Source organism: Providencia sp. PROV076, from assembly GCF_028483405.1.
Classification (GTDB): domain Bacteria; phylum Pseudomonadota; class Gammaproteobacteria; order Enterobacterales; family Enterobacteriaceae; genus Providencia; species Providencia huaxiensis.
This window is the reverse complement of sequence record NZ_JAMPRR010000029.1, coordinates 1-95451: the sequence shown is the minus strand read 5'-3', so window position 1 is coordinate 95451 and position 95451 is coordinate 1. Positions and strand designations below refer to the sequence as shown.

Annotated in this window: 87 protein-coding genes, 5 tRNA genes and 1 other annotated feature; of the genes, 35 read left to right on the top strand and 57 right to left on the bottom strand. The window is 40.0% G+C overall.

Annotation, left to right across the window (positions count from 1 at the left end):
* Positions 1 to 176 precede the first annotated feature (176 nt).
* From clpB to rluD, 3 genes are all read right to left on the bottom strand, one after another.
* Complete coding sequence (gene clpB, locus PSF67_RS17410) at positions 177 to 2750, bottom strand: ATP-dependent chaperone ClpB (protein WP_102139719.1); 2574 nt, start codon at positions 2748 to 2750, stop codon at positions 177 to 179.
* A gap of 123 nt (positions 2751 to 2873) precedes the next feature.
* The gene (gene yfiH, locus PSF67_RS17405) at positions 2874 to 3608 is read right to left on the bottom strand and encodes a purine nucleoside phosphorylase YfiH (protein WP_272677331.1); all 735 of its coding nucleotides are present in this window, start codon (positions 3606 to 3608) and stop codon (positions 2874 to 2876) included.
* Positions 3608 to 4585, bottom strand: coding sequence for a 23S rRNA pseudouridine(1911/1915/1917) synthase RluD (gene rluD / locus PSF67_RS17400; RefSeq protein ID WP_102139721.1), 978 nt, complete (start codon positions 4583 to 4585; stop codon positions 3608 to 3610). Before rluD ends, yfiH begins: the two co-directional genes overlap by 1 nt.
* Before the next feature lie 137 nt (positions 4586 to 4722).
* On the opposite strand from rluD, the gene bamD reads away from it, so the two are divergent.
* From bamD to pheA, 3 genes are all read left to right on the top strand, one after another.
* Positions 4723 to 5454: an outer membrane protein assembly factor BamD gene (bamD, locus tag PSF67_RS17395; RefSeq protein ID WP_102139722.1), complete on the top strand. Its 732-nt coding sequence runs from the start codon at positions 4723 to 4725 to the stop codon at positions 5452 to 5454.
* Positions 5455 to 5769: 315 nt separating this feature from the next.
* Positions 5770 to 6102 (top strand): ribosome-associated translation inhibitor RaiA, encoded by a 333-nt coding sequence (raiA, locus tag PSF67_RS17390; protein ID WP_102139723.1) that lies wholly within the window; start codon positions 5770 to 5772, stop codon positions 6100 to 6102.
* Between the two features lie 140 nt (positions 6103 to 6242).
* Positions 6243 to 6360 (top strand) — a sequence feature (Phe leader region).
* Positions 6361 to 6386: 26 nt separating this feature from the next.
* A complete protein-coding gene (gene pheA, locus PSF67_RS17385) occupies positions 6387 to 7559 on the top strand; it encodes a bifunctional chorismate mutase/prephenate dehydratase (RefSeq protein WP_102139724.1) in 1173 nt (390 codons plus the stop codon).
* 48 nt (positions 7560 to 7607) lie between these two features.
* On the opposite strand, the gene PSF67_RS17380 is transcribed toward pheA, so the two are convergent.
* From PSF67_RS17380 to ffh, 8 genes are all read right to left on the bottom strand, one after another.
* Complete coding sequence (locus PSF67_RS17380; RefSeq protein WP_272677329.1) at positions 7608 to 9176, bottom strand: methyl-accepting chemotaxis protein; 1569 nt, start codon at positions 9174 to 9176, stop codon at positions 7608 to 7610.
* Positions 9177 to 9489: 313 nt separating this feature from the next.
* The gene (tyrA, locus tag PSF67_RS17375) at positions 9490 to 10611 is read right to left on the bottom strand and encodes a bifunctional chorismate mutase/prephenate dehydrogenase (RefSeq protein ID WP_102139726.1); all 1122 of its coding nucleotides are present in this window, start codon (positions 10609 to 10611) and stop codon (positions 9490 to 9492) included.
* Positions 10612 to 10624: 13 nt separating this feature from the next.
* Positions 10625 to 11719, bottom strand: a complete 1095-nt coding sequence (locus PSF67_RS17370; RefSeq protein ID WP_102139727.1) for a 3-deoxy-7-phosphoheptulonate synthase — start codon at positions 11717 to 11719, stop codon at positions 10625 to 10627.
* 595 nt (positions 11720 to 12314) lie between these two features.
* Positions 12315 to 12668: a 50S ribosomal protein L19 gene (rplS, locus tag PSF67_RS17365; RefSeq protein ID WP_096864779.1), complete on the bottom strand. Its 354-nt coding sequence runs from the start codon at positions 12666 to 12668 to the stop codon at positions 12315 to 12317.
* Between the two features lie 41 nt (positions 12669 to 12709).
* Positions 12710 to 13474, bottom strand: a complete 765-nt coding sequence (gene trmD, locus PSF67_RS17360) for a tRNA (guanosine(37)-N1)-methyltransferase TrmD (RefSeq protein ID WP_125893610.1) — start codon at positions 13472 to 13474, stop codon at positions 12710 to 12712.
* Between the two features lie 38 nt (positions 13475 to 13512).
* Positions 13513 to 14058, bottom strand: coding sequence for a ribosome maturation factor RimM (rimM, locus tag PSF67_RS17355; protein WP_047757188.1), 546 nt, complete (start codon positions 14056 to 14058; stop codon positions 13513 to 13515).
* An 18-nt stretch (positions 14059 to 14076) separates the two neighbouring features.
* Complete coding sequence (gene rpsP, locus PSF67_RS17350) at positions 14077 to 14325, bottom strand: 30S ribosomal protein S16 (RefSeq protein ID WP_004264823.1); 249 nt, start codon at positions 14323 to 14325, stop codon at positions 14077 to 14079.
* Positions 14326 to 14461: 136 nt separating this feature from the next.
* Positions 14462 to 15823 carry a signal recognition particle protein gene (gene ffh, locus PSF67_RS17345; protein WP_102139730.1) on the bottom strand — a complete coding sequence of 454 codons (1362 nt, stop codon included), beginning with the start codon at positions 15821 to 15823 and terminating at the stop codon, positions 14462 to 14464.
* A gap of 387 nt (positions 15824 to 16210) precedes the next feature.
* On the opposite strand from ffh, the gene PSF67_RS17340 reads away from it, so the two are divergent.
* Positions 16211 to 17002, top strand: coding sequence for a cytochrome C assembly family protein (locus PSF67_RS17340; RefSeq protein ID WP_102139731.1), 792 nt, complete (start codon positions 16211 to 16213; stop codon positions 17000 to 17002).
* Positions 17003 to 17044: 42 nt separating this feature from the next.
* Positions 17045 to 18331, top strand: coding sequence for a CNNM domain-containing protein (locus PSF67_RS17335; RefSeq protein ID WP_102139732.1), 1287 nt, complete (start codon positions 17045 to 17047; stop codon positions 18329 to 18331).
* 87 nt (positions 18332 to 18418) lie between these two features.
* Here PSF67_RS17335 and luxS read toward each other — a convergent pair whose 3' ends face one another.
* The 18 genes from luxS to gpt all read right to left on the bottom strand — a co-directional run bounded on the left by luxS (position 18419) and on the right by gpt (position 35871).
* Positions 18419 to 18934, bottom strand: coding sequence for an S-ribosylhomocysteine lyase (gene luxS, locus PSF67_RS17330; protein WP_166267719.1), 516 nt, complete (start codon positions 18932 to 18934; stop codon positions 18419 to 18421).
* Positions 18935 to 19085: 151 nt separating this feature from the next.
* Positions 19086 to 20645: a glutamate--cysteine ligase gene (gshA, locus tag PSF67_RS17325; RefSeq protein ID WP_102139734.1), complete on the bottom strand. Its 1560-nt coding sequence runs from the start codon at positions 20643 to 20645 to the stop codon at positions 19086 to 19088.
* A 196-nt stretch (positions 20646 to 20841) separates the two neighbouring features.
* A tRNA-Arg gene (locus PSF67_RS17320) sits at positions 20842 to 20918 on the bottom strand.
* Positions 20919 to 21012: 94 nt separating this feature from the next.
* A tRNA-Arg gene (locus tag PSF67_RS17315) sits at positions 21013 to 21089 on the bottom strand.
* A gap of 138 nt (positions 21090 to 21227) precedes the next feature.
* Positions 21228 to 21304 (bottom strand) — tRNA-Arg (locus tag PSF67_RS17310).
* A gap of 11 nt (positions 21305 to 21315) precedes the next feature.
* Positions 21316 to 21408, bottom strand: a tRNA-Ser gene (locus tag PSF67_RS17305).
* Between the two features lie 436 nt (positions 21409 to 21844).
* Positions 21845 to 22030 carry a carbon storage regulator CsrA gene (gene csrA / locus PSF67_RS17300; RefSeq protein ID WP_004264815.1) on the bottom strand — a complete coding sequence of 62 codons (186 nt, stop codon included), beginning with the start codon at positions 22028 to 22030 and terminating at the stop codon, positions 21845 to 21847.
* Between the two features lie 228 nt (positions 22031 to 22258).
* Positions 22259 to 24886 carry an alanine--tRNA ligase gene (gene alaS / locus PSF67_RS17295; RefSeq protein ID WP_272677328.1) on the bottom strand — a complete coding sequence of 876 codons (2628 nt, stop codon included), beginning with the start codon at positions 24884 to 24886 and terminating at the stop codon, positions 22259 to 22261.
* 326 nt (positions 24887 to 25212) lie between these two features.
* On the bottom strand, positions 25213 to 26280 hold the full coding sequence (recA, locus tag PSF67_RS17290) for a recombinase RecA (RefSeq protein WP_102139736.1): 1068 nt from the start codon (positions 26278 to 26280) through the stop codon (positions 25213 to 25215).
* Positions 26281 to 26384: 104 nt separating this feature from the next.
* Complete coding sequence (gene pncC, locus PSF67_RS17285) at positions 26385 to 26888, bottom strand: nicotinamide-nucleotide amidase (protein ID WP_231068257.1); 504 nt, start codon at positions 26886 to 26888, stop codon at positions 26385 to 26387.
* A 14-nt stretch (positions 26889 to 26902) separates the two neighbouring features.
* Complete coding sequence (gene lplT, locus PSF67_RS17280) at positions 26903 to 28105, bottom strand: lysophospholipid transporter LplT (RefSeq protein ID WP_272677326.1); 1203 nt, start codon at positions 28103 to 28105, stop codon at positions 26903 to 26905.
* A gap of 1 nt (position 28106) precedes the next feature.
* Entirely contained in the window at positions 28107 to 30254 is a 2148-nt protein-coding gene (gene aas, locus PSF67_RS17275) for a bifunctional acyl-ACP--phospholipid O-acyltransferase/long-chain-fatty-acid--ACP ligase (protein ID WP_272677325.1), read from the bottom strand.
* Positions 30255 to 30394: 140 nt separating this feature from the next.
* A complete protein-coding gene (gene aroL / locus PSF67_RS17270; protein WP_102139740.1) occupies positions 30395 to 30892 on the bottom strand; it encodes a shikimate kinase AroL in 498 nt (165 codons plus the stop codon).
* Positions 30893 to 31019: 127 nt separating this feature from the next.
* The gene (proA, locus tag PSF67_RS17265; RefSeq protein ID WP_206276196.1) at positions 31020 to 32273 is read right to left on the bottom strand and encodes a glutamate-5-semialdehyde dehydrogenase; all 1254 of its coding nucleotides are present in this window, start codon (positions 32271 to 32273) and stop codon (positions 31020 to 31022) included.
* A gap of 2 nt (positions 32274 to 32275) precedes the next feature.
* Complete coding sequence (gene proB, locus PSF67_RS17260) at positions 32276 to 33379, bottom strand: glutamate 5-kinase (RefSeq protein ID WP_102139782.1); 1104 nt, start codon at positions 33377 to 33379, stop codon at positions 32276 to 32278.
* 116 nt (positions 33380 to 33495) lie between these two features.
* Positions 33496 to 33897 carry a sigma factor-binding protein Crl gene (gene crl / locus PSF67_RS17255; protein WP_102139742.1) on the bottom strand — a complete coding sequence of 134 codons (402 nt, stop codon included), beginning with the start codon at positions 33895 to 33897 and terminating at the stop codon, positions 33496 to 33498.
* A gap of 71 nt (positions 33898 to 33968) precedes the next feature.
* Positions 33969 to 35219, bottom strand: coding sequence for an esterase FrsA (frsA, locus tag PSF67_RS17250; RefSeq protein ID WP_102139743.1), 1251 nt, complete (start codon positions 35217 to 35219; stop codon positions 33969 to 33971).
* A gap of 187 nt (positions 35220 to 35406) precedes the next feature.
* The gene (gene gpt, locus PSF67_RS17245; protein ID WP_272677324.1) at positions 35407 to 35871 is read right to left on the bottom strand and encodes a xanthine phosphoribosyltransferase; all 465 of its coding nucleotides are present in this window, start codon (positions 35869 to 35871) and stop codon (positions 35407 to 35409) included.
* Between the two features lie 435 nt (positions 35872 to 36306).
* Between gpt and pepD the strand changes: the two genes are divergently transcribed.
* Positions 36307 to 37767: a beta-Ala-His dipeptidase gene (pepD, locus tag PSF67_RS17240; RefSeq protein ID WP_272677322.1), complete on the top strand. Its 1461-nt coding sequence runs from the start codon at positions 36307 to 36309 to the stop codon at positions 37765 to 37767.
* Between the two features lie 49 nt (positions 37768 to 37816).
* Here pepD and dinB read toward each other — a convergent pair whose 3' ends face one another.
* Positions 37817 to 38872 carry a DNA polymerase IV gene (gene dinB / locus PSF67_RS17235; RefSeq protein ID WP_272677321.1) on the bottom strand — a complete coding sequence of 352 codons (1056 nt, stop codon included), beginning with the start codon at positions 38870 to 38872 and terminating at the stop codon, positions 37817 to 37819.
* Positions 38873 to 39154: 282 nt separating this feature from the next.
* Between dinB and PSF67_RS17230 the strand changes: the two genes are divergently transcribed.
* The gene (locus PSF67_RS17230; RefSeq protein WP_272677320.1) at positions 39155 to 40051 is read left to right on the top strand and encodes a glycerophosphodiester phosphodiesterase family protein; all 897 of its coding nucleotides are present in this window, start codon (positions 39155 to 39157) and stop codon (positions 40049 to 40051) included.
* Between the two features lie 197 nt (positions 40052 to 40248).
* Here the strand turns inward: PSF67_RS17230 and nqrM are convergent, their stop codons facing one another.
* The 8 genes from nqrM to PSF67_RS17190 all read right to left on the bottom strand — a co-directional run bounded on the left by nqrM (position 40249) and on the right by PSF67_RS17190 (position 47605).
* On the bottom strand, positions 40249 to 40476 hold the full coding sequence (gene nqrM, locus PSF67_RS17225; protein WP_102139747.1) for a (Na+)-NQR maturation NqrM: 228 nt from the start codon (positions 40474 to 40476) through the stop codon (positions 40249 to 40251).
* Positions 40477 to 40494: 18 nt separating this feature from the next.
* Positions 40495 to 41526 (bottom strand): FAD:protein FMN transferase, encoded by a 1032-nt coding sequence (locus PSF67_RS17220; RefSeq protein WP_102139784.1) that lies wholly within the window; start codon positions 41524 to 41526, stop codon positions 40495 to 40497.
* A gap of 240 nt (positions 41527 to 41766) precedes the next feature.
* Positions 41767 to 42993, bottom strand: coding sequence for an NADH:ubiquinone reductase (Na(+)-transporting) subunit F (gene nqrF / locus PSF67_RS17215; protein ID WP_166267735.1), 1227 nt, complete (start codon positions 42991 to 42993; stop codon positions 41767 to 41769).
* Between the two features lie 15 nt (positions 42994 to 43008).
* The gene (gene nqrE, locus PSF67_RS17210) at positions 43009 to 43605 is read right to left on the bottom strand and encodes an NADH:ubiquinone reductase (Na(+)-transporting) subunit E (protein WP_102139749.1); all 597 of its coding nucleotides are present in this window, start codon (positions 43603 to 43605) and stop codon (positions 43009 to 43011) included.
* Between the two features lie 4 nt (positions 43606 to 43609).
* Entirely contained in the window at positions 43610 to 44239 is a 630-nt protein-coding gene (locus PSF67_RS17205; protein WP_102139750.1) for an NADH:ubiquinone reductase (Na(+)-transporting) subunit D, read from the bottom strand.
* A complete protein-coding gene (locus PSF67_RS17200; RefSeq protein WP_272677319.1) occupies positions 44232 to 45026 on the bottom strand; it encodes a Na(+)-translocating NADH-quinone reductase subunit C in 795 nt (264 codons plus the stop codon). The genes PSF67_RS17205 and PSF67_RS17200 overlap by 8 nt, the downstream gene beginning before the upstream one ends.
* On the bottom strand, positions 45019 to 46257 hold the full coding sequence (locus PSF67_RS17195; protein WP_004914105.1) for an NADH:ubiquinone reductase (Na(+)-transporting) subunit B: 1239 nt from the start codon (positions 46255 to 46257) through the stop codon (positions 45019 to 45021). Before PSF67_RS17195 ends, PSF67_RS17200 begins: the two co-directional genes overlap by 8 nt.
* 4 nt (positions 46258 to 46261) lie before the next feature.
* Entirely contained in the window at positions 46262 to 47605 is a 1344-nt protein-coding gene (locus PSF67_RS17190; RefSeq protein ID WP_166267737.1) for a Na(+)-translocating NADH-quinone reductase subunit A, read from the bottom strand.
* 416 nt (positions 47606 to 48021) lie between these two features.
* Here PSF67_RS17190 and PSF67_RS17185 point away from each other — a divergent pair, with 416 nt between their 5' ends.
* Positions 48022 to 48759, top strand: a complete 738-nt coding sequence (locus PSF67_RS17185) for a L,D-transpeptidase family protein (protein ID WP_102139754.1) — start codon at positions 48022 to 48024, stop codon at positions 48757 to 48759.
* Here the strand turns inward: PSF67_RS17185 and PSF67_RS17180 are convergent.
* Positions 48730 to 49497: a class II glutamine amidotransferase gene (locus PSF67_RS17180; RefSeq protein ID WP_102139755.1), complete on the bottom strand. Its 768-nt coding sequence runs from the start codon at positions 49495 to 49497 to the stop codon at positions 48730 to 48732. The two genes, PSF67_RS17185 and PSF67_RS17180, sit on opposite strands and share 30 nt — an antisense overlap.
* Positions 49498 to 49525: 28 nt before the next feature.
* The gene (lpcA, locus tag PSF67_RS17175; protein ID WP_210844409.1) at positions 49526 to 50104 is read right to left on the bottom strand and encodes a D-sedoheptulose 7-phosphate isomerase; all 579 of its coding nucleotides are present in this window, start codon (positions 50102 to 50104) and stop codon (positions 49526 to 49528) included.
* Positions 50105 to 50470: 366 nt separating this feature from the next.
* On the opposite strand from lpcA, the gene fadE reads away from it, so the two are divergent.
* Complete coding sequence (fadE, locus tag PSF67_RS17170; RefSeq protein ID WP_166267739.1) at positions 50471 to 52936, top strand: acyl-CoA dehydrogenase FadE; 2466 nt, start codon at positions 50471 to 50473, stop codon at positions 52934 to 52936.
* A gap of 55 nt (positions 52937 to 52991) precedes the next feature.
* Here the strand turns inward: fadE and PSF67_RS17165 are convergent, their stop codons facing one another.
* Both PSF67_RS17165 and lysA read right to left on the bottom strand, forming a co-directional pair.
* Complete coding sequence (locus PSF67_RS17165; protein WP_272677318.1) at positions 52992 to 53855, bottom strand: hypothetical protein; 864 nt, start codon at positions 53853 to 53855, stop codon at positions 52992 to 52994.
* Positions 53856 to 54014: 159 nt separating this feature from the next.
* On the bottom strand, positions 54015 to 55274 hold the full coding sequence (gene lysA, locus PSF67_RS17160) for a diaminopimelate decarboxylase (RefSeq protein ID WP_210844408.1): 1260 nt from the start codon (positions 55272 to 55274) through the stop codon (positions 54015 to 54017).
* Between the two features lie 126 nt (positions 55275 to 55400).
* On the opposite strand from lysA, the gene PSF67_RS17155 reads away from it, so the two are divergent.
* The gene (locus PSF67_RS17155) at positions 55401 to 56336 is read left to right on the top strand and encodes a LysR family transcriptional regulator (RefSeq protein ID WP_206276695.1); all 936 of its coding nucleotides are present in this window, start codon (positions 55401 to 55403) and stop codon (positions 56334 to 56336) included.
* Here the strand turns inward: PSF67_RS17155 and PSF67_RS17150 are convergent.
* Entirely contained in the window at positions 56310 to 57230 is a 921-nt protein-coding gene (locus PSF67_RS17150) for a LysR family transcriptional regulator (RefSeq protein WP_102139760.1), read from the bottom strand. The genes PSF67_RS17155 and PSF67_RS17150 overlap by 27 nt on opposite strands.
* 130 nt (positions 57231 to 57360) lie before the next feature.
* On the opposite strand from PSF67_RS17150, the gene PSF67_RS17145 reads away from it, so the two are divergent.
* Positions 57361 to 58233: an MBL fold metallo-hydrolase gene (locus tag PSF67_RS17145; RefSeq protein WP_166267747.1), complete on the top strand. Its 873-nt coding sequence runs from the start codon at positions 57361 to 57363 to the stop codon at positions 58231 to 58233.
* 175 nt (positions 58234 to 58408) lie between these two features.
* The gene (locus PSF67_RS17140) at positions 58409 to 59053 is read left to right on the top strand and encodes a DsbA family protein (protein ID WP_210844405.1); all 645 of its coding nucleotides are present in this window, start codon (positions 58409 to 58411) and stop codon (positions 59051 to 59053) included.
* A gap of 37 nt (positions 59054 to 59090) precedes the next feature.
* Here PSF67_RS17140 and PSF67_RS17135 read toward each other — a convergent pair whose 3' ends face one another.
* Positions 59091 to 59897: a prepilin peptidase gene (locus PSF67_RS17135; RefSeq protein ID WP_272677317.1), complete on the bottom strand. Its 807-nt coding sequence runs from the start codon at positions 59895 to 59897 to the stop codon at positions 59091 to 59093.
* Positions 59898 to 60176: 279 nt separating this feature from the next.
* Here PSF67_RS17135 and rsmE point away from each other — a divergent pair, with 279 nt between their 5' ends.
* The 9 genes from rsmE to hemW all read left to right on the top strand — a co-directional run bounded on the left by rsmE (position 60177) and on the right by hemW (position 67005).
* The gene (gene rsmE, locus PSF67_RS17130; RefSeq protein ID WP_102139763.1) at positions 60177 to 60908 is read left to right on the top strand and encodes a 16S rRNA (uracil(1498)-N(3))-methyltransferase; all 732 of its coding nucleotides are present in this window, start codon (positions 60177 to 60179) and stop codon (positions 60906 to 60908) included.
* A gap of 9 nt (positions 60909 to 60917) precedes the next feature.
* Positions 60918 to 61865 (top strand): glutathione synthase, encoded by a 948-nt coding sequence (gene gshB, locus PSF67_RS17125; RefSeq protein WP_102139764.1) that lies wholly within the window; start codon positions 60918 to 60920, stop codon positions 61863 to 61865.
* A gap of 136 nt (positions 61866 to 62001) precedes the next feature.
* A complete protein-coding gene (locus PSF67_RS17120; RefSeq protein WP_102139765.1) occupies positions 62002 to 62565 on the top strand; it encodes a YqgE/AlgH family protein in 564 nt (187 codons plus the stop codon).
* Positions 62565 to 62984 carry a Holliday junction resolvase RuvX gene (ruvX, locus tag PSF67_RS17115; protein WP_102139766.1) on the top strand — a complete coding sequence of 140 codons (420 nt, stop codon included), beginning with the start codon at positions 62565 to 62567 and terminating at the stop codon, positions 62982 to 62984. Before PSF67_RS17120 ends, ruvX begins: the two co-directional genes overlap by 1 nt.
* Before the next feature lie 147 nt (positions 62985 to 63131).
* Entirely contained in the window at positions 63132 to 63824 is a 693-nt protein-coding gene (locus tag PSF67_RS17110; protein ID WP_272677316.1) for a YggS family pyridoxal phosphate-dependent enzyme, read from the top strand.
* A gap of 13 nt (positions 63825 to 63837) precedes the next feature.
* On the top strand, positions 63838 to 64659 hold the full coding sequence (gene proC, locus PSF67_RS17105) for a pyrroline-5-carboxylate reductase (RefSeq protein WP_272677315.1): 822 nt from the start codon (positions 63838 to 63840) through the stop codon (positions 64657 to 64659).
* A gap of 19 nt (positions 64660 to 64678) precedes the next feature.
* The gene (locus PSF67_RS17100; RefSeq protein WP_094962050.1) at positions 64679 to 65263 is read left to right on the top strand and encodes a YggT family protein; all 585 of its coding nucleotides are present in this window, start codon (positions 64679 to 64681) and stop codon (positions 65261 to 65263) included.
* A gap of 16 nt (positions 65264 to 65279) precedes the next feature.
* Positions 65280 to 65873 carry an RdgB/HAM1 family non-canonical purine NTP pyrophosphatase gene (gene rdgB / locus PSF67_RS17095; RefSeq protein WP_102139770.1) on the top strand — a complete coding sequence of 198 codons (594 nt, stop codon included), beginning with the start codon at positions 65280 to 65282 and terminating at the stop codon, positions 65871 to 65873.
* On the top strand, positions 65866 to 67005 hold the full coding sequence (gene hemW / locus PSF67_RS17090; protein WP_102139771.1) for a radical SAM family heme chaperone HemW: 1140 nt from the start codon (positions 65866 to 65868) through the stop codon (positions 67003 to 67005). The genes rdgB and hemW overlap by 8 nt, the downstream gene beginning before the upstream one ends.
* 162 nt (positions 67006 to 67167) lie before the next feature.
* Here the strand turns inward: hemW and PSF67_RS17085 are convergent, their stop codons facing one another.
* The 5 genes from PSF67_RS17085 to trmB all read right to left on the bottom strand — a co-directional run bounded on the left by PSF67_RS17085 (position 67168) and on the right by trmB (position 71148).
* Complete coding sequence (locus PSF67_RS17085) at positions 67168 to 68118, bottom strand: siderophore ABC transporter substrate-binding protein (RefSeq protein ID WP_272677314.1); 951 nt, start codon at positions 68116 to 68118, stop codon at positions 67168 to 67170.
* A gap of 192 nt (positions 68119 to 68310) precedes the next feature.
* Positions 68311 to 69036, bottom strand: coding sequence for a DUF2884 domain-containing protein (locus PSF67_RS17080; protein WP_272677313.1), 726 nt, complete (start codon positions 69034 to 69036; stop codon positions 68311 to 68313).
* A gap of 23 nt (positions 69037 to 69059) precedes the next feature.
* A complete protein-coding gene (gene glsB / locus PSF67_RS17075; RefSeq protein ID WP_102139774.1) occupies positions 69060 to 69986 on the bottom strand; it encodes a glutaminase B in 927 nt (308 codons plus the stop codon).
* Between the two features lie 113 nt (positions 69987 to 70099).
* Positions 70100 to 70429, bottom strand: coding sequence for a YggL family protein (locus PSF67_RS17070; RefSeq protein WP_004914167.1), 330 nt, complete (start codon positions 70427 to 70429; stop codon positions 70100 to 70102).
* Complete coding sequence (gene trmB / locus PSF67_RS17065) at positions 70429 to 71148, bottom strand: tRNA (guanosine(46)-N7)-methyltransferase TrmB (RefSeq protein ID WP_272677312.1); 720 nt, start codon at positions 71146 to 71148, stop codon at positions 70429 to 70431. Before trmB ends, PSF67_RS17070 begins: the two co-directional genes overlap by 1 nt.
* Before the next feature lie 289 nt (positions 71149 to 71437).
* Here trmB and mutY point away from each other — a divergent pair, with 289 nt between their 5' ends.
* The 4 genes from mutY to PSF67_RS17045 all read left to right on the top strand — a co-directional run bounded on the left by mutY (position 71438) and on the right by PSF67_RS17045 (position 74158).
* Entirely contained in the window at positions 71438 to 72490 is a 1053-nt protein-coding gene (gene mutY, locus PSF67_RS17060) for an A/G-specific adenine glycosylase (RefSeq protein WP_272677311.1), read from the top strand.
* A gap of 10 nt (positions 72491 to 72500) precedes the next feature.
* The gene (locus tag PSF67_RS17055) at positions 72501 to 72770 is read left to right on the top strand and encodes an oxidative damage protection protein (protein ID WP_004264665.1); all 270 of its coding nucleotides are present in this window, start codon (positions 72501 to 72503) and stop codon (positions 72768 to 72770) included.
* A gap of 54 nt (positions 72771 to 72824) precedes the next feature.
* Positions 72825 to 73898, top strand: a complete 1074-nt coding sequence (mltC, locus tag PSF67_RS17050; RefSeq protein WP_166267763.1) for a membrane-bound lytic murein transglycosylase MltC — start codon at positions 72825 to 72827, stop codon at positions 73896 to 73898.
* Between the two features lie 184 nt (positions 73899 to 74082).
* Positions 74083 to 74158, top strand: a tRNA-Phe gene (locus PSF67_RS17045).
* 296 nt (positions 74159 to 74454) lie between these two features.
* Here the strand turns inward: PSF67_RS17045 and PSF67_RS17040 are convergent.
* The 3 genes from PSF67_RS17040 to PSF67_RS17030 form a co-directional block, all read right to left on the bottom strand.
* Complete coding sequence (locus tag PSF67_RS17040) at positions 74455 to 74793, bottom strand: hypothetical protein (RefSeq protein ID WP_195698265.1); 339 nt, start codon at positions 74791 to 74793, stop codon at positions 74455 to 74457.
* Between the two features lie 301 nt (positions 74794 to 75094).
* Positions 75095 to 75883 carry a MipA/OmpV family protein gene (locus tag PSF67_RS17035; RefSeq protein WP_272677309.1) on the bottom strand — a complete coding sequence of 263 codons (789 nt, stop codon included), beginning with the start codon at positions 75881 to 75883 and terminating at the stop codon, positions 75095 to 75097.
* Between the two features lie 20 nt (positions 75884 to 75903).
* Positions 75904 to 76719: an HARLDQ motif MBL-fold protein gene (locus tag PSF67_RS17030; RefSeq protein WP_210848843.1), complete on the bottom strand. Its 816-nt coding sequence runs from the start codon at positions 76717 to 76719 to the stop codon at positions 75904 to 75906.
* 108 nt (positions 76720 to 76827) lie between these two features.
* Here PSF67_RS17030 and PSF67_RS17025 point away from each other — a divergent pair, with 108 nt between their 5' ends.
* Positions 76828 to 77760, top strand: a complete 933-nt coding sequence (locus tag PSF67_RS17025; protein ID WP_272677308.1) for a LysR family transcriptional regulator — start codon at positions 76828 to 76830, stop codon at positions 77758 to 77760.
* A gap of 195 nt (positions 77761 to 77955) precedes the next feature.
* Here PSF67_RS17025 and PSF67_RS17020 read toward each other — a convergent pair whose 3' ends face one another.
* Positions 77956 to 80163 (bottom strand): extracellular solute-binding protein, encoded by a 2208-nt coding sequence (locus PSF67_RS17020; RefSeq protein ID WP_195698263.1) that lies wholly within the window; start codon positions 80161 to 80163, stop codon positions 77956 to 77958.
* Between the two features lie 346 nt (positions 80164 to 80509).
* On the opposite strand from PSF67_RS17020, the gene PSF67_RS17015 reads away from it, so the two are divergent.
* The 3 genes from PSF67_RS17015 (at position 80510) to PSF67_RS17005 (ending at position 83469) form a co-directional block, all read left to right on the top strand.
* Positions 80510 to 81331: an MBL fold metallo-hydrolase gene (locus tag PSF67_RS17015; RefSeq protein ID WP_195698262.1), complete on the top strand. Its 822-nt coding sequence runs from the start codon at positions 80510 to 80512 to the stop codon at positions 81329 to 81331.
* Between the two features lie 14 nt (positions 81332 to 81345).
* On the top strand, positions 81346 to 82596 hold the full coding sequence (locus PSF67_RS17010) for an MFS transporter (RefSeq protein WP_195698261.1): 1251 nt from the start codon (positions 81346 to 81348) through the stop codon (positions 82594 to 82596).
* Positions 82597 to 82755: 159 nt separating this feature from the next.
* Positions 82756 to 83469 (top strand): MgtC/SapB family protein, encoded by a 714-nt coding sequence (locus tag PSF67_RS17005; protein ID WP_102139469.1) that lies wholly within the window; start codon positions 82756 to 82758, stop codon positions 83467 to 83469.
* Between the two features lie 90 nt (positions 83470 to 83559).
* On the opposite strand, the gene hypT is transcribed toward PSF67_RS17005, so the two are convergent.
* Positions 83560 to 84468 carry a hypochlorite stress DNA-binding transcriptional regulator HypT gene (gene hypT / locus PSF67_RS17000; RefSeq protein ID WP_102139470.1) on the bottom strand — a complete coding sequence of 303 codons (909 nt, stop codon included), beginning with the start codon at positions 84466 to 84468 and terminating at the stop codon, positions 83560 to 83562.
* 460 nt (positions 84469 to 84928) lie between these two features.
* Here hypT and PSF67_RS16995 point away from each other — a divergent pair, with 460 nt between their 5' ends.
* From PSF67_RS16995 to PSF67_RS16970, 6 genes are all read left to right on the top strand, one after another.
* A complete protein-coding gene (locus tag PSF67_RS16995) occupies positions 84929 to 85657 on the top strand; it encodes an aspartate/glutamate racemase family protein (protein ID WP_272677307.1) in 729 nt (242 codons plus the stop codon).
* Between the two features lie 70 nt (positions 85658 to 85727).
* Complete coding sequence (locus tag PSF67_RS16990; RefSeq protein WP_094963063.1) at positions 85728 to 87029, top strand: anaerobic C4-dicarboxylate transporter; 1302 nt, start codon at positions 85728 to 85730, stop codon at positions 87027 to 87029.
* 731 nt (positions 87030 to 87760) lie between these two features.
* Complete coding sequence (locus PSF67_RS16985; RefSeq protein WP_102139472.1) at positions 87761 to 88834, top strand: zinc-binding dehydrogenase; 1074 nt, start codon at positions 87761 to 87763, stop codon at positions 88832 to 88834.
* Positions 88835 to 88985: 151 nt separating this feature from the next.
* A complete protein-coding gene (locus PSF67_RS16980; protein WP_375373115.1) occupies positions 88986 to 89846 on the top strand; it encodes an ABC transporter substrate-binding protein in 861 nt (286 codons plus the stop codon).
* A gap of 156 nt (positions 89847 to 90002) precedes the next feature.
* Positions 90003 to 91487 carry a sugar ABC transporter ATP-binding protein gene (locus PSF67_RS16975; protein ID WP_102139474.1) on the top strand — a complete coding sequence of 495 codons (1485 nt, stop codon included), beginning with the start codon at positions 90003 to 90005 and terminating at the stop codon, positions 91485 to 91487.
* A 10-nt stretch (positions 91488 to 91497) separates the two neighbouring features.
* Positions 91498 to 92469 (top strand): ABC transporter permease, encoded by a 972-nt coding sequence (locus tag PSF67_RS16970; RefSeq protein ID WP_004905244.1) that lies wholly within the window; start codon positions 91498 to 91500, stop codon positions 92467 to 92469.
* A gap of 158 nt (positions 92470 to 92627) precedes the next feature.
* Here the strand turns inward: PSF67_RS16970 and PSF67_RS16965 are convergent, their stop codons facing one another.
* From PSF67_RS16965 to PSF67_RS16955, 3 genes are all read right to left on the bottom strand, one after another.
* Positions 92628 to 93635 (bottom strand): LacI family DNA-binding transcriptional regulator, encoded by a 1008-nt coding sequence (locus PSF67_RS16965; protein ID WP_102139475.1) that lies wholly within the window; start codon positions 93633 to 93635, stop codon positions 92628 to 92630.
* A 223-nt stretch (positions 93636 to 93858) separates the two neighbouring features.
* Positions 93859 to 94653, bottom strand: a complete 795-nt coding sequence (locus tag PSF67_RS16960; protein ID WP_102139476.1) for a sulfite exporter TauE/SafE family protein — start codon at positions 94651 to 94653, stop codon at positions 93859 to 93861.
* 42 nt (positions 94654 to 94695) lie between these two features.
* Positions 94696 to 95082: a thioredoxin family protein gene (locus tag PSF67_RS16955; RefSeq protein WP_102139477.1), complete on the bottom strand. Its 387-nt coding sequence runs from the start codon at positions 95080 to 95082 to the stop codon at positions 94696 to 94698.
* Positions 95083 to 95451: the final 369 nt, after the last annotated feature.

Here is a 95451-nt window from a genome sequence, read left to right as displayed (position 1 = left end):
TGGCGCATTATAGGGAGTCAGAAAAATCTGGCAAGTGTTTTTTTGAAAAAAACTTTCAAGTGACTACATTTCATACTTTACGACCAATTCTCAAACAAAAAAAGCAGTTTTATACGTAATTTGATATAAAAAAGGTGGCTAATGATAGCCACCTTTTGATTCTACAATAATATCAATTACTGTTTAGCAACAATTTCGTCATTTTCTACATCTAAAATGACTGGTTTACCTGGCAATAACCTACCTGACAAGATTTCTTGTGCCAGAGGGTTTTCAATTTCCTGCTGAATTGCACGTTTCAATGGCCTTGCTCCGAAGATTGGGTCAAAACCAGCCTCCCCAATTTTCTCAAGTGCAGCTGGTGTTGCGCTGACTTCATAGCCGTGCTCTTCAAGACGTTTGTATAAACGAGCCAGTTGAATATTAGCAATATTCGTAATTTGCTCTTTACCTAATGGATGGAATACAACGACTTCATCGATACGGTTAATGAATTCAGGCCTGAAACTATGAGATACCACTTCCATCACCATATCTTTCATTTCTGAATAACCAATCATGCCAAACCTTTCTTGGATTAAGTCAGAACCCAAGTTAGATGTCATAATGATCACCGTATTACGGAAGTCTACCGTTCTACCTTGCCCATCCGTTAAGCGTCCATCATCAAGCACTTGCAATAAAATGTTGAAAACATCAGGGTGTGCTTTCTCAACTTCATCCAATAAAATGACGGAATATGGACGACGTCGAATAGCTTCGGTTAAATACCCACCTTCTTCATAACCGACATAACCTGGAGGTGCGCCCACTAAACGCGACACCGCATGTTTTTCCATAAATTCAGACATGTCGATACGAACCATTGCATCATCGCTATCAAACATGAAGTTTGCTAACGCTTTACACAACTCAGTTTTACCTACCCCTGTTGGCCCTAAAAACATAAACGAGCCAATTGGGCGATTTGGGTCTGATAACCCTGCACGGCTACGACGAATTGCATTCGATACTGCAACGACCGCTTCATCTTGCCCAATAACACGCTGATGGAGTTGCTGTTCCATGCGTAACAGTTTTTCTCTTTCGCTTTCTAGCATTCGAGATACTGGGATACCAGTCCAACGCGCTAAGATTTCAGCAATTTCAACATCTGTTACTTTGTTACGTAACAGTTTCATGCTTTTACCTTCAGCTTTCGTTGCTGCTTCCAGCTGTTTTTCCAATTCTGGAATTTTACCGTATTGCAATTCGGACATTTTTGCCAAATCACCCATACGGCGTGCTTTTTCCATCTCGATACGTGTATTTTCAAGTTCAGCTTTAATATGCTGAGTACCCGTTAATGATGCTTTTTCAGCTTTCCATTCTTCTTCTAACGCAGAATATTCACGCTCTTTCTCTGCAAGCTCTTCTTCTAACATTTCAAGACGTTTTTTACTTGCGTCATCCGATTCTTTTTTCAGCGCTTGCTGTTCAAGTTTGAGCTGAATAATACGACGTTCCAGCCTATCCAAGGATTCTGGTTTCGAATCCATTTGCATACGTAAACTTGCACCCGCTTCATCAATCAAGTCAATTGCTTTATCAGGTAACATACGGTCAGTAATATACCGATGTGATAACGTCGCTGCCGCCACAATCGCTGGGTCTGTTATCTGTACGTGGTGATGCAATTCATAACGCTCTTTTAAACCACGTAAAATGGCAATTGTGTCTTCAACAGATGGCTCTGCCACATACACTTTCTGGAAACGACGCTCTAAAGCAGGGTCTTTCTCAATGTATTGACGGTATTCATCTAATGTGGTTGCACCAACACAGTGTAATTCACCGCGAGCTAGAGCCGGTTTTAACATATTACCCGCATCCATCGCACCATCGGCTTTACCTGCACCAACCATGGTGTGTAACTCATCAATAAACAGAATGACGTTACCTTCCTGTTTGGCAAGATCATTTAGAACCGCTTTCAAACGCTCTTCAAACTCACCACGATATTTCGCACCCGCAATCAGCGCCCCCATATCCAGGGATAATACGCGTTTGTTTTTTAGCCCTTCTGGTATTTCACCATTTACAATACGTTGTGCTAACCCTTCAACAATTGCTGTTTTACCAACACCTGGCTCACCAATCAGCACTGGGTTATTTTTAGTACGGCGTTGCAGTACTTGAATGGTCCGACGAATTTCTTCATCTCGACCAATCACTGGGTCTAATTTGCCTTGCTCTGCACGTTCGGTTAAATCAACAGTGTATTTTTTCAAGGCTTGGCGCTGGTCTTCAGCGCTTTGGTCATTCACTTTTTCTCCACCACGCATCTGTTCTATTGCCTTTTTTAAATTATCTTTATTAACACCAGCAGCTTTGAGCATGTCTGCTAATGTCGTATTGGCTTCTAAAGCTGCGACAAGAAATAATTCTGAGGAGATAAACTCATCTCCGTGCTTTTGTGCCAACTGATCACATAAATTCAAATGACGCATTAAGTCACTTGATGGTTGAACATCGCCCGCTACACCTTGCACTTGAGGTAAACGCCCTAATGCATCTTCGACTTTTTGCTGAAATTGTACGGCATTCACGCCTAACGTCGTCAGCAATGGACGAACTGTGCCACCCTCTTGATTAAAAAGGGCACTTAATAGATGAATAGGTTCGATAAACTGGTTTTCGCGCCCAAGGGCTAGTGATTGGGCGTCAGCGAGAGCTTGCTGGAATTTATTCGTTAAACGGTCCAGACGCATAACACCTCCAATAAATGAGATTAAATTTGCTACTGGATACTAGATGAGGTCAGTTATTAAATATTCAAGTTTCGCAAGGAATTATTTCTGTTATATCCATTAATTTAGAACAAAACACCAACGCTAGGTATTTATCCATATTAATGATGCCATCCTGCCGGTTTTTCCTTCCCTTCGATAGGAAAAAAATCTGTTTTTATCTGTTACTGTACAAAAATCACCACCATAGACCTTCGTTACGCCAGCAGCCTGTAGTTTTTTACGTGCTAATAAATAAATATCAGCTAGATATTTATCATTATAAGGAATAAAGGCAGAGGCTAAATCAGATGATTGATTAACAAAAGCCTCTTTGACTTCTTTACCAACTTCAAATTTCTCAGTACCAATAGCGGGGCCAAGCCAAGCGATAATTTCATTTGCAGGACTAATAAACTGATTGATTGTATTTTCAAGAACCCCATGACATAGCCCGCGCCACCCTGCGTGGGCTGCTGCCACTTCCGTTCCTGCTTGATTAGTAAATAACACAGGCAAGCAATCCGCAGTCATAATAGCGCAAACTTGCCCTACCTGATTGCTATACACGGCATCTGCTTGCCTATTGTGAACTTTCTTACCAACAAGATTGAGCACATCCGTCCCATGAACTTGCTCAAGCCAAACAGGCTGTTGTGGCAGCTGAGCAAGTTTTTCAAGGCGCTGACGATTTTCACTGACGGCATTGGGGATATCCCCAACATGATCACCCAAATTCAAGCTATCAAAAGGTGGTAGGCTCACACCACCTGCACGCGTTGTACTACAGCTCGCTATGTTGTTAGGTTGTGGCCAATCAGGGAAAATCAATGTATTCATTACCAGTCCATATCGTCTTTATGCAGTTCAGTATCTGCTTTTAGAGCTTCAATAAGCTTAACCATATCATCAGGTAACGGTGCATGCCACTCCATTTGAATACCTGAAATTGGGTGATATAAGCGTAACATGGTGGCGTGCAGTGCTTGCCTATCAAAATTACGCATCACTTCCAGAAATTCTTCTGTCGCCCCTTTTAATGGACGCGGACGGCCACCGTATAAAGGGTCACCAATTAATGGATGATTGATATGGGCCATATGGACACGGATTTGGTGGGTTCTCCCCGTTTCCAGACGTAAACGTAACCGAGTATGGGCTCTAAAGTGCTCCATTATTCGATAATGCGTTACCGCAGGTTTCCCCATTGGATGAACAGCCATATGCGTTCTTTTAGTTGGATGACGAGAGATAGGTTCTTCTACCATGCCCCCCGCAGTCATACGGCCTACTGCAACCGCTTCATATTCACGCGTAATTTCTCTACGTTGCAATGCTTCAACGAGGTGGGTTTGAGCAGGAACTGTTTTTGCTACAACCATTAAGCCAGTGGTGTCTTTATCTAAACGATGAACAATACCGGCTCTTGGCACATCTGCAATTTCAGGATAGCGATATAACAACGCATTCAAAATTGTGCCATCAGGGTTCCCTGCACCAGGGTGAACAACTAAATCACGCGGTTTATTAATAATTAAGATATCTTCATCTTCATAAATCACATTAAGTGGGATATCTTGTGGTTCCCAGCGATTATCTTCTTCAATGAGGGCATCGATTAAAATTTGTTCACTGCCGAAAACTTTTTCTTTTGGCTTATTGATAACTTTGCCATTAACCTGCACTCTATCAGCTAAAATCCATTCTTTTATGCGAGAACGTGAATAATCAGGGAACAATTCGGCCAAAGCCTGATCTAAACGTTGACCAAGCTGTGATTCAGCGATAGTTGCACTAAGTTGTACTTGTTGAGCCATAAATTAATCTACTTTTTGGTGTTTGTATTTTGACGGCAGCGCCGTTTCATTTAAAATATATGCTATTGTAACTCGAATTTTGCCGGGAGCCTTATGGATAGACTCCCTCGAAACACTCAGAGGATAACCTACACGTGATGATACGTATGAAAAATCTGGTGGCTGCAGCCACGTTGAGCCTGATTTTAGTCGGCTGTTCCAGCACTCCTGAAGTCAGCCCTGATAGCTCCCCTGCTGAAATATATGCAACGGGTCAGCAAAAATTACAGGACGGCAATTTTAAAGCAGCGATTAAACAATTTGAAGCTCTTGATAACCGTTATCCATTTGGTCCATATGCTCAACAGGTTCAATTAGACCTGATTTATGCATATTATAAATCAGCAGAACTGCCAATGGCGATAGCTGCAATTGACCGTTTCATGCGTTTGAACCCAACTCATCCAAATATTGATTATGTCCTCTATATGCGAGGCTTAACCGCAATGGCTCTGGATGATAGCTTATTGCAAGGCCTTTTTGGTATCGACCGCTCAGACAGAGACCCACAGCATGCACGAGTTGCATTCAAAGATTTCAGTCAGCTAGTTCGCTACTATCCTAACAGCTTATACTCAAATGATGCGAGTAAGCGATTAGTCTTCTTGAAAGACCGTTTAGCGAAATTCGACCTTTCTGTTGTCGAATACTACAACAAACGCGGTGCTTATGTCGCGGTTGTTAATCGTGTTCAACAAATGCTAAAAGACTACCCAGACACAGAAGCAACACGTAATGCCTTAGCATACATGGAAATTGCTTATAATGAGATGGGGCTAAACCAAGAAGCGAATAAAGTTGCGAGTATTATTGCTGCAAACCCACAATAATAACATCGTGAGATCTAAAACAGCAGCCAAGGCTGCTGTTTTTCTTTGCTAGCGGCGATTTAGTTGCTTGCTCATTTAAGGGACTAATTTTAACCCAAAAAATGCTCCGGCTATTTACCGTTCCCCTAGCCAACTCAATCAGTGTCCCTTAATCCATTCATTTTGGCAATGCTTTTTCACCCCTTTTTTATGTGAAATCACACTTCAGATAGCTGTTACTCTTCCCCTGAATGAGATGTGATCTACATCAATTTTTTCTTAACAAGAATAGGTATTCTGAACTCAACAAAGACGGAAACAATGAGAGGTAACTATATGATAGTGAACATTACTAGCAAGCAAATGGACATTACCCCAGCGATTCGTGAGCACATTGAGAGCCGTCTAACAAAACTCGACAAGTGGCAAGTATCCCTGATAAATACCCATATTGTATTATCAAAAGAGCCACAAGGTTTTATGGTTGATGCCAACATAAAAACAGCGACAGGAAAATTGGTCGCAAGTGCCAAACATGAAGATATGTACGTTGCAATTAATGAACTAATTAACAAACTCGAAAGACAACTCAATAAAGTGCAACATAAAGGAGAATCAAGAAGAGCATATAATAGTGTAAAAGAAGCGAATAATACTGTTACGTTATAATTTTATATTATCTATCAACTAATCTTGAACCTTACAAACGCGCTCACTATGGGCGCGTTTTTTTATGTTTCTGATCCTTACCTATTGACTTCTTAGTGAGTATCGGGTTTATTTAAATTGAATCTGATTAAAGGTATTCATATGAATCTTAATTTTGTTTTCTTTTTCTTCTTTAGCAACTCCTAATTAGGGGCTTTTGTCGTTCGAGAAAGAAAAGAAGACAAAATTAAAAAGCCCCCTCTAGGGGGCTTTTTTTATATCATAATATTAACAGGGTGGGCAGAATGGAAAACAGCACTAATTTATTGAAAGTAAGAGAAAAAATAAGCCAACTGGATAGTGAGTTACTTAATCTTTTAGCAAAGCGCCGTGGTTATGCTGTTGAAGTTGCGGAAACAAAAATTGATGATAGCCGCCCAATTCGTGATAAAGACCGTGAACGCCAGCTTTTGGATGTTTTAATTAACAAAGGCAAACCTCTAGGGCTTGATGGCTTTTATATTACTCGCTTATTTCAAATGATTATTGAGGACTCCGTTCTTACACAACAGGCAATTTTACAAAAGCATTTAAATTTAACCCCTAGTGACACTGCCCGGTTTGCGTTCTTAGGGCCTAAAGGCTCTTATTCACACATTGCTGCACGCCAGTACTCAGCCCGTCATTTTGACCAATTGGTTGAATGCAGTTGCCACAAATTCCAAGATATTTTTTCATTAGTTGAAAATGGACAAGCGGAATATGGTATTTTGCCAATAGAAAACACCAGTTCGGGCGCAATTAACGATGTTTACGATTTACTGCAAAATACGTCATTATCAATCGTCGGAGAGATTCGGCTCCCAATTAACCATTGTCTCTTAACTACAGGAAATACCGATCTCAGCCAGATCAAAACCGTTTATAGCCATCCACAGCCTTTCCAGCAATGTAGCCAGTACTTAGCGCAATTCCCACACTGGGAAATAAAATATTGTGATAGCACTTCAACTGCAATGCAAATGGTCGCAGACCAAAACTCACCAAGTGTCGCAGCTCTTGGAAGTGAAGCTGGTGGCGCACTATATGATTTAAGTGTAATAGAGCATAACCTTGCTAATCAGCAAATTAATATGACTCGCTTTATTGTTGTTGCACCACAAGCAATTGAAGTCACAGAACAAGTTCCTGCAAAAACAACACTGCTTCTTACTACTGGCCAACAAGCTGGTGCTTTAGTTGATGCATTAGTTATTTTGAAAAATAATAAGATAATTATGAGCAAATTAGAATCACGCCCAATTAATGGAAAACCGTGGGAAGAGATGTTTTATGTCGATGTGCATGCAAACTTACGTTCAGATAATATGCAACAAGCTTTAAGAGAGCTTTCAACAATTACTAGGTCAATTAAAATATTAGGCTGCTACCCATCCGAAAATGTGGTTCCTGTTGAACCTGAAAAAATTACACCTTAATAAGATATAGTTAGGCTGCATTTTTCAGTGCAGCCTATTAAACTGAAACTATACTCTCACTTCAGGTTGGTGAGTCGACGATTTCACTCTGAAATAATTGACTAGCTCCTTCAAATGGTACGCCTGTTCATTTAATGAGTCCGCTGCGACAACAGATTCTTCAACTAGACTCGCATTTTGCTGTGTAGTTAAATCAAGCTGCCCGACCGCACTATTGATTTGAGAAATGCCATCGCTTTGCTCACGGCTAGCCTGCCCAATTTCACGTAATAACGCATTCATCTCTTTTACACTATCAACCATGCCATGTATTTGTTGAGTTGCTTTTTCAACAAGTTCCATGCCTTCTTGTGTTTGTGCCGATGAATTTTCAATCAACGCACGAATATCACTCGCGGAAGCGGCACTTTTCTGTGCTAATAATCTTACTTCTCCAGCAACAACAGCGAAGCCTCGCCCATGCTCACCAGCTCTTGCAGCTTCAACAGATGCATTCAATGCTAAAATATTGGTTTGGAATGCAATAGAGTCGATTAGATTAATAATTTCTGTCATCTGTGATGATGAACTATTGATTGTACGCATTTTGTTCGTGACTTGGCTCATCATGTCACCATTATTTTGCACAATAATCGCAGCTTGGTCTGCAAGCATACTGGCTTCATGAGTGTGTTCAGTCGTGTTTTGAACCGTTGACGTGATTTGTTCCATTGAACTGGCTGTTTCTTCAACTGATGCAGCTTGCTCTTCGGTGCGCGCGGCCAGGTTTTGGTTCCCCGCAACAATCTGCCCTGCTGCTGCCGAAATACTTTCAGAACCTTGCTGAACCTCTTGAACGATTTCTAGTAGGTGCTCTTTCATCGCATTAAGTGAATTTAATAACACTCCTGTTTCATCTTTTGAGGTAACCTGAATATCCTTAGTCAGATCCCCATTTGCAATCGACTGAGCGAAATTGACTGCATTTTCCAATGGCCTTGTAATAATTGTCGTAATATACCAACCCATTATGCAGCCCGCGCCAATACTCAAGATTGATAGCACTGCTAGTAATATTTTATTACTTTCATAGTCTGCATTAACTTTCCGGCCAATCTCTTGCATCTGCAAATCTTGAATTGCCATTAAAGTTTGAATTTGGTCTCGATAATCACGCTGAATACTCGACGTTTTCGTCATCATCTCGTCAATGGCAGCTTGGCGATTGTTCTGTTGTAAGAACGCATTCATACGAGCCTGTGATGCATGGAACTGTTGGCGGATCACACGTAAGTCCGCCAAAATTTCTTTAGAACGATCATCGGTCACACTAGTTTCTAATTTTTCAAATAACTCTGTTATTTTCAGTGTAATTTTAGCCAGCTCTTCACGACGCTTATCACTCCCACGATCATCAAGTAAAATAAGCTCTTGGATCCCAATAAAAGAATAAAAGTTATCCATCATCTGCCCTGCTGTCGAAGCAATAGGGTAGCTTTCATAAAGCACTTGCTTCATTCCTTCATTAGCTCGGTTCATATTTGCTAAAGAAAATATTGAACTTAAGATAATAAGCGCAACAAAACTACCAAATGCGACCGTTAACTTCATACTGATTTTAAGATTTTTAAAAAACATATATTTACCACGCTAACCATCATTTAATGAGTAGAGTTATCGGTAAAATAGATGAAATCTTTATCACATAAATCGATCGATTTATAAATATTAATTTTATAAATCGATTAATTTAGAATTAAATAGTGAATAAATTTAATTTTTGGCTAAGTGGCATATTATTCGATAGAAATTATACATATAAGTACAATTGCTTATTTTAAATAAATATATAGACAAGATTAGCTAAAACAGAAGACTATGGAAGATAATAATAAATCAACAAAAATTAAAGCCCCCTACCGCCATAAAACACGATAGAGGGTGGAGATGATTATTTTCGATTATCATTTGCTCGTTGCAATAATGATTGGCTTTCTTTCATAAAATGATGGGCATCTTCGCCGAACCACTGACTAACTTGATTAAATTGGCGAATAAATTCTGCTTTATCTTTGTTCTCTAGTAGTGCTATTGAATCACCTAATAACTGATGATATCTACGTATCAATTCAACATTTTCATTTGAAGACATAATAATGTCTGCATATAGTTGAGGGTCTTGGGCAAATAGACGCCCAACCATCGCAAGCTCTAAGCGATAAATAGGCGATGATAAATCAAGCAATTGCTGTAAATCGATATTTTCCTCAGCAAGATTTCGCCCGTAAGTAAATGTTGTAAAGTGGCGTAATGCCTGAATAAAGCTCATGTTTCTATCATGCTCTTCGGCTGATATTTCTTTCAAACGAGCTCCCCAAACTAATAGTTGTTCAAGGAACCATTGATAAGCCTCTGAACTACGGCCATTACAGTAAGCAAAAACTTGCTTTGCAACACTACCAATATCAGGGCCAAACATCGGGTGAAGCCCAAGTACTGGCCCATCATGGGCTGCTAACATCGCTTCTAATGGCTGTTGCTTAATCGATGCAATATCCATCAAGACCGTGCTTTTATCCAGCCTAGGCAGTTGGTTGATGACTTGTACCGTCAAATGTATTGGCACACTAATCATCACGATGCTAGCACCTGCTACTATAGATTCTGCTTGCGGCCAATCACCTTCATTTAAGGTCTTTACTTGGTAGCCTGATAAGTTAAGGAGACGATGAAATAGCCGTCCCATTTTCCCATCACCACCAACAATCACAATGGGGCCTGCTGATGGGTTCAGTGTTTTAAACCCTTTATCATTTTCACGTGCATAAGATTCGCGCATGATCCGCCTAAGAATATCTTCAATCAGATCAGGCGGGATCCCCATACGCTCAGCTTCTGCGCGACGTGCTGCCAACATGCTTGTTTCTCGTTCAGGCACATAAATCGGTAAACCATGTAAGCTTTTCACTTCACCGACTTCAGCAACCAGTTGCAGCCTTTTTGCTAATAAATCTAATAAAGATTTATCAACTTCATCAATTTGTTCCCGTAAATGGGTTAACTCAACAGACATACCAATACCTTGATCAGCTCACTTTACTCAATTTTTGCGCACGTTGTTCAAGCACAGGTAACAATGCCTGATGTAAATTACGCAATACCGTTTCCGTCGTTTGCCAGTTAATGCAGGCATCTGTTACTGAAACACCGTATTTCATTGCGTCACGGGCTTGTTCAGATGTTTGATTCCCTTCATTAATATGGCTTTCTAACATAATACCTGTAATTGATTCATTACCATTAATAATTTGTTCAATAATAGAATCAACAACTAATGGTTGACGACGGTAATCTTTATTTGAGTTTCCATGGCTACAATCCACCATAAGCGATGGCGCTAAACCTGCTTTTTTCATTTCCACTTCACAAGCCGCGATATCTTCAGCATTGTAATTAGGCGTTTTTCCACCACGTAAAATAACATGCCCATTACTATTGCCTTTAGTATGCAATAAACAAACTTGGCCCGATTGGTTAATTCCCATAAAACGGTGTGGCATTGCTGCTGCTTTTAACGCATTAATTGCTGTAGATAAGCTACCATCGGTCCCATTTTTAAAACCAACAGGCATAGATAAGCCTGATGCCATTTCACGGTGTGTTTGTGATTCAGTCGTTCTTGCACCAATTGCAGACCAACTGAATAGATCCCCTAAGTATTGAGGATTGTTAGGATCCAGTGCTTCTGTTGCTAATGGTAGGCCCATATTCACTAAATTAGTCAACAAGTCACGAGCAATATGTAGGCCTTTTTCCATTTCAAAGGAGCCATCCATAAATGGGTCACTAATCAAGCCTTTCCAACCCACTGTTGTACGAGGTTTTTCAAAATACACACGCATCACAATATATAAGCTATCACTTAATTCTTCGGCTAATACTTTCAAACGCTCACCATATTCAATCGCAGCATCCACATCATGGATTGAGCAAGGACCACATACCACGAGTAAGCGAGGGTCGCGTTGATGAATGATATCAGCAATCACTTGGCGCGATGTCGCAATGGCATGCAGGCTGCTGTTACTCAGCGGATATTTTGCTTTCAGACTCTCAGGAGTGATTAATACCTGCTCGTCTTGAATATTCACGTTGTTGAGTACATCTTTTTGCATGATCATTTTTTACCTACTTATTAGCTTATATTTGCTTAGTTTATTATTTACGTATTGTGTTTGAGTGCATGAGTAATAACATACCATGCATCGTAAACAATTCAATCCATTTATGTAAAATATTTCCATGTATGTAAATAAATATTTACACCTAAGTAATAAATTGATAAATATAGAATTTTACATAAAATTAACATTTATAATATTTAAATTAGTGTTCAATACTGATTTTTAGTAAATATTTATTTACAGATTAAGAGGTTAATCTCTCAGCTATATTCTAAATAGTTCGAGTTGTAGCAAGGCGGCAAAGTAAGGACATCGCAGGGAGCATACATCAGTATGTGACCTGTATGGCTGAACGAAGCCAACACGGCTACAACTTGAAATAGATTTTCTCAGTTGTATTCTAAATAGTTCGAGTTGTAGCAAGGCGGCAAAGGAATGAGACGCTAGGAGCATACACAAGTATGTGACTAGTGCGAATGAGTGCAGCCAACACAGCTACAATTTGAAATATGAAGAATATAGTGACGAATATAAAAAGGCCCGCAAAAGCGGGCCTCTCTATAACATAACTTTCGGATGTAGCGAAAGCGTATTACTTGGCGTTCAGACGCTCTTTGATACGAGCTGCCTTACCAGAACGCTCACGCAGGTAGTACAGTTTAGATCTGCGAACAGCACCACGACGTTTAACAGCAATGCTATCTACGACTGGAGAGTGAGTTTGGAATACACGCTCAACACCTTCGCCGTTAGAAATTTTACGAACAGTGAATGCAGAGTGCAGACCGCGGTTACGAATAGCGATAACCACGCCCTCGAATGCCTGCAGACGTTTTTTAGAGCCTTCTACGACCCATACCTTAACTTCCACGGTGTCACCCTGACGGAATGAAGGTACGTCCTGCTTCATTTGCTCTTCTTCGATTTGTTTAATAATGTTGCTCATAATAACTCTCTTACCCTAGGTAAACTGATATGTTTAGACAATTAATTGTCTGGATTCATTTGTTGCTCAGACTGATATTCCCGTTGGAATTCAGCCAGCAACATCCTCTGCTCGTCAGTCAGAGCTAGGCTTTCCAGAAGCTCAGGTCTTCTAAGCCAGGTACGGCCGAGTGATTGTTTCATGCGCCAGCTATCTATTTTAGCGTGGTTTCCTGAAAGTAAAACATCAGGAACTTGCATGCCATCTAACACTTCAGGGCGGGTATAGTGTGGACAATCTAACAAACCATCTGCAAAAGAGTCTTCTTGGGCAGAGGCTTGATGACCAAGTACCCCGGGTATAAACCGTGAAACTGAGTCAATCAACACCATCGCGGGGAGTTCCCCACCACTGAGAACGTAATCACCGATTGACCATTCTTCGTCAACTTCGGTTTGAATGATACGTTCATCAATACCTTCATAGCGGCCACAAACGAGGATCAATTTCTCATTGGTTGCCAGCTCGCAAACACCGTCTTGACTGAGTTTGCGCCCTTGCGGTGAAAGATAAATAACCTTTGCACCCTCACCAGCCTCAGTTCTTGCTGCGTTGATTGCATCCTTAAGCGGTTGCACCATCATCAGCATGCCTGGACCACCACCATAGGGGCGATCATCAACAGTCTTGTGCCTATCGTGAGTAAAATCTCGCGGATTCCAGCACTCAAATGTTAGCAGGCCATTCTTCACTGCCCGGCCAGTTACCCCGTACTCGGTTATTGCGCGGAACATTTCGGGAAACAGGCTAATTACACCAATCCACATGATTTCGTCCCACTCATCAAAACCGTTCAACCGGAGATTTAAAAACCAGGATCCCAATCCACTTCAATAAGTTTGGCATCGAGATCGACTTTCTTGATAACCTGCCCATCAAGAAACGGAACCAACCGCTCCTTGATGCCAAATGCATCTTTTAAGTTCGCCTTAATGACCAGTACATCATTTGAACCAGTCTCCATCATGTCAGTGATGGTACCAAGATCATACCCTTGTAACGTCACTACGTGGCAGCCCATCAGGTCTTTCCAGTAGTATTCGTTTTCTAATTCAGGAAGTTGGGTTGAATCAACCGCAATTTCAAAATTAGTCAAGAGTGCTGCTGCATCGCGGTCATCGACCCCGTTCAGCTTGACGATGATATCCTTGTTATGATGTTTCCAATCTTCAATTTCAATGTGTTGCCATTGACCTGAACGTTGGATAAACCAAGGCTGATACTCAAAAATACTTTCAGCATGTTCGGTGGACGAAAAAACTTTGAGCCAACCACGAATACCGTATGCCGCACCTAATTTCCCCAATACTATTGGGTTTTCAGGTGGCTGTAGTTTAGTTTGCTTGCTCATTGTTACCACCGCGACAGATTAAGCTGCTTTCTTAGCTTGTTTGACCAGTTGTGCAACACGGTCAGAAATAGTTGCGCCTAAGCCAACCCAATGCTCAACACGGTCTAGATCTAAACGCAGTTCTTCTGCTTGACCTGCAGCGATCGGGTTGAAGAAACCGATACGCTCAATGAAACGACCGTCACGCGCATTGCGGCTATCGGTTACAACGATTTGGTAGAACGGACGTTTTTTAGCGCCGCCACGAGATAAACGAATTGTTACCATAACATCCTCATTAGTTAACAAAACAACCAGACTCCATCGAGGGATAGAGTCCGGCTGTCATATAAAAAGCCCGAAAAGTTTACTCACTTTGACGCAAAAATCAATCAAAAGTGCGTTTTGTTTGAGGCTTTATTGCTTAACGCCCCGGAAAACCCGGTGGCATCATACCTTTCATGCCGCGCATCATCTTGGCTAAGCCGCCTTTTTTCATTTTCTTCATCATGCGTTGCATATCATCAAATTGTTTCAAGAGGCGATTAACTTCTTGCACAGTAGTTCCCGAACCTGCCGCAATACGACGTTTTCGCGAGCCTTTAATAATTTCTGGTTTTTCACGTTCTTTACGTGTCATGGAATTAATCATCGCTTCCATACGAACGGTGATTTTATCATCCATTTGGGACTTAACGGCATCGGGTAACTGAGACATTCCAGGCATTTTGCTCATCATACTCGCCATGCCGCCCATATTACGCATTTGCTTTAATTGACTTAAAAAGTCATTTAAATCAAAGCCATCTCCCGTTTTAAGTTTTTTAGCAAGCTTTTCAGCTTCATCACGGTCAACTTTATGCTCAATCTCTTCAATCAGAGAAATCACATCACCCATGCCAAGGATACGCGACGCGACGCGTTCTGGGTGGAATGGTTCTAAGGCATCAGTTTTTTCACCAACACCTAAGAATTTAATAGGTTTCCCCGTAATCGCACGAATTGAAAGTGCCGCACCGCCTCGAGCATCACCATCGACCTTGGTTAATACAACCCCTGTCAGTGGTAAGGCTTCATTAAATGCTTTCGCTGTGTTTGCCGCATCCTGCCCTGTCATCGCATCAACGACGAATAAGGTCTCAACTGGCTTAATAATGCGGTGAACTTCTTGGATTTCTTCCATCATCGCTTCATCGACGTGTAAGCGACCTGCGGTATCCACCAACAACACATCGTAGAATTGCAATTGTGCATGTTTTAATGCTTTTTGAACAATTGCTGCGGGTTTTTCTTGTACTTCTGAAGGGAAAAAGTCTATTCCAACACTTTCAGCTAATGTCTCTAATTGTTTAATCGCTGCGGGGCGATAAACGTCAGCTGAGACAACTAATACTTTTTTCTTCTGTTTTTCTTTTAGATGCTTACCTAATTTTGCAACGCTGGTTGTTTTACCTGCACCTTGCAAGCCCGCCATTAAAACAACTGCGGGGGGTTGTGCGGACAAATTAAGTTGGTGGTTTTCGTCCCCCATCGCCCTAGTCAGTTCATTTTGAACTATTTTAATGAACTCTTGGCCGGGTGTTAGACTTTTATTGACATCTTGCCCAACGGCATTTTCTTTAACTTTTTGAATGAATTCACGGACAACTGGTAAAGCAACGTCAGCTTCCAGTAAGGCCATGCGAACTTCGCGTAGTGTTTCTTTAATATTTTCATCAGTTAGACGGCCACGCCCACTGATATTGCGCAACGTGCGCGATAGTCTGTCAGTTAAATTATCAAACATATGTCTTAGCTCAATTCTGTTGATGGGCCGATGTCAGCCTGATCTGGTTGCTAATACAGATAATTTCAAGTGTGCATTATCTAACAACTTGAATTATAAGCATCAATGCCTTCACTATGATGAAGGAAAACCAACACTAAAAATAATCGCGGCAAAATAATGCCACCATTGTAACATGCTCGCAGTTTTTTCGCTGCCCCCTGTTTGAAACAGATGATACAGGTTATTATGGTTTGAGTTTAATAATACAAACCAAGCCAGTAGGCGCATGAAATGCTATCAGCAACGAATATATTGCGATTGGCCCGTCCAATAGTTGGAGCCTACACTCGTACAAGTTATACTATGAAATAACTTTCCACTAAAAATGATTAACGACACTATACTATGCCCGTATTTGCAGTCATAGCAGTTTGTACATACATGGTCAGTCTATTACTGATCGTCCCCGGCCAAGTGCGCAAGCAGCCACTTTACCGCTATCTCGCACTTTTTCTTGCTGTGATTGCGTTAGTGACTCACGCAATTACATTGAAATTTTTGATTTTTAGTGAAGCCGAAGGACAAAACCTCACACTGCTGAATTTAGGCTCAACAGTGAGCTTACTCATGTGTGTGATTATGACTGTTGTCGCTTACTGGGGAAAAGCTTGGTACTTAACACCCATCGTCTATAGTTTTGCCATCATTAACTTGATGTTGTCGACGCTAATGCCTGGGGAGTTTATTACGCATCTCGAAGCGCGAGTACCACTTTTTGTTCACATTGGCTTGGCTTTATTGAGCTATGCAACGCTTCTTATTGCCGCTTTATATGCATTGCAAGTGGCTTTAATTGACCATCAGCTAAAAAACAAAACCTTAAAATTTAGCCCCGATATGCCTCCTATGATGGTGATTGAACGTAAAATGTTCCACGTCACTCAAGTTGGCGTCATTTTGCTAACTCTTACCTTATGTACCGGTTTTATTTATATGGATAATATTTTTGATAAAGAAAATATTCATAAATCGGTGTTATCCGTGATCGCCTGGTTTGTTTATATCACTCTACTTTGGGGGCATTTCCATGGAGGATGGCGAGGTAAGCGCGTCCTATTTTTCCATGTTGGTGGCTCAATCATCTTAACAATGGCTTTTTTTGGTAACCGTTTAATACAGGAGTTTATGGTATTTTGACACAAATAAAGCCACGACTTTCACAATATAAGGAAACTTGTTTTGGATGATGTGTCCACGAGTACGCTAATCATCATATTGATTGTTTTAATTTTTATGTCAGCCTATTTCTCTGCATCAGAAACAGGGATGATGACGCTAAACCGTTATCGGTTAAAACATTTAGCAAAACAAGGTAATCGCTCAGCGATCCGCGTTGAAAAACTTCTTAGACACCCTGACAAACTGTTAAGTCTAGTCCTTATTGGTAACAACTTAATCAACATAGTCGCATCCGCATTAGCGACGATTATCGGTATGCGGCTGTATGGTAACGCAGGAGTCGCGATATCGACAGGGATCCTGACTTTTGTGATCCTCATTTTTGCAGAAGTCATGCCCAAAACACTGGCAGCGCTGTACCCTGAAAAAATCGCATTCCCAAGTAGTTACTTCTTAAAACCATTGCAAGTAGTCATGATGCCTATTGTTTGGGCATTTAATACTATTTCAGCGCTACTGTTACGCTGCATTGGGGTGAAGTCACTAACCGCACGAACTGATGCAGTTAATAAGGAAGAACTACGTACCATTGTTAACGAATCAAAGCATAAAATTAGCCGCCGAAATCAAGACATGTTGATTTCAATTCTAGATTTAGACAAAGTCACTGTCGGCGATATTATGCTGCCAAGGAATGAAATTGTTGGTATTGATGTCAATGATGACTGGAAATCAATTATTCGGCAGCTCACCCACTCACCTCATGGCCGTATTGTGTTATACCGTGACTCACTTGATGACTCCATTGGTATTTTACGCGTCCGCGAAGCCTACCGTCTCATGATGGAAAAGCGTGAGTTTAATAAGCAAAACCTCATCAAAGCTGCGGATAACATTTATTTTATTCCTAACAGTACACCATTAAATGTTCAGTTAGTTAACTTCCAGCACAATAAAGAAAAACTTGGGATCATTGTTGATGAATACGGTGAAATTCAAGGTCTTATCACTGTCGAGGATATATTAGAAGAGATAGTAGGTGACTTCACAACCTCTATGTCACCATCTTTGGCTGAAGAAGTCTTGCCACAAAGTGACGGGAGCGTTCTTGTAGACGGTTCTGCGAATATTCGTGAACTGAATAAGGCTTTTGATTGGAATCTCCCTATAGACGGTCCTAGGACGGTTAATGGCATGGTTTTAGAGGTCATCGGTGATATTCCACAACTTGAAGAGCAAATTGTGGTAGGCCATTACCTTATCGAAGTATTAGCGATGAGTGAAAATATCGTTAAACAAGTAAGGATCACGCCTCTTACATTTAGTTCTCAAGTCCCTGACCTTTGATTTAGTCATAAACTTGCAATCTAATTCTCATATAAAAATAAAAAGAGCCTTAATTGGCTCTTTTCATAGAGAATATTTGATAAAAAGCTAAACATGTAGCTGTTCAAGTTTCTCTGCCGGTAATGCTAATTCATCATTTTTATTGATGCCAATTTCTGATGCAAGAACATTACGTGCAATTTGCTGGGCTTCTTCCAGTGAGTGCATTTTGTATGTACCACACTGATAGACATTCAATTCAGGGATCTTGTTTTGGTCTTTCACTTGCAAAACATCTTCCATTGCAGCCTTCCAGGCCTTAGCAACACGCAGTTCATCTGGCTGGCCGATAAGGCTCATATAAAAACCAGTACGGCACCCCATTGGTGAAATATCAATAATTTCAACACCATTTCCGTTAAGATGATCACGCATAAAGCCTGCAAAGAGGTGCTCTAAAGTATGCGTCCCTTTTTCTGTCATGGCTTCTTCATTGGGTACAGTAAAACGCAAATCAAAAACTGTGATGGTATCACCGCTTGGTGTTTTCATGGTTTTTGCCACACGTACAGCAGGTGCTGACATGCGAGTATGATCGACAGTAAAGCTATCTAATAATGGCATTTCGTGACCTCCTCGAAAATAAAAAATATTTTCTAAAATAAATGAAACTATTTTGAAAATACAGAGTCTGAATTATTGAAAGACGCGCAATTTGTTATCATCCCTAATTCTCTAAGAGATTTTTTTTGGCCACCTAGCGTGGCCATTTCTTTTAGCGTCCTGCATGAATGCGCAGATAGTCCTCAAAGCTTTCGCTCTCACTTTGTTCCATCTTTGCTTGCTTCTCTATTGAAGCTAATCGTGCTTGTTCAAATTGCTCTTCAGTTATCACTTCATACGGCTCATTCACTAGCTGTTCAAAATATTTTTCAGCTAATTCTAACCCGTAACCACCAATACCTTTTTCTAACATTTCATCCATAACAAGCGCTGAATATGTGAGAGTTGGGTCTTTAAACATAGCGAAAAATTGGTGACAAACTTCTTGATATTTGGCATCACAACAAGTGTCTAACACTTCAGCTACGCGGATCAAGTCATTAAATAATTGCTGTCCAACGTCAACTAGTGGTTTAACTTCGCTGCCACAGCCGAAACCAATGACTTGGCCTGGTTTACGACCTTCAAGAATGACACGATTCCAGTTTTGACGACAGCAGTCTAATTCCTGTGCATTCATTTCAGGTGCATCAGCAAGTACACACCATATTAAGAATAGATCAACAAAACGTGCTTGAGTTTCATTAACGCCTATCGCACTGAATGGGTTGATATCCAGTGAGCGGACTTCAATGTACTCAATACCACCACGTAATAACGCATCAGAAGGTGATTCACTGCCTTTAGGTACGCGTTTAGGTCGTATTGGAGCGTAGAGCTCATTTTCAATTTGTAGCACATTCGTATTCAGTTGAATATATTTGCCATCTTTTTTAACACCCAGTTTTTCAAATTCAGCTGAAGGCTTATAAATGGCTTTTTTCAGGCTTTCGACATATTCATCCAATTTATTGAATGTGATGTTTAAATCACTCTGTGATTTATTTGTATACCCTAAGTCACTCATGCGTAATGATGTCGCATAAGGCAAGTAATACGTACCACAGTCCGTTTTATCAAATGATAGCGTTGTCTCCCTATCTTTCAAAAAAGAGCCGCAGATAGCCGGAGATGCGCCAAATAGATAAGGAATAACCCAACCGAAGCGATAGTAATTTCTAATCAGGCGTAAATAGCCTTCAGAAATTTTTTCTTTACCACTTTCTGCGTCTTCAATTCCTGCCCATGCTTGCCAAAATTCGATCGGCAAAGAGAAGTTATAATGCACCCCTGCTATCGTCTGCATCAAAGCACCATAACGATTTTTAAGGCCTTCACGGTACAGTGTTTTAAACTGCCCCACATTAGAAGAACCATATTGTGCAAGAGTGATTCTATCTTCACTTTCAATAAAGCATGGCATACTCAACGGCCACATTCTTTCATTCTGAAGGTGACGAGCTGTATAACGATGCAAATCCCGCAAAAAAGCCAAATTATGGCTAATGCTTTTATCTACAGGAGTAATAAATTCGAGTAAGGACTCCGCAAAATCTGTCGTGATCCATTTATGTGTTAAAGCTTTTCCCAGCCCTTCTGGATGCAAGGTCTCTGCAATTGCGCCTGTAGGGGTTACACGCAATGTTTCACGCTCTATACCACGTTGAATACCATTTAGTGTTTCTGGGTGCGCCTCTAACCATGAGAGCGCTTTCGATACGTCCGGGATCAAGTCGACCTCCCGCCTGTGATGTTAATTTATTTTATTAAGGCAATTACTTTAGCCTAAATCACATAAATTGTCGCTGTCTAGATGTGTGGTTTATGAGGGAATAAATCAAAGTGGTATAGAAAATACGATTTAGTTAATTTTATAAATGACAATTTTGGGCAAAAAAAAACTCCTCAAATGAGGAGTTTCTTAATGATGGTGCATCCGGGAGGATTCGAACCTCCGACCGCTCGGTTCGTAGCCGAGTACTCTATCCAGCTGAGCTACGGATGCAAAATTTGGTCGATAGTAAATCGATAGTTTCAATAACTATTATTGAGTTAAATTAAAAGGTATTATTGATATTGCTAAGTTATTAGCTAAGAGATGGTGCATCCGGGAGGATTCGAACCTCCGACCGCTCGGTTCGTAGCCGAGTACTCTATCCAGCTGAGCTACGGATGCATACTTAATGCAAGATGTGCTGCTCTCTCAAACTTCTGTATCAACTTCTACTTCTATAAATCAACTTCTTAGTTACTGTCTTGTTTGGCTGCTAAAACCAAAACAATACCCCATCAGATGTTCTCATAGGGTTAAAGATGGTGCATCCGGGAGGATTCGAACCTCCGACCGCTCGGTTCGTAGCCGAGTACTCTATCCAGCTGAGCTACGGATGCATAATCTAAAATGGCGGTGAGGGAGGGATTCGAACCCTCGATGCAGCTTTTGACCGCATACTCCCTTAGCAGGGGAGCGCCTTCAGCCTCTCGGCCACCTCACCATATTTTAGTTACACACGATTTGTTTTTTCAAACATCTCGTTGCTGTGTGGCGCACATATTACTTTCCTAGACTTAGAAGTCAAACAATTTTTCCAAACTTTTTGCATTCCGTTGTCCGTTTGCACATTTCACAAGCAAGATGATTAGTTTAACACCGAAAAAGATACTTTTCAGCCCTTATGACACTAACTTTATAAACAAAAATACAGGGACAAAATTATTCTATAAACGAATAAAAATGAGTTCACGGGATTGATTAGCCTATATTTCAAACAAAAGGAAACAAAATTTCAGTACAAGGAAACCTAAGACTAAACAATAAAATGAGTTTGACGCTAGAGAATTATAAAAACGAAAGGGTATTTTTAGAAAATATACGAGTAAGACAAGCGCCCATTCTTGCTGTGTGGTCAATCATTGGACGCTTATTCATTATTATTGATTATCTGGTTGAGTCTTTTCAGCCTGGATCCGTTGATAAATTTCTTCACGGTGAACAGAAACTTCTTTTGGGGCATTAACACCAATACGAACTTGGTTGCCTTTGACACCCAATACAGTAACTGTTACCTCATCGCCTATCATGAGTGTTTCACCAACTCGACGAGTCAGAATAAGCATTCTTTGCTCCTTGAAATATTAAAAGAGTCGGGTCTCTAGGTATCCCCCGCTATTGTCCATCACACACCGTGAAAACGTAAAGCAATGACATTCACCTAAAGCATTGATGCCATCAATACAAGCATTCTAATTATTTACAAGCAAAATATAGCACTACAAACGATACATTAACAATGCCGCAACAGATTAAAGTTGCCTCATTTTTCAATGAGGCAACTTTGTAAGTGCTTACAGGCGTGCTTCAACCCATTCTTCGACACTCGCCATAGCAGCAGGTAATGCGCTAGCGTCAGTACCTCCTGCTTGAGCCATGTCTGGGCGGCCACCACCTTTACCACCTACCTGACTTGCAATGTGGGAAATCAAATCCCCTGCTTTAACTTTAGCCGTCAAATCATTAGTTACCCCAACGATCATACTGACTTTATCACCACTTGTTGTTGAAAGCACGATAATCGCTGATTTCAACTGATTTTTAAGGTCATCAACCATAGTTCTCAATAACTTAGGATCAGTATCTCCTAATTGAGTGACTAACAATTTGATGCCTTTCACCTCTTTCGCTTTGCTACTTAGTGAAGCACTTTCTTGAGATGCTTGTTGATCTTTTAGTTGCACAATTTCTTTTTCGAGCTGGCGAGATTTGTCCAATGCCGCTTTTACTTTCTCGACAAGGCTATTCATATCACCTTTTACTAAGTGTGCAATTGCCGAAAGTTGCTCTGATTGATGATGAATGCTTTCAATCGCCATTGTGCCTGTCGTCGCTTCAATACGACGAACGCCTGCTGCCGTACCAGATTCACTCAAGATACGGAATAAACCAATATCTCCAGTGCGGCGCGCATGTGTACCACCACATAACTCGATAGAGAAATCACCCATACTCAGAACGCGCACGCGCTCTTCATATTTTTCACCGAACAATGCCATAGCACCTTTTGCTTTAGCGCCTTCTAAATCCATCAGCTCAGTTTCAATTTCTAAGTTTTTACGGATCTGCGCATTCACAATATCTTCTACTTGACGTAGTTGATCTTGTGTCATCGCCTCAAAATGAGAGAAGTCAAAACGCAAGTATTTATCATTAACCAGTGAACCCTTTTGAGAAACATGGTCACCTAATACTTGGCGTAATGCCGCATGCAGTAAGTGCGTTGCTGAGTGATTTAAACGGATAGCATCACGTCTAGCGTTATCCACGAATGCAGTAATTCTATGGTTAACAACCAGCGAACCCGCTTCTACTTGACCAATATGCCCAATCGCTTGACCATATTTTTGCGTGTCCGTGACTTTAAAACTCGCGCTCTCATTATTTAAATAACCCGTATCACCGACTTGCCCACCAGACTCTGCATAAAATGCTGTTTTATCTAGTATAACTAAGCCTTCTTCACCCGCATTCAAGCTGTCTACAGGCTGGCCATCTTTATATAGTGCAGTAATAGTGGCTTGTTGCTCATCATATTGATAACCGGAGAATTCACTACGCTTATCAACTTTAATTAAAGAGTTATAATCCGCGCCAAAACCACTGGATTCACGTGCACGACGACGCTGGTCTTCCATCGCTCGCTCAAAGCCGTCTTCGTCGACTTTAATATTGCGTTCGCGGCAAACATCTGCCGTTAAATCGATTGGGAAACCATAGGTGTCATATAAGCGGAATGCAGCTTCACCATTCAGAGTATCCCCTTTCAGTGAAGCAAGTTCTTCATCTAATAATTGAAGACCGCGTTCTAAAGTACGAGCAAATTGCTCTTCTTCGGTCTTAAGAACTTTTTCAACCATAGCTTGCTGGCGTCCAAGTTCATCTGCTGCAGACCCCATGACTTTAATCAGTGGCGCAACTAATTTGTAGAAGAAGGTGTCTTTTGCACCAAGCATATAACCGTGACGAACAGCACGACGGATAATGCGACGCAACACATAACCACGGCCTTCATTCGATGGAATAACACCATCGCTAACAAGGAATGCACAAGAACGGATATGGTCAGCAATAACACGTAATGATTTGTTTTCTAAATCTGTCGCGCCAGTTGCTTTAGCTGCAGCTGCGATAAGTTCACGGAAAATATCAATTTCATAGTTTGAATTAACGTGCTGCAATACCGCAGAAATACGCTCTAAGCCCATTCCTGTGTCAACTGAAGGTTTTGGTAGAGGTTCCATTGTCCCGTCAGACTGACGGTTAAATTGCATGAACACCAAGTTCCAAATTTCAATATAGCGGTCACCGTCTTCTTCAGGGCTTCCTGGAGGCCCACCCCATATATGATCACCGTGATCATAGAAAATCTCGGTACATGGGCCACAAGGACCTGTATCACCCATCTGCCAGAAGTTATCTGACGCATATGGTGCACCCTTGTTATCACCGATACGAATAATACGCTCAACTGGAATACCAATTTCTTTATTCCAGATATCATAAGCTTCGTCATCAGTTGCGTAAACGGTCACCCATAACCTTTCTTTTGGTAAGTTAAACCATTCTTCGCTGGTCAATAACTCCCAAGCAAAACGAATAGCGTCATGCTTAAAGTAATCACCAAAGCTAAAATTGCCTAACATTTCAAAAAATGTATGGTGGCGAGCAGTATAGCCCACATTTTCTAAGTCGTTATGTTTACCACCTGCACGCACACAGCGCTGCGCAGTTGTCGCTCGGGAGTATGCTCTTTTATCCAGGCCAAGAAATACATCTTTGAACTGGTTCATCCCTGCGTTTGTGAACAATAGTGTAGGGTCATTATTTGGCACTAGTGAACTACTAGAGACCACTTGATGACCTTTTGTATGAAAAAAGTCGAGAAACGCTTGACGGATCTCAGCGGTGCTTTTACTCATATTTATCCCGATATCAAGCTGGAAACAGAATTACGAATTGTTGAGATGGAATGTAACATCACCTCTAATCAACTCTCCGATTGAAAAGTGACTGATAAGATAAAGTCTCTTTGTGCAGAAGTAAAATATAGATACATCCATTCGCAGCTTTCATTGTAAAGCGTCTAGATATTTTCTGAAAGTATGTTTATACGTTTCACTGGTGTATTTTTCCACAGAAAAACTGTTCAATAAACTATTAATGCAATAGGTGTAAAATAAAACAGGCGCCACCACATCAGTGGAGCGCCTATAAATTATCAATTAATCAATCAGTTAGGTTGATATTAAAATTCTTCTGGTGTTTCTTCTTCATCAGCATCATTGATAAAGTCTGTTGCCGCACTGCTAAATTCACCGGTGTGGTTCAATAGCATTTCACGCAGTTTGGTATCAATTTCTTGAGCGACTTCAGGATGCTCTTTTAAATAATTTGTTGAATTAGCTTTACCTTGGCCAATCTTGTCGCCGTTATAGCTATACCAAGCCCCAGCTTTTTCAATTAACTTGTGTTTTACACCCAAGTCAATTAGCTCACCAAAGGTATTAATACCTTCACCATACAAAATTTGGAATTCCGCTTGTTTAAACGGTGCTGCAACTTTGTTTTTTACTACTTTAACGCGAGTTTCACTACCGACGATTTCCTCGCCATTTTTCACAGCACCAATACGACGGATATCTAAACGAACAGATGCGTAGAATTTTAATGCATTACCGCCCGTTGTTGTTTCTGGGTTACCAAACATAACACCAATTTTCATACGAATTTGGTTGATAAAGATCAGTAGAGTGTTAGATGTCTTTAAGTTACCCGCTAATTTACGCATTGCTTGGCTCATCATACGAGCTGCTAAGCCCATATGTGAATCACCAATTTCACCTTCAATTTCAGCTTTCGGTGTTAACGCAGCAACGGAGTCAACGATGATCACATCAACTGCGCCTGAACGAGTTAATGCATCACAAATTTCTAGCGCTTGCTCACCTGTATCAGGTTGAGAACACAGTAAGTTATCGATATCTACGCCTAGTTTTTTAGCATAGATAGGGTCTAAAGCGTGTTCAGCATCGATGAAAGCACACGTTTTACCGCTACGTTGTGCTGCTGCAATAACTTGCAGGGTTAATGTTGTTTTACCTGAGGATTCAGGGCCGTAGATTTCAACAATACGACCTAGTGGCAAGCCACCAGCACCCAATGCAACATCAAGGGATAAGGAGCCTGTTGAGATAGTTTCAACATCCATAGAGCGATCTTCACCAAGACGCATAATGGAACCTTTACCAAATTGTTTTTCAATTTGGCCTAATGCTGCTGCAAGTGCTTTTTGTTTGTTTTCATCAATAGCCATGTTTACTCCCTAAGTGCAATGATTTGACCACTGCAAATAAAACGATTGAATTCGGTTTGTTGAAATTAATTATACTGTATAATCATACAGTATCAAGGAAATTTTTAATTTAACTGTTTTAAAAGTGTTTCAAGTATATAAGCTGTTGATTGAAAACGAACTTCATTTCTGTTTCCTTGAAACACTCTATGTTGTGTAGTAACAAATACTGTCTGGTCTGCCTGTTTTTGTGCAAAACCAAACCATACCGTACCAACAGGTTTTTCTACACTACCGCCCCCAGGGCCTGCAATCCCACTAACTGAAACAGCGAAATCTGCACAGGCTTCTTGCAAAGCACCTGTCGCCATTTCAGTCACAACTTGTTGGCTTACAGCACCATATCGCTGTAAAGATTCATCCTTAACACCGATCATCTGATGCTTTGCTTCATTACTGTATGTCACAAAGCCACGCTGAAAGTAATCTGAACTACCCGATATATCGGTTAAAACCTTAGCGACCCAGCCCCCAGTACAAGACTCTGCGGTTGTGACTGTTTTACCTTGTTCTTTCAGTTTTAGCCCAACCTGAATACTCAGTGTTTCAAGCAGCTTCTCATCTATCATGATGTTATCTACCTTTATACCATTTTTTTACGAGCACGATCCCAAACCCATAAACCCGCAATCGCAATTGCGAAGACAGCACCAAAACCAATACCCGCATTCACAACTGACAAACCTGCTTTAATTGCTAATGAGTACAAGCCTAACATAATCAGCATTGCACTATTTTCACCTAAATTTTGTACCGCAATCGCATTCCCAGCCCCAACGGTCTCCTTCCCTTTTTCTTGCAATAATGCATTCAACGGAACGACAAATAAACCGCCAAAAATACCAAGAATAATTAAAATAAAATAGGATGGAATAATATTAGTTTGCAACGAAAGTAACACCACCATTATCCCGATAATAACGCCAGCAGGGATACAACGATAAACCGTTTTTAAAGTAATAAATTTGGCAGCAAGCCCAGCACCTACGACTATTCCCACCGCAACCATTGCATTTAGAATAGTTGGTGTTGTGTTGTCTTGTAACCCCAGCGCCACAGGTACCCATGCAACGAGCAGAAAACGTAGCGTTACCCCAGCCCCCCAAAACAAGCTGGTTCCTACTAGTGAAAAACGGCTTTCTTGGTTTGCCCATAGCACGCGACAAGCACTAAAAAAAGACGTCATCAATAATTTAAGATCCCAACCTTTTCCAGGCCTCGCAGCTTGTAAGTGTGGAATGAAAAAATTCGCGATAACGGCTAATGCGTATAGTACAGCACATGTTCCCAGCGCTAAGATTAAGTTAATATCGGAAAGCATTCCGCCAACAACTGACCCCACTAAAATGGCTGCGATTGTTGAAGCTTCCATGACACCATTGGCCTTAACGAGGTTATCTCCCCCGGTCAGTTCCCCCAAAATACCGTATTTAGCTGGTGAATATGAAGCTGCGCCGATTCCCACTAACCCATAACAAAGGAATGGGTTTAGGCCAAAACAAATCCCTAATGCCCCAATAAACTTGAAGATGTTAGAAAACAGCATCACACGTCCCTTTGAGAACCTATCTGCGATTTGCCCAACAAACGGTGCTAAAACGATGTACGTAAAAACAAACACCATTTGCAGGATAGGATGACTCCATTCAGGGTAAAATTCGGCTTTTAGCTGGGCTAATATGGCGAATAATAATGCGTTATCTGCAAATGCAGAGAGAAACTGTGAAGCAAGAACGGCTTTCATCCCTCTGCTCATTAACGGTGAATTGGAAGTACTTTCTTGCATCTTATTCATCCTTTAATGCCATTTGCTTTAATGTGACAAAATCCGTTTTACCGCTACCGAGTACTGGCAACTCTTTAACAAAACGAATATCGCGAGGAACCGCTAACTCGGTTAACCCTTTGCTTTTGGCTCCGCTAGACAATGCGCTACGGTCTAATTCTTTATCTGTTGTGAACAAAACAAGCGCTTCACCCTTACTGCTGTCTGGCTTTGTAACCACACCGTGATTTGCACTAGGAGAAAGAGAAGCCACCATTTGCTCGATACTTTCGAGAGAAACCATTTCGCCTGCAAGTTTAGCAAAACGTTTAACACGGCCTTTTATCGTACAGAAATTTTTATGATCTAATTCAACGATATCACCTGTGTCGTACCAACCTTCCTCTATTTCACCTTGTGCATTTTCAGCTTGCGGTGTTTCAAGTACGCCTGGAGCTTCAACACGCAAATACCCTTTCATGATATTTGGGCCTTTAAGCTGTAGTTTACCGCCTTGTTCAATACCAGAGATTGGGATAATTCGCGCTTCCATATCGGGTAAAATTTGTCCTACAGAGCCTTCTTTCGCGGCCATAGGGACATTGATTGATACAATTGGTGCACACTCAGTTACCCCATAACCTTCAAGAATTCGGATGCCAAATTTATCAAACCAGATCTTTTTCGTTTTATCCGATAATTTTTCTGCGCCGGCAACCACATAACGCAAACGTGCAAAATCATACTGATGAGCAAACCGTGCGTAGTTACCTAAAAAGGTTGATGTCCCAAATAATACGGTACAGTTTTTGTCATAGACTAATTCAGGAATGATCCGGTAATGCAATGGGCTTGGATAAAGGAAAACTCGGCTCCCTGAAAATAGTGGGATAAATAAGCCAACCGTCAAACCAAATGCGTGAAATAGCGGCAGTGATGACATAAAGCGGTCACGAGGTGTGAAATCAGCGATCGTTTTAATTTGTTCTACGTTTGCCATTAAACTGGCATGGCTATGGACAACACCTTTGGGTGTACCTTCTGAGCCGGATGTAAATAAAACAATCGCTTCATCGGACGGTTTTCGGGGAATAATCGCTTTTTTAGGGTTAAGTAAGTGCTTAATAATCCATATTTTATCTTGCCATGTTACCGTGTCTTTTAAATCTTCAAGGTAAATCCAACTGGCTTCTGGCACTTGTTCTGGAATATGAGTTAAGTTGCCTTTTTCCAAAAACTGGCGGGAAGTAAAGACCACTTTCGCTGCAGAAGCTTTTAACGCGTTGCTAATACCATGACTGCCCGCAGTGTAATTAAGCATAGCAGGTACTCGGCCTCTCATTAAAGCGCCAAAGATCGCAGCCGCGGTGACTGTCGCATTTGGCAATAATAAGCCAACCCTTTCATTTTCATGTGTATAACGTTCGATAATACGACCAACCCCTAACGTTTTTTTCAATAGAGATTGATATGAATCCTCTTTAAATGCGATGTCTTCAATACAAGGCGTGCGGCGCCCAAAAAACTGGACACTTTGAATAAATTCTTCAACTAATGTGACTCGTGGTAAACAAGACATACGAGCAGATTTCATGATTTGGTACAGGTGTTCACCCGCCAAGGCACGACGCTCTACAGCCTTAGGTGCTTCTGGCATTGGAATATCTTGTGCCGGCAAGATATGCAATGTGATCTTCGGAAACCATTTTAATGGAAAAATCCCTTTCAGACGCCCAAAGTGGCTATATTGAGCCCCTTCAATACGAATAGGCACAACTTTTGCTTCGGACTTTGCGGCCACAAACGCTGCGCCTTCGTATATTTTCATTAAAGAGCCATGAACCGAAATTCGGCCTTCTGGGAAAATAACTATCGGGCGCCCTTTTTCTACCTCTTTAACGAGATGGCGAATACCTAGAGGGTTGGCAGGATCAAGGGGGACAATATCTGCATAGGGCTTAAGCCGCTTCACCATTTTCGGTGTGGCAAATGTCGAATAAACAGCAAATACAGGTTTAACAGGCAAGAAAAGTGCAATTAATACACCATCAAGGAAAGAAACATGATTAGGTGTAATTAAGCATTTATCATGACTAAATTCTTTCGCATCACCAATAACTTGTACACGAAATAAAAATTTAAGTACTGTTTTGACTATCTTTGCCAACATAATGAGTCCCTATACTATGATTATATTTTTATATATTAGAGTGATACGTTTCTACCCTTAGTTGCGTCTATCTTACTGAGCCGCTCCCTTTACTCTAATTGGTATATTCCGAAAATACCGATGGCTTACCCTAAATACGTTTAAGTTAAATCATTAAGTTGTGTGATGATATCGTCGACTGGCTGCGCAGCATCAATAATATGGTGTGCTGTCGCGCGATAGATAGGCTCCCTTTGCTGCATCACTTCTTCAATTTCTTCAACTAAAGATTTCCCCGTCAAGCTTGGCCGCTGATCTGCTTGTGGCTCTGCAGCAAGGCGTTTTGCTAAAACTTCAGGATTGGTATTTAAATAAATAACGGTGCCGTTATTACGCATAATTTGCTGATTTTCTTCTGCGAGAACAAGCCCCCCACCAGTTGAAACAATCATATCGCTTTGCGTAATCGACTTAAGGACGTCAGTCTCTAACTGGCGAAAGTAATCCCAACCGTGCTGTTCAACAATTTCAGCAATACTTTTTCCGGCTTTTTCTAAAATCAATTTATCTGTATCAACAAATTGATAACCTTTAGATTCTGCAAACTTTTTACCAATTGTGGTTTTACCCGCACCTCTTGGACCGATAATGTAAAACATTAAATTTCATCCCATCATCATAAATACTAAGCAATACTAACTACAAATTTGCTTATGATAAATTGCCTAATTTGGCAAACAAAAAAAGAAAGCCACACAAGTGTGGCTATCTCATCATTTTTACTCTTTATGGACGACTTAAAAAGTCGCCATATCCGATCCATTTATACGTTGTCAGCGCATCTAACCCCATAGGGCCACGTGAATGTAATTTCTGCGTACTCACGGCAACCTCTGCGCCTAAACCGAACTGCCCACCATCGGTAAAACGAGTACTTGCATTAACATATACCGCTGCTGAATCTACACACTGAACAAAATAGTCAGCTTGATGGATAGACTCTGTCAAAATAGCATCAGAATGTGCGGTGCCATACTGGCGAATATGGTCGATAGCTGCATCAATATCATCAACAATTTCGACGTTAAGATCCAGTGATAGCCATTCATCAACAAGGTTTTCAGGTTTTACATCAACAACTTTTGCTGGGCCTTGTTTTAGCAATGGAAGCGCTTTCTCACTTGCATGTAGTGTAACTTGTTGCTGCGCCATTTTGTCACTTAAAAACGGTAAAAACTCATTCGCAATCTCTTTATGGACTAATAATGTTTCAAGTGAATTACAGGCACTTGGGCGCTGAACTTTTGCATTAATAATCACGTTAATGGCTTTATTAAAATCCACCGATTTATCAACAAATGTGTGGCAAACGCCAATTCCACCCGTAATGACTGGGATCGTTGATTGCTCACGGCATAATTTATGTAAACCCGCACCACCGCGAGGGATTAGCATATCGACGTAGCGATCTAATTTGAGTAATTGCGCGACTAATTCACGGTCTGGGTTATTGATAGCTTGTACTGCATCTGCTGGTAGCCCGCTATTTTCCAATGCTTTTTGAATAACTTCCACCACCGCGAGGTTAGTATGATGAGTCTCTTTCCCGCCACGTAAAATGACCGCATTACCTGTTTTTAAACATAACGAAGCCACATCCACGGTGACATTAGGACGAGCTTCATAAATAACACCAACAACCCCTAGTGGGACACGACGACGTTGCAAATTTAAACCGCTATCCAATTGGCTTCCATCGATGATTTGCCCAACAGGATCCGCTAATTGGCATACTTTTCTGACATCATCAGCAATACTTTTTAAACGCTCTGGCGTCAATAATAAGCGGTCTTGCAGCGCTTCAGTCATACCGCTTTCTTTTGCCTGCGCCATGTCTTTTTGATTCGCTGCAAGTATAACTGCATTGTCTTTTTCTAGTAGATCAGCAATTTGTAATAGTGCTGCATTTTTTTGTTTGGTGCTTAACTGAGCTAATTGCCACGAAGCAACCCTTGCCGCCTTACCCATTGTTTCTAACATAATTAACTCACTATCATATCATCACGATGAACGGCCACAGAACCGTGTTCATAACCAAGTATTTTGCTGATTTCTTGTGAATGGTGCCCCGCAATCATTCTAAGTGCATCACTATTATAGTGGCTGACCCCATGAGCAAGGTCTTTTCCTGCCATATTACGAATACGGATCACAGCACCTCGAGAGAAATCGCCTTCAATTTTCTGAATACCTTTTGGCAATAACGAACTGCCTTTTTCCATGATCGCCAGTTGTGCACCATCATCAATATACACATCCCCAGCGGCTGGAGCGCCGAAAATCCAACGTTTACGATTTTCCATTGGGTTTTTTTGCCCATAAAAACGGGTGCCAACAGGAAGGTTTTCAATAACCGCATTAATAACATCCGGTTTATTTCCAGCAGCAATGATAACATCAATCCCTGCACGGCCTGCGACATCTGCCGCTTGCAGTTTAGTTGCCATTCCACCGGTTCCTAACCCACTTACGCTTCCCCCCGCCATTTCACGAAGTTCATCATTAATACCATATACTTCGGGGATCAATTTTGCGTTTGGATTACTGCGTGGATCGGCATCATATAAGCCTTCGATATCAGTCAGTAATAACAGTTTGTCAGCATCACCGAGGATCGCAGCCAAAGCAGATAGATTGTCATTATCACCGACTTTTATTTCCGCGGTAGCAACGGCATCATTTTCATTGATAACTGGAATAATTCCGTTATCTAACAGTGCTTGCAAGGTATCTCGTGCATTTAAGAAACGTTCTCTGTCTTCTAAATCGGCTCGTGTCAGTAACATTTGCCCGATATGAATGCCATAAATGGAGAATAACCGTTCCCATAACTGAATCAGACGACTTTGACCGACCGCCGCAAGCAACTGTTTAGATGCTATGGTAGCCGGCAGTTCGGGGTAATTTAAATGTTCGCGACCTGCGGCAATTGCCCCAGAAGTCACAATAATAATACGATGCCCTTTTTCATATTGCTGCGCGCACTGCCTAACCAACTCAACAATGTGAGCTTGATTTAAACGGCGCGAGCCCCCTGTTAATACACTGGTCCCTAATTTAACCACCAGCGTCTGGCTATTTTTCATCATTTTTCTGCCATTAGGATTAATAAACCAAAAAGTAGGTATCATTTTTATCAGGAGAAGCGCGTTATGCCAACAGGCATAACGCAAAATTCAACAAAAGTTGGTTTAAAACAAATTTATGCGCTTAATTCCAGTTTTAATTCTGCCATTAGCGGGGAGGGAAAGAGGCTCAACTCAAGTTCAGATAATTGTTTAACAAGGGCTTGATGAAAAGACACTAAATTTTGCTCAGTCGCCTCAATGGTTGCTGCATCTTTTAAGGTTTTAACTTGCCAGCTACCATGGCTATTGTATAGGCCAAAATGATAAGTAAATTCAAAGCCTTTATCAGTTGCAACCAATTTTAACCACCACCCCCAAAATTCACGTTTTTCTGGAGCAATATTTGCATTTACACAAACAACAAGGCTATCAAATATATAACAACCATTTAAACATTGTTTTTCACGTAAATAAGGTCCTATCGTAGCAAACTTCTTTAAATACTTTCCATTTGAGTAATCAGTCGGTAAAGCCATGTTAAGGATCTCCTTCTTGGGAAGATCCCTTTTTAACAAATGGGAAAAAATAAGCAAGTTATTAAATAAAATTAAAGTATTTTTGCTTTTAACCAATTGGTAGTTTCACTTAATGCCTTTTCAAAATTAGCAAAAACAGGCTTGCTTGGTAAAATTATCGTGTCAGCATCCATCGATGAACGTCGAATTAAATCAGATTCCGCTTTAGGGCTATAAATATCATCCTTAAGGCTAACCGATAACATTGGAACTTGATTACGTTTCCCTAAAAGCCCCTGATTTTTAAGTGAATAACAGCTTAATTCATGGCGTAAAGCAGAACCATCAACTTGATAAATACCCAAGCGACTGGCGAACACATCCAAAACCATCCGAGGAATATCTTGCTGATATTTTTCTTCATGCAATAAACTGTGCACAATTGGCCCTATGACAGCGACTGCTTTAATCTTATCAGGGCACATATAAGCCAATCTTAATGCTATATTTGCGCCAAAACGCATGCCCACAATGCCAAAACGCGTATGGTCAATCCAAGCAATATCCCCTAGTTGGCGAACGATTTGCTCATGTAACGTGCTTGTTTCCTGGGTCAGTTTTTGCTTAACAGAATAACCAATGGATGGCATGTCCAGTGTTAGCATCGCAATACCAAGAGGTTCAAGGTAGTCACGAAAATAGCGACAAAAATCAATTTGTAAGCTATCTAACATACCGCAGACCATCACCGTCGGGTAAGGCCCTTGACCCTGTGAAGGGATATGTAGAAAGCCGCAGACTTCTTTTCCACCATCAACTTTAAATGGAATTTTCTTTAAGCGGTATTGAGAAAATTTCGCTGCGCTATCATAAGCTTTACAAGCCAGCAAAATAGCTTGGTCAGCAAGCTCATCGCCCTTAATAAATGGGTAAGCAGCAATGCTGTACAAGTTAGCTGAACGTAACCAAGCATCCCCTGCCTCTGCACCTTTCTCAAACTCTAATGCTTTTTGCTGCCAATGCATGGCTTGCTGGGACCATTCGAAACACCAGTTTCCGCGCCGGTTGCCAATGACCGTATCCAATAAGTTATCATTACTGCGCTCGGCATCAGAGATAGCAATGCGGCTCAGTACTTCTTCAATTTCTAAGGCGTCGATCCCTCGCCAAATCCACATTAAGCGGTTGATCATACGATACCACCCCGCATGATGAGACCCGCTTAACACGCTATGTTCTTTGATTTGAGAAATGGTTTGAGATGAATAAGAGACTAGTGTTGACGTTTCAACTTGCCTGACTTTAGGTTTGAAAAGTTTTTCTGAAAGGTTTTGCTGAGTCATCCCTATTTCCTTGTCTATCAGAGTTGAACTTGGCCAAAAAATAAAGGGAATGCAAAAATGCATTCCCCAAATTATATCGCGTTTAGCTTAAAAATTTTAGGTATTAATGTGTTCTTGCAATCAATAAAGTCGATAATACTTTATAATAACAATGTTTTTTCACCTAAAACTCGCCTGAAACACCGATTTATTTATCTTGTTCACACAATGGTTTAACAAAAACGACACCCATATCCCATGGCTGTTCAATCCATGTGTCTTGTGGGATATCCACAACGTAATCATCAACTAATGGACGACCTGCTGGTTTTGCGAAAATAGTCACAAAGTGCGCTTTAGGGTACATATCACGAATAGCTTGTGCTGTACCGCCAGTATCAACGAGGTCATCAATCACAATATAGCCTTCACCATCACCTTCGGCGCGTTTAATCACGTTTAATTCGCGCTGGTTGTCATGGTCATAGCTAGAAATACAAACGGTGTCAACGTTACGAATACCAAGTTCGCGTGCGAGAAGTGCACCAGGAACAAGGCCACCACGGCTAACCGCGATAATACCAGTCCATTGCTCTACTGGTAATAAACGTTGTGCGAGTTTACGGGCATGTATTTGCAACATATCCCACGTTACGACATATTTTTCGCTCATATAATTCGGGTCCCGACTGCTGAGTAAATCTGAAATGTGTCTTGCGGAAAAAAGGTTGCGCGAGATTATAGTGATTTGGGCGGTTAAAAACCAGCAAAAAGCGTCATTCGTCATTAATTATTATCATTTACACTGTCCATTGCTCAAAAGAAAGTGTTATCCTGAGTTTATCAGCAATGCATCATTTAATTTTGCATATCAAGCTAGTAACTAACATAACTCAACTAAAAATCTCTGAGGTAATTTGAGTTGCTCGGTCAATAAAACTAGTGATGCCATACCCCAAGGAAATTAAATATTTTCCCTAAATAATTTGGGTTGTGGCTAGGCGGCAAATGAGAAAATCCCTAGGAGCATGCATAAGTATGTGACTAGGGTTTACGAGTGAAGCCAACAACGCTACAACTCAAAATATGACGGGAAAAGGAGAAAAACGTGTCTGAACTTGCTACATTATCCCCCCAACCGCTATGGGACATCTTCGCTAAAATCTGCTCTATCCCACACCCTTCATACCATGAAGAGGCCTTAGCAGCGCATATTGTTGATTGGTCTAAACAAAAGGGCTTTCACGTTGAACGCGATGAAGTGGGCAATATTCTGATCCGTAAACCTGCAACACCTGGTTATGAAAACCGCAAAGGGGTTGTTTTACAAGCTCACTTAGACATGGTGCCACAAAAAAATAACGACACGGTGCATGACTTTAAAACAGACCCAATTCGTCCATATGTTAATGGAGAGTGGGTCACTGCTGAAGGAACCACATTAGGCGCTGATAACGGCATTGGTTTAGCTTCTGCATTGGCGGTTCTTGCTGATGATAGTGTTGAACATGGCCCAATGGAAGTTCTCCTGACCATGACCGAAGAAGCCGGTATGGAAGGTGCCTTTGGCTTGAAAGCCGGCTGGTTGCAAGCAGATATTCTGATTAACACCGACTCTGAAGAAGAAGGTGAAATTTACATGGGTTGTGCTGGTGGTGTTGATTTTACAACCACATTTGACCTGACTCGTGAAGCCTTACCACAAGGCTATAAAACCTTCACAATGACCCTAAAAGGCTTAAAAGGTGGGCACTCAGGTGGTGATGTACATTTAGGCTTAGGTAATGCCAATAAGCTGCTAGCGCGTTTTCTGGCAGGACACGCAGAAGATTTAAGCCTAAAATTATTAGATTTCAGAGGCGGTACTGTCCGTAATGCTATTCCTCGTGAAGCCTATGCCGTTATTGCTGTTCCAGCAGACAAAGCTGCTGAATTAACGGCATTAAGAGCACGTTATGAAGATATTCTGAAAAACGAATTAGCTGTCGTCGAACCTAGCCTTGTTCTACTGCTAGACGAAGCACAGAGTGAGTTAAAAGCGCTTTCTGATGACTGCCAAAAACGTTTTGTTTTCTTCTTAAATGCTGCGCCAAACGGTGTAATTCGCATGAGTGATGTTGCCATTGGTGTGGTTGAAACATCACTTAACGAAGGCGTTGTACGACTAACTGAAGATAAAGCAGAAATTATCTTTCTTGTGCGTTCTCTTATCGATAGCGGCAAAAACTACGTTGTTAACATGCTGACCTCTATCAGTAAATTAGCACAAGCCCAATACCGAGCGGAAGGCAGCTACCCAGGTTGGCAGCCAGATGCAGACTCACCAGTGATGCATTTAGTTAGCGATACCTACAACAAACTGTTTGGTAAAATCCCTAATGTGATGGTGATCCATGCAGGCCTTGAGTGTGGCTTATTCAAAAAACCTTACCCAGACATGGATATGGTTTCTATTGGGCCAACCATTCGTGGGGCACACTCCCCTGATGAGCGTGTGCATATTGCAAGCGTTGGTGAGTATTGGAAATTATTAACTGCGGTTTTAAAAGCAATTCCAGTTAAAGAATAAACAACTAATTAATTGCAAATCAAACACCTATCATACGATGGGTGTTTTTTTATAATTCAAGTAATAGTTGTCTTTCAAGCTGTGGGCTTTGTAGCATCACATGTAAGCCAACTAACCGAACACCACGCCCTAGGCGCCGATTATCCCAAACTTGTTTCGCTATTTGCACCAAATCCTGTTTATTGAGAACTGGATATACGTGTTCTTGTGTGGTTTGCTGGAAGTCTGCAAATTTAAATTTCACACCTTGGCGAGCAATGCGTAGGTCAGGTTTTACCTTCGCCAAACGCCGTTGGAGTTCATCATATAATTTATCAAGCAGCAGCAAACAATCCCCCCACTGGTCAATATCCACAGCAAACGTACGCTCAACCCCCACCGACTTTCTCAGCCTATCAGGGTTAATAGCTCGCTCATCGATACCATGGCAACGCTCCCAAAGTACCTGTCCAAATTTACCCATGCTTTTAATCAATTCAACAACATCATATTTTTGGACATCCGCACAAGTCATCAACCCCATATCCGCTAATTTTTGGGCTGTTACCTTACCCACCCCAGGAATTTTTTTTAGAGGCAAGTTAAGAACAAATTGATCGATATTTTGCGGTGTGATTACGAATTGACCATTGGGTTTATTCATATCTGAAGCGATTTTCGCCAAAAACTTTATTGACGCTATCCCCGCTGAAGCGGTTAATTGCAGTTCATCAAAGATTTGCTGGCGAATAGCCTCTGCGATTAACGTTGCAGAGCCGTGCAATTGTGTGCAATCCGTAACATCCAAATAAGCTTCATCAAGAGAAAGGGGCTCTATGAGGTCCGTATAGCGTGCAAATATCTTTTGAATATGCAAAGAGGTTTCTTTATAAAGTGCCATATGCCCAGGAACAACTTTCAAATGCGGGCAAAGCTTAAGTGCAATTGCTGTGGACATAGCACTGTGAACACCGTAGCGACGGGCTTCATAATTTGCAGTGCTAATAACGCCTCGACGATTTGCGCTTCCACCCACCGCAATAGGCACATTGCGAAGGCTTGGATCGTCCCGCATTTCTATCGCTGCATAAAAGCAGTCCATATCAATATGAATAATTTTACGCACGAGTTAACCCTGCCAATCAAACACCTGATTAAATATACAGTGTATTTGCTAGCCATGCAATCATTGTTACATCACCATAAAACTGATGAACAGGGTGCTAACTTAATGATAACTAGGTAATTCATCATATTGCAATAATCATCTGCCAAGCTATCCAATTAAAGACTCTACTTAAAGTTAGTCTTAAAAATAAGTGTTAATACTTACTTTTAAACAAAAAAGTAATAGAAAGAGTTGTTTTACCAACGACAATACCTTGAAAACTATCTATGGATTATATCTATGGCAATTATATCAACATCAAAATATGTTAATTTTATGGCAACTCTCATAATACTGTTTGCTAGCCAGACAGCTTTTGCACTATCCCCTAAAATTGTTGCGCATCGAGCAGGAACTGCGGATGCCCCTGAAAATACGCTTTACGCTATTGATTTAGCGATTAAAAATAAGTCAGATGCGATTTGGATAACCGTACAATTAAGTAAAGACAATCAATTAGTTTTATATCGACCAAGCAAACTGAATGAACTAACCGATAAAAAAGGTAAAGTATCCGCATACAACGCTGAGCAACTAAACCAAATCAATACGGCTTATCAATTTAGCCAAAAACATAATCAACAGTTTCCTTTGCAGAAAACCACGATTAGTACGTTAAAAACTATTTTGCAAGAATATCCGAATACAACTTTCTATGTTGACCTGAAATCACCTGATGCAGACCCTAACATTCAAGCAGAAGCTATTCTTAATCTATTGAAAGAGACAAATAGTGTTAATCGAGTACGTTTTTATTCAACTAATGACGCATTTTTAAATGCACTGAAAACTCTTGAGCCTAAATTACAGTTATTCGAAAGCCGAGATGAAACTCGCACTATACTGGCAAATAGTGTGATAAGTCATCAATGTCCTATGGAAAATCATGAATCTGAAACCCGTTGGTTCGGTTTTGAATTACATCGAAAAATTGAAGTTGTTGAAAAATACACTTTAGGTGAAGCCCGTTCACCTGCGGTTATTTCATGGGACAAAGAAGCTATTGATTGTTTTAGAAAAAATGGTAATGCTTATATCATTGTTTTTGGTGTTAATAATGAAAGTGACTACCAACTCGCAAAAGAAATTGGTGTTGATGCTGTAATGGTTGATTCACCTAAAGCATTTAAAAAATAATATACTTCAATATAAAAACTAAGTTATTTCAATAATAGCTTAGTTTTTAACTTACATTATTTAAAATAATCATTTTATTTTATTACATAATAACAAGTTATATTAAGCCACGTCCGTAAGATTAAATAGTATAATGCTCTTCATAGCGACCTTAGCCAACAATACTGTTAGCTAAGGTATATAAATTAAGAGTTGAATTATATAATTCGGTTTTTATTGAGCAGTTTTTTACGTGCTTCTTCGCGTGCCATGCGTTTCTTACGCGCATCACAAGGTTCGGGACAATCACACACTTTTTCAACACCAATACTGCTTAACCCACCGCAGCTACCTTGAATACTCTTACGTTTAATAATATACCCAAGTGACATGCCTAAAAAGGCCAACAAAAACAGTGCAAAGGCTGCAATGAAAATATTAAGCATTTTTTTGTCCTCCTACAACTACTGTTTTTTGGTTAAAAACGGTTCGAATGCCTTAGTATAACGCTCTTCAAAACCTTTATCTGTCTTAACAATCATGAAAACAGGAATATTCATTTTTTCAGCTAAAGCAAAGCCAGCTTCAGGCCCCAAAACATTTAGCCCTGTAGATAAGCCATCAGCACTCATGCAATTTTCTGCAATCACCGTAATAGAAACTAAATTATGAGTGATTGGTTTTCCTGTTTTCGGGTCAATCGTATGAGAAAAACGAACGCCATCTTGCTCGAAATAATTACGGTAATCTCCTGATGTAGCGATAGAACGGTCACCCGGTTCAATGACCTCTTGTGCTGTTTGGCTTGCCCCATCCGCTGCAGGTTTTTCTATTGCAATACGCCATGGCACTTCTTTACCATTTGTTCCTTTCGTACGCACTTCACCACCGATATCAACCATATAATTATTGATACCCAATGATTCTAAATATTCAGCAACAACGTCGACACCATAACCTTTAGCAATTGAGGAGAGGTCAACGTACAGCTCAGGGATTGTTTTAATTAGGTTATTATCTTGAACAGCAAGTTTTTCGATACCAACCCAAGCGCTACGCTTAGCTAATTCCTCATCCGAAGGTGCTTTAGTCACTCTTCCTTCAGGACCGAAACCCCATAAATTAACTAAAGGGCCAACCGTTACATCTAATGAACCACTTGTCAGCTTATTAATTTCAATCGCTTTTTTAACCACTGTTGCCGTTGCAGCAGATACAGGGAATGGTGTATTCACTTCTTTAAATTGGTTAAAACGACTTAATTCTGAATCTGGGCGATATGTTGACATTTGGTCGTTAACTTCTTCCAGACGTTTATCTATTTCAGCTTGAATAGCTTCAGGCTTTGGCTCTGAAGAGTCTGTAACATATTTAACCGAATAGTACGTGCCCATCGTTTGCCCCTGAAGATTCTGCTGTTCAGGTCCACCACAGGCAGTAAGAAACAGAGCCGCAACAAATAGCAGTATTGGGGTATAGATTCTTTTACTTAGCATAATTTTCTCCGCGTCAATCATGAGCGCATTTTGTTAAGGTCGCCCAGACTATTAACACACTTTACATCGTCACCCATGCAGAGAATGTTCCAGTCAAAATAATTATAAATCTATCGATTAAGCGCTAGCTAATTAGCACTTAATCGATTTACTAAAATCACAAAGAGGGAAAATATTTTCCCTCTTTAAAGTATTACTGTCTACTGACTTTAATAAATCTAATAAAATCAGCTAAGTTGCTTAACCACCGAAGTCATCCAATAAGATATTTTCATCTTCAACACCGAGGTCTTTCAACATTTTAATCACAGCAGCATTCATCATTGGAGGCCCACACATATAGAACTCACAATCTTCTGGCGCCGGATGATCTTTTAAGTAGTTTTCATATAAAACATTATGAATGAAACCTGTATAACCATTCCAATTATCTTCAGGCATAGGATCAGAAAGCGCTACATTCCATGTAAAGTTTTCATGTTCGGCTGCAAGTTGGTCAAAATCTTCTGTGTAGAACATCTCGCGGACTGAACGCGCACCATACCAGAAACTGATCTTACGTTTAGAATCTAAGCGACGCAGTTGGTCAAATATGTGAGAACGCATTGGCGCCATTCCCGCACCACCACCGATAAATACCATTTCTGCTTCCGTTTCTTTAGCAAAGAATTCACCAAACGGCCCAGAAATCGTCACTTTATCCCCTGGCTTTAATGACCAAATATAAGAGGACATGATTCCTGGTGGAACATCAGGGTTACGAGGTGGAGGCGTAGCAATACGCACGTTTAGCATGATGATGCCATGCTCTTCCGGGTAGTTTGCCATTGAGTAAGCACGAACCGTTGGCTCTTTAACCTCAGACACATAACGGAACAGGTTAAATTTATCCCAATCTTCACGATACTCTTCCGGCACATCAAAATCTTCATATTTGACGACATGTTCCGGGCATTCAATTTGAATAAAGCCACCCGCACGGAAAGGAACAACCTCGCCCTCTGGGATTTTCAATTTTAGCTCTTTAATGAAAGTGGCTTTGTTATCATTAGAAATAACTTCACACTCCCATTTCTTCACACCAAAAATTTCTTCTGGAAGCTCAATTTTTAAATCTTGTTTAACGTTGACCTGACACGCTAATCGGCAACCTTCTTTTGCTTCACGTTTGTTGATGTGTGAAAGCTCAGTTGGCAGAATATCACCACCGCCTTCTTTGATTGTCACACGGCACTGACCACAAGAGCCACCACCACCGCACGCTGATGAAACAAAAATACCTTGGTTTGATAACATGCCTAACAGCTTGTCACCTGCTGGAGCTTCAAAGCTTTTGTCTGGATCGCCATTAACTTCAACTTTGATGTTCCCTGTGTTGACTAGCTTGGATTTTGCAAACAGGATTAAACCTGTCAGCACCAAGACAATCAGGGTAAACATCACGACACCTAAAATAATAATTTCCATGAATTCTTCTCGCCTTTATAGCTGCACACCGGAGAAGGACATAAAGCCCAATGCCATTAAACCGGTTGTCACAAAGGTGATACCTAACCCTTTTAGACCCGATGGAATATCTGAGTACTTCATCTTCTCACGGATAGCCGCCAGCAATACGATTGCGAGCATCCAACCGATCCCCGAACCGAACCCATACACGACCGATTCGCTAAAGTTATAATCACGCTGAGCCATGAAAGAAACACCACCGAAAATGGCACAGTTAACGGTAATCAATGGCAAAAAGATACCTAACGCGTTATACAGTGATGGGAAGTAGCGATCTAAAATCATTTCAAGGATCTGAACTAACGCGGCAATAACCCCGATAAAAGTGATGAAGTTCAAGAAGGATAAGTCGATACCTTCCGCAATCGCACCATCACGTAATATCAAGTTGTATACCAAGTTATTGGCTGGAACAGAGATCCCAAGAACTACCGTTACAGCAATACCCAGTCCAAAAGCGGTTTTTACATTCTTCGACACCGCAAGGAAAGTACACATTCCCAAGAAAAACGCTAATGCCATATTTTCAATAAAAATGGCTTTAACAAACAGGCTAATATAATGTTCCATGTTATTAGTCCTTCTCTATCTGAGCTGGTTTTAGAGTACGTAATCCCCAAATCAGCATACCAATGATAAAGAATGCACTTGGCGCGAGGAGGAACAAGCCATTTGGCATGTACCAACCACCGGTTTGTAGTGATTCAAAAACTGTGATGCCAAACAATTTGCCGGAACCAAATAACTCACGGAAAAAGCCGACTAAAATAAGGATCACACCATAACCTAGACCATTACCAATACCGTCCATGAAGCTTTCAATTGGTGGCGCTTTCATTGCATAAGCTTCAGCACGCCCCATTACGATACAGTTAGTAATAATCAAGCCAACAAATACAGAAAGTTGTTTTGATATTTCATAGGCATATGCACGTAAAATTTGGTCAACCACAATAACTAAAGATGCAATGATCGCCATTTGAACGATAATACGTACACTGCTCGGAATATAGTTCCTGATAAGTGAAATAAAGAAGTTAGAAAATGCCGTCACTAAGGTTACAGCAATCGTCATAACGAGTGCGGTTTCTAACTTCGTTGTCACTGCAAGTGCAGAACAAACCCCTAATACCTGTAAGGCAATCGGGTTGTTATCAAATAGCGGCCCAAGTAGGACGCGTTTTACTTCTTTTGAATCAGCCATTATTCAGCGCTCCTTCACGTACTTTTTTCAGGAACGGACCAAAACCGTTATCCCCTAACCAGAAATCAAACATATGTTGGATCCCGTTTGATGTTAGAGTCGCACCTGAAAGGCCGTCGATACCGAATGGGTTATCTGTAGCACCACCGCGCACGATTTTAATTGCCGGAATCCCCTGTTCATTGAACAGTTTTTTACCAGGCCATTGCGCTTTCCACTGAGGATTATCAACCTCACCACCCAGACCTGGGGTTTCACCATGTGCGTAGTAAGTAATACCACGAGAGGTGACACCATCTACATCAACCGCAATAAAGGCATACATCACAGACCACAAGCCAGAGCCGTAAACAGGTAAAATAATTTGTGATACTTTCCCTGTTTCATCTTTAACCAAATAGATTTCAGCGCTATTGGCACGACGGCGGATTTTTGCAATATCCTCTGCTGGAGATAATGCAATACTCGTTTCTTCACTACGTAGCTCGTTATTTAAGTCATAACGGCTAGTGCTATCAGACAATTCATTAGTTTTAAAATTCAAAAGCTTAGGCTCGATACGTTCCTTATATACACTTTGAATTTCCTCAGCGGTCATTTTAGGTTGTAGCAAACCTGCCACACTTAAAATATTACGTTGAGTATCTAACTGAATCTGCTCTTGCTGCTGTGGTTTTAAACCAACGGCAGCCCCTGCGACGACAATTGAGCACACTAGGCAAAGAATAAAAACGACTAGAAATGTTCTGCCGACGCTATCGTTATTAATTGGTTTTTCATTAGCCACGAGCTTTTCTCCGCTTAATATTTGCTTGAACGACCAGATAGTCAAACAGAGGAGCAAACAGGTTGGCGAATAGGATAGCCAGCATCATCCCTTCGGGATAAGCTGGGTTAACAACCCTGATAAGGACACACATTACGCCGATCAGAATACCGTACGCCCATTTACCTTTGTCTGTGAATGACGCTGATACTGGGTCTGTCGCCATAAAAATCATACCAAATGCGAAGCCGCCGAGTACCATGTGCCACCACCATGGCATGGCAAATAATGGGTTGGTATCAGAGCCAATAGCATTGAATAGGTAAGACATTGCAATCATACCGACCATCACACCAGCAACAATACGCCATGATGCGATGCGGAAGAACATGATAAGAGCACCACCAATAAACAGCATCAGTGTTGACACTTCACCAATTGAACCTGGCATGTTACCTAAAAAAGCTTGCATCCAAGTAATCGGCTCATGAGTCACCGTGTTCATTAGCGCATGCTCACCACCTGTTGCCCATTGTGATAATGGTGTTGCACCAGAGAAGCCATCTGCAGCTGTCCAAACTAAGTCACCTGATATTTGAGCAGGGTAAGCAAAGAATAAGAAAGCACGACCCGCTAATGCCGGGTTTAAGAAGTTACGCCCAGTACCGCCAAAAATTTCTTTCGCGACAACAACCCCGAAAGTAATACCTAATGCAGCCTGCCACAAAGGAATAGTTGGCGGCACAATCAAGGCAAATAGAATCGAGGTAATAAAGAAGCCTTCGTTTATTTCATGGCCGCGGATCATGGCGAATAACACTTCCCAGAAACCACCGACTAAGAAAACGACTGCATAAATAGGCAGGAAATACACTGCACCCAGCAGCATTTTACTTCCCCACCCTGCATCCATCGAAAGTGATGCGCCTAAAAACTGTGCTAAGCTATAATGCCAATCACTTGCGAGAACTTGCTGTAACTCAGCTCCGCTATATAATTGGTGCAAAGCTGGGATAGCTTGGTTACCAACGTTATACATTCCCCAGAACATCGCCGGGAAAACCGCTAGCCATACCAATATCATCATACGTTTCAGGTCGATGGTATCCCTGACATGAGAACGCCCTTTTGTTACCGTACCCGGCGTGTAAAAAACAGTCGAAACTGCTTCAAATAACGCATAGTATTTTTCTAGCTTTCCACCGGGCTCAAAATGGTGCTCATACTTTTCAAATAAATTTTTCAGACCCATGGAATCACCCTTCTAGCTCAATCTTGGTCAGAACATCACGTAGCACCGGACCATATTCATATTTCGCTGGGCAAACGTAGGTACATAAACCTAAATCTTCTTCGTCCAACTCTAAACAGCCCAATTCTTGTGATGTGTCAGTGTCTCCAGCAAGGAGATCGCGCAATAAATGAGTGACCATGATGTCGAGAGGCATGACTCGCTCGTAGTTACCAATTGGTACCATCGAACGTTCGCCACCGTTCATTGTCGTTGTAAAATTAAAGCGTTTATTTTTCAGGAAGTGCCCGATTGTGGTACGAGTAATCGTAAATTTATTAACACCTGGCATAATCCAGCCAAATAATTCTTTATCGCGACCCTCGGCTAACACTGAGACTTGATTATGAAAACGACCAAGATAGTGATGGGTATCATCGCATGTCACGCCCCAAAGGACTGAACCCGAAATAATACGGTTTTCACCTGCTTTAAGCTGACCTTGTGTTAGTTCATATAAATCAGCACCTAGGCGAGTACGCAGAAGACGAGGCTTTTCAACTTGTGGCCCTGCTAATGAAATCACGCGGTCTGTGTAAAGGTGACCCGTAACAAATAGCTTACCAATAGCGATTACATCTTGGTAATTAAGGCTCCAAACTTTTTTCTTAATACTGACCGGTTCCAAGAAATGGATATGAGTTCCCGCTAAACCAGCAGGATGCGGCCCTGTAAATTGGGTATAAGAAATTTGGTTATGAGCCGCATTCTTCGGTAAGTCTCCCTCTCCATGACACACATGGATTTTACCTTCCGTTAAGCGACTTAAAACCAAAAGCCCATCGTTAAATGCTTGTTCTTGCTCTTGAATAACTAAAACAGGATCCGCTGCAAGTGGGTTAGTGTCCATTGCAGTGACAAAAATAGCGATAGGTGAAGAACCAGGCTGTGGTGAACGGCTAAATGGACGCGTTCTTAAAGATGTCCACATACCCGATTTTATCAAATTATCTTCAACTTGCTGTTGAGTTAACGTTGATAGCTCATCACGAGTATAAGCTGCAAAAGTTTCTTGTTCGTCACCATCAATTTCGATGACAACGGATTGAAGCACACGACGCTCACCACGATTAATAGCAATAATTTGACCGCAGGCTGGGCTTGTAAACAAAACCCCTGGGTTCTTTTTATCTTCAAAAAGAACCTGTCCTTTAACTACACGCTCACCTTCTTTAACCAGCATCGAAGGACGCATTCCGACATATTCTTCACCTAGCACAGCTACGTGTTGAATTTTCGGGCCGTCTTCTATCACTTGGGCTGGCTCACCTGCGATAGGAAGGTTGAGGCCTTTTTTAATTTTAATCATAAGATCTGCACAAGTTTATCAGTTAAACCCTAAGCTAACGATTCAGCAATGAATGATAGCGACTCATTAAATAAAAAATAGCTCAAGTAATAGTCATCACTTAAGCAGGTATTCTCACATAATTGTTACTAAATTTTATCTTCTGCCAACCATAATTTTATCAGTTCCCACTCTCTATGTCCGGCTATAGAAGTGACATAGTTCAAGCAAATTGCATTAATATTTAAATTTTTCTGTTAACAATTCGTTATTATCGATGCTTAAGCTCATATTTATCGACCAATGTTTAATTTTTAAGCAATAAAGGTTCATTTAAAAACTATTAACAAACTATATTAATTTTCGATTTACTCGTCTAAAATGCATAAAATATGTACTCTTTTTGTTCAATAACATTTTCGTGATATGGCTTAGATATGAAATTAAGTAAATTTTTTAGTGCAATTTTTTTATTTATACTCATATATTCCCCTGCTATTCAGGCGAGTAACTATTCATTTCTACTTAATAATAACGTATCTGATAACCCAAATTCATCTATTTTTATTCAAATATTTAAGCAAGAAGGTTTATTAGAACTCTATCAAAAAACGCCATCAGGAAAATATAAACTGTCGAAAACTTACCCAATTTGTAAATTCTCTGGCGGGCTAGGTCCCAAAAAGATTGAAGGTGACCTAAAAAGCCCAGAAGGATTTTATCAAATTACAACAGAACAGCTCAATCCTAACAGTCGGTATTACCGATCTATCAACATCGGTTTCCCTAATGAGTTTGATAAGGCACAAGGCTATAACGGTAGCTACCTTATGATCCATGGCAGTTGTGTTTCAGTTGGGTGTTATGCCATGACGGATGAATATATGGGTGAAATTTACCAAAGGGTAGAGACAGCCTTACTTAGCGGGCAGCCCGTCATTAATGTCAGCATTTACCCATTTAGAATGACAAATGAAAATATGCTGCGCTACCGCAATTCCAGCCACTATGCCTTTTGGAAACAACTCCAACCTGCTTACGAGTATTTCAACCGTACAGGAAGACCCGCTGAGGTGTCCGTCGCGTTAGGTAAATATGCAGTTATTGACCAACCTGAAACCCCAACAAAATTGTTAGGGTCTAAATCACAATATGCGCTCACCAAGATAGAATAAGACGAAATTACCGGGGTCAATTCGCTGCCAATTTTCGTTACCCGTTAATGGTTGCGTTGCGATGACAGAAACAACATCAGTGGGTGTCGTGCACTGCTCAAAATCGATTTCAATATCTTGGTCGAGTAATTTAGCTTTACCAAATGGTGCCTTGCGCGTTAGCCAATGCAAATTCGTTGAACTAAAGGCCATCATATATTGCCCATCAGACAGCAACATATTAAACACGCCTTTATGACGCAATTGGTCAGCTAAGGTCGCAATAAAACGGAACACACTTTTCCAATTCGATGGCCTGCGTGGGTACTTTTCACTGAGTTGATGAAGTATCCAGCAAAATGCCCATTCGCTATCGGTTTCACCTATCGGCCAATAGCGCCCAGTTTTCAGTGTACGATATCCCTTTAACTGCCCATTATGCGCATAAGTCCAATTACGCCCCCATAGCTCGCGAGTAAAGGGGTGAGTGTTTACTAACGACACATCCCCTCGGTTTGCTTGGCGAATATGAGCAACAATACTTTCTGACTTAATCGGGTATTCCTGCACAAAGCGGGCGACAGGTGACAAAAAACTAGGTTGAGGATCTTTAAATGTGCGACACCCGAGCCCCTCATAAAAGGTAATTCCCCAGCCATCTTTATGTGGGCCAGTTTGCCCACCTCGGGAAATTAACCCACTTAAGCTAAACGAAATATCGGTTGGAACATTGGCACTCATGCCAAGTAACTCGCACATTTAAAAACTCCTGAAACAGTAATAACTGTTATTTCACCATCTCTTTTTCGATTAACTGAATTAAGATATGAATAACTTTAATATGAATTTCTTGGATACGGTCGGCATACCCAAAGTGTGGGACTCGAATTTCGATATCCGCGGTGCCAGCCATTTTCCCGCCATCTTTGCCTGTTAGCGTGATGACTTTCATGCCTTTTTCACGTGCTGCCGCAATCGCTTTAATAATGTTCCCTGAATTACCAGAGGTAGAAATTCCGAGTAAAACATCCCCTTTCATACCAACAGCTTCGATGAAACGTGAAAAAACGTATTCATATCCAAAGTCATTACTCACGCAAGATATATGACTCACATCTGAAATTGCAATTGCAGGATAACCTGGGCGGTTTTCACGGTAACGTCCTGTTAATTCTTCAGCAAAATGCATTGCATCACAGTGAGACCCCCCATTACCACAAGATAATACTTTGCCACCCGCTTTAAAAGAGTCAGCGAGCAGTACAGCGGCCTGTTGAATAGCAGCAATATTGGTATCATCGCTAAGAAAATTCGATAACGTCTCGGCCGCTTCTGTCAGCTCACCACGGATTAAGTCTTGATACATGAGATTTCCTCTTAATTAAGAATACGTTATAGAGAGTACGATTAATTCATATCCAAATTATCCTAAAAGAAAAATGGCGCTCCATGGCAAAACTCAGATAGATATCAGTAATTAATCTTTAATAGTCAGATTGTTGCACAGGGATAATTTTGTTTCTACTTTTGATTGTGCTGTCTTGGCCCTATCGACAAAATTCATCAAAACGCATAACCAATAAGACAAATTACTGCAATAACTTCCTTTACATGACGTTTTTGTGAGCTAAGTTGTAATTAAGATGTAAATACATTGCTAATTCTTTATTAATGGGTATAGATTAAAGCAACAAACAGGTCGGACCTCTTACAAGTAGACGGGAGCTTAACTATGATCCTTCTCAGCATTGTGTTATTTCTCGCCTTAATCGGCGTACTTTGTTATCACAAAACCTCTTTAATTTTTAGCTCGATATTGTTATTAGCCTATACCGCGGTGATGGGCGCAATGAACCTTTGGAGCTACTGGATGTTACTACCAGTCGCCTTGGTACTATTTCCTTTTGTATTCAGCCCAGTACGCCAATCTCTATTTTCCGCTCGTGCGATGAAAATGTTCCAAAAAGTCATGCCACCGATGTCGCGTACAGAAAAAGAGGCGATTGATGCAGGAACAACGTGGTGGGAGGGTGACCTTTTCCGTGGAGCTCCTGATTGGAACAAGCTGCACAACTACCCGAAACCTCAATTAACGGCAGAAGAACAAGCGTTTATTGATGGGCCTGTTGAAACGGTTTGTGGCATGGTCAACGACTTCGAAGTTAGCCATGAACTTGCGGACTTAACACCTGAGGTATGGCAGTACCTACGTGATCACCGCTTCTTCGCTATGATCATCAAAAAAGAATACGGTGGCCTTGAGTTCTCTGCATATGCACAGTCACAGGTTCTACAGAAGCTCGCAGGCGTGTCTGGTATTCTTGCTATCACGGTAGGTGTGCCAAATTCATTAGGCCCGGGCGAATTACTGCAACATTATGGTACTGACGAACAAAAACAACGTTATTTACCTGGCTTAGCTACGGGTGAAGAAATTCCATGCTTTGCGCTAACCAGCCCTGAAGCAGGTTCCGATGCCGGTGCTATCCCAGACTCAGGTGTTGTTTGTATGGGTGAATGGCAAGGCGAGCAAGTATTAGGGATGCGTTTAACATGGAACAAACGCTATATTACCTTAGCGCCAATTGCCACTGTATTAGGCCTCGCATTCAAACTTTCCGACCCTGATAAGTTATTAGGCGGTGAGAAAAATCTTGGTATCACCTGTGCATTAATTCCAACCAACACCCCAGGAGTTGAAATTGGTCATCGCCACTTCCCACTAAATATTCCATTTATGAATGGCCCTACCCGCGGACAAGATATTTTTGTACCTATCGATTACATTATCGGTGGTCCAAAAATGGCAGGCCAAGGCTGGAGAATGTTGGTTGAGTGCCTTTCTGTGGGCCGTGGCATAACATTGCCATCGAACTCAACGGGTAGTTTGAAGAGTATTGCCATCGCAACAGGGGCTTACTCTTATATTCGTCGCCAATTCAAGTTACCCATTGGGAAAATGGAAGGGATTGAAGAGCCATTAGCACGCATTGCTGGTAATACTTATCTTATGGATGCGGCGGCAACTCTCATTACCTCTGGGATTATGTTAGGTGAAAAACCTGCTGTTCTATCTGCTATTGTTAAATACCATTGTACGCACCGGGGCCAGCGCGCCATTATTGATGCCATGGATATTACTGGCGGTAAAGGCATTTGCCTTGGGGATTCAAACTTTGTTGCTAGAGCCTATCAAGGCGCACCGATCGCCATTACGGTTGAAGGGGCAAATATCCTCACCCGCAGTATGATTATCTTTGGCCAAGGGGCTATCCGTTGCCATCCTTTTGTATTAGAAGAAATGGCCGCTGCGCAGGATAACAACTTACATAAATTCGACAAAGCCGTATTTGGCCATATTGGTCATGTAATTAGTAATCAATTCCGTAGCTTCTGGCTTGGTTTGACCAATGGCCGTGGAAGTCATGCTCCGACCAAAGATGAAACTCGTCGTTACTATCAAATGCTAAACCGCCAAAGTGCCAACTTAGCATTGCTATCCGATGTTGCCATGGGCGTGTTAGGTGGCAGTTTAAAACGTCGCGAACGTATCTCAGCACGTTTAGGGGATATTTTAAGTAACTTATATCTCGCATCTGCAACTTTAAAACGCTATGAAGATGAAGGCCGCCAAAAAGCTGATTTGCCACTAGTAAAATGGGCAGTTGAAGATTGTTTATATCAATCAGAAAAAGCGATGGATGACCTTCTGAAAAACTTCCCTAACAAGTTGGTTGCTGGGGTCATGCGCATCACGCTGTTCCCTACTGGCCGTGCGATGTCAACACCATCAGACCGATTAGACCATAAGCTTGCTCAAATCCTGATGGAACCATCAGAAACGCGCGACAGATTGGGCCGTGGTCAGTATTTAACACCTACGGAAAACAACCCTCATGGCTTAGTTAACCAAGCATTACTGGATATCATTGCCGCTGAACCTATTTTCGAACGTATTTGCCGTTTAAAAGAGCGCAAACTCAGCTTTACTCGCTTAGATAAGCTTGCTGACCAATTACTTCCTGAAAATGTGATTACGCAAGAGGAAGCCGATATCTTGCGTAGAGCAGAAGCAAGTCGGTTACGGACGATCAACGTCGATGAGTTTGAATTTGATGATTTGGGTGTACTTCCTACAAAAAAGTCGCCAAATGAGCCATCAAATGAAGAAGCTAGTAAGAAAAAGAAAGCGGCTTGATTGATTTTTACTTGTAAATCAAAGGGAACTCAAGAGTTCCCTTTGACATTCATATTTAAAGTAAATAATCATTGAAATATTCAACCACTTTGTCTTCATCAATACCTAAGTGTCCTTTCCAGCCAGCCCATGGCATCTCCATATCAGAGCGGCCTTTAGTATTGTTTAACTGGGACTCAGTACTCACAAGGTCACCAAAATTAACCATCGATGCTAATGATAAAGGGATAAACTGATTTGGTATCACACCGATTAATGCTAAAGATTGTAAAACCCCTCTATGTGTGTATTTATTACCCGGGATTATTTTGGCTTCTGCCAAACGCTTTTCAAAATGACCGGGGGTTTCATCATCCTTAGCAGAACGGAATAAATCCAATAACTGGTTAAATTTAATTTTATCGTCCCCAAATGGCTGTACTGGCTCAACATTAAGTAAATGTTTTAAATTTAAATAAGCATAAGAGGTATTACCTGTATAGGAATTTCCGTAATATAAGCAGTACTGAAAATAACTATCATTAATATAGATTTTTCGGTTGTAGTCACTGCATACCCAGCAACAGGCTAGTTGTGTTTTTTCTATATAGTCATGAATCTGTATGTTTTGGAGTTTATGGAAAGCACCTAGTACTGAACGTCCTCGTAAATAACTTCCCCCAACACCTGCAATGAAAGCATCAAAACAGCGCTCTTGGCTGAGTTTTTCCTCTTTTTTTAAACTGTTGAACTTGCGCATAATATCAGCATGGTCATTGAAAGACTCAATGTGATTCACTTGCCAATTAATTCGTGTTAGTTCCAATTGTTCTTTGTCTGAAAGTGTACTTTGACTATAAACAGAAACCTCACGCTCAACGTCATACTGGCTATTTTCATACTTATACAGTTTACGAAGAACCCTCATCGCTTTTTGCACCGATTTTTACCTTCTGATTTTTATTGTATTGCGTAGAATTTACATAAGGTAGGTAAAATACATGGAAATATAGATGTGGTGAATCAGAATAACCGCATCTTACAATAATAGCCTATGAGTAAGATGCCGTTATCTATTTATCTATAATGAAAGGAAGGCTTACAACTCCAAAGCCAATAGCTCTTCTATCGTTTGGCGACGGCGAATCAATTGTGGTTTGCCATTCACAAACATCACTTCGGGTAATAATGGGCGGCTATTGTAGTTTGATGACATGGATGCACCATAAGCCCCCGTATCATGAAAAACGAGGAAATCGCCAACTTTTACCTCGGGTAAAGCGCGAGTCACCACTAAACCGCCCTCTAACTGGGTAAATACATCTCCTGATTCACACAGAGGGCCAGCGACAATAGTGTCTTTTAGTTGAGCCCCATCCACATTACGTCCATCTGTAGGTAACAGTGAAATATGGTGATAGCTGCCATACATTGCTGGGCGCATTAAATCATTAAAACCGCTGTCAACTAACACGTAGTGGCGGCTCCCCATATCTTTAACAGCTCGCACTTCGGCTAACAATACGCCTGATTCAGCAACCAAATAGCGGCCAGGCTCTATTTCAAGTTCAATTGCGTGCCCTAAGTGTTGTTCGATACGTTGGCGAGCGTTATCCCATAGGCTGTAATAATGTTGCACATCGATTACTTCATCACCTTCACGATAAGGTGTGGATAACCCACCACCCGCTGATATTGCATGAAGATCAACCCCTGCGGTGGTGACAAACGCCACCATCGAATCACACACATCAGCAAGGTGCTGGTAATCAACCCCAGAACCAATATGCATATGAATGCCAACCAACGACAAATTGTAATGGCGAATTTTCTCTAACGCTAAAGGTAAGTCTTCGTGCCAAATACCGTGCTTACTATTTTCACCACCAGTATTAGTTTTTTGACTATGGCCGTGGCCAAAACCCGGATTGATGCGTAACCAAACCGGATGACCTGCTTTTTGTTCGCCAATTTGTTCAAGCATATCAATCGAGCCTGCATTTACAGGGATATCTAGCTCAGTGACTTTCGCTAATGTCGCTCTATCGAGCACATCTGCAGTAAATACGATTTCTGAGTTTTCACGCCCAGGCTGGAACCCTGCCACCAGCGCACGTTCAATCTCCCCTAATGAAACGGAATCGACTTTAACGCCTTGCTGTTTCATTAAGCGCAGGATATGAATATTCGAGCACGCTTTTTGTGCAAAGCGGACGGTATCAAAAACTTGTAATTGCTTGATACGCTCAATGATCACCGCGCTATCATAAACCCAAACAGGGCTACCATACTGCTCAGGTAATACACGTAAATACTCAGGAGTTAAATATTGGCTTGTTGTCGTTGCGAATGAAGTCATTGTCTTTCTCGTTTGCAAGTTTTTATTATATTAAAAGCTATTATTCAAAGAATAATACGGGAAAAAAAATATCTATTTTGCTAAAGTCTATTCATATTTGATATAGACTTTATTTAAGGACTTTCTATGCAAGCCATTTCATGGCGGCACATCGAAATATTCCGTGCAGTGATGACTACCCCCAACCTGACGGAAGCCGCTGCGCTGCTGAACACTTCACAACCCACTATTAGCCGTGAACTTGCACGCTTAGAATACCTTTTGCAGTTTAAGTTATTCGATAGAGTCAAAGGGCGGTTACAACCTACTGCACAAGGATTACGGTTTCTTGAAGAGGTTGAACGCTCTTATTATGGCTTGGAACGTATTAAAAATTCAGCAGAAACCATCCGCCGCTTCGAACATGCACAAATATCGATAACCTGTCTACCGGCTTTCGCCCAATCTTTATTACCCCAAGTTTGCCAGTCATTTATGGAAAACTACCCAGAGGTCAGCATCACAGTGATCCCGCAAGAATCCCCGGTTCTTGAAGAATGGTTGTCGGCTCAACGTTACGATTTTGGCCTCACTGAACATCTGCAAATGCCACCGGGAACTGAACAACAAACACTGGGAAGTTTAAATGAAGTGTGTGTTTTACCCACAAGCCACCCTTTGACCCAAAAAGACGTGTTAACCCCCAACGATTTCCAAGACCAACGTTTTATTAGCCTGTCATTAACTGACAGCTACCGTCAGTTGATTGACTCAACCTTTGCGGAACACCACGTCGAACGAAAAATGGTCATGGAAACACATTCGGCTTCATCTATTTGCGCTATGGCACTAAAAGGAATTGGAATTTCTATTGTTAACCCTTTAACCGCATTAGATTTTCACCAACAATCCGCTGGCAAGTTAGCGCTGCGCCCACTCAGTTTTTCGATTCCTTTTACTGTTAGCTTGATAAGGCCTATTCACCGCCCCTCATCACAATTGACCAATATTTTTACTCAACATTTAGAGGATAACTTTAATCAAATAAAAACCCAGCTAACTTCCGCGCTGTTGCATCAATAACTGCCAGTGAGGTGAAGTTTCAAACCAGTTAGCGAGATAATCAATCACCACTCTCAGGGCGGTTGGCATTTTTTGCCGGCTAGTATACACAGCGTAAATACCTAGTGGCATTGGCGTATATTCAGGTAATAACTGAACTAACTCCCCCGAAGCCAAATGATTAGCGACTGAATAATAAGGTTGCATAGAGATACCCGCGCCTTGCAATGTTGCTTCAGCGAGAAATACGGATTCGTTAGCACTTAAGCGCCCATCAACTAACACACTATGCTGCATGCCTGCTTTTTCAAATACCCATAAGCTACGACCAAAAAAATTATAGGTTAAGCAATCGAGTAAAACTAAATCCTCTGGTTTTTCAGGATGTTTTTTTCCTTTTAAAAAATCAGGTGAAGCGCAAATAACAGAATGGCAAGTTGACAAGGGTTTAGCGATTAAACTCGGTTCCAGCTGATTGGTGATGCGGATCGCTAAATCAATTCGCTCCTCTATTAAATTAACCGATTTATTCGATATTTGCATATCAATAGCCATATTCGGGTAGAGTGTCATAAACTCAGCAATAGCCACAGAGAGCGCACTTTGGGCAATAGATTGTGAGCAACTAATGCGCACTAAACCGGATAATGCTTTTGCATCATGCTCTTGTTGCACAGGCACCATTTGGGAAATAGCATTAAGTTGCAAAGATTGTTGATATACACCTTCCCCTGCGGAAGTTAAACTTAATTTCCGCGTGGTGCGATTTAGTAAACGGACCCCCGCCCACTGTTCCATTTCCGACAAATAGCGTGTCACCATCGCTCTCGACATATCCAGTTTTTCAGCTGCGCCACTTAGGCTGCCCTGTTCAACAATAGTAATAAATACTTCTGCCGCTTTTAATCTATCCATGCCACTCTCATTTGACCGAATTATGCAACAAACAACACCTAATTATGGGGTTTTTCATCTTATCATTGCAATTTAGTATACACGACATGCAAAACAAACTTTTCTGTATAACTTCATTTTAGGATACAACATGAAATTGACCTTATTAGCAGCAACCACATTATTCGCCACAACTATGAATCTAGCACAAGCTGAAAAACTGGCATTGGATGTTTATAACCCCGGAAATAACAGCGTGTTCCCTGTTTCCTCTGAAATTATTAGCGGCTCAAGTGAAGTGGTACTGATTGATGCGCAATTTCAAAAAAATGATGCACAACAATTGGTTGATAAAATCAAAAAACTCAATAAGAAATTAACCACGATTTATATTAGCCATTCAGATCCAGATTACTATTTTGGGCTCGATACCCTAACAAATGCTTTCCCAGAGGCAAAGGTGGTCGCGACAGCAAACACTGTTGAAGCCATTAAAGCCACTAAAGATGGCAAACTTGCTTACTGGGGCGGTGTATTAAAAGATGAAGCCCCTACTCATGTTATCGTCCCTGAAGTGATTAAAGGAGATAGCTTTACGGTTGATGGCGAGCGACTTGAAATTAAAGGCCTTGATGGCGCTTCGCCAGATAGAACCTATGTCTGGGTTCCATCATTGAAAGCCGTTGTGGGTGGTGTCATTGTTTCTGACAATATTCATGTTTGGGTTGCTGATACACAAACAGAAGAGTCGCGTAAAAATTGGCTACAAACATTAGAAGACATCAAAGCTCTGAACCCAGCAACCGTTGTTCCCGGCCACTTTACGGGGGCGTCTAAACTAGATGTAACGACGGTTTCTTTCACTCAAAAATATTTACAGGACTTTGAAAGTGCATATAAAACAAGTAAAAACTCAGATGAGCTCATCCAAAAAGTTGCAGCGAAGTACCCACAATTAGATGATAAATCAAGCTTAGAACTTAGTGCAAAAGTCATTAAAGGCGAAATGAAATGGCCTCAGTAATTAAGTAATATTCACTATTTCAGCCAGTTGCGCGGTATGCCTCGTATCTACACACTGAATGACTTACCTAAAACAATTTGGCTGATTTAACTAGATGATAGTGGTATTAATCTTTTGATGGTAATGATACAACTTAATTCAAATTACTTAAAAATAGCAAATAAAGAGAACGATTATGAGCAACATCACCCTACACTATATTTATGACCCTTATTGCGGCTGGTGCTACGCTGCAGCACCTTTAGTCGAAATTGCCAAGCAACACCCAAGTATCAACATTGAAATGCATGGTGGTGGCATGCTAGCAGGTGACGCTCGTCTACATTTAGATGATAATTTTCGCCAATATATTCTGCAATCAGATAAGCGCATTGCATCAATGACAGGACAAGTGTTTGGCGATGACTATATAAAAATGCTACACGAACCTAATTTGGTTATGGACTCAACACCACCGCAAACCGCTATATTAGCGGCAACCAAGCAAGGCAAAGGCTTTGAAATGCTTAAAGCCATCCAAAAAGCGCACTATATTTCAGGGCGCCATATTAAAGATGTTGACGTGCTTCTCGACCTTGCAAAAGATATTGGCCTTGATGTACCTCAGTATCTGTCCGACTACAGCGAATGTGAACAACATGAAACCCCAGCCCACATCGAAAGCAGTAAGGCTCTGTTAGCGCAGTCAGGGGCTTCTGGTTTTCCAACTCTGTTGATACAACAGCAAGATAAATGGTTACGTGTTCCATTACAAAATTACCTTGGTGAACCGAGTAAATGGCAGCAGTTTTTAGATTCTTTAGTCACTGCCGCATCTTAATAAATCCCCTTCCCTGAATGCGCGTATGGTTGTCATTTTATTCAATTATTGATAGATACAACCATACGCTAGCACTAATAATTAACGCAGGTCCAAATGGGATTTTCTTCGTTTTCTTAGCTATTTTCGCCCGAGGTGATCTCTCCAAATAAGCTAGACTTGTTTGCTGCTTTTTTGGATATATTTTAGGCAATACCCCATAGGTTACCCAGTACTGTAATAACCCCACGCCTGCGGCGGCTCCCAAAAAGTAAGGTAACTGCCAAAGCCCAAGCCAGGCCGAACAAGCAGCAACGAGTTTAAAATCCCCTCTTCCCATTTGCGGTTGATGCGTTTTTTTCTCAACCAATGTCACCACCATTAGCATCACTAAGTAACCGAGCAACACCGCATAAATAGCGGAAACAACATTCCCATTAGGCAAATGGATTTGATATAACAGCCCCAACCATAATAATGGGTATGTAAGGATATCAGGGAGATAACCTATTTTATTATCAATGATAAATAATGGAATTATTAAATTAATATATAACACTAAAAATAAAACCATACGAAAACTGTTAGATGAGCAATATATTATAAAAATTAATGCACTATATATTAGAAGCAGAATAGTATTTTTTATAATAATTTTCGATTCACCGAAACAGATAACAGGAAAATAGATTAGCAGTTTTTTAGTTGAGAAAACCGATATTAACAGCATAGAAAAATAAATAAAAATAACAGTAAAATCAATTAAATAAATGTTAGTTTCATTTTGACACGATAATGTAAGTTGATCCGACGGCGAAATAATAGATATGACCGATGACATTAAAATACAGATTAACTCCTTCATATTAACTCCTTATTCCTTTATGGAGATAAAAATAAATATACTGTGAATTTTCTCTACTCCAAACACTTTAATTCCGTAGGGTATAATCGGTTTATTCGAATATCATTATCACCTAGCTCACTTTCATTGCGGTTTAAGATGTCGCTTATGGCACAGACATACTATAAAAGGCCAGTATTTCGTTATAAACTAGGTAGCAGTGCTTGAGTTTAACAATTCAACCCCCATATTCATCAAAGCTATATTATTTATTAACCCTGTCTGTACTAAGGAAAAACTATGCGCGTTCCACGCATTTATCACCCAGAGCCTCTTCAAATAAATACAACGATTTCTCTTGGTGATGATGCTGCAAACCATGTAGGTCGGGTACTACGCATGACTGCGGGCCAAAAACTCGAACTTTTTGATGGCAGCAATCAAATCTTTAGCGCTGAAATTACTGAAGCTACTAAAAAAAATGTATTCGTGCACATTGAAAATAGCCAGATTGACGATAGAGAATCTCCTCTCGATTTACACCTAGGACAGGTCATGTCTCGTGGGGAAAAAATGGAATTTACCATACAGAAATCTGTTGAACTCGGGGTTAACACCATAACACCTTTATTATCAGAGCGTTGTGGTGTTCGTTTAGACGGTGAACGACTGGAGAAAAAATTACTGCAATGGCAAAAAATTGCGATTGCAGCCTGCGAACAATGTGGCCGTAACCGAATTCCAGAAATTCGCCCAGTGCAGACACTGGAAGCCTGGTGCGCGGAAAATGACGGTGCGTTTAAAGTTAATTTGCACCCACGAGCAACAGAAAGTATTAATACGTTACCCACTGAACTGAAGAAAGTACGATTGTTGATTGGCCCAGAAGGTGGCTTATCAGCAGACGAAATTGCCATGACAGCAAATTATCAATTTACCGATATACTGTTAGGGCCTCGAGTATTACGAACAGAAACGACTGCGCTAACCGCTATCACAGCACTGCAAGTGCGCTTAGGTGATCTGGGGTAAGGAGAAAAAATGATCAAGCTCGGTATAGTGATGGACCCTATTTCGTCCATCAAAATCAAGAAAGACACCAGTTTTGCAATGATGTTGGAAGCTCAGCGTCGTGGTTACGAAATCCATTATATGGAAATGAATGACCTGTATTTACACCAAGGTGAAGCTCGCGCACAAACTAAAATCGTGACGGTCGAAGAAAACCCAGAAAAATGGTATGAATTTCAGGGAGAACAAGATATTGCCCTGAGCTCTCTTGATGCCATTTTAATGCGTAAAGACCCGCCTTTTGATACTGAATTTATCTATGCGACTTATATTCTAGAAAGAGCGGAACAAGCTGGCACCTTAATTGTGAATAAACCGCAAAGCCTACGTGACTGTAATGAAAAACTCTTCACGGCTTGGTTTGCTGAATTAACACCAGACACATTAGTCACTCGCAGCCCACAAAAGTTGAGAGAATTCCACCAAAAACATGGCGATGTTATTTTTAAACCACTAGATGGTATGGGTGGCGCTTCGATTTTCCGCCTCAAGCAAGATGACCCAAATGTGGGTGTGATTATTGAAACGCTAACAGAACATAGTTCCCGCTACTGCATGGCACAAAACTTCCTGCCAGCAATTAAAGATGGTGATAAGCGTGTCTTAGTTGTTGATGGTGAACCCGTTCCGTATTGTTTAGCACGAATTCCAGCTCAAGGCGAAACCCGAGGTAACCTTGCTGCGGGTGGCCGTGGTGAAGCGCGTCCATTAACTGAAAGTGACTGGGCCATCGCACGTGCTGTTGCGCCAACATTGAAAGAAAAAGGCTTAATATTTGTTGGCCTTGATATCATCGGTGACCGTTTAACTGAAATTAACGTGACCAGCCCAACGTGTGCACGGGAAATTGAAGCCGCATTTGATATCTCCATTACCGGTATGTTAATGGATGCCATTGAACGCCGTCTCAATAAATAATTTATAGCGGTGGTTTATTTTTACTGATGATTTTTATTGTTTTTACACGGTAAACGTCATCAGTTTGTTCTACCACCGATAATTTAGCCTTTTATTGTATTCTATTAATTGTGATTAAATTTGCTGGAGTCTAAGTTTGAATCTGCAAAACCATTTTCTTATCGCCATGCCATCCTTAACAGACCCTTATTTTGAACAATCGGTCGTTTATGTGTGTGAGCACAACGAAAAAGGGGCGATGGGGATTGTGATTAACAAACCTATTGATGACTTTTCCGTCGATACGATGCTCAAAAAACTCGAAATCACGATTTCAGATAAAATTGATGATCGTAATTTAAAAAAGCCTGTTATCGCAGGTGGCCCTGTTGCAGAAGAGCATGGGTTTATCTTACACACTCCAGTTAAAGGCTTTTTATCTAGCCTGCACTTAAATGATGAAGTGATGGTGACGACATCAAAAGATATCTTAGAGATGTTAGGAAGTGAACATTCCCCCGCAAACTCATTAGTTGCACTAGGTTATGCAAGTTGGGAACCTGGCCAACTTGAACGGGAAATTATGGAAAATAGCTGGCTAACTGTCGAAGCGTCTCCTCAGCTTATTTTTGACACACCAATTCATGAACGCTGGACCGCAGCAGCTAAATTAATTGGTATTGATATTCATACAATTTCAATGCAAGCGGGGCATGCTTAATGTCTGGAAGAACATTGTTAGCCTTTGATTTTGGAACCAAAAGCATCGGTGTAGCGGTTGGGCAAGAAATTACAGGTACTGCACGGCCATTAACCTCACTAAAAGCCAGTGACGGCCGTCCTGATTGGCAACAAATCGAAAAGTTACTTAAAGAATGGCAACCTCAGTTGGTTATTGTCGGCCTTCCCCTTAATATGGATGGTACCGAGCAACTTGTTACAAGCCAAGCCCGTAATTTTGCAAATCGGATTCATGGCCGTTTTGGTGTTAAAGTCGAATTACACGATGAACGTCTTTCCACTGTTGAAGCAAAAGCTGGCCTTTTTGAACAAGGTGGTTATCGAGCACTAAGTAAAGGCAAAGTGGATTCAGCCTCTGCTGTGGTGATCCTTGAAAGCTGGTTTGAGCAACAGATATAAGTATTGCGCCTTTTGTGTGGTTATTTTTAGCTTAACCTCATGCAATGGTGCCGTTCTGATGTAATTTGCTTTACACTATGGTCAACAGTCGCTATTCATGTATGACATGAATAAAATAGTATTGAATAAACCATATTGAATAAAATAATGACCATTCAAAATAATATCTCTGATGTCACCGCGCGTATTGAGCATGCTGCCGCAGAGTGTCAGCGCTCACCACAAGACATTACGCTACTCGCGGTAAGTAAAACAAAACCTTGTGAAGCTATTTTAGAAGCCATTGAGGCAGGTCAGCGCCAATTTGGTGAAAATTATGTTCAAGAAGGTGTTGAAAAAATTCAATATTTTTCGAACAGAAATGACCTTATTTGGCATTTTATTGGCCCTTTACAGTCAAATAAAAGCCGCCTTGTCGCTGAACATTTTGATTGGTTCCATACCTTAGACAGAGCGAAAATTGCCCAGCGCTTAAATGACCAACGCCCTAGTGAAAAAGCCCCACTCAATGTGCTAATTCAAATTAATATCAGCGATGAAAACAGTAAATCGGGTATAACGCGAGAAGAAGTGGCAGACCTCGCTGCACAAGTCGCGGCTATGCCCAACCTTGTGTTACGTGGGCTGATGACAATCCCTGCACCTGAAACGGATTATGAGCGCCAATGTGCTGTGTTTCATCAAATGAATGAGGCATTTAAGCAATTACAAGCTACTTATCCCACGGTTGACACGCTTTCAATGGGAATGACTGACGACATGCGCGCAGCAATCCATTGCGGTTCAACACTTGTTCGCATAGGAACCGCTATTTTTGGCGCGCGCCAATATCACCAATAAATAGGAGAACAGAATGCAACATCGTAAAATTGCCTTCATCGGCGCCGGAAATATGGCTCACGCCATCATTGCTGGGCTGGTTAACCATGGCTACCCTGCATCGATGATCACAGTGTGTTCTCCTACGCCTGTACGTCGAGAAAAACTGGCTGAACAATATGGCATCATTAGCAGTGATGATAACTTAGCTGCTGTAAAAGCTGCGGATGTGATTGTCCTCGCCGTTAAGCCGCAAATGATGAAAGACGTGTGTGAGCCACTGCAAAATGCGGCTAATTTTGATCAAAAATTAATCCTCACCATTGCTGCTGGGATCCCCGCTGAACGCTATAACGATTATTTCGCTCATCCGTTGAATTTAGTACGCATCATGCCAAATACGCCATCATTGGTGGGAAAAGGCGTTAGTGGGCTATTTGCTCAAGGGAAGGTTTCAGAGCAAGACAAACAATTTGCACAAGAACTGATGCAGAGTGTCGGCTCCACGATTTGGTGCCAACAAGAGCAAGAAATCAATAGCATTATTGCCATTACTGGTAGCTCCCCTGCTTATTTCTTTCTATTTATGGAAGCGATGCAACAAAAAGCAGAACAACTCGGTTATGATAAACAGCAAGCTCGAGAGCTCGTTCTTTATGCGATTGAAGGGGCTGTAGAGCTTGCTAAGTCGCAAAACGACACGGCTTTTTCGACTCTACGTGAACAAGTCACCTCTAAAGGCGGTACCACCGCGATGGCTTTAGAGCAATTTTATAATGGAAATCTTCCGCAGATTGTTGCCGATGCAATGCAAAGCGCAATAAATAGAGCTGAAGAAATGGAAAAACTTTTTTAAATTAATCGCGGAATTCACCATGCAGACCTTAGTATTTGTCGTTACGACCCTGATCCAACTGTATATTTTTGTATTACTACTGCGCGTATGGATGCAGTGGGTACGTGCAGATTTTTATAACCCTTTTTCGAAATTTGTCGTTAAAGCAACACAACCTATCGTCGCACCATTGCGCCGAGTCATTCCTTCTTTTGGCGCGATAGATACCGCATCTGTCGTTGTTGCGTTCATTTTAGCTATTGCAGCCATTATCTTTGGTATGTGGGCGACTAACTTGCTCCCAATTTTAGGCATAAGTATTTTGCCTATGGGGCTGATTTTATTATTAACCTATACAGGTAAATTGATTTTTTGGATGATTTTAATCCGCGCAATTTTAAGCTGGGTCAGCCAAGGCCGTAACCCTGTAGACTATTTATTGTACCAATTAACAGAGCCTTTAATGGCGCCAATTCGCCGTATCATCCCTGCGATGGGCGGGTTAGATTTCTCCGCAATGATTGTTATGTTTATTTTAATCGCTCTGAATTATTTGCGTGTTGATATCTCACTGATGATTGACCCATCATTAACTGCAATGATGTATTCCATTGGTATTATGTAAAAACGAGTTTTAAATAATGCAAAAAGTTGTTTTAGCCACCGGTAACCCCGGAAAAGTGAATGAGTTAGCTGACCTACTACGTGATTTTGGGATGGATATCGTCGCACAAACCTCATTAGGTGTTGAATCTGCAGAAGAAACGGGCTTAACCTTTATTGAGAATGCGATCCTAAAAGCGCGCCATGCAGCAGCGCAAACCGGGTTACCCGCAATTGCTGATGATTCAGGAATTTCCGTTGATGCACTTGGTGGCGCGCCGGGGATTTACTCCGCACGTTATGCGGGGGCAGATGCGACCGATGAGCAAAACCTGATAAAATTACTCGAAGCTATGAAAAATGTGCCTGACGACCAACGCCAGGCTCAATTCAACTGCGTTCTAGTCTATTTACGCCATGCAGAAGACCCGACACCATTGGTTTTTCATGGTCGTTGGCACGGTGTCATCACTCATGAACGCAAAGGCCAAGGCGGCTTCGGTTATGACCCAATATTTTATGTTCCTGAATTAGGTTGCACCTCAGCAGAGTTAACTAAAGCAGAAAAACAAGCCGTTTCACATCGTGGAAGAGCACTCACAATGATGTTGGATGCGCTAAAGAATGCTTAAATTACCCCCGCTGAGCCTGTATATCCATATCCCTTGGTGTGTGCAAAAGTGCCCTTATTGTGACTTCAACTCACACACACTTAAAGGGGAAATCCCTCAGCAAGAATATGTGGCGCACTTATTGGCCGATTTAGACATCGATGCAAAATTAGTTGCTGGGCGTTCGGTAAAAACCATTTTTATTGGGGGTGGAACGCCCAGTTTATTAAGTGCTGAGTCAATGCAGGCTTTAATGGATGGCGTACGTCAGCGAGTTGATCTAGATCCTCACGCAGAAGTCACCATGGAAGCAAACCCCGGCACTGTTGAAGCTGAGCGTTTCGCAGGTTACCAAGCAGCAGGAATCAACCGTATTTCTATTGGTGTACAAAGCTTCGGTAATGACAAATTAATCACTTTAGGCCGTATTCATGGTGCTGACGAAGCGAAACGAGCGGCTCAGTTGGCCACTAATCTTAATTTAAGAAGCTTTAACCTCGATTTAATGCACGGGTTACCTGCACAAACTCAAGTTGAAGGTTTATCTGACCTGCGCCAAGCCATTGAACTTGCACCTCCGCACCTGTCTTGGTACCAATTAACCATTGAACCCAACACCCAATTTGGCTCACGTCCTCCAGTATTACCCGATGACGATACGCTGTGGGATATTTACACCGAAGGCCATAAATTATTAAGTGCGGCAGGTTATCAGCAATATGAAACATCCGCCTATGCTAAACCTGGTTACCAATGCCAACACAACCTCAATTACTGGCGCTTTGGTGACTATTTAGGCATCGGTTGCGGTGCTCATGGAAAAATTTCTTTTGAAGATGGCCAAATTTTACGAACCGTAAAAACAAAACATCCTCGGGGTTATATGGAAGGCCGATACATGCATCAATCTTATGATGTTGACGCCTCCGATAGGCCATTTGAATATTTCATGAACCGTTTTCGTTTACTTGAAGCCATGCCTCGAAGTGAATTTACCCAATATACAGGGTTACCAGAATCAACAGTTAGAGCGGCTATTGATGAAGCCTTAGCTAAAGGTTATATCATAGAAACTGTGGATGAATGGCAGATCACAGAGCATGGAAAATTGTTTCTCAATTCCCTATTAGAGTTATTTTTAGGTGAAGAATAGCAATTATTCCGTTCATTTATAAATCATTTCGCTTGTAAATTAGATGAAAGCCCACTTCAAATTAAAGTGGGCTTTTTATTTAGAGGTAAAAATGAAATAGACAAGAATAACAATTGAGGTAATACATATTGCCACCATCAATAAGACAGCGGCAGATATCAGTTACAGTGCATTAACTACCGCATTAACTTGTTCAGTTAAGCTGACTAAACCACCACCTGACAAATACCATAAGTCAGATTGCAGGTAAGTAATTTTGCCATCTTTATAAGCTTTGGTTTCTTGAATATTGCTATCTTCAAATACCGTTTTATCCAATTTACCTGCTCCAATCGCTTCGCTACGGTCAACAATCAGGATCACGTCAGGATCCGCTTGAGCAATAGTTTTGGTATCCACTACACGGCGTTTTGCTTTATCTGCACTTTCATCAACAGGTAGTTCAGAACGTTGCGCTTTCACAACGTTGTAAACAACGGCTTGGCTGTTTGGAATTAATTTACCGTCGTTATGCATCAGCACTAATACTTTCTTATTAGAATCAGCCGCTTTTTTCTGAGCGTCTACAATGACTTTATCTAATTGTACCAACTGCTCATCAACCGCTTTTTGGTTACCATAAAGTTCGCCAATCACACCAATATTGGCTTTCACAGAATCAATATAGTGTTTGCTATCAGAACCTAAATTAATGGTTGGTGCAATTTTTGATAACTCATCATAAGACTTACCTTGACGACCTGTGATCACAATCAGGTCAGGTTTTAATTGCGCGATTTTGGCTAAATCAGGTTGTTTCATTCCACCTGCATTTTCCATTGATGCAGGAATGCTGCCTTTTATATAAGCGGGAGCATTGCCTGTTGGTAGTGCAACAACCTTGTCACCTAAGCCGAGTTTTTGCATTGAGTCATAAACACCGAAATCAAACAGAACCACTTTTTGTGGTTTTTTCATGACTTCAGTTTCACCTGACAGGTGTTTGATCGTCACTTTTTCAACACCTTGTGCTGTCACGGCATTTGGCGTGAAAGTGGTAGATTCAGCGCTGAGAGCGAAAGGCGCAGAGAATGACAACACAGAAACAAGCAGAGCAGGTATGAATTTTTTCATTTAAATGATCCCAATTTAAGTCATTAAGCCAAACCCGCATTGTAAAGTGAGCAGCTTAGATGTCAATCAAATAAGAATCAATTTCATTTTCATTCCCATTAATGGAATTAATATCACACAAATTGATGATGACGATAATATTGATAAATAAAAAAACAGTAATGTACAAAAAATACATTACTGCTCATAAGGTTATTTGATTGAATTAAGTAATGAGACGCGTTGTTGTTCGATTGAGGTCACTTTAGAACAAACTTGTTGGCCAAATTGCTGGAAGCTTTTCTCTTGTTTTTTCCATTCAGATTCAAGCTCTTGTTGTAACCCACCTAAGTTCCCTAACACACCTTGTAGCGCTTTACTGGCGTCACCACCCGATAATAATTGCTTGCGCCCCATTTCGTTGATGCTGTCTTGTAAAATGCCGCCTAAACTTTCATTAACTAGCTCGCGCCCTTTCGTTTCAACGGTTTTCATGGCTTCATGGTGAAAAACATAACCACTAGGGCGAGTCTCAATAATTTGATTGATTTGCCCATTAAGCTCTTTTTCTAATTTTGTTAACCGGTTACGGATATTGCTATCGCTACCGACCACTTTAACGACAACTTTGTCTATCGTTTCCCTTGAGGTTGATAATTTTTTTTCTGATTCTAGTTTTATCCAAGGTAAGTCCTGACGAATAGCGGCTTGGTAACGAATAGCTTGCTGCTTTTGGGCCTCTGTTGCAGCAATATTTTTACCGTTAAGTGTGATATCACCATTTGGCGTAATTTTTAAATCGCCACTCGCACCAATAACTTGCACACTTTCAGGAGTCATAACGATGTCATCCTTTGGTGTTACAGAACAGTTATAATCTGCAGCTTGGCTCGTTGCACAAGCAAGGAGTGAAAATGCAATTAATGTACGGCGTAACATAAAATCTCCTAGTAGAGCATGAATTAAAAAACAGAACGCCCAATTCGTTTCGATAGCAACTCTAAAGCCGCACAGCCGACTAAAGAGTTCCCCGCCGAGTCTAGCTCAGGTGACCAAACCGCGACAGTAAATTGGTTTGGTACTACGCAGACAATCCCCCCGCCAACGCCTGACTTTCCGGGCATTCCTATCCGAAATGCAAACTCACCAGAGCCGTCATACATACCACAAGTCATCATTAATGCATTGATTTGCCTTGATTGTAGCGGTGTGATGATAGGGTCAATGGAGCAAGATGACATTCCTTGCGATGTTAAATAGGAAAAACATCTCGCTAATTCAACACAGTTCATACTTAGAGAACAATAATGAAAATAAGTTTCGAGAACCGTTAAAACATCATTTTCAAAATTCCCAAAAGATTTCATAAGATAAGCAATGGCTGCATTACGACTGGCGTGTTCCAATTCTGAGCGAGCAACAACCGTGTCATAGCTGATATCAGGTTCGCAAGATAGCTTTCGGACAAACTCCAACATACGCTGTTTAGGTGCGCTTAGGCGTGATTGCAGCATATCCGCAATAACAATGGCCCCCGCATTGATAAACGGGTTTCGAGGTATCCCCTTTTCCATTTCAATTTGAATTAACGAATTAAAGGGTAGCCCTGAGGGTTCTTTACCTACGCGGCTCCAAATTTCCTCTTCCTCATAACGCGTCATTGCAAGTGTAAGGCTTAATACTTTTGAAATAGATTGGACTGAAAAGCGTTGGTACGCGTCCCCTGCGGTAAAAATATCGCCATCGATTGTGGATACCGCAATGCCTAAATGATGGGAAGGCACGCAACCTAAAGCAGGAATATAATTTGCAACACAACCTTGCCCAATCAGTGGGCGAACTTGGTCTAGGATATCGTTGAGTAGCTGGTTAGAAAACATGGCGCTCAAAACGTTGACTCCAGATAGTATTTGCAACAGAAAATAAAGGCACCCAATTTTTGGATGCCTCTTCAAGCGACTGAAAAATCAGTTTATTTATTGAGATTTACTCAATAAAATTATTATTCCCACCAAACATCAAAAAGCTCAGAAACGACGACGTCATTCATCCCTTTTGATTTTAGCCAATTTTCAACAATTTGGCGGTGCTCTTCGGTACATTTACCAATTTTTTGCAGGCAAACGATCCCTTCCCAGCTCATATAGCCACTAGCTTCAAACGCTAAACCATTCGGTTCAATCGCTTCTGCAATCAGTTGGTCAACGGTGCTGTCAACTTCCTCAATCGGCGTACCTTCTTTAAAGCTCCACTTAACGGTAAAGCCTAACTCTTGGAACTCATCCAAGCGTAATTTTTTACGTAAACGACGACTACGTGGTTGTTTAGCCATTATTTGATCCTCTCAAACATTAAATCCCATACACCGTGCCCTAACCGCTGGCCGCGCTTTTCAAATTTTGTTTCTGGTCTTGTTTCTGGACGAGGAACGTAATCACCTGATGGTGATAAGTTTTTATACCCTTCGACACTCTTCATCACTTCAAGCATGTGCTCTGCATAAGGCTCCCAATCCGTTGCCATATGGAAAACACCACCAATAGCTAGTTTGCTGCGAATTTTTTCTGCAAATGGAACTTGCACAATACGACGCTTATTGTGTTTCGCTTTATGCCATGGATCAGGGAAAAATAACTGAACCATTTCAAGGCTACCATTTGGGATCATGCAGTCTAAAACTTCTATTGCATCATGGCACATCACCCGTAAATTAGTGATATTTTCTTCTTTTGCCGATGCTAAACATGCGCCAACACCAGGTGCATGAACTTCAATGCCTAAAAAGTTTTTATCTGCATTTTGAGATGCCATGGTCACCAATGAGGCGCCCATCCCAAAGCCAATTTCCAAAGTCACTGGATTTGAGTTATTGAATACTTTGGCAAAATCAAAAGGCTCATTGATAAAATCGATGCCTTTTTCTGCCCATTCTTTTTCTAATGCGTCTTCCTGACGTTTTGTCAGACGCCCTTGACGGCGGACAAAACTACGGACTCGGCGCATAACCCGCCCATCTTCATTATATTCGGGGGAGATAACATTATTGATCATAATAAAGGTTCTAAAATGAGTGCCCAATTAAGTTAATGTGCCAACAATCAAGTGGATAAGATGATGAATTACCAAACCCATCAAACTATAGCCCTATATGCCCAAGTTGTAGTAACTAACCTTACCCTTGAAACATGGTGGATACCGGAGTTTAGCAAAACTTCCACAAGGATGCAGTTGATAATTCGCTAACTTTACACTAAACAACACAATAGCGGTTTACAGCCCCCTTCGTCTATGTTGCAATTCCTATCATGACTGGAAATATCAATAAAAAATAAAATTATTAATGGAAGCTCAACAATTTTCATCTGCAGTGCTCAACTGGTATCACAAATACGGTCGTAAAACGTTGCCATGGCAACAGGAAAAATCGTCCTACCATGTGTGGTTATCAGAAGTTATGCTGCAACAAACCCAAGTGAGTACTGTAATCCCTTATTTTGAGAAGTTTATCTCTCGCTTTGAGGATGTGACCGCCCTTGCCAACGCACCTCTTGATGAAGTTTTACACTTATGGACAGGGCTCGGCTATTACGCTCGGGCTCGAAACCTCCATAAAGCCGCTCAAGTGGTCGCAACTCAATATGGTGGCTCGTTTCCCACTACATTTGATGAGGTTTTAGCGCTGCCCGGTGTTGGTCGCTCCACTGCTGGGGCAATTTTATCATTATCACAAAAACAGCATTACCCTATTCTCGATGGTAATGTTAAACGCGTATTAGCTCGCGCTTATGCGGTTGATGGCTGGCCGGGTAAAAAAGAAGTCGAAAACCGTTTGTGGGAAATCAGCACTGATGTCACCCCACAAGTGGGAGTTGAATTTTTTAACCAAGCGATGATGGATTTAGGCGCTATGGTCTGTACTCGCAGTAAACCAAAATGCGAACTATGCCCCCTCAATTTTGGCTGCGTAGCCTATGCCAATCATTCATGGCAAAACTACCCAGGCAAAAAACCTAAGCAGAAAATCCCTGAGAGAAGTGCTTGGTTTTTGATTATGCAGCATGACGATAATGTGTGGCTAGAACAGCGTCCACCATCTGGCATTTGGGGTGGCTTATTTGCCTTCCCACAGTTTGACTCTTTAAAGCAACTTAATGATTATCTGGCCGAATCAGGCTTAGAATATTCTCAATTAGAGCAATTAATTTCTTTCCGCCACACATTTAGCCATTTTCATTTAGATATTATCCCTGTAAAAGTTAACATTCAGGCATTTAATTCTGCCATGGATGAAGGCAAAGGACTCTGGTATAACTTACACCTAGGCGCAACTATCGGCCTTGCAGCCCCAGTTGAAAGTTTACTAAAACAGCTCGCCTTACTACCTGATATTTGAGGAAAAATTAATGAGTAGAACCATTTTTTGTACATTTTTACAACGTGATGCAGATGGGCAAGATTTTCAGCTTTACCCAGGTGAGTTAGGAAAACGTATTTTTAACGAGATTTCAAAAGAGGCGTGGAGTCAGTGGATGACAAAGCAGACCATGCTCATTAATGAAAAGAAGCTCAATACGATGAACCCTGATGATCGTAAAATGTTAGAACAAGAAATGATTAAGTTCTTGTTTGAAGGCCATGACATCCATATTGATGGCTATACACCTGAAAAATAATCTGTTTGTCTACCTACTCAGTAGGTAGACTTTTGCCCCAAGACTGTGAATCGTATGAAAAAACTATTTGCGCTGAGTTTATTGATCCCTCTAATTGTCTCTTGTTCTAGCAAGCAAAAACCTGACTTTAACCCGGATTATGTCAAAGATACTAATGGGTTCAATATCTTAATGGGCCAATTTGCCCACAATATTGAAAATATTTGGGGCATTAAAGAAGTGTTAATTGCTGGTCCAAAAGACTATGTAAAATATACCGATGAGTACCGAACTCGTAGCCATATTAATTTTGATGCAGGGACCATTACTGTAGAGACTATTTCAGCGGTAGAACCTTCACAGTACTTAAAAAAAGCTATTGTCACCACTTTATTAATGGGAGACGACCCCAATTCCATTGACCTCTATTCTGATATCAATGATATTCCCCATAGCAAAGAACCCTTTTTATTTGGTCAAGTACTCGATAACACAGGTGAAGCGATTCGTTGGGAATGGCGAGCCACAAAGTTTGCTGATTATCTGGTAGAAAATAAAATGCAGCGCCGCCAATCTGGTATGAATATTGTTTGGTCCGTAACTATGCAACTAGTACCAAACCATTTAGATAAACGGGCTCATAAATATTTACCTTATATTAAGAAATCCTCGGCCAAATATGGCGTAGATGAGTCCTTAATCCTCGCGATTATGCAAATTGAGTCGAGTTTCAACCCTTATGCGGTTAGCCGTTCTGATGCGCTTGGCTTAATGCAAATTATGCCAAACACAGCTGGTAAAGATGTTTTCCGCTCACAAGGAAAATCCGGTGTTCCTAGCCGTAACTATTTATTTGACCCAGAGAAAAACATTGATACGGGTACGGCTTACTTAGCTATATTGCAAAACAGCTACTTAGGCGATATTCGTAACCAAACCTCACGCCGCTATGCTGTTATTACCGCATATAATGGCGGGGCTGGTAGCGTACTACGCGTCTTCCACAGCGATAAAAAACAAGCCGCACAGCGCATTAACAATTTAGAACCAGGTGAAGTGTATGAAACCTTGTCCACTAAGCACCCAGCTGCTGAGTCACGTAATTACCTCATTAAAGTGAACAAAGCACAGAAAAATTATTTACGTTAAAATTTTTCCAATATTGGATGCCAGCCAAAATCGGATTTAAGGCTGGCATCAGTTATTAACCTTAATGATTTTATGTATTTTCGATTAAAAACTAGCTAACATGTTGAAAAAAAGCGCATACAGTCAAAAGTTTATTGAAAGCGCCTTGACTCAACCAATGAAATCAGGTTTAATACGCTCCGTTGCCCGGATAGCTCAGTCGGTAGAGCAGGGGATTGAAAATCCCCGTGTCCTTGGTTCGATTCCGAGTCCGGGCACCACTCATTCAAAGAACCCGCCCAAAAGGCGGGTTTCTGCTTTGTATCTCTCTGAAGTCAACACTCGCCCAATTTCAACTAAATTCAACTCGCCCCCATATGAACCCCATTGTGCGAGTATAGTTACGGGTAGGATCACCCCAAGTGGTTACAACCTACTATAAATTAAGTAGGTTTCGATATTGTTTAAAGAAAGCTTTCAAGCCCACCTATTGATAGCGCCTGTGGAGGCTAATTAGTATAAAGCTTTCTCTATCGGAAAATAAAAATACGGTAACGAAGACTAAACATGAAATAATTTATAATTCTAAATATTTAATAATGTTAACTCTCATGAATTTTACCTTAATAAACTTAGGTGTTATTGCGTCAAGAACCGGGCCAAAGCTATGATAAAAATCATGCTCCCAAAAATAGGATTTAAATTGATATCTTCTATTCCAATTTTTGTCTGATTGTATAGTTACCCTTAATATATTCCCTAATTCATTCAATGATGAAATAGTTACTTTTATTTCCGACTTATTTTTAGCAATTGCATATACAATCCCTATCTTAGGATATAAGTCATAGTTGATACACTCATAGAAATTACTTTCATTTAAAACCCTGATTACTCTACTAATTGGCAAAATCATAATAATCCTAAAATGATGCTATATCATATAGCATCACATATTATATATTTATATGACTAATGATTGTGTGAATAATTTTTGTATCTATATCCTTGAGACCTCATGCACTCAGCAATAAGTTCAGGCCTATCAGTATAGCTCACGAGTGCAATACCGATATCGTATTTACATTTTGACAATACATTTTGAGTGTCATCATAATTAACACCTTCTTTATACCACCCAGGACCTATTGCACACCCATATAGTATAAATATAGAAAGCGTCACAATGATTTTTAAATTATTTTTTATCATATTATTTAAAATGAATAAGTCATTCCAATCATATTTATTAATCCATACTTCTGTTTAACTATTGGGCTATTTACTGAATCACCTAATAGATAATACCCACCAGATTTCAGGTTCAAATATAAATCATCAAACAATTTGTAGTTAACTCCAAACAGTACACCTACATCCTTAAACCCGCTATTAGGCGTATAAGGTAAATAGCTTGTTTTCATTGATTGCTCTTCGGTAACACCAAAGTAAGCTTGATTATAATTTTTATTCACATATCTAATAGAAACATTTGAATCAATCGACCACTCATTATTTAATTCAAAATTAGAATTAATACCGAATTCATATCGTGTTGCATTATCGATTTTTTTCCCGCCATAATTTCTATGCCCAATAGCCGTTAAAGAGTTTATATAGAGAGAATGCTCGTTTATAGCATAGCTAATCTCTAAGCCTGCTGCAACAGCTCCTTTTAGATCCCCCATGCCTTTTAGATCAGTATTTTTATTTCCAGAAAACCCTATTTCCTCTTTTCTACCTTGCAAGTAAGTTCCAATAACCCCAACATTAATACTGTCATATATATTATATTGCCATTTAGCCCCCTCTGTTCCAATACTGAATATCCCATAGTCATCAGTTAATTCAGTGTATTGAATCATAGCATCTGGAGTTAGTATATATTTCTTAGCCCCCTCATAAGGAGTTACCACTCCAGCACCTACTCCTATTTTTAATTCACTAGCAGATATGCAAGCACAGAAAAACATCCCAGTAATAGGAAATATATAATTACGGTTCATTAATATCCTTTTTTTAATGCTTATTGAAGTTGACTAATTAAAGACATTCTTGATTTTTCAACATATAAACCCAAACCATCTTTATCGTAAAATGCTTTTTCATTTCCATTCCTGAGAGATTCAAGTTTATCTTTAAGACCAAATCGCTCACCTTTACTGGCTACAAATATATCGACTTCTTGGTTAGCCAACACATAATAACTATGTTGTAAATCTTCTATTATTTCAGGGTAATTTAGATTGTTGACCAAGTAATACCCCGGGGTAGCTAAACTATCTGCATATATCAATTTATCTCCATTATTTAATTTAACGCGCCAAGAGTTAGAACCAGGTAAGTGGCCTGGTGTAAATAAAGAAGTGAATACAACACCACCTAACTCAATTTCTTCTCTGTCATTTATGTAAATATCAACATCAACAGGAGGAAATAATAATTTATCACCTAATGCAAAATCCTCAGCGCCACCCAATATTAATTGAGCTGCATTGATTCTATTAGAAACAACCTTGGCCCCACTAACTTTTTTTAAATATGCAATTCCACCAGCTTGATCAAGTCTCGCGTGGCTATTCAAAATATACTTAATATCCTTGAGTTTAAAACCAAGTTTCTCAATATTATTTTTAATCAATTCCGCACTTTCGTTTAATCCAGCATCTATTAATACATGACCTTTATTTGTTGTTATCAGTATTGAAGTCAGATTATTAGTTCCTACGTACCATACCTGTGGAGCCATCTGAAAAGACTCTATTGGTTTTGCCCATTCTAAAAAAATACTCTTTGGCGGTACTTCAGAGAGCGGCTGTTCAGGATGCAATGCAGCACTCATAGATGCAGGAAAAAGCAAGCCGTGTAAGCCAATCAATGCTATAAATTTTATTTTTTTCATAAAACTCAGGTTCGTTTGTAATTGAGGGTAAATGATAGTATAAACAAAATGAATACTGCTCAATTTAATACAAAGAAAATGAACCTTAATCAATTTGACTTTAATCTTCTAAAAGTTTTATATGCTCTTCTTTTAACATCTAGTACAAAGGAAGCCGCAGCTAAACTCCATATTTCTCCTTCAGCAGTTAGTCATGCACTCAGCAGGTTAAGAGCATCACTTGGCGATCCCCTATTCAAAAGAGAAAATAATAAACAAATTCCAACACCTTTTGCTTTGAGTTTAAAAGAGAAACTTGTTCCATTATTTATATCCCTTAATGATGACCTTTTCACTGAGGCTATAGACGGCTCTAGAACATTTAAGGTTGTTTGTCCCCCAGCTTTAATAGACATTATTACCCCAATACTATCTGAGCAGTGTGAATTAGCTGGTTGTTATATTGAATGCGTAACTTACCAAAGGCGTTCGTGGCGAGATGAAGTTCTAGATGGTTCTATTGATTTGGTGTTCGCTGTTGGAAGTGAACAAAAACCAGTGTCATCCTTAAAATATGAAACAATCGGTGAAAGTAAATTGCTTGTAATATATGGGAAAGATGCAAAACTGGAGTTCAATAATTCCACAGAAATTAGTTTAGAGGAATTAGTTAAATACAAACACGTATATTGTTTACCTTGGTTGCAAGATGAAAATGAATTAGATAGACAACTAAATAGAAGGGGAATGTCTCGTAATATAGGATTTAAATGCCCTGAATACTCACAAGTGATCCCTGCATTGAATAATAGCTCAATGCTTGCAATTGTTCCTGAGCCCTGGCTTCGTAACAGTGGTCTCAAAAATACAGTAAATATTCGAAACCTGCCTGACGATTTGGCATTGGGTCGGTTGTTCATAATGTATCGAAAATCAATGCAACCCTGGAAAAAAAAGATAGTGGCAATACTTAAATCAAAAGCTGGTCAGTATTATGAATAAAACAAGTGGCCTAGCCATGATTTTTCTTATCATCAATCTCCCACAACCATAAAAGTGAATAAAAATGACTGAGCGAAACGCTCTTCATCACAAATTACTTGTGCGAAGAAGATAACTTGTGCGGATAAAATTAAAAAGTAATGACGCCTTATCATCTGTTTATCCGCTGATTTAAAATACCAATTAACCCGCTATTTACCTCTCACCTTGAGTATCAACCAATAAGCGCTGGTTAATATATTCAATCGTCTCATCTATAGTCATGATTTTATTCACAACGTTAGTAATTCCTTGCCCGATAATGACCTCAGCTTGGCGCAAGTTAAACAACTTACCGTTTGGAATTGAAGATTCACGGATCCCTCGGTTTATTTCTTGGTAAGCAAGGGGCATCCATGGGTAACGATAGCAAACCTCTTGATTATGGCTGAAATCTTGATGATTACTGTTGCCCCCCAATAAAATGAGGTGATCCATTACTATTGGTGAATAAAGCCAACGATAAAATTGTTCTGCATAATGGTTTTTTTGGCTGTAGCGAGAAACACCTAATGCCCCACCGCCCAATTGAGGAATACCCCCAGGCACAGAAGCAAAACCAATTTTAGGGAAAATATCACTATGAGCGACATCGTTAAACAGGTTCATATAAGCAATCAACATAGCAAGTTTTCCTTGCTCAAATTGCTCAACGGATTCACTCCACCATTTATTATGAATATTTTCTGTAATAGAAACTTGATGAAGATATTCACTTAATACCTGGCCTGCTAATGGCATTTCTAATCTAGGAATATGGCCATGACTTATTAACCGTCCACCTGCTGCGTAATACCTTAATAAATACTCAGTGGCAATTAACCCAGCGCTGCCTAACGTCGTTGATGCACCAAAAGGCCGTAAAAACTCCCCTTCTTCATGTAGCTCTGTGAAAAATTGAGTTACCTGGTCGTATTCAGTAAAAGAAATGGGAACGGTTAGCTCTTGTCCCGTTTTTTCGTAATACATTCTTCTTAAAATAGGATCTTCGAAGAGATCTTTACGATAAAATAACATTTGTGCACTGGCATCGAATGGCATGGCATATGCTGTATCATTCACCAAACTAAATTTTTGCTGTGTCGGTAAGGAAAAGTTACTTAATAAATCCGTTACTCCATTTCCTATTTTATCCAATGGTTGTAGGATGCGTTCCGCAAACCAAGGAAAACAGGCCATATCAATACGTAGTAAGTCATAATAAGGGTGTAAATGGAGCTGCCCTAATATTTGGTAAACTTCATCATAAGGATAAACAGCTAAATTAACCTTAATTCCTGTTTGCCGATAAAAATGTGGTAGTAGTTTTTTAAGTGCGTTTGTTGAAGGGCTGGGTAAAGTGAGTAAATTTAAGGTTTGATCAGATTCATTGTCAGTAATTATTGCTGGTGTTGCCGTATAAAGGTTGCCACTTTGATTACGAACGTAGACAGTATTCTTCCCCGAAGTTTTCTTTTCGAGATCTTCTCTCATCAGTTCATCGACCACTTCCAATCCTAATTGTGCATAGTTCATAGGAAAACAATGCAACCCTTTTAGTATCGGAGGAATGTTGCCACTTAAAGCAAAAATTGCAGGGCAATCGCCTTCACTTCCAAAAAAACTTGCCTGGGTTAAAAAACTGGCTTTTTCAATATCTTCAGCAACAAATAAATCAGGTATTTGCTCCTCAGAGAAAAAACCAAAAGCCGCCTTATAAGATTCATCATTAGAAGCACGAATAATAATAAATTTTTTATTCGGGGCCTTCTGTTTAAGGTTATTTTGTAACTCACTGACAAAGGTGGCGTGCTCTAAATCGCCATGATCATCACTAAAAATACCCACTAACTGGCTTCGACTTGCCGCAATTTGTTGGCAAATGGCATCAGCTGCCTGAGAGTAATCCAATGTGAAAAAGTGGTAAGCATTTGCAGGCTGACGATAAATAAAAATAATTTGAGAAGCGGTTAATTTTAAGGTGTCAAAATAGATGGTAGCATCCTGCAAACAACTGACTGCCACAACTTGCTTATAACCGCCAGCTGCAATTTTTTGTAATGCATCAAGTTCTGTCGTTTCCAGATCATCCGTCAAAAATAGATCATAAGTTATCTCAGGATACTGGGCCATCGATTGCCTAAATGAATTAAAAAATATTGCATACTTATCAGACACTAATTGCGGTAAAAGTATTGCTACCTTCTGGCTCTTATTGGTTCTCAATAATTGAGCTTGTGTATTTAACTGATATCCCATTTGCTTGGCAGCTTTATAGACTGCTTCAATTTTCTCAACACTCACATTTCCCCGCTTATTCAATACATTAGAAACGGTCCCATGAGAAACACCTGCTAATTTTGCGATATCTTTGATTGTTGCCATTTGTCTTTTTCACCTTGATTGTTGCTACCAATAGCATACCTGAATTATTCATCGCGACTACCGATAATTGTTTTGAACGTTCCATAGAAAATTAGTTTACAAAACAAGCTAATAACATAGATATTGCAGTTTTTACCCATTTCTTAACCCATTAAAACAAAAATCAATTAAATCAATAATATGAAAAATATTTTTTGAATGAGATCACTGAACAAAGTAACAACTATTGGCAAAGCAAACCCTCGATATTATTATTGGAACGTTCAAATTAGCTTGTTTTTTGTTTGAACATCAACATCAGGGATCAAAAAACCCAAAATAAAACAATAAAATACAGGTAATTATTATGAAACTTCACTTTTTAGGCACTGCGGCTTCTGAAGGTATACCAAATCCTTTTTGCCGTTGTGAGCACTGCCAGAAAGCAAGAGAACTTGGGGGAAAAGATATTAGAACCCATTCTTCCGCGATTGTGGATGATCTTATGCTGATCGATGTTTCCCCGACATTTAGCTATCAGCTAATGCGTGATGGAATGGACGCAACTAAGTTTGAAAGTTTACTATTTACCCATACCCACCCTGACCATTTTAATGTCGGCGATTTATTCAGCCGCATGGAAGGTTATGGTTTTGAAATTCACCATCCATTACATATTTTCGGTAATGACCGAGCAATTAATGGCTGCCTTGATGTTCTGCCTGGCTACAGCAAAGAGCGTTTCGATTTCCACTGCTTAATCCCTTTTGTCACCGTCGAAAGAAATGGTTATAAAATTACGCCATTACTCGCAAATCATGCTAAATGGGAATTGTGCTACGTCTATCACATTGAAAAGGATGGGAAAACTATTTTTTATGGACATGATTCAGGTTGGTTCCCTGAATTAACATGGAAATGGCTAGAAAATAAACAGCTTGATATTGTCGTATTTGAATGCACTTACGGACTCAATGGGAAAAATCGTACAGATAACCACATGAGCCTAGAAACCGTATTTGCCGCTAAAGAAAAACTACAACAACAAGGTTGCCTGCATTCAGAAACTCAAATTGCTGTTTCACATATTTCCCATAGTGGCAAATTACTTCATGGTGAATTAGAAGCGGTTTGTGCGCCTTATAATATCCGCGTTGCTTATGACGGATTAACTCTAGAAGCACATTAAGAGGAAAACTAATCATGGACATGAAAATAACCTCTCGCTTACTGATTATGATGTTTGTGCAATATTTCATGCAAGGCGCATGGAATATGACCATGGGACTTGTGTTAAGTACTTATGGGATGGCAAATATTATTGGTAATGCTTACGCTTTATTAGGCGTGGCAACCATTATTTCTCCTTTATTTATTGGTATGGTTGCAGACCGCTTCTTTGCCTCACAAAAGGTAATGGGAACACTGCATTTAATTAATGCGGTCGTTATTCTATGTGTTCCTCAATTTATTGAGGCACAAAATAGCGGTATGACCTTGTTTATGATTTTTATTATTGGGCTACTGTTTTATCCAACAACTGCACTCTCTAATAGCATCAGCTTCTCTCATATCAATGGCGTGAAATATTTCCCTATTATTCGTGTATTCGGTACATTTGGTTTTATGGCTATCGGATTTATATTAGGGGAAATGGGCTTCTCGGGTAGTACCATGACTTGGTATATTGCATCCGCTGTTGCTGTATTACTGGGTTTCTACTGCTTTACTTTGCCAAATACACCACCAAAAGCGAAAGGTAAGCCTTTCTCCGCTAGAGATATTTTATGCTTAGATGCACTTTCATTATTTAAAGACCGCTATTTCGCTATCTTAATGTTTAGCATCTTTGTATTAATGATACCCAAAACAGCTTACTCCGCTTATATTCCTGTATTTATTAAAACACTTGGATTCGATAATGCGGCATCTATCATGCAAATTGGTATTGCATGTGAAGTCCTGTTTATGTTCGTTCTGTCCTTCTTCTTAATGAAGTTCGGTTTCAAAATTACCTTACTTCTTGGCGCGGTGAGTTGGATTATTCGCTCAATATTATTCTCCTATGCTGCGGTAGATTCCGGTTTTTACTTCATTATTATCGGATTGATGCTTCAAGGATTATGCTGGGACTTCTTCTTTACTGCCGGTGATATCTATGTTGACCGTAAAGCAAAACCAGAGATACGAGCACAAGCTCAAGGTTTACGCTTTATTGTTTCAAATGGCTTCGGTTTGCTATTTGCTTCAACAATTTGTGGTGAAATCTTTAATTCAACTGTCACAGAGACGGGTAGCGCGGCATTACCACAATGGGAAACATTCTGGCATTACCCAGCTATCGTCGCCGCTGTTGTCACTGTTTTCTTTATCTTCTTCTTTAAAGATGATGTGTCTAAAAAGAAAAATAACGAAGGTGAAAAAGCAGTAAGTAACGTTGCTATACCCAAATAATTCGAGTTGCAGGTAGGCGACAAGCGAAGATAGACGGGGAATAGAGATAAACTATGTGGCTCGGCTAGCTGAGTGTAGTCAACACCGCTGCAACTTGAGGGGTTACGAGTATACACAGTAAAAACCAAGGAAAGAGTAAGCCTACGTCAGGAGCAAGCCATGGATTTATTTATACAGTTTGTTGACACCATTGGCCCTTTATCACTATCAAGTATCGCTAAACTACTGGCCGCCTTTGTTTTAGGCGGCTTAATTGGCTTAGAACGTGAATCAAAGGGAAAACCTGTTGGTTTTAAAACTTGTGTCATTATCGCCGTTGCCAGCTGTTTATTAACTATCGTTTCTATTCAGTCAGCGGAGTATTACGCCAATATCTCTGACAATATACGTAGCGACCCGATGAGATTAGCTGCACAAATAATTAGTGGAGTGGGATTTCTAGGCGCTGGAGTTATATTACATCGTCGCGATGATGCAATCTCAGGTTTAACAACAGCAGCCATAGTTTGGGCATCAGCCGGTGTTGGAATAGCCTGTGGCTCAGGGTTTTACTGGCATGCTGTCATCGTTACAGTTCTTTTTTTCTTAGCAATACAGCTCAGCCCGCAAGTTGCGTTATTTCAGATGAAAAATCAAAAATTAGGAAAAATAAAAGTTCGTATGTTATTTACTCATGAAAAGGGGGTTCCCTTACTTATTGAGTACCTAAAAAGTCACAAAGACTTAATTGAGAATCTCACCATCAGAGATATCAAGAAAGAGCGCGTCGAGGTAAATTTAAAGCTATTAGTACGCCAAAAAATCACTTTACCTGAATTTTACTGTTCCTTAAAACAGTTAGATTATGTGCATTCTGTTTCTCTAGATCACTAACCCTCTTCTTTTCAAGGTGCTATCTTTTCATATGAGCTTAAATAACCTGCTTACATTCGCAGGTTATTTACCTATAAATTACCTTTCCCACTATAAATTCCGTAAATCCTCTGGAATATTCTTTTTCAAAATGCGCCAGAAGTCCTCTGCGGTTTTATTTAGTCGTGTATCCATGCGATAGATGTACGCTTGGATAGGTATTGTTAATTCAGGCGTATCCAAACAAACCAGTTTTTTTTCTTTCAATTCATTCACTACGGAATAAATGGGTAACCATGCAATGCCATGGCCATCCAAAGCCATATTTTTTAGTAACTCACTCATTGATGACATAAAAAGTGTTTTCGAATTGATCGCACCAAACTCACTTAACCGACGATTAACTAACCTTCCCATATATGAAGCACTGGTGTAATTCAGCAACGGCACTTGAGGTTGATAGATATCAAATAGCGGCTTACCATGCTCATCCGCTGCACAAATTGGATATAATTCAGATTCAAATACATTCAATGAGGAAAATGGAGATTGCATTAAATCCTCATCATAAAATGAGATAATAAAATCACTTTTTCCTTCTCTCAATGCGTTCACAACTTGTACCACATCAATGGCTTCAACATGGTAAACAAACTCCTCACCGTAACCAGACAGCCCATGAACCAATTTAGGCAGTAATGTCAGTGACAACGAATGAGCGGCGGCAATTTTAATATTCGGTAGGCTCAATACATTGTGACCGGATAGTTCATTTAAGTTACATTCCAGTTGTTGTAATAAACTACGCGCTTGAGAATGAAAAATTTTGCCCTCTTCAGACAACTGTAAAGGGGAAGTCGTTCTATCAAATAATTCAACGCCAATGGCTTCCTCTAAAGCTTTAATACGACGGCTAAATGCGGGCTGAGAAATACTCCGCTGTTCTGCTGCATGAGAAAAATGTCGACATGATTCTAGAGTTAAAAAATCATATAGCCATTTTGTTTCTATATTTTTCATCTTATTAAGCCTTAAATTGACTTGCTGTTAAAATATAAAAAACTAAAAGTATTTTTATTGATATTTTGAGTTAATGACTAGTTAAATAACAAAGCTAAATTTGTAATAGCGTTATTTGTATTATGCATAGCCCTACCATTTAAAACATTAACAAAAATCAAAAATAATTTTCATTTAATTTATTTAATTCATAAAACCTAGTCTATTCAGGCCTTCAGAGCAATTTATAAAAATATTTTTATTTTGAATAAAAGTTCTTAATGCGTATCTTGCATCAAACCATACTTACTTGCATTTCTCATCCAAGACAAACATTGATAAATATTAACCACAAGTTAAGCAGCAATAAGTAAGTTAATAATCACTTGAATATTAACCAATATGTTAAATAAATGAAGAAAGATAAGCATTTATTGATTTTTATTTTATAAAAAGGCTAATGAAATGCAGGGGTATTAAAATGAAAGGTTTAATTGGTGTATTAGGTGGTATGGGGCCTGCCGCTACTGTTGATTTATTTAATAAATTTGTAAGCTATACCGTAGCAAATAGAGACCAAGAGCATATCCCTTTAATTATATCATCTATTCCTGATATACCGGATCGAACAGAAGCGCTATTAAACCATGGTGAATCACCTTTACCTTTAATGACTGACTATTTAAAGAAACTAGAAAGTGCCGGGGCCGAATGTATTGTTATACCTTGTAATACAGCACATTTTTGGTTTAGTGAACTAAAAAAAGCTTGCCATGTCGACATGCTAAGCATTGTTGAAACGACAATGAAAGAAGTACTAGCAACCAAGAAAAAAAATATCGGATTACTTGCAACAAATGCCACTATGTATATGGGACTATATCAAAAAAACATAGAGAATAAACATTTAAACTGCATTACTCCTGATAAAAAAAGCCAAGAAAATGTAATGGAAAGCATTTATTTATTAAAATCAGGAAATAAAAAAATTGCTGAATCCATTATGAAACAGCAAGCTGAAATTTTATTTTCCCGAGGTGCCGAAATTATTGCACTTGGCTGCACCGAGGTTCCCGTCATTCTTGAAAATGAAATTAATAGTTATCCAGATAAATATATTGACTCAACCAGCTCATTAGTCAGAGCAAGTATTCACTGGTATGAAAACAGAGTCGGAAAACAAAATTTAATGATAAATAAAAATATTTAACTTATATCAACTATCAAAAATTAATTTTTTAATATTACTAATGACAATATATTGTCTATTGGAGACGATTATGGTTTGGCTAGAAATCATTGTTGTATTAGGTGCAATATTCTTTGGTATACGCATGGGCGGAATAGGTATAGGACTCTGCGGTGGGTTAGGATTAGCGGTATTAACTATCGGATTTGGTTTACCTATAGGTTCACCACCTGTTGATGTTATTCTGATTATTATGACGGTTGTGGTAGCAGCATCTGCATTACAAGCTGCGGGCGGGATGGATTATCTAGTCCGCCTAGCCAGTAAATTTATGCGTAAAAATCCTAAGTATCTAAACATTATAGCGCCAATCACCACTTGGGTGATGACTATCATGGCTGGTACAGGTTTCATTGTGTTTTCTATGCTGCCTGTGATAGCAGAAATTGCGAAAGATTCGGGTATCCGACCATCTAGAACATTAGCAGGCTCAGTGGTTGCCTCACAAATTGCTATTTCGGGCTCTCCAATCAGTGCAGCAATGGCAGCGATGTTGACAATCATGGAAGGTAATGGCATCACTTTTATCGTTGTCATGTCAGTATGTTTACCCGCCTCTTTTGTTGCTGCCATGGTTGCCGCTTTTATTGCATCACGTCAAGGCTGCGAACTTGAAAACGATGAGGTCTATTTAGAACGTTTACAAAAAGGCTTAGTTCATAAATATGAAGAGAAAAAAGGCGAGAGCACAACGAGAGAAAAATTCTCTGTTGTTCTATTCATTATTGCCACGATTGCTATCGTGATCCTCGCTGCATTCCCACAATTACGTCCTGGTTTTGATATCGGTAAGCCGATGGGAACACGAGATATCATCATCATTTGTATGCTAAGTGCAGCATGTTTGATGGTGGTTTTCTGTAAAACATCACCTGATTCTATTGTATTAGCACCAACATTCCGCTCAGGAATGAGTTCTCTTGCAGTGATCCTCGGAATTGTGACATTAGGTACCACTTTTGTTGATGCCCATATGGACCAAATCAAGGCCATCGCGGGAGATGTATTATCTGCATATCCTATTTTATTGGCTTTAGTTCTGTTTTTGACCTGTGCCTTGTTATATTCACAAGGTGCCACAACACCATTAATAATTCCATTAGCCATTGCCTTAGATGTCCCGACATGGGCAATTTTGGCCTCTTTTGTCGCCGTCACCGGGGTATTTGTCTTACCCACTTACCCAACATCATTAGCTGCCATTGAATTCGACTCTACTGGGTCTACTCGAGTCGGAAAATATATTTTAAATCATCCCTTTATGTTACCAGGGCTAGGTGGAATTATTGCCGGTGTCGCCTTCGGCTTTATCATTGCACCAATGATTGTCTAGCACTAGGGTGTGAGTCTCCCTCACACCCTTTACGCTGTAATAAAATGATTTTATTGACAAAATGAAGTTAAACTTTGGCTCTATTTAGCTTTATACTTTGTTTAATTGGTAAAATACAATTACGAGGTATAAAGCTATTTTTTTTCATACCTATAGGTATATCTGCAAAAAATATTATGACAGCGTATCAAAATGGCTCATTACTCTATTTAATTTTTTAAATTAAATTTTATAAATTAAAAATAATGGCCTATTAGCCATTCAATATCTCTTTATTAAATGTAGTTTAAATTTGTTTTCATTCAAAAGTGTGAGCTGAAATGTTTTTGCATGAATTATCCGCTTCTGAAAATAGTTAAAATAATTATACTCGGCTTCATATTCATTTCTAAAAAAACAAAATAAGGAATGAATTAAGATTTTTATCATGATTTTCATCATGTTACAGATTCAGTTTCGGCAGTCTCATTTCCCAATGAAAGTACTCAATTAAGTGACTAAAATTAGGGCTTGAATCACAAATTTTAGTTTTTAAGATACTTACTTTCAAAAATGACGACGTCGTCATATTAAAAAAAATTTATTTTATCTATAACATTAAATAACCATTTTTCTTACATACATACATTGTTCATAGTTAAGCGTTAAAAAACTAAAGCAAATGCGTTATAAAAAAACGCTTAATGTTGACGTCAACATTAGGGTTAACAACTAGAAAGAGGTCTTAGAACATGAGTAACCTACCTGAAAAAATGAAAGCGGTTGTTTGTCATGGTCCACATGATTATCGCTTTGAAAACATTAAAAGGCCGGCACCAGGATTTAGAGAAGTTGTCATTAAAGTTGATGGATGTGGGATCTGTGCTGGCGACTGCAAAGCCAATGATGGCGCTCAGATGTTCTGGGGAGATGATCCATGGATAAAAGCCCCCGTTGTTCCTGGCCATGAATTTTACGGACGTGTTGCTGAACTTGGTGAAGGTTCTGCTGAAAAATTTAAATTAAAAATAGGCGACCGGATCTTAGCTGAACAAATTGTCCCATGTTGGGAATGCCGTTTCTGTAAATCAGGCAAATACTGGATGTGTGAAACTCATGATATTTACGGTTTCCAAAAAGAAGTTGCCGACGGTGGTATGGCTGAATATATGCGTTTTTCAGAACGCGCCATTATCCATAAAATCCCTGATGAACTGTCTGATAAAGATGCCGCATTAATTGAACCAATGGCTTGTGCTATCCACACAGTACGCCGTGGTGATATCGATTTAAATGACGTCGTCGTCATTGCTGGTGCAGGCCCACTCGGGCTGTGTATGATCCAAGTCGCAAAATTAAAAACACCGAAAAAACTGGTTGTCATTGATGCGATTGATGAACGCCTTGAATTAGCAAAAAAATTTGGTGCAGATGTCGTTATCAACCCACTGAAAGAAGATGCCATTAAGCTAGTCAAAGATATGACGGAAGGCTATGGCTGTGACGTTTATATTGAAGCAACGGGCGCGCCTATTGGTGTCACTCAAGGGCTAGAAATGATCCGCAAACTTGGCCGTTTCGTGGAATTCAGCGTATTTGGTAAAGAAACAACGGTTGACTGGTCAATCATAGGTGACCGCAAAGAACTCGATATCCGCGGAGCTCACTTAGGGCCATATAGTTATGAAGTCGCTATTGACCTATTTAGCCGTGGCTTAGTTAGCGCTGATGATATCGTTACTCACTTCTATTCCATTGATGATTGGGAAGAAGCCTTTGTCATGGCGAAATCGGCAGACTCAATTAAAGTCGTCATCAAGCCATAAACATGTTTTAACTGGTAGTAATAATTGATAATTCAAATAAACACTAAATAAGTAAAAACCCTACATATAATTAAACGCTCTTTTAGGAGAACATCTTATGCTGAGTAAATTTAAAAAGTTAGCTGTAGTTGCAAGTGTACTGACTTTAGGTATGACATTTAACGCTACCGCTAAGCCAGTTTCAGTGGGCATGTCATTTCAAGAATTAAACAATGAATATTTTGTCACCATGAAAGAAGCCTTAGAGAGCGCAACGGGTGATATGGGCGCACAACTATACATTTCTGATGCGGCTCATGATGTATCAAAACAGACCAGTGATATCGAAGATATGTTACAGAAAAAAATCGATATTCTGTTAATTAACCCGGCAGATAGCGTGGGTGCTGAAACGGCTGTACTGGCAGCGAAAAAAGCGGGAGTTGTTGTTATCGCTATTGATGCCCAAGCAAATGGCCCAATTGACTCTTTCGTTGGTTCTAAAAACTATGATGCTGGCTTAATGGCTGGTAAACGTTTAGGTGAAGCATTAGGCGGCAAAGGCGAAGTGGCAATTTTAGATGGTATCCCTGTTGTGCCAATTCTTGAGCGCGTTCGCGGCTTTGAAGCGGCGATGAAAGAATACCCGAATATTAAAATCGTAACTAAATTGAACGGTAAACAAGAACGCGATACCGCAATGAACGTGACAGAAAACATGTTGCAAGCAAACCCAACGCTCAATGGGATTTTCAGTGTTAACGATGTCGGTTCTTTAGGTGCGTTAGCGGCGATTGAGTCCTCTGGTCGTGATGTCAAATTGGTGAGTGTTGACGGTTCTCCTGAAGCGGTTGCTGAAATTGCCAAAGGTAACTCGCCATTTATTGCTACTTCGGCGCAATTCCCTCGTGACCAAGTTCGTATTGGTTTAGCTATGGGCTTAGCAAAATACTGGGGTGCCAATGTCCCTAAAGAAGTCCCAATTGATGTTAAATTGATCGACAAAACCAATGCTAAAGACTTTCACTGGTAATCGTTAGTTATCAATAACCAATGTATTGCACCTGTATTTCTGATGTTCGGTGCAATACATTTTCATAAATATTAATTATTAAATGCATATTGGAATAAAAATTCCAAATGGCTTTGTTACCCATTTTTAAGCAGTTGAGAAATATAGGGAAGCAATATGATGCAATTATTAGCATTAAAAGATGTCAGTAAAACTTTCCCTGGGGTTAAGGCGTTAGATAATATTAATCTCTCCCTAGAAAAAGGGGAGGTTCACGCATTATTAGGTGAAAACGGCGCAGGTAAATCAACGCTAATGAAAGTGTTATGTGGAATACATAAACCTGATAGCGGACAAATTCTGATTGAAGGCAAAGAACACACCTTTCATAACTACAGAGATGCAATAAAAGCAGGCGTAGGTATTATTTTCCAAGAATTTTCTCTTATTCCTTATTTAAATGCTTTTGAAAATATATTTTTAAATAGAGAGTTGAAAAATAAGTTTGGTTTATTAGATAGAAAATTAATGCGAAAAAAATCGCAGGAAATCCTAGCTGAACTGGGTGTAAACATTAATATTGATGAGCCCATTAGTCATTTAAGTATTGCAGAACAACAGTTTGTTGAAATCGCAAAAGCACTGTCTTTGGATGCTAAGATTTTAGTGTTAGATGAGCCAACTGCGACATTAACACCCAATGAAGCAAACCATTTATTCGATGTAATGCGCGATTTAAAAGCTAAAGGGGTTGGAATGTTTTTTATTTCCCACCATTTAGAAGAGATTTATGAAATCTGTGACACCATCAGTGTACTACGCGATGGACAATATATAGGGTCGCGTAAGGTCGATGAAACAGATTTAGACGTTATTATCGAAATGATGGTTGGCCGTGAAGTTGAAAATATTTACCCTCATAAACGCCAATTCAACGAGCAAGAAGTCATCTTAGATGCGGAAGTTCAGCGTTTTTCATATAGCCCAACTAACCACCTTCAATTAAAAAAAGGTGAAATTTTAGGGCTTGCTGGATTAGTCGGTTCAGGTCGCACAGAAACTATTCTTGCCATGATTGGTGCTGATAAGGCTTACAAGAAAAAAGTTGTTTTAGAAGGCAAAGAAGTTAAAGTTAAATCAGCTGCGACTGCACTGCAATTAGGTATCGGTTTATTACCAGAAAGCCGAAAAACTCAAGGACTTGTATTGCCATTTTCCGTTAAAGAAAATATATGGCTAAACAATCACGCTCAAAAATTATTTTTAATTCAAAACAAAAAAGAACTCACTTTATCTATTGATTTAATTTCCCAAGTAAAAGTTAAAACACCAGAGCCTCACACTGCAGTTTCTACTTTAAGCGGTGGAAACCAGCAAAAAGTTGTTATTGCTCGCTGGCTAAATAAACAAGCCAAAATTCTTATTTTCGACGAACCCACTCGAGGTATTGATGTTGGGGCAAAATCAGAAATTTATCAATTAATGCGCTCTCTAACTGAAAAAGGAATTTCCATTATTATGATTTCATCGGAGCTACCAGAAGTTATTGGTGTCAGTGATAGAGTTTTGGTTTTTCGAGATGGTGAAATTGCCGCTGAGTTAACTGGAGACGAAATAAACTCAACTCAGATCATGGTACATGCGGCCGGCAATATTATATAGGATAACGACTATGTCTAATCAAAGTGCAATTCCATTAACTAAAAATAAATTTAGTTTTTCTAAGCTAACAAAAATACCTGCATTTTTACCACTCGTTGGTTTAATTCTTTTATTTGTCTGCATGTCCATTTTTAATGAACATTTTTTAACTGTAAATAACCTTTCGACAATTGCTCGTCAGGTTTCTATTAATGCCATTATCGCTATCGGTATGACATTTGCTATCTTAACAGGTGGAATTGACTTGTCCGTTGGTGCTGTTATGGCGCTTTCTGGAACCTTGATGGCAGGCTTAATGAAGTATTATGGAATGGACCCTTACGCCGCAATTGCTCTGGGTTTATTATCCGGTGTTGCTTTTGGCTTCATTAATGGAATTTTAGCCGCTTATGGTAAAATGCCACCAATTATTGTCACCTTAGGTGCTATGATTATTGCTAAAGGGCTAGCCTTAATTTATACCGGTGGCTACCCAGTGTCAGGATTACCTCAAGAGTTTGCTTTTTGGGGACGCGAAGAATTAATGGGAATTCAAGTTCCTATTTTATTAATGCTTGGCCTTTATCTTATTTTCTATGTTGTACTAAATCATGTCTCTTTTGGCCGTTATATTTACGCCATTGGTGGTAATGAAGAAGCTGCGCGCCTCAGTGGTATCCGCGTTGAACGTTATAAAATGTTAGTTTACGTCATTAGCGGTTTTACTGCTGCATTCGCTGGGTTAATATTTACCTCTCGAGTAATGAGTGGGCAACCCAATGCAGGGGTAGGCTTTGAGTTAGATGCGATTGCTGCGGTCGTACTCGGTGGCGCCTCAATAGCAGGAGGCCGTGGTATGATCATTGGCACACTCATAGGCGCAATGATCTTAGGTGTACTTAATAACGGTTTAAATTTATTAGGTATTTCACCTTATGTTCAATATATTGTAAAAGGCCTAATTATTTGGGGTGCGACATTAATTAGCTCAATGAAACGCTAAATTAATAGTCCTTCATCGCCATTAAAATAGGCAGGTATCGCTACCTGCCTATTTACATTTTTCATGCTTCAAATTGTATGGATGTCGATTGCACTTACATACAACTCGAATTCTTTAGAGTATATAAAAATCATAACCTACTTTAATTCTAAATATTATTAATAAACAACAAGTTTTCCATCAACAAATATTTGTTTTGTTTTATGATCTTTATGTGAATCTCGCTCTATCTCAGAAAATAATAACTCTGTTGTTAATTCACCAAGATATACCGAATCATGATGTACACCAGAAATAGATAAATGGTAAGTATCTGCATAGGGTGGTAAATCTACAGAGAAATAACGGCAAGAAAGTCCTAGTTCTAAAATAATTTTATACATCCCTGCCGTAATAATTCCATTCAGCCCAACAATATACATATTAGGCGTATAAAGCTCTTGAACTTTTTTTCTTAGATAATCTTCATCATTCTTATTAAACATATAACTGCTGTATAAGACATTAATATTTTTTCTATTTGGAAAGTTTTCATATATACCCGCTAAACGAGACAAACTAATTTCAGATCCTTCAGGCCCTGAAACAATAAGTGTATTTTCACTATTTTGCTGGTTAAGAAACTTTCCTGTTAAAGCGCCAATTTCAAAGTTTTTCAAAAACAACCCCGAATACTTATTCTGATAACCATAAATTGAACGGTCAACAAAAACTAAAGGCACATTATGTTGGTCAATTAATGATAAGTAACTTGGTTGATAGTCTTTATCATCACGAACTGGCGACAGTAGGATCCCACTCGCTTTGTAGCTGACTAACGTTTCGATTGCTGTTTTTTCTGCTTTTTCATCGCTATCTGAATCGAAAATCATGACTTGATAGCCTTTTTCTTTCGCTAAACGTGAGACCGTTTGAATCAGTACGACATAAAAAGGGTTAAATGTACTATCAGTAACCACACCTATTATGCGGCTATTTTTATTTTTCAGATTACGTGCAAAAAGATTTGGCACATAATTGAGTTCTTGCGCTATAGCTAATATTTTATCCCGAGTTTCCTTCTTTACCATCTCAGGATGATTAAATGCCCTAGAGACAGTAATATCCGTTACATTAGCACGTTTAGCTATATCAATTATCGTTGTTGAGCTATCTTGTTTTGTCATAATTATACTAGTCAACCTTTAATGATTACCCAGAAGAATATATTAGTAATCCATTGCACTATTATCAGGGTAGAAAAATGCGATGGTTCATTATACCTTTTTGAGCTTGAAGATAAATCAATTTCACTTTCTTTAAGAAGAATAAGTGACTGATAATTCAAAATAGTGACATACAGCATAAATTATAAAAATTTAATTAATAATCTGATATTTGAAATTTATTTCAAATGACATTTAACTCAATTAATACTGATGAGATCAATCCTAAAGCGACAAAGATGACAACACTTGAAAATAGCATTTGAATGGTTTTATTAGAAATATAATGTGTTATTAACCGACCAATTAATAATCCAATGACACATGAAACAATAAAAACAACACTAATTTCTCTAGGATATTGGAACCCATTCCAGACATTAATGAAAATACTAATACTACCAATACAGAAAATAACCATTAACGATGTTGCAATAATGCTCTTCATATTCAAATTAGTGAACTTTCGCAATGCAGGAACAATAATAAAACCACCACCGACACCTAGCATACCAGTAAGTAACCCTGTAATGACACCAATCCCCCCAAAGATTAACGCTGTTTTAGTGTTCCAAATAAATTTCCCAGTTTCAGTATTAATTAAACAATGTGCATCATTTTGCTCATCAACCCTATTGAAAAATATACGCCCCCCGACATAAAGCATAACAAGGCTAAAAATAAGAGTTAACCAAACTGGAGGAACAATATGGGCAAGATAAATACCATACTTGGCAGAAGGAATACTCAGTAGTGCTATCCAAATAGCCGCTTTATAGCGAATATTCTTTTTTATAAGCCCTTGAATAACACTAATAAAAGCCGCTATTGTAATAGCTAAAAGCCCGACAGGTGCAGCTAATGCTACACTCCAATCTTGGCTTGCCATTAAAGCAGGAACAGCAAGAATTCCCCCGCCAGCTCCCGTCAAACCTAGTAGACAGCCTATCAATAACCCTTCTAATATCAGTATTAACATTATGAATGTCTTATCATTATTATTAAATATATTCGCTGAATATTAACGCTTACTGAGCGTTTTTTCCAATTCCATTAGTACCTTATTAAATGGCATTTCTCCTGCAATAATATCGATTAACCGAGTATCTTGAAAAACCGCAATTGTCGGCACTGATTTTATACCATATTGAGGTGCCAAAGTAGGAGATTGAGCAATATCAACAATGCCAAAAATGATGTTATTTTCTTGAAAATATTCAGAAAGTTTAGTAAAAATAGGTTTCATATTTTTACAAGGCAAGCACCAAGATGCCGAAAAATAAACGACAACCGTCTGATGGCCTTGCGACCCTAAAGGGTAAAGTATATTTGAGAAATTATCACTATCTAGTGATAAGATATTGTGCATTATATGCTGCCTTTTTATCAATTTATCCTGAACTAACATACAGAAACAATATACTAGATAATATACCACTTCTTATCCATTAGTTGATCAATATTAATTAAATATTTCATTATTCTTATTTAAGATAAATAAATTGTTAAAATAGTTTTCAAGCACCATCAACACTTATATTAATCTATATTTTAAACGTTATAGCAATCATATTATTTAGCAAAATATAAATATTTTTATAATTAAGCCATACTCTTCACACTTATTAAAACCTTTAGTTTTTTTATTTAGATTATGGCAGAAAGGCATCTGACGGATCTCAACGAAATCCAACTGCATGAGTATGGCAAGTTCAACTCTTTAGCTCCTTAACATAACATTTTCCAAATGGCTGATCACGGTGCGTAAAGCACGTGG

Excerpts from the sequence above, each read along its gene's own strand:
- clpB (WP_102139719.1), bottom strand. The coding sequence starts at position 2,750 with ATGCGTCTGGACCGTTTAACGAATAAATTCCAGCAAGCTCTCGCTGAC.
- yfiH (WP_272677331.1), bottom strand. The coding sequence starts at position 3,608 with ATGAATACATTGATTTTCCCTGATTGGCCACAACCTAACAACATAGCG.
- rluD (WP_102139721.1), bottom strand. The coding sequence starts at position 4,585 with ATGGCTCAACAAGTACAACTTAGTGCAACTATCGCTGAATCACAGCTT.
- bamD (WP_102139722.1), top strand. The coding sequence starts at position 4,723 with ATGATACGTATGAAAAATCTGGTGGCTGCAGCCACGTTGAGCCTGATT.
- raiA (WP_102139723.1), top strand. The coding sequence starts at position 5,770 with ATGATAGTGAACATTACTAGCAAGCAAATGGACATTACCCCAGCGATT.
- pheA (WP_102139724.1), top strand. The coding sequence starts at position 6,387 with ATGGAAAACAGCACTAATTTATTGAAAGTAAGAGAAAAAATAAGCCAA.
- PSF67_RS17380 (WP_272677329.1), bottom strand. The coding sequence starts at position 9,176 with ATGTTTTTTAAAAATCTTAAAATCAGTATGAAGTTAACGGTCGCATTT.
- tyrA (WP_102139726.1), bottom strand. The coding sequence starts at position 10,611 with ATGTCTGTTGAGTTAACCCATTTACGGGAACAAATTGATGAAGTTGAT.
- PSF67_RS17370 (WP_102139727.1), bottom strand. The coding sequence starts at position 11,719 with ATGATCATGCAAAAAGATGTACTCAACAACGTGAATATTCAAGACGAG.
- rplS (WP_096864779.1), bottom strand. The coding sequence starts at position 12,668 with ATGAGCAACATTATTAAACAAATCGAAGAAGAGCAAATGAAGCAGGAC.
- trmD (WP_125893610.1), bottom strand. The coding sequence starts at position 13,474 with ATGTGGATTGGTGTAATTAGCCTGTTTCCCGAAATGTTCCGCGCAATA.
- rimM (WP_047757188.1), bottom strand. The coding sequence starts at position 14,058 with ATGAGCAAGCAAACTAAACTACAGCCACCTGAAAACCCAATAGTATTG.
- rpsP (WP_004264823.1), bottom strand. The coding sequence starts at position 14,325 with ATGGTAACAATTCGTTTATCTCGTGGCGGCGCTAAAAAACGTCCGTTC.
- ffh (WP_102139730.1), bottom strand. The coding sequence starts at position 15,823 with ATGTTTGATAATTTAACTGACAGACTATCGCGCACGTTGCGCAATATC.
- PSF67_RS17340 (WP_102139731.1), top strand. The coding sequence starts at position 16,211 with ATGCCCGTATTTGCAGTCATAGCAGTTTGTACATACATGGTCAGTCTA.
- luxS (WP_166267719.1), bottom strand. The coding sequence starts at position 18,934 with ATGCCATTATTAGATAGCTTTACTGTCGATCATACTCGCATGTCAGCA.
- csrA (WP_004264815.1), bottom strand. The coding sequence starts at position 22,030 with ATGCTTATTCTGACTCGTCGAGTTGGTGAAACACTCATGATAGGCGAT.
- alaS (WP_272677328.1), bottom strand. The coding sequence starts at position 24,886 with ATGAGTAAAAGCACCGCTGAGATCCGTCAAGCGTTTCTCGACTTTTTT.
- recA (WP_102139736.1), bottom strand. The coding sequence starts at position 26,280 with ATGGCTATTGATGAAAACAAACAAAAAGCACTTGCAGCAGCATTAGGC.
- pncC (WP_231068257.1), bottom strand. The coding sequence starts at position 26,888 with ATGATAGATGAGAAGCTGCTTGAAACACTGAGTATTCAGGTTGGGCTA.
- lplT (WP_272677326.1), bottom strand. The coding sequence starts at position 28,105 with ATGCAAGAAAGTACTTCCAATTCACCGTTAATGAGCAGAGGGATGAAA.
- aas (WP_272677325.1), bottom strand. The coding sequence starts at position 30,254 with ATGTTGGCAAAGATAGTCAAAACAGTACTTAAATTTTTATTTCGTGTA.
- aroL (WP_102139740.1), bottom strand. The coding sequence starts at position 30,892 with ATGTTTTACATTATCGGTCCAAGAGGTGCGGGTAAAACCACAATTGGT.
- proA (WP_206276196.1), bottom strand. The coding sequence starts at position 32,273 with ATGTTAGAAACAATGGGTAAGGCGGCAAGGGTTGCTTCGTGGCAATTA.
- proB (WP_102139782.1), bottom strand. The coding sequence starts at position 33,379 with ATGAAAAATAGCCAGACGCTGGTGGTTAAATTAGGGACCAGTGTATTA.
- crl (WP_102139742.1), bottom strand. The coding sequence starts at position 33,897 with ATGGCTTTACCGACTGATTACTCAAATGGAAAGTATTTAAAGAAGTTT.
- frsA (WP_102139743.1), bottom strand. The coding sequence starts at position 35,219 with ATGACTCAGCAAAACCTTTCAGAAAAACTTTTCAAACCTAAAGTCAGG.
- gpt (WP_272677324.1), bottom strand. The coding sequence starts at position 35,871 with ATGAGCGAAAAATATGTCGTAACGTGGGATATGTTGCAAATACATGCC.
- PSF67_RS17230 (WP_272677320.1), top strand. The coding sequence starts at position 39,155 with ATGGCAATTATATCAACATCAAAATATGTTAATTTTATGGCAACTCTC.
- nqrM (WP_102139747.1), bottom strand. The coding sequence starts at position 40,476 with ATGCTTAATATTTTCATTGCAGCCTTTGCACTGTTTTTGTTGGCCTTT.
- PSF67_RS17220 (WP_102139784.1), bottom strand. The coding sequence starts at position 41,526 with ATGCTAAGTAAAAGAATCTATACCCCAATACTGCTATTTGTTGCGGCT.
- nqrF (WP_166267735.1), bottom strand. The coding sequence starts at position 42,993 with ATGGAAATTATTATTTTAGGTGTCGTGATGTTTACCCTGATTGTCTTG.
- nqrE (WP_102139749.1), bottom strand. The coding sequence starts at position 43,605 with ATGGAACATTATATTAGCCTGTTTGTTAAAGCCATTTTTATTGAAAAT.
- PSF67_RS17205 (WP_102139750.1), bottom strand. The coding sequence starts at position 44,239 with ATGGCTGATTCAAAAGAAGTAAAACGCGTCCTACTTGGGCCGCTATTT.
- PSF67_RS17195 (WP_004914105.1), bottom strand. The coding sequence starts at position 46,257 with ATGGGTCTGAAAAATTTATTTGAAAAGTATGAGCACCATTTTGAGCCC.
- PSF67_RS17190 (WP_166267737.1), bottom strand. The coding sequence starts at position 47,605 with ATGATTAAAATTAAAAAAGGCCTCAACCTTCCTATCGCAGGTGAGCCA.
- PSF67_RS17185 (WP_102139754.1), top strand. The coding sequence starts at position 48,022 with ATGAAATTAAGTAAATTTTTTAGTGCAATTTTTTTATTTATACTCATA.
- PSF67_RS17180 (WP_102139755.1), bottom strand. The coding sequence starts at position 49,497 with ATGTGCGAGTTACTTGGCATGAGTGCCAATGTTCCAACCGATATTTCG.
- lpcA (WP_210844409.1), bottom strand. The coding sequence starts at position 50,104 with ATGTATCAAGACTTAATCCGTGGTGAGCTGACAGAAGCGGCCGAGACG.
- fadE (WP_166267739.1), top strand. The coding sequence starts at position 50,471 with ATGATCCTTCTCAGCATTGTGTTATTTCTCGCCTTAATCGGCGTACTT.
- lysA (WP_210844408.1), bottom strand. The coding sequence starts at position 55,274 with ATGACTTCATTCGCAACGACAACAAGCCAATATTTAACTCCTGAGTAT.
- PSF67_RS17155 (WP_206276695.1), top strand. The coding sequence starts at position 55,401 with ATGCAAGCCATTTCATGGCGGCACATCGAAATATTCCGTGCAGTGATG.
- PSF67_RS17150 (WP_102139760.1), bottom strand. The coding sequence starts at position 57,230 with ATGGATAGATTAAAAGCGGCAGAAGTATTTATTACTATTGTTGAACAG.
- PSF67_RS17145 (WP_166267747.1), top strand. The coding sequence starts at position 57,361 with ATGAAATTGACCTTATTAGCAGCAACCACATTATTCGCCACAACTATG.
- PSF67_RS17140 (WP_210844405.1), top strand. The coding sequence starts at position 58,409 with ATGAGCAACATCACCCTACACTATATTTATGACCCTTATTGCGGCTGG.
- PSF67_RS17135 (WP_272677317.1), bottom strand. The coding sequence starts at position 59,897 with ATGAAGGAGTTAATCTGTATTTTAATGTCATCGGTCATATCTATTATT.
- rsmE (WP_102139763.1), top strand. The coding sequence starts at position 60,177 with ATGCGCGTTCCACGCATTTATCACCCAGAGCCTCTTCAAATAAATACA.
- gshB (WP_102139764.1), top strand. The coding sequence starts at position 60,918 with ATGATCAAGCTCGGTATAGTGATGGACCCTATTTCGTCCATCAAAATC.
- ruvX (WP_102139766.1), top strand. The coding sequence starts at position 62,565 with ATGTCTGGAAGAACATTGTTAGCCTTTGATTTTGGAACCAAAAGCATC.
- PSF67_RS17110 (WP_272677316.1), top strand. The coding sequence starts at position 63,132 with ATGACCATTCAAAATAATATCTCTGATGTCACCGCGCGTATTGAGCAT.
- proC (WP_272677315.1), top strand. The coding sequence starts at position 63,838 with ATGCAACATCGTAAAATTGCCTTCATCGGCGCCGGAAATATGGCTCAC.
- PSF67_RS17100 (WP_094962050.1), top strand. The coding sequence starts at position 64,679 with ATGCAGACCTTAGTATTTGTCGTTACGACCCTGATCCAACTGTATATT.
- rdgB (WP_102139770.1), top strand. The coding sequence starts at position 65,280 with ATGCAAAAAGTTGTTTTAGCCACCGGTAACCCCGGAAAAGTGAATGAG.
- hemW (WP_102139771.1), top strand. The coding sequence starts at position 65,866 with ATGCTTAAATTACCCCCGCTGAGCCTGTATATCCATATCCCTTGGTGT.
- PSF67_RS17085 (WP_272677314.1), bottom strand. The coding sequence starts at position 68,118 with ATGAAAAAATTCATACCTGCTCTGCTTGTTTCTGTGTTGTCATTCTCT.
- PSF67_RS17080 (WP_272677313.1), bottom strand. The coding sequence starts at position 69,036 with ATGTTACGCCGTACATTAATTGCATTTTCACTCCTTGCTTGTGCAACG.
- PSF67_RS17070 (WP_004914167.1), bottom strand. The coding sequence starts at position 70,429 with ATGGCTAAACAACCACGTAGTCGTCGTTTACGTAAAAAATTACGCTTG.
- trmB (WP_272677312.1), bottom strand. The coding sequence starts at position 71,148 with ATGATCAATAATGTTATCTCCCCCGAATATAATGAAGATGGGCGGGTT.
- mutY (WP_272677311.1), top strand. The coding sequence starts at position 71,438 with ATGGAAGCTCAACAATTTTCATCTGCAGTGCTCAACTGGTATCACAAA.
- PSF67_RS17055 (WP_004264665.1), top strand. The coding sequence starts at position 72,501 with ATGAGTAGAACCATTTTTTGTACATTTTTACAACGTGATGCAGATGGG.
- mltC (WP_166267763.1), top strand. The coding sequence starts at position 72,825 with ATGAAAAAACTATTTGCGCTGAGTTTATTGATCCCTCTAATTGTCTCT.
- PSF67_RS17040 (WP_195698265.1), bottom strand. The coding sequence starts at position 74,793 with ATGATTTTGCCAATTAGTAGAGTAATCAGGGTTTTAAATGAAAGTAAT.
- PSF67_RS17035 (WP_272677309.1), bottom strand. The coding sequence starts at position 75,883 with ATGAACCGTAATTATATATTTCCTATTACTGGGATGTTTTTCTGTGCT.
- PSF67_RS17030 (WP_210848843.1), bottom strand. The coding sequence starts at position 76,719 with ATGAGTGCTGCATTGCATCCTGAACAGCCGCTCTCTGAAGTACCGCCA.
- PSF67_RS17025 (WP_272677308.1), top strand. The coding sequence starts at position 76,828 with ATGAATACTGCTCAATTTAATACAAAGAAAATGAACCTTAATCAATTT.
- PSF67_RS17020 (WP_195698263.1), bottom strand. The coding sequence starts at position 80,163 with ATGGCAACAATCAAAGATATCGCAAAATTAGCAGGTGTTTCTCATGGG.
- PSF67_RS17015 (WP_195698262.1), top strand. The coding sequence starts at position 80,510 with ATGAAACTTCACTTTTTAGGCACTGCGGCTTCTGAAGGTATACCAAAT.
- PSF67_RS17010 (WP_195698261.1), top strand. The coding sequence starts at position 81,346 with ATGGACATGAAAATAACCTCTCGCTTACTGATTATGATGTTTGTGCAA.
- PSF67_RS17005 (WP_102139469.1), top strand. The coding sequence starts at position 82,756 with ATGGATTTATTTATACAGTTTGTTGACACCATTGGCCCTTTATCACTA.
- hypT (WP_102139470.1), bottom strand. The coding sequence starts at position 84,468 with ATGAAAAATATAGAAACAAAATGGCTATATGATTTTTTAACTCTAGAA.
- PSF67_RS16995 (WP_272677307.1), top strand. The coding sequence starts at position 84,929 with ATGAAAGGTTTAATTGGTGTATTAGGTGGTATGGGGCCTGCCGCTACT.
- PSF67_RS16990 (WP_094963063.1), top strand. The coding sequence starts at position 85,728 with ATGGTTTGGCTAGAAATCATTGTTGTATTAGGTGCAATATTCTTTGGT.
- PSF67_RS16985 (WP_102139472.1), top strand. The coding sequence starts at position 87,761 with ATGAGTAACCTACCTGAAAAAATGAAAGCGGTTGTTTGTCATGGTCCA.
- PSF67_RS16980 (WP_375373115.1), top strand. The coding sequence starts at position 88,986 with ATGACATTTAACGCTACCGCTAAGCCAGTTTCAGTGGGCATGTCATTT.
- PSF67_RS16975 (WP_102139474.1), top strand. The coding sequence starts at position 90,003 with ATGATGCAATTATTAGCATTAAAAGATGTCAGTAAAACTTTCCCTGGG.
- PSF67_RS16970 (WP_004905244.1), top strand. The coding sequence starts at position 91,498 with ATGTCTAATCAAAGTGCAATTCCATTAACTAAAAATAAATTTAGTTTT.
- PSF67_RS16965 (WP_102139475.1), bottom strand. The coding sequence starts at position 93,635 with ATGACAAAACAAGATAGCTCAACAACGATAATTGATATAGCTAAACGT.
- PSF67_RS16960 (WP_102139476.1), bottom strand. The coding sequence starts at position 94,653 with ATGTTAATACTGATATTAGAAGGGTTATTGATAGGCTGTCTACTAGGT.
- PSF67_RS16955 (WP_102139477.1), bottom strand. The coding sequence starts at position 95,082 with ATGTTAGTTCAGGATAAATTGATAAAAAGGCAGCATATAATGCACAAT.